107 protein-coding genes, 8 tRNA genes, 3 pseudogenes and 1 riboswitch (2 of these 119 only partly in view) are annotated in these 111,881 nt (G+C 59.3%); of the genes and pseudogenes, 78 read left to right on the top strand and 40 right to left on the bottom strand.

Going from position 1 to position 111,881, the window contains the following annotated elements:
* The 4 genes and pseudogenes from RHM69_RS10945 to RHM69_RS10930 all read left to right on the top strand — a co-directional run.
* Window positions 1-443, top strand: the 3' portion of a protein-coding gene (locus RHM69_RS10945; RefSeq protein WP_102666918.1) for an MBL fold metallo-hydrolase. The gene continues 439 nt to the left of window position 1, outside the view; the window shows 443 of its 882 coding nt (coding positions 440-882); its start codon lies off the left edge, out of view; its stop codon occupies window positions 441-443.
* Window positions 444-768: 325 nt separating this feature from the next.
* Window positions 769-1,143 carry an addiction module antidote protein gene (locus tag RHM69_RS10940; RefSeq protein WP_200601054.1) on the top strand — a complete coding sequence of 125 codons (375 nt, stop codon included), beginning with the start codon at window positions 769-771 and terminating at the stop codon, window positions 1,141-1,143.
* 306 nt (window positions 1,144-1,449) lie between these two features.
* On the top strand, window positions 1,450-2,085 hold the full coding sequence (locus RHM69_RS10935) for a lytic polysaccharide monooxygenase auxiliary activity family 9 protein (protein WP_038450945.1): 636 nt from the start codon (window positions 1,450-1,452) through the stop codon (window positions 2,083-2,085).
* 40 nt (window positions 2,086-2,125) lie between these two features.
* Window positions 2,126-3,127: pseudogene (locus RHM69_RS10930) on the top strand (chitinase); the annotation flags it as partial.
* Window positions 3,128-3,323: 196 nt separating this feature from the next.
* Here the strand turns inward: RHM69_RS10930 and gudD are convergent.
* Together gudD and RHM69_RS10920 are read right to left on the bottom strand one after the other, a co-directional pair.
* Complete coding sequence (gene gudD, locus RHM69_RS10925) at window positions 3,324-4,649, bottom strand: glucarate dehydratase (protein WP_014719206.1); 1,326 nt, start codon at window positions 4,647-4,649, stop codon at window positions 3,324-3,326.
* 19 nt (window positions 4,650-4,668) lie between these two features.
* Complete coding sequence (locus RHM69_RS10920; protein ID WP_054921658.1) at window positions 4,669-6,018, bottom strand: MFS transporter; 1,350 nt, start codon at window positions 6,016-6,018, stop codon at window positions 4,669-4,671.
* A 336-nt stretch (window positions 6,019-6,354) separates the two neighbouring features.
* On the opposite strand from RHM69_RS10920, the gene RHM69_RS10915 reads away from it, so the two are divergent.
* From RHM69_RS10915 to RHM69_RS10885, 7 genes are all read left to right on the top strand, one after another.
* Entirely contained in the window at window positions 6,355-7,068 is a 714-nt protein-coding gene (locus RHM69_RS10915) for a FadR/GntR family transcriptional regulator (protein ID WP_014719204.1), read from the top strand.
* A 10-nt stretch (window positions 7,069-7,078) separates the two neighbouring features.
* Window positions 7,079-7,774, top strand: a complete 696-nt coding sequence (locus RHM69_RS10910) for a tRNA (adenine(22)-N(1))-methyltransferase (protein WP_200601056.1) — start codon at window positions 7,079-7,081, stop codon at window positions 7,772-7,774.
* Between the two features lie 218 nt (window positions 7,775-7,992).
* Window positions 7,993-8,619, top strand: coding sequence for a glutathione S-transferase family protein (locus RHM69_RS10905; protein WP_200601058.1), 627 nt, complete (start codon window positions 7,993-7,995; stop codon window positions 8,617-8,619).
* A gap of 311 nt (window positions 8,620-8,930) precedes the next feature.
* Window positions 8,931-10,661, top strand: coding sequence for an OPT family oligopeptide transporter (locus RHM69_RS10900; RefSeq protein ID WP_200601060.1), 1,731 nt, complete (start codon window positions 8,931-8,933; stop codon window positions 10,659-10,661).
* A 110-nt stretch (window positions 10,662-10,771) separates the two neighbouring features.
* The gene (locus tag RHM69_RS10895; RefSeq protein WP_137270638.1) at window positions 10,772-11,512 is read left to right on the top strand and encodes a BPL-N domain-containing protein; all 741 of its coding nucleotides are present in this window, start codon (window positions 10,772-10,774) and stop codon (window positions 11,510-11,512) included.
* A 138-nt stretch (window positions 11,513-11,650) separates the two neighbouring features.
* Window positions 11,651-13,057 (top strand): amino acid permease, encoded by a 1,407-nt coding sequence (locus RHM69_RS10890; protein WP_060767267.1) that lies wholly within the window; start codon window positions 11,651-11,653, stop codon window positions 13,055-13,057.
* Between the two features lie 22 nt (window positions 13,058-13,079).
* Window positions 13,080-14,165 (top strand): GlxA family transcriptional regulator, encoded by a 1,086-nt coding sequence (locus RHM69_RS10885; RefSeq protein WP_200601062.1) that lies wholly within the window; start codon window positions 13,080-13,082, stop codon window positions 14,163-14,165.
* Window positions 14,166-14,237: 72 nt separating this feature from the next.
* Here the strand turns inward: RHM69_RS10885 and RHM69_RS10880 are convergent, their stop codons facing one another.
* Window positions 14,238-14,606: a cupin domain-containing protein gene (locus RHM69_RS10880; RefSeq protein ID WP_032872736.1), complete on the bottom strand. Its 369-nt coding sequence runs from the start codon at window positions 14,604-14,606 to the stop codon at window positions 14,238-14,240.
* 185 nt (window positions 14,607-14,791) lie between these two features.
* Here RHM69_RS10880 and RHM69_RS10875 point away from each other — a divergent pair, with 185 nt between their 5' ends.
* Entirely contained in the window at window positions 14,792-15,508 is a 717-nt protein-coding gene (locus RHM69_RS10875; RefSeq protein ID WP_200601064.1) for a class I SAM-dependent methyltransferase, read from the top strand.
* Window positions 15,509-15,533: 25 nt separating this feature from the next.
* On the opposite strand, the gene RHM69_RS10870 is transcribed toward RHM69_RS10875, so the two are convergent.
* The 3 genes from RHM69_RS10870 to RHM69_RS10860 all read right to left on the bottom strand — a co-directional run bounded on the left by RHM69_RS10870 (window position 15,534) and on the right by RHM69_RS10860 (window position 17,520).
* Window positions 15,534-15,899, bottom strand: coding sequence for a hypothetical protein (locus tag RHM69_RS10870; RefSeq protein ID WP_168224164.1), 366 nt, complete (start codon window positions 15,897-15,899; stop codon window positions 15,534-15,536).
* An 810-nt stretch (window positions 15,900-16,709) separates the two neighbouring features.
* Window positions 16,710-16,952, bottom strand: coding sequence for a hypothetical protein (locus tag RHM69_RS10865; RefSeq protein WP_014719193.1), 243 nt, complete (start codon window positions 16,950-16,952; stop codon window positions 16,710-16,712).
* Between the two features lie 28 nt (window positions 16,953-16,980).
* Window positions 16,981-17,520, bottom strand: coding sequence for a GNAT family N-acetyltransferase (locus RHM69_RS10860; protein WP_200601067.1), 540 nt, complete (start codon window positions 17,518-17,520; stop codon window positions 16,981-16,983).
* Between the two features lie 159 nt (window positions 17,521-17,679).
* Between RHM69_RS10860 and RHM69_RS10855 the strand changes: the two genes are divergently transcribed.
* Complete coding sequence (locus RHM69_RS10855) at window positions 17,680-17,913, top strand: hypothetical protein (RefSeq protein WP_003192651.1); 234 nt, start codon at window positions 17,680-17,682, stop codon at window positions 17,911-17,913.
* A 6-nt stretch (window positions 17,914-17,919) separates the two neighbouring features.
* Here the strand turns inward: RHM69_RS10855 and RHM69_RS10850 are convergent, their stop codons facing one another.
* Complete coding sequence (locus RHM69_RS10850) at window positions 17,920-18,414, bottom strand: GNAT family N-acetyltransferase (RefSeq protein WP_200601069.1); 495 nt, start codon at window positions 18,412-18,414, stop codon at window positions 17,920-17,922.
* A 119-nt stretch (window positions 18,415-18,533) separates the two neighbouring features.
* Here RHM69_RS10850 and RHM69_RS10845 point away from each other — a divergent pair, with 119 nt between their 5' ends.
* Entirely contained in the window at window positions 18,534-19,049 is a 516-nt protein-coding gene (locus RHM69_RS10845; RefSeq protein ID WP_200601071.1) for a GNAT family N-acetyltransferase, read from the top strand.
* Between the two features lie 155 nt (window positions 19,050-19,204).
* A complete protein-coding gene (locus RHM69_RS10840; RefSeq protein WP_200601072.1) occupies window positions 19,205-19,879 on the top strand; it encodes a hypothetical protein in 675 nt (224 codons plus the stop codon).
* Window positions 19,880-20,044: 165 nt separating this feature from the next.
* Here the strand turns inward: RHM69_RS10840 and RHM69_RS10835 are convergent, their stop codons facing one another.
* From RHM69_RS10835 to RHM69_RS10820, 4 genes are all read right to left on the bottom strand, one after another.
* Complete coding sequence (locus RHM69_RS10835) at window positions 20,045-20,674, bottom strand: hypothetical protein (RefSeq protein WP_200645800.1); 630 nt, start codon at window positions 20,672-20,674, stop codon at window positions 20,045-20,047.
* A 783-nt stretch (window positions 20,675-21,457) separates the two neighbouring features.
* Window positions 21,458-22,387, bottom strand: a complete 930-nt coding sequence (locus tag RHM69_RS10830) for a hypothetical protein (protein ID WP_200601333.1) — start codon at window positions 22,385-22,387, stop codon at window positions 21,458-21,460.
* A complete protein-coding gene (locus RHM69_RS10825; protein WP_234451948.1) occupies window positions 22,387-23,361 on the bottom strand; it encodes a DGQHR domain-containing protein in 975 nt (324 codons plus the stop codon). Before RHM69_RS10825 ends, RHM69_RS10830 begins: the two co-directional genes overlap by 1 nt.
* Window positions 23,362-24,166: 805 nt before the next feature.
* On the bottom strand, window positions 24,167-24,397 hold the full coding sequence (locus RHM69_RS10820) for a DUF6124 family protein (protein WP_200601334.1): 231 nt from the start codon (window positions 24,395-24,397) through the stop codon (window positions 24,167-24,169).
* 453 nt (window positions 24,398-24,850) lie between these two features.
* Here RHM69_RS10820 and RHM69_RS10815 point away from each other — a divergent pair, with 453 nt between their 5' ends.
* Window positions 24,851-25,297 (top strand): GNAT family N-acetyltransferase, encoded by a 447-nt coding sequence (locus tag RHM69_RS10815; protein ID WP_200601337.1) that lies wholly within the window; start codon window positions 24,851-24,853, stop codon window positions 25,295-25,297.
* Here RHM69_RS10815 and RHM69_RS10810 read toward each other — a convergent pair.
* The 5 genes from RHM69_RS10810 to RHM69_RS10790 all read right to left on the bottom strand — a co-directional run bounded on the left by RHM69_RS10810 (window position 25,270) and on the right by RHM69_RS10790 (window position 27,989).
* The gene (locus RHM69_RS10810) at window positions 25,270-25,677 is read right to left on the bottom strand and encodes a GFA family protein (protein ID WP_200601335.1); all 408 of its coding nucleotides are present in this window, start codon (window positions 25,675-25,677) and stop codon (window positions 25,270-25,272) included. The genes RHM69_RS10815 and RHM69_RS10810 overlap by 28 nt on opposite strands.
* A gap of 145 nt (window positions 25,678-25,822) precedes the next feature.
* On the bottom strand, window positions 25,823-26,053 hold the full coding sequence (locus RHM69_RS10805; RefSeq protein ID WP_106111508.1) for a DUF6124 family protein: 231 nt from the start codon (window positions 26,051-26,053) through the stop codon (window positions 25,823-25,825).
* A gap of 401 nt (window positions 26,054-26,454) precedes the next feature.
* A complete protein-coding gene (locus tag RHM69_RS10800) occupies window positions 26,455-26,832 on the bottom strand; it encodes a GFA family protein (RefSeq protein ID WP_395605300.1) in 378 nt (125 codons plus the stop codon).
* Window positions 26,833-26,983: 151 nt separating this feature from the next.
* Window positions 26,984-27,454, bottom strand: coding sequence for a hypothetical protein (locus tag RHM69_RS10795; protein ID WP_032874212.1), 471 nt, complete (start codon window positions 27,452-27,454; stop codon window positions 26,984-26,986).
* A gap of 301 nt (window positions 27,455-27,755) precedes the next feature.
* A complete protein-coding gene (locus tag RHM69_RS10790; RefSeq protein ID WP_072433770.1) occupies window positions 27,756-27,989 on the bottom strand; it encodes a DUF6124 family protein in 234 nt (77 codons plus the stop codon).
* 513 nt (window positions 27,990-28,502) lie between these two features.
* Between RHM69_RS10790 and RHM69_RS10785 the strand changes: the two genes are divergently transcribed.
* Window positions 28,503-29,105 (top strand): hypothetical protein, encoded by a 603-nt coding sequence (locus RHM69_RS10785; RefSeq protein ID WP_137270625.1) that lies wholly within the window; start codon window positions 28,503-28,505, stop codon window positions 29,103-29,105.
* 63 nt (window positions 29,106-29,168) lie between these two features.
* A complete protein-coding gene (locus tag RHM69_RS10780; RefSeq protein WP_200600279.1) occupies window positions 29,169-29,690 on the top strand; it encodes a DUF2846 domain-containing protein in 522 nt (173 codons plus the stop codon).
* A gap of 87 nt (window positions 29,691-29,777) precedes the next feature.
* Here the strand turns inward: RHM69_RS10780 and RHM69_RS10775 are convergent, their stop codons facing one another.
* Genes RHM69_RS10775 through RHM69_RS10765 form a run of 3 tightly spaced genes read right to left on the bottom strand, consistent with a single transcriptional unit; the run spans window position 29,778 to window position 33,833 of the window.
* Window positions 29,778-32,000, bottom strand: coding sequence for a GMC oxidoreductase (locus RHM69_RS10775; RefSeq protein ID WP_200600277.1), 2,223 nt, complete (start codon window positions 31,998-32,000; stop codon window positions 29,778-29,780).
* Window positions 31,997-32,488 carry a sorbitol dehydrogenase gene (locus RHM69_RS10770; RefSeq protein WP_058410028.1) on the bottom strand — a complete coding sequence of 164 codons (492 nt, stop codon included), beginning with the start codon at window positions 32,486-32,488 and terminating at the stop codon, window positions 31,997-31,999. The genes RHM69_RS10775 and RHM69_RS10770 overlap by 4 nt, the downstream gene beginning before the upstream one ends.
* Window positions 32,489-32,492: 4 nt before the next feature.
* Window positions 32,493-33,833: a hypothetical protein gene (locus tag RHM69_RS10765; RefSeq protein WP_058410029.1), complete on the bottom strand. Its 1,341-nt coding sequence runs from the start codon at window positions 33,831-33,833 to the stop codon at window positions 32,493-32,495.
* Between the two features lie 325 nt (window positions 33,834-34,158).
* Between RHM69_RS10765 and RHM69_RS10760 the strand changes: the two genes are divergently transcribed.
* A complete protein-coding gene (locus RHM69_RS10760; RefSeq protein WP_133632987.1) occupies window positions 34,159-34,722 on the top strand; it encodes a nucleotidyltransferase family protein in 564 nt (187 codons plus the stop codon).
* A gap of 105 nt (window positions 34,723-34,827) precedes the next feature.
* On the opposite strand, the gene chrA is transcribed toward RHM69_RS10760, so the two are convergent.
* Window positions 34,828-36,024: a chromate efflux transporter gene (gene chrA / locus RHM69_RS10755; RefSeq protein ID WP_200600276.1), complete on the bottom strand. Its 1,197-nt coding sequence runs from the start codon at window positions 36,022-36,024 to the stop codon at window positions 34,828-34,830.
* A 164-nt stretch (window positions 36,025-36,188) separates the two neighbouring features.
* Here chrA and tspO point away from each other — a divergent pair, with 164 nt between their 5' ends.
* The 3 genes from tspO to RHM69_RS10740 are packed head-to-tail and all read left to right on the top strand — an operon-like array spanning window position 36,189 to window position 38,039.
* Window positions 36,189-36,629 (top strand): tryptophan-rich sensory protein TspO, encoded by a 441-nt coding sequence (gene tspO / locus RHM69_RS10750; RefSeq protein ID WP_014719179.1) that lies wholly within the window; start codon window positions 36,189-36,191, stop codon window positions 36,627-36,629.
* On the top strand, window positions 36,629-37,558 hold the full coding sequence (locus tag RHM69_RS10745) for an alpha/beta hydrolase (RefSeq protein WP_058410032.1): 930 nt from the start codon (window positions 36,629-36,631) through the stop codon (window positions 37,556-37,558). The genes tspO and RHM69_RS10745 overlap by 1 nt, the downstream gene beginning before the upstream one ends.
* Window positions 37,548-38,039 (top strand): GNAT family N-acetyltransferase, encoded by a 492-nt coding sequence (locus RHM69_RS10740; protein ID WP_020302467.1) that lies wholly within the window; start codon window positions 37,548-37,550, stop codon window positions 38,037-38,039. Before RHM69_RS10745 ends, RHM69_RS10740 begins: the two co-directional genes overlap by 11 nt.
* A 116-nt stretch (window positions 38,040-38,155) precedes the next feature.
* Here RHM69_RS10740 and RHM69_RS10735 read toward each other — a convergent pair whose 3' ends face one another.
* From RHM69_RS10735 to RHM69_RS10725, 3 genes are read right to left on the bottom strand one after another with little or no spacing between them, the layout of a single operon-like run.
* Window positions 38,156-38,920 (bottom strand): ABC transporter ATP-binding protein, encoded by a 765-nt coding sequence (locus RHM69_RS10735; protein ID WP_038450899.1) that lies wholly within the window; start codon window positions 38,918-38,920, stop codon window positions 38,156-38,158.
* Window positions 38,917-39,921 (bottom strand): FecCD family ABC transporter permease, encoded by a 1,005-nt coding sequence (locus tag RHM69_RS10730; protein ID WP_197865071.1) that lies wholly within the window; start codon window positions 39,919-39,921, stop codon window positions 38,917-38,919. The genes RHM69_RS10735 and RHM69_RS10730 overlap by 4 nt, the downstream gene beginning before the upstream one ends.
* A complete protein-coding gene (locus RHM69_RS10725) occupies window positions 39,918-40,928 on the bottom strand; it encodes an ABC transporter substrate-binding protein (protein ID WP_200600274.1) in 1,011 nt (336 codons plus the stop codon). The genes RHM69_RS10730 and RHM69_RS10725 overlap by 4 nt, the downstream gene beginning before the upstream one ends.
* A gap of 114 nt (window positions 40,929-41,042) precedes the next feature.
* Window positions 41,043-41,236: riboswitch (cobalamin riboswitch) on the bottom strand.
* 1 nt (window position 41,237) lies between these two features.
* On the opposite strand from RHM69_RS10725, the pseudogene RHM69_RS10720 reads away from it, so the two are divergent.
* Window positions 41,238-41,345 (top strand): annotated as a pseudogene (locus RHM69_RS10720) (outer membrane lipoprotein carrier protein LolA); the annotation flags it as partial.
* Window positions 41,346-41,354: 9 nt separating this feature from the next.
* Here RHM69_RS10720 and RHM69_RS10715 read toward each other — a convergent pair.
* The gene (locus RHM69_RS10715) at window positions 41,355-42,284 is read right to left on the bottom strand and encodes a DNA/RNA non-specific endonuclease (RefSeq protein ID WP_019820839.1); all 930 of its coding nucleotides are present in this window, start codon (window positions 42,282-42,284) and stop codon (window positions 41,355-41,357) included.
* Window positions 42,285-42,420: 136 nt separating this feature from the next.
* Between RHM69_RS10715 and RHM69_RS10710 the strand changes: the two genes are divergently transcribed.
* Complete coding sequence (locus tag RHM69_RS10710) at window positions 42,421-43,482, top strand: M4 family metallopeptidase (RefSeq protein ID WP_014719172.1); 1,062 nt, start codon at window positions 42,421-42,423, stop codon at window positions 43,480-43,482.
* A gap of 29 nt (window positions 43,483-43,511) precedes the next feature.
* Entirely contained in the window at window positions 43,512-43,817 is a 306-nt protein-coding gene (locus RHM69_RS10705) for a protealysin inhibitor emfourin (RefSeq protein ID WP_003192587.1), read from the top strand.
* A gap of 14 nt (window positions 43,818-43,831) precedes the next feature.
* Here the strand turns inward: RHM69_RS10705 and RHM69_RS10700 are convergent, their stop codons facing one another.
* Window positions 43,832-44,953 carry an NADH:flavin oxidoreductase gene (locus RHM69_RS10700; RefSeq protein ID WP_130175225.1) on the bottom strand — a complete coding sequence of 374 codons (1,122 nt, stop codon included), beginning with the start codon at window positions 44,951-44,953 and terminating at the stop codon, window positions 43,832-43,834.
* 99 nt (window positions 44,954-45,052) lie between these two features.
* On the opposite strand from RHM69_RS10700, the gene RHM69_RS10695 reads away from it, so the two are divergent.
* Entirely contained in the window at window positions 45,053-45,454 is a 402-nt protein-coding gene (locus tag RHM69_RS10695; protein WP_003192584.1) for a winged helix-turn-helix transcriptional regulator, read from the top strand.
* Between the two features lie 11 nt (window positions 45,455-45,465).
* Here the strand turns inward: RHM69_RS10695 and RHM69_RS10690 are convergent, their stop codons facing one another.
* Window positions 45,466-46,860, bottom strand: coding sequence for an aldehyde dehydrogenase family protein (locus tag RHM69_RS10690; protein WP_200600272.1), 1,395 nt, complete (start codon window positions 46,858-46,860; stop codon window positions 45,466-45,468).
* Window positions 46,861-47,116: 256 nt separating this feature from the next.
* Here RHM69_RS10690 and ptrR point away from each other — a divergent pair, with 256 nt between their 5' ends.
* Entirely contained in the window at window positions 47,117-47,989 is an 873-nt protein-coding gene (ptrR, locus tag RHM69_RS10685) for a putrescine utilization regulator PtrR (protein WP_019820847.1), read from the top strand.
* A 106-nt stretch (window positions 47,990-48,095) separates the two neighbouring features.
* On the opposite strand, the gene RHM69_RS10680 is transcribed toward ptrR, so the two are convergent.
* Together RHM69_RS10680 and RHM69_RS10675 are read right to left on the bottom strand one after the other, a co-directional pair.
* On the bottom strand, window positions 48,096-48,305 hold the full coding sequence (locus tag RHM69_RS10680; protein WP_005789784.1) for a hypothetical protein: 210 nt from the start codon (window positions 48,303-48,305) through the stop codon (window positions 48,096-48,098).
* Between the two features lie 106 nt (window positions 48,306-48,411).
* Complete coding sequence (locus RHM69_RS10675) at window positions 48,412-49,608, bottom strand: amino acid aminotransferase (RefSeq protein WP_200600270.1); 1,197 nt, start codon at window positions 49,606-49,608, stop codon at window positions 48,412-48,414.
* A gap of 343 nt (window positions 49,609-49,951) precedes the next feature.
* On the opposite strand from RHM69_RS10675, the gene uvrB reads away from it, so the two are divergent.
* The 10 genes from uvrB to RHM69_RS10625 all read left to right on the top strand — a co-directional run bounded on the left by uvrB (window position 49,952) and on the right by RHM69_RS10625 (window position 57,356).
* Window positions 49,952-51,967: an excinuclease ABC subunit UvrB gene (gene uvrB, locus RHM69_RS10670; RefSeq protein ID WP_003192575.1), complete on the top strand. Its 2,016-nt coding sequence runs from the start codon at window positions 49,952-49,954 to the stop codon at window positions 51,965-51,967.
* 184 nt (window positions 51,968-52,151) lie between these two features.
* A complete protein-coding gene (gene gltX, locus RHM69_RS10665) occupies window positions 52,152-53,633 on the top strand; it encodes a glutamate--tRNA ligase (protein WP_038450886.1) in 1,482 nt (493 codons plus the stop codon).
* A 147-nt stretch (window positions 53,634-53,780) separates the two neighbouring features.
* Window positions 53,781-53,856, top strand: a tRNA-Ala gene (locus RHM69_RS10660).
* Window positions 53,857-53,935: 79 nt separating this feature from the next.
* Window positions 53,936-54,011 (top strand) — tRNA-Glu (locus RHM69_RS10655).
* 50 nt (window positions 54,012-54,061) lie between these two features.
* Window positions 54,062-54,137: transfer RNA gene (locus tag RHM69_RS10650), tRNA-Ala, on the top strand.
* 81 nt (window positions 54,138-54,218) lie between these two features.
* Window positions 54,219-54,294: transfer RNA gene (locus tag RHM69_RS10645), tRNA-Glu, on the top strand.
* Window positions 54,295-54,479: 185 nt separating this feature from the next.
* Window positions 54,480-55,019 (top strand): TetR/AcrR family transcriptional regulator, encoded by a 540-nt coding sequence (locus RHM69_RS10640; RefSeq protein WP_014719166.1) that lies wholly within the window; start codon window positions 54,480-54,482, stop codon window positions 55,017-55,019.
* A 15-nt stretch (window positions 55,020-55,034) separates the two neighbouring features.
* On the top strand, window positions 55,035-55,868 hold the full coding sequence (locus tag RHM69_RS10635) for an alpha/beta hydrolase (RefSeq protein WP_019820855.1): 834 nt from the start codon (window positions 55,035-55,037) through the stop codon (window positions 55,866-55,868).
* Window positions 55,869-55,906: 38 nt separating this feature from the next.
* Window positions 55,907-56,341: an acyl-CoA thioesterase gene (locus RHM69_RS10630; RefSeq protein ID WP_020300953.1), complete on the top strand. Its 435-nt coding sequence runs from the start codon at window positions 55,907-55,909 to the stop codon at window positions 56,339-56,341.
* Window positions 56,342-56,396: 55 nt separating this feature from the next.
* A complete protein-coding gene (locus RHM69_RS10625; protein WP_057711844.1) occupies window positions 56,397-57,356 on the top strand; it encodes a tRNA dihydrouridine synthase in 960 nt (319 codons plus the stop codon).
* Here RHM69_RS10625 and RHM69_RS10620 read toward each other — a convergent pair.
* On the bottom strand, window positions 57,316-60,615 hold the full coding sequence (locus RHM69_RS10620) for an EAL domain-containing protein (protein ID WP_200600268.1): 3,300 nt from the start codon (window positions 60,613-60,615) through the stop codon (window positions 57,316-57,318). The two genes, RHM69_RS10625 and RHM69_RS10620, sit on opposite strands and share 41 nt — an antisense overlap.
* Before the next feature lie 66 nt (window positions 60,616-60,681).
* Window positions 60,682-61,572, bottom strand: a complete 891-nt coding sequence (locus RHM69_RS10615) for a LysR family transcriptional regulator (RefSeq protein ID WP_014719162.1) — start codon at window positions 61,570-61,572, stop codon at window positions 60,682-60,684.
* A gap of 140 nt (window positions 61,573-61,712) precedes the next feature.
* On the opposite strand from RHM69_RS10615, the gene leuC reads away from it, so the two are divergent.
* From leuC to RHM69_RS10500, 23 genes are all read left to right on the top strand, one after another.
* Entirely contained in the window at window positions 61,713-63,131 is a 1,419-nt protein-coding gene (gene leuC, locus RHM69_RS10610; RefSeq protein WP_020300951.1) for a 3-isopropylmalate dehydratase large subunit, read from the top strand.
* Window positions 63,132-63,141: 10 nt separating this feature from the next.
* Window positions 63,142-63,786: a 3-isopropylmalate dehydratase small subunit gene (gene leuD, locus RHM69_RS10605; protein ID WP_014719160.1), complete on the top strand. Its 645-nt coding sequence runs from the start codon at window positions 63,142-63,144 to the stop codon at window positions 63,784-63,786.
* A gap of 129 nt (window positions 63,787-63,915) precedes the next feature.
* Window positions 63,916-64,680: a class I SAM-dependent methyltransferase gene (locus tag RHM69_RS10600; RefSeq protein WP_020300950.1), complete on the top strand. Its 765-nt coding sequence runs from the start codon at window positions 63,916-63,918 to the stop codon at window positions 64,678-64,680.
* Window positions 64,681-64,733: 53 nt separating this feature from the next.
* A complete protein-coding gene (leuB, locus tag RHM69_RS10595; RefSeq protein WP_003192555.1) occupies window positions 64,734-65,816 on the top strand; it encodes a 3-isopropylmalate dehydrogenase in 1,083 nt (360 codons plus the stop codon).
* 64 nt (window positions 65,817-65,880) lie between these two features.
* Complete coding sequence (gene asd, locus RHM69_RS10590) at window positions 65,881-66,993, top strand: aspartate-semialdehyde dehydrogenase (RefSeq protein WP_003192554.1); 1,113 nt, start codon at window positions 65,881-65,883, stop codon at window positions 66,991-66,993.
* A gap of 249 nt (window positions 66,994-67,242) precedes the next feature.
* Window positions 67,243-68,253: an aspartate-semialdehyde dehydrogenase gene (locus RHM69_RS10585; RefSeq protein ID WP_019820864.1), complete on the top strand. Its 1,011-nt coding sequence runs from the start codon at window positions 67,243-67,245 to the stop codon at window positions 68,251-68,253.
* Window positions 68,254-68,414: 161 nt separating this feature from the next.
* Window positions 68,415-70,940, top strand: coding sequence for a FimV family protein (locus RHM69_RS10580; RefSeq protein WP_200600266.1), 2,526 nt, complete (start codon window positions 68,415-68,417; stop codon window positions 70,938-70,940).
* Window positions 70,941-71,147: 207 nt separating this feature from the next.
* On the top strand, window positions 71,148-71,972 hold the full coding sequence (gene truA, locus RHM69_RS10575; RefSeq protein WP_032896145.1) for a tRNA pseudouridine(38-40) synthase TruA: 825 nt from the start codon (window positions 71,148-71,150) through the stop codon (window positions 71,970-71,972).
* A gap of 63 nt (window positions 71,973-72,035) precedes the next feature.
* The gene (locus tag RHM69_RS10570; RefSeq protein WP_014719155.1) at window positions 72,036-72,668 is read left to right on the top strand and encodes a phosphoribosylanthranilate isomerase; all 633 of its coding nucleotides are present in this window, start codon (window positions 72,036-72,038) and stop codon (window positions 72,666-72,668) included.
* A gap of 245 nt (window positions 72,669-72,913) precedes the next feature.
* Window positions 72,914-73,834, top strand: a complete 921-nt coding sequence (accD, locus tag RHM69_RS10565) for an acetyl-CoA carboxylase, carboxyltransferase subunit beta (protein WP_014719154.1) — start codon at window positions 72,914-72,916, stop codon at window positions 73,832-73,834.
* Window positions 73,831-75,138: a bifunctional tetrahydrofolate synthase/dihydrofolate synthase gene (folC, locus tag RHM69_RS10560; protein WP_019820868.1), complete on the top strand. Its 1,308-nt coding sequence runs from the start codon at window positions 73,831-73,833 to the stop codon at window positions 75,136-75,138. Before accD ends, folC begins: the two co-directional genes overlap by 4 nt.
* Complete coding sequence (locus RHM69_RS10555) at window positions 75,122-75,790, top strand: SPOR domain-containing protein (RefSeq protein WP_014719152.1); 669 nt, start codon at window positions 75,122-75,124, stop codon at window positions 75,788-75,790. Before folC ends, RHM69_RS10555 begins: the two co-directional genes overlap by 17 nt.
* Window positions 75,791-76,032: 242 nt before the next feature.
* Window positions 76,033-76,590, top strand: coding sequence for a CvpA family protein (locus RHM69_RS10550; protein WP_014719151.1), 558 nt, complete (start codon window positions 76,033-76,035; stop codon window positions 76,588-76,590).
* 41 nt (window positions 76,591-76,631) lie between these two features.
* The gene (gene purF / locus RHM69_RS10545; RefSeq protein WP_003192537.1) at window positions 76,632-78,137 is read left to right on the top strand and encodes an amidophosphoribosyltransferase; all 1,506 of its coding nucleotides are present in this window, start codon (window positions 76,632-76,634) and stop codon (window positions 78,135-78,137) included.
* Window positions 78,138-78,202: 65 nt separating this feature from the next.
* The gene (locus RHM69_RS10540; RefSeq protein WP_014719150.1) at window positions 78,203-79,414 is read left to right on the top strand and encodes an O-succinylhomoserine sulfhydrylase; all 1,212 of its coding nucleotides are present in this window, start codon (window positions 78,203-78,205) and stop codon (window positions 79,412-79,414) included.
* Between the two features lie 11 nt (window positions 79,415-79,425).
* Entirely contained in the window at window positions 79,426-80,190 is a 765-nt protein-coding gene (locus RHM69_RS10535) for an SDR family oxidoreductase (protein ID WP_014719149.1), read from the top strand.
* A 107-nt stretch (window positions 80,191-80,297) separates the two neighbouring features.
* Window positions 80,298-80,373 (top strand) — tRNA-Val (locus RHM69_RS10530).
* Window positions 80,374-80,429: 56 nt separating this feature from the next.
* Window positions 80,430-80,506, top strand: a tRNA-Asp gene (locus RHM69_RS10525).
* A 105-nt stretch (window positions 80,507-80,611) separates the two neighbouring features.
* Window positions 80,612-80,688 (top strand) — tRNA-Asp (locus RHM69_RS10520).
* A gap of 387 nt (window positions 80,689-81,075) precedes the next feature.
* Window positions 81,076-83,907 (top strand): xanthine dehydrogenase family protein molybdopterin-binding subunit, encoded by a 2,832-nt coding sequence (locus RHM69_RS10515; protein ID WP_014719148.1) that lies wholly within the window; start codon window positions 81,076-81,078, stop codon window positions 83,905-83,907.
* Window positions 83,900-84,439, top strand: coding sequence for a (2Fe-2S)-binding protein (locus RHM69_RS10510; protein WP_058410045.1), 540 nt, complete (start codon window positions 83,900-83,902; stop codon window positions 84,437-84,439). The genes RHM69_RS10515 and RHM69_RS10510 overlap by 8 nt, the downstream gene beginning before the upstream one ends.
* 2 nt (window positions 84,440-84,441) lie before the next feature.
* On the top strand, window positions 84,442-85,677 hold the full coding sequence (locus tag RHM69_RS10505) for a c-type cytochrome (protein WP_020300944.1): 1,236 nt from the start codon (window positions 84,442-84,444) through the stop codon (window positions 85,675-85,677).
* Between the two features lies 1 nt (window position 85,678).
* Complete coding sequence (locus RHM69_RS10500) at window positions 85,679-86,650, top strand: XdhC family protein (protein ID WP_014719145.1); 972 nt, start codon at window positions 85,679-85,681, stop codon at window positions 86,648-86,650.
* A 42-nt stretch (window positions 86,651-86,692) separates the two neighbouring features.
* Here the strand turns inward: RHM69_RS10500 and RHM69_RS10495 are convergent, their stop codons facing one another.
* Window positions 86,693-87,976, bottom strand: a complete 1,284-nt coding sequence (locus RHM69_RS10495) for an NAD(P)/FAD-dependent oxidoreductase (RefSeq protein WP_073452814.1) — start codon at window positions 87,974-87,976, stop codon at window positions 86,693-86,695.
* 184 nt (window positions 87,977-88,160) lie between these two features.
* On the opposite strand from RHM69_RS10495, the gene RHM69_RS10490 reads away from it, so the two are divergent.
* The 11 genes and pseudogenes from RHM69_RS10490 to RHM69_RS10440 all read left to right on the top strand — a co-directional run bounded on the left by RHM69_RS10490 (window position 88,161) and on the right by RHM69_RS10440 (window position 98,964).
* A tRNA-Val gene (locus RHM69_RS10490) sits at window positions 88,161-88,237 on the top strand.
* A 490-nt stretch (window positions 88,238-88,727) separates the two neighbouring features.
* A complete protein-coding gene (gene ltrA, locus RHM69_RS10485; protein WP_011805433.1) occupies window positions 88,728-90,149 on the top strand; it encodes a group II intron reverse transcriptase/maturase in 1,422 nt (473 codons plus the stop codon).
* 677 nt (window positions 90,150-90,826) lie between these two features.
* The gene (locus RHM69_RS10480; protein WP_186551952.1) at window positions 90,827-91,651 is read left to right on the top strand and encodes a hypothetical protein; all 825 of its coding nucleotides are present in this window, start codon (window positions 90,827-90,829) and stop codon (window positions 91,649-91,651) included.
* A gap of 37 nt (window positions 91,652-91,688) precedes the next feature.
* Window positions 91,689-92,330 (top strand): hypothetical protein, encoded by a 642-nt coding sequence (locus RHM69_RS10475; RefSeq protein WP_322255496.1) that lies wholly within the window; start codon window positions 91,689-91,691, stop codon window positions 92,328-92,330.
* A 78-nt stretch (window positions 92,331-92,408) separates the two neighbouring features.
* Window positions 92,409-93,371, top strand: a complete 963-nt coding sequence (locus tag RHM69_RS10470; RefSeq protein WP_004577240.1) for an IS30-like element ISPpu17 family transposase — start codon at window positions 92,409-92,411, stop codon at window positions 93,369-93,371.
* A gap of 183 nt (window positions 93,372-93,554) precedes the next feature.
* Window positions 93,555-94,760: a hypothetical protein gene (locus tag RHM69_RS10465; RefSeq protein WP_200600641.1), complete on the top strand. Its 1,206-nt coding sequence runs from the start codon at window positions 93,555-93,557 to the stop codon at window positions 94,758-94,760.
* 118 nt (window positions 94,761-94,878) lie between these two features.
* Window positions 94,879-95,545, top strand: a pseudogene (locus RHM69_RS10460) (IS3 family transposase); the annotation flags it as partial.
* Between the two features lie 562 nt (window positions 95,546-96,107).
* Window positions 96,108-96,824, top strand: coding sequence for a DUF969 domain-containing protein (locus RHM69_RS10455; protein ID WP_014719143.1), 717 nt, complete (start codon window positions 96,108-96,110; stop codon window positions 96,822-96,824).
* Window positions 96,821-97,771 (top strand): DUF979 domain-containing protein, encoded by a 951-nt coding sequence (locus tag RHM69_RS10450; RefSeq protein WP_056785791.1) that lies wholly within the window; start codon window positions 96,821-96,823, stop codon window positions 97,769-97,771. Before RHM69_RS10455 ends, RHM69_RS10450 begins: the two co-directional genes overlap by 4 nt.
* A gap of 7 nt (window positions 97,772-97,778) precedes the next feature.
* Window positions 97,779-98,408, top strand: a complete 630-nt coding sequence (gene pcp, locus RHM69_RS10445) for a pyroglutamyl-peptidase I (RefSeq protein WP_032903936.1) — start codon at window positions 97,779-97,781, stop codon at window positions 98,406-98,408.
* 64 nt (window positions 98,409-98,472) lie between these two features.
* Complete coding sequence (locus RHM69_RS10440; RefSeq protein ID WP_014719140.1) at window positions 98,473-98,964, top strand: anti-virulence regulator CigR family protein; 492 nt, start codon at window positions 98,473-98,475, stop codon at window positions 98,962-98,964.
* 12 nt (window positions 98,965-98,976) lie between these two features.
* Here RHM69_RS10440 and RHM69_RS10435 read toward each other — a convergent pair whose 3' ends face one another.
* Genes RHM69_RS10435 through RHM69_RS10425 form a run of 3 tightly spaced genes read right to left on the bottom strand, consistent with a single transcriptional unit; the run spans window position 98,977 to window position 101,348 of the window.
* Complete coding sequence (locus RHM69_RS10435) at window positions 98,977-100,377, bottom strand: heavy metal sensor histidine kinase (RefSeq protein WP_200600643.1); 1,401 nt, start codon at window positions 100,375-100,377, stop codon at window positions 98,977-98,979.
* A complete protein-coding gene (locus RHM69_RS10430; protein ID WP_003192516.1) occupies window positions 100,374-101,045 on the bottom strand; it encodes a heavy metal response regulator transcription factor in 672 nt (223 codons plus the stop codon). Before RHM69_RS10430 ends, RHM69_RS10435 begins: the two co-directional genes overlap by 4 nt.
* 42 nt (window positions 101,046-101,087) lie before the next feature.
* Complete coding sequence (locus tag RHM69_RS10425; protein ID WP_014719138.1) at window positions 101,088-101,348, bottom strand: DUF2790 domain-containing protein; 261 nt, start codon at window positions 101,346-101,348, stop codon at window positions 101,088-101,090.
* Window positions 101,349-101,532: 184 nt separating this feature from the next.
* Between RHM69_RS10425 and RHM69_RS10420 the strand changes: the two genes are divergently transcribed.
* Window positions 101,533-102,237, top strand: coding sequence for an HAD family hydrolase (locus tag RHM69_RS10420; protein ID WP_200600645.1), 705 nt, complete (start codon window positions 101,533-101,535; stop codon window positions 102,235-102,237).
* Here RHM69_RS10420 and RHM69_RS10415 read toward each other — a convergent pair.
* From RHM69_RS10415 to csrA, 3 genes are all read right to left on the bottom strand, one after another.
* Window positions 102,199-102,495: a hypothetical protein gene (locus RHM69_RS10415; RefSeq protein ID WP_014719136.1), complete on the bottom strand. Its 297-nt coding sequence runs from the start codon at window positions 102,493-102,495 to the stop codon at window positions 102,199-102,201. The genes RHM69_RS10420 and RHM69_RS10415 overlap by 39 nt on opposite strands.
* Window positions 102,496-102,593: 98 nt before the next feature.
* Entirely contained in the window at window positions 102,594-102,854 is a 261-nt protein-coding gene (locus RHM69_RS10410; protein ID WP_014719135.1) for a hypothetical protein, read from the bottom strand.
* 210 nt (window positions 102,855-103,064) lie between these two features.
* The gene (gene csrA / locus RHM69_RS10405; RefSeq protein ID WP_003192511.1) at window positions 103,065-103,259 is read right to left on the bottom strand and encodes a carbon storage regulator CsrA; all 195 of its coding nucleotides are present in this window, start codon (window positions 103,257-103,259) and stop codon (window positions 103,065-103,067) included.
* 264 nt (window positions 103,260-103,523) lie between these two features.
* On the opposite strand from csrA, the gene RHM69_RS10400 reads away from it, so the two are divergent.
* Entirely contained in the window at window positions 103,524-103,889 is a 366-nt protein-coding gene (locus RHM69_RS10400) for an SPOR domain-containing protein (protein WP_019820896.1), read from the top strand.
* Between the two features lie 35 nt (window positions 103,890-103,924).
* Here RHM69_RS10400 and RHM69_RS10395 read toward each other — a convergent pair whose 3' ends face one another.
* The 3 genes from RHM69_RS10395 to RHM69_RS10385 all read right to left on the bottom strand — a co-directional run bounded on the left by RHM69_RS10395 (window position 103,925) and on the right by RHM69_RS10385 (window position 106,150).
* Window positions 103,925-104,614, bottom strand: coding sequence for an endonuclease (locus tag RHM69_RS10395; protein ID WP_014719133.1), 690 nt, complete (start codon window positions 104,612-104,614; stop codon window positions 103,925-103,927).
* A gap of 4 nt (window positions 104,615-104,618) precedes the next feature.
* The gene (locus tag RHM69_RS10390; RefSeq protein ID WP_014719132.1) at window positions 104,619-104,870 is read right to left on the bottom strand and encodes a DUF1654 domain-containing protein; all 252 of its coding nucleotides are present in this window, start codon (window positions 104,868-104,870) and stop codon (window positions 104,619-104,621) included.
* A gap of 191 nt (window positions 104,871-105,061) precedes the next feature.
* A complete protein-coding gene (locus RHM69_RS10385) occupies window positions 105,062-106,150 on the bottom strand; it encodes an asparaginase (protein ID WP_019820900.1) in 1,089 nt (362 codons plus the stop codon).
* A gap of 565 nt (window positions 106,151-106,715) precedes the next feature.
* On the opposite strand from RHM69_RS10385, the gene RHM69_RS10380 reads away from it, so the two are divergent.
* The 5 genes in view from RHM69_RS10380 to rbsK are tightly spaced (at most 57 nt apart) and all read left to right on the top strand, a layout consistent with a single transcriptional unit that may run on beyond the window.
* Window positions 106,716-107,675: a sugar ABC transporter substrate-binding protein gene (locus tag RHM69_RS10380; protein WP_014719130.1), complete on the top strand. Its 960-nt coding sequence runs from the start codon at window positions 106,716-106,718 to the stop codon at window positions 107,673-107,675.
* 57 nt (window positions 107,676-107,732) lie between these two features.
* A complete protein-coding gene (locus tag RHM69_RS10375) occupies window positions 107,733-109,286 on the top strand; it encodes a sugar ABC transporter ATP-binding protein (protein WP_019820902.1) in 1,554 nt (517 codons plus the stop codon).
* Window positions 109,283-110,260, top strand: a complete 978-nt coding sequence (locus tag RHM69_RS10370; RefSeq protein ID WP_003192502.1) for an ABC transporter permease — start codon at window positions 109,283-109,285, stop codon at window positions 110,258-110,260. The genes RHM69_RS10375 and RHM69_RS10370 overlap by 4 nt, the downstream gene beginning before the upstream one ends.
* Before the next feature lie 3 nt (window positions 110,261-110,263).
* Complete coding sequence (locus RHM69_RS10365; RefSeq protein ID WP_200600647.1) at window positions 110,264-111,286, top strand: LacI family DNA-binding transcriptional regulator; 1,023 nt, start codon at window positions 110,264-110,266, stop codon at window positions 111,284-111,286.
* Between the two features lie 23 nt (window positions 111,287-111,309).
* On the top strand, window positions 111,310-111,881 hold the 5' portion of the coding sequence (gene rbsK / locus RHM69_RS10360; RefSeq protein ID WP_019820904.1) for a ribokinase. Its footprint extends 346 nt past the window's final position; the window shows 572 of its 918 coding nt (coding positions 1-572); the start codon lies at window positions 111,310-111,312; its stop codon lies off the right edge, out of view.

Below are 111,881 nucleotides of genomic sequence, written 5' to 3'. Positions count from 1 at the left end.
CGGAATTTGGCGGCGTCAAAATCACCAAGACCGGCGGCCAGCATGGCACCGATGAGATGTATGCCGTGCCGGCGCTGGCAAAGCCGTTAGGCGAAGCCATGGGCGTGGTTTTTCAAGCACCCGGCTACAAGACACTGTACCTGGCGGGTGACACGGTATGGCGTAAAGAGGTCGACCAAGCCATCGAGAAATTCAACCCCGAGGTGATCGTGCTCAATGCCGGGAAGGCCATGATGGCGGGGTATGAGGGCTCGATCATCATGGGCGAGGAAGACGTGCTGCGCGCTGCACAGGTGGCGAAAAACGCGAAAATCGTGGCCGTCCATATGGACGCCATTAATCACATGTCCCTGACCCGCGAGGCGTTGCGCAGCTACGTCAAGCAGCACGGTATCGAGGGGCGTGTGGATATTCCTGAGGATGGCACTTCATTGGCTTTCTGACGCCAGGCGCAGGTCAAAATGTGGGAGGGGGCTTGCTCCCACATTGGTATGTTGATCGGCCTCCCGTTTCGGCTGACGCTGCCGCAAGGCGACTTGATGTCCGATCAGGGGCTAAGGGACACAAGCGCTAATAGTTTCGCTCGGCTGCCTGCACGGCGGCTGGACTAGGATTTTTTCTGGCGGTGCACACCAACATTAAAATTCACTGGCATCTACAAGGAGTAGCCAGTAGGCTACATTTGAATCTGTGACCAATACGATCAGCAGGACGCCCGAGGAATTAAGCGGGCAAAAGAGATTCTCGATGCCCTGAGAGGTCAATGACATGAGTCAGTCAACATTCAAACCAGAGGACATGCCGATCCTCGAGCTGGATACATCCGGCACCAGCGCCTATGAGGCTTCACGTTTCCTTGATAGCCCGCAAACTATCAGTGCCTATCTTGCGCAAAGCATGGCGTGCCATGACCCGCAAGTCCTTATGAAGGCGCTGGCCGAGGTTGCCAAGGCCCTCGGTGTAAACAAGGTTGCCGAAGCGGCGGGGGTGAATCGGGAGAGTCTGTATAAAACCCTGAAAGGCGGCTCAAAGACGCGATATGAGACGGTCCAGAAGCTGATGTTGGCATTAGGGGTGGAACTGACGGTGCAACCGATTGCCGCGACCGCAATTAATAAAACGGTCGTCATTGGCAAAACGTGATGAACCAAAAACAGGACGGTTTATTTGCTTGAAAATAGATACGTCCCTTTTTGTCGACAGAGCGCCCATTCGCCATTTACGCGAGAAGGCGTGTTGATGTGCGCCTGGTCTTGTAGGAAATCGACCTCTGGCAGCGTAGGGTTTCCTCCATGATACTGGTTATATATCCAGTATTTGCAGGTCGGCGCGCTCCTGAAACGAAAATGAGTGAAAAATGGGCCTGTAGCAAAAAAAAGCAACTCCGTTAGGTTGAGGTCCTCTCCTTCAAGAAAGGAGAGTTCTTAATCAAATCAATGGAGTCACAACATGAACAAACCACAAACCCAGACACCTCTTCGCCATGGTCGTGTCACATCCCCTTCCAGCCGTGGCGCAGTCGCCGTGGATCTTGGCCTGCTGGAAACCTGGCAGGTCAATGAAATGGAAGGCGGCAAGAACTTCCCGGCACTGACGGCCGGTCCGTTTCCGGCGCCTTATCAAACCGACAGTGACAGCGTCACTCCACCCGCCGACGGCGTCATCCTCAGCGGTGGCAAGACCGATGCCCGTGACTGCGTCAACTTCACCCACGAGGAAATGGCCAAGAAACTCGGCCGCGCCTTCACCTGGCCGTTGCTCAATGTCGAGCCGGGTCAGACCTTCAAGGTCACCTGGGCATACACCGCGCCGCACACCACCCGTGGCTATCGCTGGCTGATCACCAAGGATGGCTGGGATCCGAAACAGCGCATCACCCGCGCGCAACTGGAAACCCAGCCGTTCGCTGAAGACTTCTATGCCCAGGTGCCGTACTACAGCCATGCAGGCGAACTGAAGGCCAAGGTCAATCATGAAGTGAAACTGCCGACCCACAAAAAGGGCCAGCATGTGATTGTGTTGATGTGGATCGTCGCCAACACCGGCAACGCCTTCTATCAAGCCTTCGATGTGGACTTCAAATAAGCCCCCACCGTTAAACCCACACGTTCTGAAGGATTAGAACATGTCAAAGATTGACTTTACCTCACTGCAATCGCCGCTCAACGATGCCGCTTCGCTGATGCCGAGCATTGCCGGCAAAAAGATCCTCATGGGCTTCTGGCACAACTGGCCTGCCGGCCCGAGCGATGGCTACCAGCGTGGCCAGTTCGCCAATATCAGCCTGGCGGATGTCCCAAAGGATTACAACGTGGTGGCCGTGGCCTTCATGAAGGGCAACGGTATCCCAACCTTCAAACCGTACAACCTGTCCGATGCCGAGTTTCGTCGCCAGGTGGGCGTGCTGAACAGCCAGGGCAGGGCGGTGCTGATTTCCCTTGGCGGCGCCGATGCACACATCGAACTGCATAAAGGCAATGAACAGCCACTGGCCAGCGAAATTATCCGCCTGGTGGAAACCTATGGCTTTGATGGCCTGGATATCGATCTTGAACAGAGCGCGATTGATTTCGCCGACAACAAGACTGTCCTGCCCGCCGCCTTGAAACTGGTCAAGGACCACTACGCGGCTCAAGGCAAACACTTCATCATCAGCATGGCGCCGGAGTTTCCGTACCTCACCACCGCCGGCAAATACGTCGGTTACATCCAGGCGCTGGAAGGCTATTACGACTTCATCGCCCCGCAGTATTACAACCAGGGTGGCGACGGCATCTGGGTGCAGGAGGTCAACAGCGGCAACGGCGCCTGGATTGCCCAGAACAACGACGCGCTGAAGGAGGACTTCCTGTTTTACCTCACCGAAAGTCTGGTGAGCGGAACGCGCGGGTTTACCAAGATCCCGGCAGACAAGTTCGTCATTGGCCTGCCTGCGAACGTCGATGCGGCTGCCACCGGTTATGTGATCAACCCAACAGCCGTGACCAATACATTCAAGCGTTTGCACGACAAAGGATTGTCGATCAAGGGCCTGATGACCTGGTCGGTGAATTGGGACAACGGGATCAGCAAAGACCATGTGCCCTACAACTGGGAATTCAGCCGCCGTTATGGGCCGATGATCAATGGCACTGCTCTCTCTGGCCTGGAGCAGGATGAGGCGGATCTGGAGGTCGCCGATCGGCAGTAGCGCAAAGGGGCCTCTGGCAGACGTGCCAGAGGTCAAACCGCTAAGCTTCTGATCTGACTAAAATCCGATGCCTGTTTGGGCATCGGATTTTTTGCGTCACGCTCACATTGCGCTGAGCGTTCCTCAAACCGAGTTACCGCACCAAACAAGGCCGCTTGTTATCAAAGCCCCAACCCGGGATCAGAAACTGCATCGCCACACTGTCATCCCGGGCTCCAAGGCCCATGCCTTTGTACAGCTCATGGGCCTGGGCTACGGCGTCCATATCAATATCCACACCCAGGCCAGGCTTGGCCGGCACCTTCACATAGCCCCCTTCAATCTTCAACGGCTCCCGCGTCAGGCGCTGGCCGTCCTGCCAGATCCAGTGGGTATCGATGGCGGTGATCTCGCCGGGGGCGGCGGCCGCCACCTGGGTAAACATCGCCAGGGAAATATCGAAGTGGTTATTGGAGTGCGAGCCCCAGGTCAGGCCCCACTCGTTGCACATCTGCGCGACGCGCACCGAGCCCTGCATAGTCCAGAAGTGCGGGTCGGCGAGGGGGATGTCCACTGATTGCAACTGGATGGCATGGCCCATTTCACGCCAGTCGGTGGCGATCATGTTGGTGGCGGTTTTCAGGCCCGTGGCGCGGCGGAATTCGGCCATGACTTCGCGGCCCGAGTAGCCGTTTTCTGCGCCGCAGGGGTCTTCGGCGTAGGCCAGCACATGATGCTGGTCGCGGCACAGGCGGATGGCTTCTTTTAAGGACCATGCGCCGTTGGGATCAAGGGTGATGCGCGCATCGGGAAAACGCTCGGCCAGCGCAGTGACGGCTTCGATTTCCGCGTCGCCACTCAATACGCCGCCCTTGAGCTTGAAATCGTTGAAACCGTATTTGGCCTTGGCCGCTTCGGCCAGGCGCACTACCGCGTCGGCGGTCAGGGCTGTTTCATGGCGCAGGCGGAACCAGTCGTCATCGGCGTCGGCCTCGTTGCGGTAGGCCAGGTCGGTGGCGTTGCGATCCCCCACATAGAACAGGTAGCCGAGCATCTTCACTGCGTCGCGTTGCTGGCCTTCGCCTAGCAAGGCGGCCACCGGCACTTCGAGGAACTGGCCCAGCAGGTCAAGCAGTGCGGCCTCCATGGCGGTGACGGCGTGGATGGTGATGCGCAGGTCGAAGGTTTGCAGGCCGCGGCCCGCGCTGTCTCGAGACGCAAAGGTACTGCGCATCTGGTTGAGAACGCGCTGGTACTGGCCAATCGGCTGGCCGACCACCAGGCTGCGGGCGTCTTCCAGGGTTTGGCGAATGCGCTCGCCGCCGGGCACTTCGCCCACGCCAGTGTTGCCACTGCTGTCCTTGAGGATGACAATATTGCGCGTGAAGTAGGGGCCGTGGGCGCCGCTGAGGTTCAGCAACATGCTGTCGTGGCCGGCGACGGGGATGACTTGGAAATGAGTAACGACAGGGGTATTCATGGCGCGTTCCTGGCTGAGTTCAAAGAGGTTTGCTGATGGCGGCGCCGCTGGGCACGGCCGGTACGGCAGAGGGTGAGGTCTTGGCAAAGAACACCAGGATGGCCGCGAGCACCGAGGTGCAGGCCAGGCCATACAGCCCGCCCTGTATCGAGCCGGTGGTTTGTTCGAGAAAGCCGAAGGTAGTCGGCGCCACAAAACCGCCCAGGTTGCCGATGGAGTTGATCAGCGCGATTACGGCGGCGGCGATGCGCACATCCAGGTAGCCCTGAGGGATCGGCCAGAACAGCGAAGACGCAGATTTAAAGCCGATGGCCGCAAAGCAGATCGCAACGAAAGCGAAAATCGGCCCGCCGGTGGTGGACATGAACATGCCGGCCGCCGCGATCAGCAGGGCCGCCGCGACCCAGGCTTGCTGGAACTTGAACTTGCCCGACAGCGACGCGAAGGCGTACATGGCAATGATCGAGATCAGCCAGGGGATCGAGTTGAAGAAACCCACCTGCACATCACTTAGGTCGCCCATTTTCTTGATGATGCTGGGCAGCCAGAAGGTGGCGGCGTAGATCGTCAATTGAATGCAGAAGTACAGAGCGCAGAACAGCAGGATCTGGCGGTCTTTGAGCAGCTTGCCGAGGGTGGGTTTCACCGTGGTCAGGGCTTCGCGATCACGTTGCTCCTGATCGATGGCGCCCACCAGCGCATCCTGCTCTTCGCGGCTCAACCACTTGGCGTCGTGGGGTTTGGAGTCGAGCCAGAACCACACGAAGAAGCCCAGCGCCACCGAGGCCAGGCCCTCGATGCCGAACATCCATTGCCAGCCATGCAAACCAAAGCCTTCGATCTGCAACAACGCGCCCGACAACGGCCCGGAGATCAACGACGCCACCGCCGAGCCACTGAGGAAGATCGCGATGGCCTTGCCACGCTCCACGCCGGGCAACCAGCGCGTGAAGTAATAGATCACGCCCGGGAAGAATCCTGCTTCCGCCACACCCAGCAGGAAACGCAGGATGTAGAAGTGGGTTTCGTTCTGGATAAACGCCATCAGCGTGGCGACGATGCCCCAGGTGAACATGATGCGGGTCAGCCAGATACGCGCGCCGACTTTTTGCAGCAGCATGTTGGACGGCACTTCGAACAGCGCATAGCCAATGAAGAACAGCCCGGCGCCGAAGCCGTAGGCCGCTGCGCCGATCCCCAGGTCATGCTCCATGTGCGTGCGCACGAAGCCGATATTGACCCGGTCGATGTAGTTGAGGATGAACATGACCACGAACAGTGGGAGCACATGACCCTTCACTTTGCTCACGGCGCGGGCGAGCGCTGAATCACTTTCGGGTACGGCAGATGCTGGGCTTGAATGCTTCACGAATGAAAACTCCCCCTGATTATTTTTATGCGGGTTTGGTGTTTTGTTGACAGACATCATACAAGTTGTTTTTTGAAGGCCGCAATCCTGTGAGGGCTGTTTTTGTTCTTATAAGCCGGTATTGAGATTGGCTAGTTTGGTTATTTGCCAGATTTTATTGGGTTTTGCCCCGCTGGTGACGGCTCGGGGTGTGCGCTTCTCTCAAAGCGAAGACAGGGTCGGGTGAGGTGGGATGAGTGTGTTGTCATACAAGTTGGGTGTTTTTCGCCACCACCCATCGCCCCGTGCGCTCAGGGTGATAAGCTCCCCCCAGCCCAACCCCGTGGACCCGTCTCGATGCCGATTAAAAGCACGCCGCCTGTGCGTAAACGTTCCGCCAACCTGGCCCAGGGCGTGGTCGAGGCACTGACCCAGCGCATCCAGTTGGGACAACTCAAGCCGGGTGAAAAACTGCCGTCCGAATCCACCATCGTGCTTGAGCATGGGGTGAGCCGTACCGTGGTGCGTGAGGCCTTGTCCAAGCTGCAGGCGTCGGGGCTGGTGGAGACGCGTCACGGCATCGGCACCTTTGTGCTGGAGCAGCACACGCAGCCGGGCCTGCGCTTGCATGTGGACACGGTCGCCAGCGTGCGCAACATGCTCGAATTGCGCCTGGGTCTGGAAGTGCAAGCGGTGGCGTTGGCCGCGCTGCGCAGGAGCGAGGCACAACTGGCCCACATGCGCCAGGCACTGGACGACTACCAAGCCTCCCTGGCCAACAACGACAGCTGTGTGGAGGAGGACAAGCGCTTTCACCAACTGATCGCCGAAGCCACCGGCAATACGTTTTTCACCGACATCATGCAGCACCTGGGCACGGCGATGATTCCGCGCACCCAGGTGAATGCCGTCGAGCGCGGCGGCGCGGACTTTGCCCAACTGGGGCAGTTGGCGAGCCTGGAACACGAGGCCATCTACAACGCTATCAAGCGCCAGGACCCGGACGCCGCACGGGCGGCCATGGTGCTGCACTTGACCAACAGCCGGGATCGATTTTCCGGGCACTCTTAAGGAATCACCGTTGAACGAACACACCTTGTCCCAGCGCCTGGAGCGCGTTGCCGCGCACATACCGACGGGTGCCCGCCTGGCCGATATCGGCTCGGACCACGCCTACCTGCCGGTGGCCCTGATACACCGCGGCGCTATTGCGGCGGCCGTGGCGGGGGAAGTGGCCGCGACACCGTTTCAGGCGGCCAGCCGTACCGTGGCCGACAACGGCCTGAGGCAGCACATCACCGTGCGCCTGGCCGATGGTTTGGCGGCGATTCAAGCCGGCGATGACATTACCGCCATCAGCCTGTGCGGCATGGGCGGCGAGACGATCCGCGACATTCTCGAAAGCGGCAAGGCGCACCTCAATGGCCGGGAACGCCTGATCCTGCAGCCCAACGGCGGCGAGCAGCCCCTGCGCCAATGGTTGATGGACAACGGCTACCGGATCCTGCACGAGGAGCTGCTGCTGGAAAACCGCTTCTACTACGAAATCATCGTTGCCGAACGCGCCGAGGCGGTCACCTATACCGCCGAGCAACTGTACTTCGGCCCGCTGCAAATGCAGACCCGCAGCCCGGTGTTTGTGGCGAAATGGCAACGGATGTTGCGCCAGAAGCGCAAGACATTGGCCAGCCTCGAACAGGCGCGGCAGGCGGTGCCCGAGCAGAAAGTGCAGGAGATCGTGCAGCAGGTGAAGTGGATCGATCAGTTGCTCGCCTGACCGCCACCGGTCCAGTGTGGGAGATGTGGAGCTTTAGTGAGGCTTCGAGCGGTGTATCAGGCAACATCCATGTCGTGAATGCCGCAGCCTTCGAAGCCTCGCTAAAGCTCGACATCTCCCACATTCGATCGTGCAGGCCGGTGCTGCCTGGCGACATTCGCGGCACTTCACCGCTACGCTGTAGTCTTCTCTTAAATCCCCCCCAAGGTGTTGCCTCGATGATCACTGTTCACCACCTCAACAATTCCCGCTCACAACGTATCCTGTGGGCGCTTGAAGAATTGGGCCTGCCCTACGACATCAAATGCTACCAGCGCGACGCCAAGACCAACCTGGCGCCGCCTGAACTCAAGGCCATTCACCCCCTGGGCAAATCCCCGGTGATCGAAGACGGCTCGCGTGTGCTGATCGAGTCCGCCGCGATCATCGACTACCTCATCCGCCGCCACGGCAACGGCCAACTGCAACCCGACCCGGCCACCGATGCCTACGACAGCTATGTGCAATGGCTGCATTTTGCCGAAGGCTCGGCCATGCTGCCGCTGATGCTCAACCTCTACGTCGGACGCCTGGGTGAAGCGGGTGCGCCGCTGCATCCGCGGATTGAATCGGAGCTGGCCAACTACCTGGGCTACCTGAATGACGTGCTGGGCCACACGCCGTACCTGGTGGGCGACGCACTCAGCGGCGCGGATATCCAGATGAGCTTTATCGGCGAAGTCGCCCAGGCCCAGGGCAAATTGCAGGCCTACCCGAACCTCGTGGCGTGGCTGCAAAAGCTCCAGGCGCGGCCGGCTTATCGCAAGGCGGTGGAGCGGGGTGGGGAATACGCGTTCGCCAAATAGCCAGAAGCCATGTTGGAGGAGGCTTGCCCTAATGCCAGTCAGTTAAGCGCAGATCTCCTGTGGGAGCGGGCTTGCTCGCGAAAGTGGTGGGTCAGTCAGCCTCGATGTTTGCTGGGCCGACGCCTTCGTGAGCAAGCCCGCTCCCACATTTGACCTTCGCTACTTTGAACACTTCGTTCGCTTAACTGACTGGCATTAAGGCTTGCCCCCTCCCACATTTACAGCCTTAGACCCAGGTTCGTCAGGTGAACCTTCGAGTCTCCCAGCGCTCACTTAAAAGGTGGCACTGGCTTTTCTCGAAAGGAATCTGCATGCACTCCACCTCGTCAATCGCGCCCGTAGAGCGCGAACTGAGCCTGCGGGCAGTCATCACCGGGATCGTGCTGGGTATCCTGCTGACCCCTTCCAATGTGTACGCAGGCTTGAAGATCGGCTGGTCGTTCAATATGTCGATCATCGCCCTGTTGATCGGCTACGGAATCTGGCAAGGCCTGGCCAAGCGTTCCGGCGAGCACCTGCCGTGGACCCTGCACGAAAGCAATATCAACCAGACCGTGGCCTCGGCTGCGGCATCGATCATCTCCGGTGGGCTGGTGGCGCCCATCCCGGCCCATACCTTGCTCACAGGCAACCAACTGGCCGCGCTGCCGATGATCGCCTGGGTGTTTTCGGTGAGCTTCCTGGGGATCTGGATCGCGTGGTACCTGCGGCCTTCATTGCTCAATGACAAGGCGCTGAAGTTTCCCGAAGGCATGGCCACCCTGGAAACCCTGCTGCACATCTACAACCATGGCCGCGAAGCTGCCACGCGCTTGAAAGTGCTGCTCGGCGCGGCGCTGTTGTCGGGGCTGGTCAAGTGGGTGGATACCTTTATATGGGCCTTCCCGCGCTGGTCGCCGAACGCCCAGTTGGAGCGCCTGACCTTCACCGCCGACCCCTCTCTGCTGTTGCTGGGGTTCGGCGGCATCATCGGCATTCGCGTAGGCCTGACCCTGTTGCTCGGCGCCTTGCTGGCATGGGGCGGGCTGGGGCCGTGGCTGTTGGCCGATGGCTTGGTGAGCCTGCCCGCCGACAGCAGCGGCCCGCAATTTGCCGCGCTGGTGGAATGGCTGCTGTGGCCCGGCGTGAGCCTGATGGTGTGTTCCACCCTGGCGTCCCTGGCGATTCGCCTGTGGGCGTTGCATCGCTCAACCCGAGCGGCTGGCGGCACGCCCTGGGCGGTTCCCAAGCCTGGGCCTGCCGTGGGGTTTGCCTTGGCGATTGCGTTGGTGGTGAGCCTGCAAGCGCTGTTGTTCGGTATCAACCTTGGGATGGCGCTGCTGACCATTCCCCTGGCAATCTGCCTGGCCGCCGTCGCGGCGCGGGTGGTGGGGGCTACCGGTATTCCGCCGATTGGCGCCATCGGGCAACTGTCCCAGCTGAGCTTTGGTATCGCTGCGCCCGGCCAGGTACCGATCAACCTGATGAGCGCCAACACCGCTGGCGGTTCGGCGGGGCAGTGCACGGACCTGATGAATGACTTCAAGGTGGGCAAGGCGATTGGCGCGACGCCGCACAAACAGGTTATCGCCCAGATTCTTGGGATTTTTGTCGGCAGCATCGTCGGCGTATTCGCGTACCTGGCGTTGATCCCCGACCCGCAAACCATGCTGCTCACCGAACAATGGCCAGCCCCGGCCGTCGCCACCTGGAAAGCCGTGGCCCAAACCCTGACCCACGGTTTGGATTCACTGTCCCCCAGCATCCGCTGGGCCATCGGCATTGCAAGCTTGTTCGGCGTGCTGCTGGGCATACTCGACAGCACATTACCCACCCATCGCGCCCGCTACCTGCCGAGTGCGGCAGCCTTGGGACTGGCGTTTGTCTTGCCTGCGTCGGTGTCGCTGATGATGGCCCTTGGCGCGATCATGACCTGGGCCGTGAGCTGTCGCTGGCCAAGTGTGACGCAGCGCTTTGCGATCACGGCAGCGGCGGGGCTGATCGCCGGCGAGAGCATTACCGGCGTAGGCGCGTCGTTATGGCAGATGCTGGGAAGTGGATGAGTGGCCCCCGTGGATTTACAACTCTTCACGAATTCAAAAGGCTCATCGTTATAGGCTTGGCGCTGCGACCACTGGATCAAACCCATTCAACTGACCGTTGAGCCTATCCCATGAAACTGCCTGCCCTCGCTGCCACGTTTCTCGCCGTTGCGACGCTGCACCCTTTACCCGTACACGGCGCAGGCCCCATTACCCATGTCGCTATCTACCGAGGCCCGGCAGGCTGCCCGGACTGCTCGGAAAACGTGAAAACCGCCTTGCAGCGTCTCAACCCGAATTACCAGATCGACTTCGTGGGTGCCGACGAACCCATCGACATCACCCCACACACCCTGGCCCGCTACGACCTTTATGTACAACCCGGCGGCGGCCAGGACATCCCCGGCGCCCTCTACAGTCTCGGTGATGAGCGTGCCGAGGCTATCCGCGACTATGTTGCCAAGGGTGGCCGTTACCTGGGCCTGTGCATGGGCGCCTACCTGGCGGACGACAACAATCTCGGGCTGATCCCCCAGGCGCTGGACACCGAAGCCGGCCGCCCCGGTTTTGAAGTGACCGGTATCGACGACGCTGCTGTGCGGGTGACGTGGGACGGCCAGGCTGATCATGTGTTCTATCAGGACGGCCCGTACTTTCCCAAGGCCAGTGCCGCCGCGCCCTACAGGACCCTCGCCACTTACCGCAATGGCGATGTGGCAGCGGCGCGCTATGCCTACCAGAAAGGCGTTGTGGTGCTGAGCGGGCCGCATCCGGAAGCCGGCCAGGAGTGGTTCGAGAATGCCGGTATCCCACTGGACAAGATGCCGCGTGGGGAGCTGTTTGGCTCGCTTATACGCAGCGTTCAAGAGTAAGGCGTGACGCTCGGTAAACCCGTGCACCGCCATGACCAATGTCGATATCAGACTCGATGATGGCGTAACCAGGCTACTTGTACCGGGCCCCGCGCACTTAAGGTGAGGGTCATTGGCCGCCTGAGCACAACAAAAACAATGATTAGCCTGACTCCCAACGATTCTAACGGTCAGCTGGCGCAAGGCTTCAAGCCCCGCCACGTGACTATGTTGTCCATCGCCGGCATCATCGGCGCGGGGCTGTTTGTCGGCTCCGGACATGCCATCGCCGCAGCGGGGCCAGCGGTGTTGCTGGCTTACCTGTTTTCCGGCCTGCTGGTGGTGCTGGTCATGCGCATGCTGGGGGAAATGGCGGTGGCACGCCCGGACACCGGCTCGTTTTCCACCTACGCCGACCAGGCCATCGGCCCTTGGGCGGGGTTCACCATCGGCTGGTTGTATTGGTGGTTCTGGGTGCTGGTCATTCCCATCGAAGCCTTGGCCGCCGGGCACGTGCTCAACCAGTGGTTCCCTCAGGTTGATGCGTGGCTGTTTGCGTTGATCTCAATCGTGTTGCTGGTGATCACCAATCTGTTCAGCGTGGCCAAATACGGCGAATTCGAATTCTGGTTCGCCATGGCCAAGGTGATCGCCATCGTCGGCTTTATCGGCCTGGGCTTCAGCGTCCTCATGGGCTGGATCCCGGATCGCGAAGCCAGCGGCTTGAGCCGCTTGATGGAAGAACACGGCGGTTTCGCCCCCAACGGCCTGTCGGCGGTGGTAGGCGCGTTCATTACCATCATGTTCAGCTTCATCGGCACTGAGGCGGTGACCATCGCCGCAGCGGAATCGAGCAACCCGGCGCAGAACATCGCCAAGGCTACCCGCTCGGTGATCTGGCGCATTGGCGTGTTCTACCTGTTGTCGATCTCCGTCGTGATTTCCGTGGTGCCCTGGAACGATCCGCTGCTGGCCTCCGTGGGTTCCTATCAGCGCGCACTGGAGCTGATGAATATCCCCAACGCCAAGTTCATGGTCGATGTGGTGGTACTTATCGCGGTAGCCAGTTGCATGAACTCCTCGATCTACATTTCCTCGCGCATGTTGTTTTCCCTGGGCAAACGCGGCGATGCGCCACCGGCACTTAAAATCACCTCAAAGGCGGGCGTGCCCAGGGCTGCGGTGATCGCCAGCACCATCATCGGTGCGGGCATTACGTTGCTGAGCTACTTCATGCCGGCCGGTCTGTTCCAGTTCCTGCTCGCCAGCTCCGGCGCCATCGCGTTGTTGGTGTACCTGGTGATCGCTATCTCGCAACTGCGTATGCGTCGCTTGCTGCTTCGGCAAAATGTCGAGCTGACCTTTCGCATGTGGCTGTTTCCCTGGCTGACTTACCTGGTGATCGTGTTCATCTGCCTGGCCCTGGGGGTGATGATGGTGACGCCGGAACACCGCACCGAAGTGTCCTCGACCATTGGCCTGGCGTTGGTGATTTCCTTTATCGGCCTGGTCACGTCGCGCCAGCACAACCGGGCACCCAAGCCGGTGGCGCTGGAACAGTCCTGATCACGCCCGTGGGGTAGCGGTGATGGAAACCGAGGCACCTGTTTGCCAGACCATCGGCTTTTTGCTGCTGGACCAATTCACGCTGATATCGCTGTCGTGTGCGGTCGAGCCGCTGCGCATGGCCAACCAATTGGCGGGCGAAGAGCTCTACCGTTGGCAAACCCTGAGCCTGGACGGCCAGCCGGTGTGGGCCAGCGATGGCGTGTCGGTGACCCCGGATGCGTGCGCGCAGGACCAGCGCGGTTTTGATGCGGTGATCGTGTGCGGCGGCGTCGGCATTCAACAGGCTATCAGCCCTGCGCTCATCGCTTGGTTGCGCAGCCAGGCGCGCCTGTACTGCAAACGTCTCGGCGCGGTATGCACCGGCAGTTGGGCGCTGGCCCAGGCGGGGTTGCTTGATGGCTTCCAGTGCAGCGTGCATTGGGAGCTGATGGCGTCGATGCAGGAGGCGTTTACCCGCGTCAAGGTCAGCTCCAGCGTGTTCACCCTCGACGGCAACCGCTTTACCAGCTCTGGCGGCACTGCGCCGCTGGACATGATGCTGCACCTGATCGGCCGCGATCACGGGCACACGCTGTCGGCGGCGATTTCCCAGATGTTCGTGTACGAGCGCATTCGCAACGAGCGCGACCACCAACGCGTGCCGCTCAAGCACCTGCTCGGCACGCAACAGCCCAAGCTGCAAGAAGTGGTCGCCCTGATGGAAGCCAACCTGGAAGAACCCATCGACCTCGACGAACTGGCCGCCTACGTGCACGTGTCCCGCCGCCAGTTGGAGCGTATGTTCCAGAAGCACTTGTACTGCACGCCATCGCGCTATTACCTCAAACTGCGCCTGACCCGTGCCCGCCAGTTGCTGATGCAGACGCCCATTTCGATTGTCGAACTGGCGGTGATTTGCGGCTTTGTCTCCACGCCGCATTTTTCCAAGTGCTACCGGGATTTCTTCGGCGTGGCGCCCAGCGATGAGCGCTCGGACATGCGCCTGCATCCGCCGCCTGCGTTACGGCCAGAGGGGCAATCCCGGGCCCCGCAACAGCCCAGAAATACACTGGAGCAGGCGCGCGACGAGCCGACGTTTGCTACGGTGCAGATTCAAAGGCGATAGGGCTTGGGGCTTGCCCGAATGCCAGTAGGAGCGAGCAAGCCCGCTCCTACAAAAGGCAATAAGCCTCAGCGCTCAAATCCACTGGTCATTCAACGCGGTACGCTCACCGCCTTCATGCCCGGTATTCAAAATGCCCCTTGGCTCGATCATCATCAGCTTGGCTTCTCCCTCGGCCGCCGTCCTGTGCTCAATGCCACGCGGCACCACATACAACTCACCCGGCTTCACATACACCGGGCCATCCGGCAGGTCGATACGCAACGTGCCTTCAAGCACCAGGAACGCTTCATCGGTTTCGGGGTGCGAATGCCAAATGAATTCACCCTCGATACGCACGACCTTGAACTGGTAGTCGTTCATTTCGGCGACCACTCTTGGGCTCCATTGCTGGTCGATGAGCGAGGCTTTTTGAGCAAGGTTTACAGGCTGTGCTTGAGTCATGCGGGATCTTCCTGTCGATGAGAAGGCCAGACTATCCAAGCAAGCGGTCAGCAGGCTTGTACGATCCTGCAACCTCTCCACTCGTACGCTCCCGCATTCCCTACGGGAATGCAGCACATAAAATTAATGCATTTTTCTTACTGCCACGGTTAACGTAATTTGCGTCAAGGCCACGGAGAACCGCCTTGAACTCATCCTCATCCAATCCTGCTGACAAATTCGATACCTCAAGAGCCAACGAGTACGCACGACAAAGCCGTATCGCGTTGGCGGGCTATGACGCGTGCCAGGATCTGGCAGCCTGCATGCTCGCGGCAAGCCTTGGTGATGCCCCTTCGGCCAAGGTACTTGTGGTCGGCGCCGGCGGTACGGCGCAGGAGATCATCGCCATGGCCAGCCTTGAACCGGAATGGCGCTTCATGGCGGTTGATCCCTCCCAGCCGATGCTCGACGCGGCAAGGCAGCAGTTGGAAGCCAACCACTTGCTTGATAGAACCACCCTGCATCTCGGGACGCTTGAAGACCTGGCAGCAGACGCGTCATACGACGCCGCCACCTTGATCGGTGTGCTCCACCATCTGGAGGGTGATGACGCCAAGGCCCGAATGCTGCGATCGATTCGGGCGCACCTGAAACCGGGGGCACCGCTGATCGTCGCGGGCAATCACTACGCGTATGCCAGCCAGCCGTTGCTGCTGGCGGCATGGGGCCAACGCTGGCGTCAGCATGGCGCCACCCCGGACGAAGTGAAGGCCAAGCTCGGCAAAATCCTTCAAGGCGCCGACCCGCCACATTCCGAGGCCGCTGTTCAGAAGCTGTTGCACGACGCTGGCTTCGGCGACGCGACCCGTTTCTTCAGCAGCCTGTTCTGGGGGGCTTGGCTGACGTGTAGGGTGCAATAGCGAAGTCAGCAACCCGTGGCACGATTCAGATCGCCCGGAGAGTAGCCAGCCGCCGACGCCAATCGCCGCCATGCCGAAGGTGGCATTCCTCTTCGGAGTCGAAACTGACGCAGCGGGCGCTGTTCGGGACGTGCACGTCAGCGTCATCCAGCGCGGCGGTAGTCAGCTCGCGCATACGGGCGTCCGCGCCGGTCGCGAGGGCGTGAGCCTTGCTCGCGACGCTGTCGAACACCCAGATCACCCGCAGGCTTTGGGGGAAGGCGCGGTAGTCGACGGTGTGGGTCAACCAGTCGAAGCCCGGGATTTCGGCCTTTGCGATCTCGCAGGCGTCGGTCAGGGCTGCGATGAGGCGGCGTTCGATACGGGCGTGGTCGCGTGAGGCCGGGGGCATAAAGGAAGTCCGTGAATCCTGGGAGTGGGTTGGGGCGCTGATCAGAGCATAGCTATCTACACAACTTCGGCACGACGCTAAATCTGTGGCAAGGCAGCTTGCTCCCGTGACGGCCTGACAGCCGGCGCATATCCATCTGACGCTCCGAAATCCAAATGTGGGAGCTGGCTTGTCGGGTCGCCGCATCGCTGCGAAGACGGCCTGCCAGCCGACGCCAATCTACCTGACCCCCCACGATCCAACTGTGGGAGCTGGCTTGCCTGCGATGACGGCCTGCCAGCCCACGCCAATCTACCTGACACTCAGCGATCCAACTGTGGGAGCTGGCTTGCCTGCGATGGCGGCCTGCCAGCCGACGCCAATCTACCTGACACCCCGCAATCAAACTGTGGGAGCGGGCTTGCTCGCGAAGGCGGCCTTATAGGCGACACAGCTGTACCGAGTACATATCCATTCCTGCGGTAACGGCCACTTAGGGTTCCGCCCTGACGGCGGCTCACTTTCGAAAAGCGCGAAAGTAAGCAAAGCGCTCTTGCCCCACCACTCGGCACCTCGCCTAGGCTCGGTGTGCCCGAACACAGTCTTGAATCCGTGGGCCGCCGCCACGCGCCATCCATGGCGCGGGGCGGCTAACCCGGCGTCCTGCCGGGTTACCCACGAATTCAAGCCTGCGTTCGGCCAGCGTGGTTTAACGGGGCGCCTGAGATCAAAAGCAGATCAAGATCAAGATCAACAGCGGCTCGCTTCGCATCGTGGTTACCGTTGAGCGCTACAGAGTTGTGTAGATACCTATGCTGATCAGAGCGGGCGCTATTGAAGCGAAGGACGCAACCGTTGCCACTCATTCCAGCAATCCTCGGCAACGATATCCGGGTAACCCCGTTCTTGTTCCATCGCCAACGCGGTGGAGAAGGTTACCGCAATGCAAGTGGCCTGGTCGCGGATATTGCACACTTCGACTTCGCTGAGAGGGGTGCCTTTTTTCGATTCGGCGGCGGTCAGCAAGGCGGCCAGGGCGGGCACGAAAACCAGGCAGAGGGGCTCGGTAGACATCAGCTTTTTCCTGAGTGGGGTGGGGCGCTTATTGTTCAGGGTTGATCAACGATCTCAACGTATGGTCCTCCCAAACGCCAGCGATTTTTAGATAGGCTCGCGCATGTCCCTCCTTCTCAAACCCCAGCGACTCCAGAAGGCGTTCACTCCGCACATTGCGGGGCAAATGATTGGCCATGATCCGGTGAAGACCCAACTGCTCAAAACAGTGTCGGTTAGTGACCTGAAGCGTTTTATTCATCAAGCCGCGACCTTGGGCAGATTCCGCCAACGAAAAGCCGAGATGACAGGCCTGAAAAACGCCCCTCACAATGTTCGTGTAGTTACACCGCGCTAGAACCTCTCCGCTTTCGGCAAGCAAGAGGAAACACAGAGCGTTGTCAGCCTGCATATTGTTGACCTGCTGCTCGACCCTGGCCTTGGCGTTGCCCGTGGTGAAGTATTCCTCGTCCCTGAGCGGCTCCCAGGGTTGCAGATGCTTGCGATTGACGCGTTCGTAACGGCTGACCCTCTCGAAATCGTCACATGCCAATGGCCGAAGGCAGTAGCCCTCAACGCAATACTCCATAAGCCCCTCCAGATTTACCAATGGCCCCACTCACTGCGTAGCCGCAAAGAATAGCGCCGCTGCGCGTAAAGCGACCCCTTTCATGGCAAACAGGTCTACCATGCCAGCCCCGGCAGTGGTTCCACTCGCTCCCGAACTCCATTTTTCAAGGTAGCGATAATGTCCATCGACCAGATCTCCCTCCCCAAAGGCGTCGGCCCCCACGCCGCCAAGCTGCTTGACGCTATTACTGGCGCCTCCACCCATGAAGAACTCAACCGAGCCGGCGGTAAAGCCGAGGGTTTTGTGTTGGGTTTGGAGGCCACCAAGGCGATCAAAAGCCAAATCGCAGAGTCGTTGTATGTGGCGTATGACGACGCGGCGAGCAATCGGGCTGGTGAACTGAAGGGCTAGTACCAGTCAGCCCATGGTTCCGGAATGAGCGCCAATCACTGGAATAGGCTGACGAACATAATAATTGTCGAATTCACTGCTTTCGATGAACTGGAAGCCATGGCGTGTATAAAAGCGATTTGAAGCGCTTTCTTTGAGAGCCCCTACTTTGATAGGCAGCGCAGCCGCATCCGCCTCTTTGAAAATCTGAGAGAGAACAGCAGACCCTACCCCTGACCCTTGCGCGCTCGGCCTGACATACAAGTGGTCGAGCAAGAGTTCATGGTGGTGACGTTTCACCACTACGAAACCCACCCTCTCTCCAGACGCCTCGATATAGCGTGTGTCGCGAGCTTCAAAGCCGCCAAGAAACCGCTCCCGCGCACGGGCTGGATCAAATCGCCCAACACGCTCCAGGCTTTCGCGCATGGCCTCGATTCGAATGGCTACCAGGTTATCCAAGTCGCTTTGTTGAACTGGGGCCAAAGTGATGGGGGAATTTTGATTGGGTGCGACGGGCATATTGGGTGCTCCAACTTCCATCCTGGGGGCTCAGTATAGAGAGCCTGATACTGATGAAGCGACTCGCATGGTATGTTCACGGCGTACATGGAGTAACGGACCCCAGGAAGGAAATGGCCATGCCAGTGGACACCCACGCAATCCGCATTCTCTCGCAACGCCTGAGCATCGAGCCCTTCTGCGAGCAGGACGCTGTTGAGTCTTTCTCTTGTATCTCACTGTCTCTGACTCGCTACATGTCCTGGGAACCGCCTGCCTCACTGGAAGAGTACGCGCAAGTCTGGGGGCAGTGGCTGCCTGCGATAGCGGATGGCAGCGACATCGTGTTCACGGTCAGGGAGCGGGTAGGTGCTCGTTTTGCCGGCTTGGTTGGGTTGCACCATACCGGCAGTGAAACACCGGAGTTGGGTATCTGGATCCGTGAAGATAAACATGGGGTGGGGTTTGGTGGTGAAGCGGTGCGGGCGGTTGTTCAGTGGGCTAGCCAGTGGGTGGCGGCAAAGCACTTCATCTATCCTGTTGCGACGCAGAATCGTGCGAGTCGACGTATTGCCGAAGCTTTGGGGGGAGTGGTCATCGAGAGGCGGATGGCGGAGAAATATGATTCGGTTGTGTACCGGATACCGGTGGTTTAACTCTGGGTATCAGGTTGGCCGATTGCTGTCCTTCACGAACGGCAGAAATTGGCCAGAAGAGGCCTCTTGCAATCTAAAAAATCGCAACAATTCAATAAGCAGTAGTTGTAGGTTAATCTTCAGACATTAAATTAGCTGCGTTTAAGGTGATCTGTATGGTCTCTATCGAAAAATATCACGGAATGAGATGGGTCTCATCCTCTTCGGAAACTATAGAGTTTGATGGGGTAATTTCTCCTGAACGATATTTATATTTTGCCAAGCGTGATCTCAGCGAGATGGATGGTTTACGCAGCTTAGCAAATGCTATTTCAAATGCTAAACGATCTTTGCATTTACAGTCCGAACTACTGTCTGACGCCCTCGGTATTAAGTCAATAATAACAAAAGGTCAGATCTCATTCCCTAAAAGAATTGCTTTTCTTAGGGAGTGCGGAGTTGTAGGTGGGATGATATTAAATAAGCTTAATAGTATTAGGAATGCGGTGGAGCATGATTACGTAGTTCCTGATGCGACTGTGGTGCAAGACTTTATTGATGTGGTCGACTTGTTTTATTCTGCATCGGATAGGCTAATAAGAAGCTTTCCATCCATGGCGGATATTACATATGAGTATTGTTCAGATAACGCACCGAATGTGGATGTCCTACTATTCCCTCCAGGTGAAGGACAAATATATCTGTACTCTCATCAAACTGACAAAACGATAAGGGAGGAGCTTCGAGAAATGGATGTTGATGAGTGGCAAAAAAAATACTCGATCAAATTTACGCCGCAGCATCAAGAGTATTATGGCTGGGTTAGATGGCTAATTAAATCGCACGTTTGATTAAGCCTCGCTTGTTCGTCTTTTTTTGTTGCGGGTCAACGAGTAATTCTGGCTGCCTGTTGCAAAGAGCAGAGGGCGACCAAAAGCACTCGTCGGAAAGGAGTATTTAACCTGGCACTCAGCCTCAACCAACCTCGATCAATTTATCAATAGGCTAATTAATTATCAGCTATTGTTGATGGTTTGAGAGGCGTCCAGATCTGGCTGAGCAGCCAAATCATCCAACGGTTTTTTAAGTTGCTTATCAATGGATTTTAAGGTTGCATTTAAAAACTTTAGTTCTTTTACGAGATTCGGTCCATAGCCGTGCTCAGTCGACTCAGAAGTTTCGAACATCCTTATATCAAGAGTTGAGCTTGATTGAAGCCTCTTTGAAAACAGTCCGCTAGAACGGGCTCTGTAGCAAAAAGTATCAATGCGAATTGGTTCATCACCTAAATATTTATATAGTCCGCCATACTGCCCCCATGAAATTGAAAGCCGCTGACCAGGTGCTAAAAAGGGTATTCCGTTAGCGATTGGTCCGGATTGCATTTGGTCGGGCATTTTTTCTGGTACAGGGATGGAAAAAGCATTTTGTGGTAAGGGCCGGCTGGGTGTAAAAAATACGCCGTGGGCTGCACCTCTGCCGATGTTTTCAACAATAAGGTTCACTAGAGATTGCCTTTGAAGATCCGGCTGCGCATAGACAATCACCGTCGGATCTGTTGCGGAGCGAAAAACAGCGTAAGTGACAATCGCAGTAGCCACAGCAATCACAGCCATAAATATTGAGATCCAGCTAGCAAGATCCATCAGCCTTCTCCTTCACCCTTGATGCCCTATCACGGGACGTGACCGTGATTCCATTTTCACTATGATCATACGTGCAAATGGCTTTCGCTTGATATTTATTTACGGTTTTTGACCCGAGTTGCCTCGACATTTCAAGACATATCTGAACGACCGCAATTGGCCGATTTTAAAGGTCGGATTCGAATTCCAAAGCAGAAAAGTACGCACCTGAGATTGAAATCTGAATTTTGGGCAGATGGATCAGGACTTAGATTTCACGTAGCAGCGTGCAATAGAGGTGTTTTCATCCATCTATATTTGAGTGTTTTAGGAAAGCCTACCTTTTCAACGGAATCGACCATAAGCAGACTTTGAAAGATTGCGTTCCAGGTGAGCGTTGGTACTGCTTAGGGGGCAATTAGGACAGATCTGAGACCGCCCTAGACCGTTAAGCACCAAAGGACTGAGTGGTTAAGCTGATAATAAATGGCCTGAAACGGTCTATAGTGAAGGCGGATGGTTTCCGAATACCCATCCTTTGCATTTTCTGTAAGGCTTACGCTTGCCATTGCGCTCACATGGGAGGAACCTCACCACAGCCATTTCGTAGTCACCGTATCGGCTGCATTGTGATGGTCATTATTCAACGGAGACCGAAAAGACCTTCATAAGTTTAGGGAAAAGGGGACGGATTTATTTCTAAGAAATGTCCCCTTCTGTGGGGATATGGCGACTTCCAGAAAATACGAAAAAATTCATAATGCGATCTCAAAATACTGGGAGCCGAAATCAACCTTTTCCGCATCAAACTAGATAATCTGCATATTGGTTTGCCAGAGAATGAGCAATCCCGCGTGGATAGTTCTTCGATGAGTGAATAAATACCAGCTTTGCAAACTCAATAATGAAGTTGTTGTGAGAAACCAATCCTTCTGGGGTTGCGGTATTGGTTGGTGCAGAAATCTGCATGCTTGATATTGCGCGCTGCAATCTCCCTACTACATTTTTTGCATTATTCTCGAACTTCCAAGACCCACCTTTGAACTGATAATTTATGTCCCCCCTTATGTCGGGAGGGTTGTATTTGGCTGTCGATTTCACGAGAAAGCTTTTGTGTGCCGCAAGCGCAACCGACACACCCGTATACTCAACAGGATCTTGGTTAGTACCAAAATCTAACTTTTCCACTAGCCTTTCCCACAAGCTCCAAAGCTGCTGATGCGATCCTCCCCCCGCTTTTTTTAGTTCTTTTTTTAATGTTAGTATCTTTGAGCTTTTATCATAGTTCATCAAATAAAGCCCCGATGATACCGTGTTTGGTGCGAGGGCGCCTAAACTACTGGACTCGATGATTCTTGCGCCGCTGTCATCCAGGTTGGTCACGCTTACACCAGTAACCCGCAATAAATAATGCACTGCATAATAAGCGGCGTAATAGTGCTCAACAGCTTGCCAAGAAGCATTTTCTATTTGATCTTGTGCAGAACGGTTATATGTCAACCTTGAGGCCAGAAGAAACTTGTTTGCCTCGCCCGCAAGCAATCTATATAGAAGTGCATCATCTAAAATTTGCAGCTCTATGATTAATGTTTTTTCGGTTTTTGTTAGACTTTTTACCACAAATTCTAGATCATTCAATTTTTCGACAAGGCGCTCGTGCGAATTGCGCTTGACGGCCCATACTCCCTCTACGGCCAAGGGAGTAAATAAGCGTATTAGTTTATTGATTTCCATCAGATAGTAATATTGCGACGTAGAAGCTTCCTATCTAGGACTTCAACAGACTTCAGATAAGTCTTTGAATCGGAAATTTCTTGAAATGAGCCCGGCAAAGATCTTCTGAGATATTTTTTGTGTTCGCTGATCTTATCTATGTCTTCTGGGTTATTATCCGAGATCATTGTTATCACAGCTCGTGAATGAGCAACCAAAATTTTAAACAATGTAGCCTTTGTAATAACCTCGGCAAGATTAAATTGATCGGCCTCGGCTACGTCATTAGCTGCAATAAAAAATGAATTTATGATCTTGTACAGTCGATCAGTATTTGAAATATTAAATTCTTTAAGTAATGGCTTCATCGAGTCGTAAAATGTGACTTTTGATAGCTTTCCTTTTTTCTTGTCAATGCGACTCAGCTTGTTGAACAAATAGCTGTCTGACTCAACCTCAAAGTTAGTGAAAAGCTCATCAAGCATACGCTCGTCAGTGGACTCACGCTGAGCCAAACGCTTAATATCCAAAAGAAGCTCTTTAGGTACTGGTCGCTGGAGCGTATTTATATCAATAAATATTCTAGCCTCTTGTGTGGGGCTGAGATCATTATAAATAATTACTGGAACACGGTATTTGACGCCCTCATTCATTAATTTTCTGAACCCGTAGACTCGATGCTGTCCGTCCAGTATCAAAAAGGAACCATGGGTGTCATTGAAAGAAATGGTTTTATTTTTGGAGTTATAAGTTAAGCCGGAATCAGGTTGTGCTGACAGAATTATGCTTGATGGTATTGTTCCGCCAACTTTAATGTATTCGGCAATTGATAAAGCTCGTTTTTCGTCAAGAGTTCTTTGGAAACCTTTTTGCGGATCATCTTCACGAGGATTGGTCGAGCAAGTAGCGGCGATTATATCAATCTCCATGGTGCCCGAATAAAATTTATGTTCCCCTTGGGTGATCAAAGTCACAGATATATTTTGAGTGGTCAATTGAAGTCTGCCTTTTTTGCGATTAAATATTTTGCGTTATTCAGAGTGTGTTTTTCAGTTATTGCGAAGCAAGCATAAGTCCCCATAATCATAGTTACGCATACTCTCTCAAGTACGCTTGAGAGGAAAGTGGTGGAGTTAAGCGAAAGTCTTGAGATTGCTTCGGGGAGTGAGAGGGCTCCTAGCAAACCTAAAGGATTGAGCGCGGATGAATGAGATCCGCTTGCTAGCGCCTGTTGCAGGACACTCAAAATTGGGTCAGCCATGACTTAAATCATTCCATGTCGAATCAAGGTGTCAGCAAGCATAATCGAGATAACAAAGAAAAACATCGTTACGTCCCGGTCTCTGAGGCTTAATACAGTTTTGGGGGCCGATCGATGCTGTGGCTGGGCCGATCCTAATCTCCCTACGACCGAAGGCTATACGCCCCTTCACTACACTTTTTCTATGGATTGCTGACTATTGTTGTTCACTAGGATCTGCTTTCGGCTGATGATTGATCTGTGCTGAGCGGCCGCTTCAGGCTGAAAGCGGTCATCGCTATCGTCTTGAGGTCCACCCATCTTCGTCACAATGCACTGTAATGCCCGTTGGCCGCTCTACCGAAGAAGCGCTCACACAGCCAATCTTATCGAGACCAATCCGGCGATTCTTTCCACGAAGAACCCTACCGCGTCGGGGACAACGCAGGCAAAGCAGGGGGGGGCCGAGGCTGCAGTCCATAAAGCCCCAATTCGCCGAGTCCTTGTATGTGGCTTACGACAACGCGGCGAGTCATCAGCCTAAGTTGACGAACTGATCATCACCCAGGGCAGGGCGCTTCGCGGTCGAGGAGTCTGGCGGTGAGGAGTACGCCCAGTTCGCTCAGTTGGTGTATGGCGAGGGCGATGTCGCGGTGTTTACCGTTGAGGTCTTCGGACAGGTCGAGCAGCAGCGTGCTGACGCTGGTGAAGGTTTCGTAGCTGTTGGTGATGAGGGTTTCGTTGCTGGCGTTGGGAGCTACGGTATAGAGCGTGCTTGAATCGTTAACCATGGTTAAGTTCCTTGCTTGGGCCACTTCCCATCGCTACTAAACAATAGGGCGGTAGCTGTACGCAGGTTAGTAGACCGGTGGAACCTAACAAAACCGGCGCGTCCGAGGACGCCCTGCGCACAGCCACCATCAAGCACAGACGGGAACGTCTGATGAAGGAAGCTTGTGCACTTGTTAGGTCTAAAGGTGGGCTACTAAACCCGATCACTGAACAATTCAGCGACCGAGCCACCTTAGAGACGGCCACTCCAGCGCACAAGCCGGCGGATTCTGACGCAGGCGTAGGCAATGGAGCAAGGTGCGGCAGGGGAATCGGATTTTGCCTTCAGGCGCTGCGTGATCGTTTGGGGTTTTCGCGAGCAAGCTCGCTCCTACAGGAGTCACCTTGCAGTGTTCATCACCTCAAACGAAATTGTTAGCATTGTACGAGTTTCATATTGGAGGCTGGGATGGATGAAACGATATGAGGTTCAACGGATCACCCACCTTCCGCGCCAGATACAAGTGCTTGAAAAGGAAGCCGTTGGCGAGGGTTTCAGGTTTCTCACTCGTCTGATTAACGAGTGGCACTCTGGAGCAAACCGCTTTGATGCACCCGGCGAGTGTCTGATGGCGGCCTATTTGAATCGGCAACTGATAGGCATCGGAGGTGTTTCAGTTGATCCCTATGCTGACAATAATGTGGCCAGACTGCGGCGGGTGTACGTCGCAGCGTCGGCAAGGGGGCAACATGTCGGGCAGGCGCTGGTAAAGGCGCTTGTTGAACGTGCCGCTTTCAGGTTTCAGGTCGTGCGTCTTTTCACGGATACGGCTGAAGGAAGCGCCTTTTATGAGCGCTGTGGCTTCAAGCGAACAGATGATGCCCAGGCGACTCATATCATGCAGCTTGGCGGTTTCTGAGGCGGGTAGCTGCACCAGTGGACTGCGGAGTCGAGATGAACGTGTTTTTGCTTTTCAGCTATGAAGGGCGTATCGAGCGTGCCCAGCGCTATCGACACCCAGTCGGCGAATTCCCCTTGAGACCGCGACCAGAACAATGCCGAGCTGCAGTGCGTGCAAAATTCGCGCAACACTGCCTCTGAGGATGCATAGGTTTTGATGCTGTTGGCGCCGGAAAGTAGGCGTAGTGCGTTACGGGGAACACTGCCGTAAGAAGCGAATGCGGCCCCGTGACTTTTGCGGCACTGGCGGCAATGGCAGTGGCTCACTGATTTGGGCGTGGCGGATAGCTCGTAAGTGACGGCTGCGCATAAGCAGCTTCCCTGATACACCGTTGTCATTCGCTTTTCCCGTCATGCGAAAACGTCAGCGTAACCGTCCCGCTCTAGTCAGTCGACCTACCCATCAAACCCAACCGCCGAGTCGCTGTAGGTGGCTCACGACGACGCGGCGGTTTATCGGGCTAGCAAGTTGAAGGGCTAATCATCAGCCAGGGCAGGGCGCTTCGCGGTCCAGGAGTCTGGCGGTGAGGAGTACGCCCAGTTCGCTCAGTTGGTGTATGGCGAGGGCGATGTCGCGGTGTTTGCCGTTGAGGTCTTCGGACAGGTCGAGCAGCAGGGTGCTGACGCTGGTGAAGGTTTCGTAGGTGTTGGTGATGAGGGTTTCGTTGCTGGCGTTGGGGGCGACGGTGAAGAGGGTGGTTGAATCGTTAACCATGGTTAAGTTCCTTGCTTGGGCCACTTCCCCATCGCTACTAAACAATAAGGGCGGTAGCTGTACGCAGGTTAGTAGACCGGTGGAACCTAACAAAAACCGGCGCGTCCGAGGACGCCCTACGCACAGCCACCATCAAGCACAGACGCGAACGTCTGATGGATGAAGCGTGTGCACTTGTTAGGTCTAAGGTGGGCTACTAAACCCGATCACTGAACAATTCAGCGACCGAGCCACCTTAGAGACGGCCACCTCAGCGCACAAGCCGGCGGATTCTGACGCAGGCGTAGGCAATGGAGCAAGGTGCGGCAGGGGAATCGGATTTTGCCTTCAGTCGCTGCGTGATCGTTTGGGGTTTTCGCGAGTTCAAGTTCGCTCCTACAGGAGTGACAGCCACCCTGGCTCTATATTTCGGATGGCGTGTACCAGTGCACTGCGGAGTCGACATGAACGTGTTTTTGCTTTTCAGGTATGAAGGATGTGTCGAGCGTGCCCAAGGCTATCGAAACCCAGTCGGCAAAGTCGCCTTGAGTCCGTGACCAGAACAATGTCGAGCCACAATGCGAGCAAAATTCGCGTAACACGTTTTCTGAGGATGCATAGGTTCTGATGCTGGTGGTGCCGGAAAGTACCCGTAGTGCGTCACGAGGAACACTGCCGTAAGAAGCGAATGCGGCCCCGTGACCTTTGCGGCACTGGCTGCAATGGCAATGGCTCACTGCTTTCGGCGTTGCGGATAGCTCGTAAGTGACGGCTGTGCATAAGCAGCTTCCTTGGTACATGCGCTTTCCAGTCATGCAGAAAACGTCAGCGTAACTGCCCCACTCTAGTCAGTCGACCGATTGGGGAAAGGCGAGGGGGTTATTTTTAGACAAAAAAATAAATCTTTGCCCTTTTCACTCCAAAGCGGTCATCCGCTCGTGGCTAGTGAGATCATGCGCCCACGTCATTTATCAGTTCCCGCCAGACTTCCCTTGCCTTCTGCTCCGACGCAAAGACTTGTACTTTCGGATGCCAGAATTGCCCCTCAATTACGATGCATTCCAGAGTAGAGTCCTGAAATGTAAAGACATAATGGATGGCATCTTTTAGAAATCGCTGTTTATCATGTCGCGGATGAATGGCGTTTCTCTGCTCAAGCTCTGCTAGCCAAGGGGAATTATCTATTCGATGAATTTGGTAGTGCTTTAGACCAAGTCCAATAAGCGGGTGGCCGCCCAAAGCCTCGTCGTTTGGTGACCCGAACTGAATTTTTTTAACTAGCGGAAAATGGATTACAGCTATTTCTTCCCCAGCGGTGCAATACCGTAAACATAGCTGAGTGTCCGTGACAAACACGACGGGTTCGGGCGACGTACTTGGCTGTGGCCAGGAGTCGAGCAGCACTACAGTTGCGAATGACATAAGTTAGCCTAGCGAAGAAATAGGTGGCAAAACAGGGTGGGAGAGCGACGCGCTGTCGTCAAACCTTTCTGATCGCGATGAATTGCTCGTGGCCGAAAGCGGTCACCGCTCTTGTTGTCAGGTCCACCCGTCTTCGTTTCATGAATGACTCAACCGCGTCGGCGGCAAGGCACTCAAAGCAGAGGATTTTGTAACGAGGCTGGAATCCCCCAATGCCATCAAGCGCCAACTCGCCGAGTCGTTGTATGTGGCCTACAACGACGCGGCGAGTCATCGGTTTAATGAGTCGAAGAGCTAATCATCAGCCAGGGCAAGGCGCTTCACGGTCGAGGAGTCTGGCGGTGAGGAGTACGCCCAGTTCGCTCAGTTGGTGTATGGCGAGGGCGATGTCGCGGTGTTTGCCGTTGAGGTCTTCGGACAGGTCGAGCAGCAGGGTGCTGACGCTGGTGAAGGTTTCGTAGCTGTTGGTGATGAGGGTTTCGTTGCTGGTGTTGGGGGCGACGGTGAAGAGCGTTGTTGAATCTGCTTTTGGCATGAGTAGACATCCTGAGTGATGCCACCACCTTTCCGCTACTAAACAGTGGGTGGCAGCTGTACGCAGGTTAGTAGACCGGTGGATATCTAAAGCCGGCGCGCCCGAAGACGCCCTACGCACAGCCACCATCAAGCACAGACGCACTGTCTGATTGATGAAACTCATGCACTAATAGATACCCAAGCTCAGGCTACTAAACCCGAATCACTGAACAATTCAGCGACCGAGCCACCTTAGAGACGGCCACCTCAGCGCACAAGCCGGCGGATTCTGACGCAGGCGTAGGCAATGGAGCAAGGTGCGGCAGGGGAATCGGATTTTGCCTTCAGGCGCTGCGTGATCGTTTGGGTTTTTCGCGAGCAAGCTCGCTCCTACAGGAGTGGGTTGTTATCAAGGTGCGGGTAGCTGGACAATAGAGGCCGACGAGCCAGCAACGAAGCACCAGATGTGCGAACGTTTGGTTCGTTCGGGTGGGCTCTACGAACTGCAAGATTACTGATCGGAAAAAAACCAATGCTAGGGAAAGTCAGCAGTAAATATCTCGTCTGGGGCGCGGTCGCGCTCTGCGTGTCTCTTCTGTCCGGGTGCGCTACGTCACGCTACGACGGCAAGCACGCTCCGGACCCAAGTAAGGCGATCATCGTGGGTTCGGTTGGTGAGAGCTTTCCGATGATGCAGCCCCATGGGCTGGTGGTTGAGATCAAGCAACAGGGAGCCCCCGGCACCGTATTACGGCTGACGACGCTGGGCAATGAAGATGATCAGCCATCACCCTCTGTGCTGGGCCATTACTTCATGTATGAAGTGCCACCCGGTGAGTATGAGTACACGCAGTGGCATTACGTGTATTACGCGGGTAAGTCGATGCCGCGCCCGGTGCCTGCGGTTTTCTCGGTGAAGGCCGGGGAAACTCTCTATATCGGTGATCTGCGCGTCGATGCCCTGCGCTTTTGCCTGTCAAACGTGAACAATGCCGAGGACACGGTGCAGGCGCTCAAGCGCAAGTACCCGATGCTCAAGGACCGGAACATCGTGAATCTGACGCCGAAGAGTGGTTTTGCGCCTTGGCCGAGTTCTGATGCCACTGACTTCGGTAAAGGGCTGTGCACGATTTGAAGCCGGTACCGGTGACAGTCATCGACCCCAACGCCCGTTGATCCCCGTTCAAGGAATTCATGCATGAAGCGCTCTACGCTACTTTGGGCCAGCCTGTTCGCAGCCCTGGCCTCACTGACCGGCTGCATCAGCGGTCCGGACCTCAAAGGCCAACCGTTCTTCACGTCACCGGCTGAACCTCGTGCGGATGAGGCCACGGTTTACTTTTATCGCACGGCGGCGAGCATCGGTGGCGGGGTCGCCCCGACTATTCAGGTCGATGGCCGCACCGTCGGCAGTTTGCCTTCCGGTAGTTTTTTCAAGGCTGGCGTTCCCGCCGGTAAGCACAGCGTCGCCTCCACTTCGCCACCGATCATCAGCGGTATGGTTAACCAGCGTTTCGATATCACTGTCGAGAATGGCAAGGTGTATTACATCGCCGATCAACTCAGTACCTCTGCCTACAAGGATGGGCAGACCTTGGGTGAAGTCGACGGCCGTCGTTTCAGCGGGACAATGTTTTACTCGCGCTACGCGCTTGTGCCTGCCGAGGAAGCGCTGCGTTCTATCAAGTGGTGCCAGGAGCTGCCGGCAACCGCACGGTAACCACGCGTCCAACTTGATCAAAAGCCAACTTGCCGGCAGAGAACAACCCCACAATACCGCGGCATTGTGGGGTTGCTATGACAACGCCTACACCGCCCCGAAACGCACCTCCACCGACAGGCTGCCCTGGTTATCGCTCAGGCCAGCCCCGTAACGCCCGGCCAGGTCGTCATTGATGCACAATTGCAACTCCCCCTGCTGGCCACGCGGCAATTGCGCCTGGTTGCCGACCAGGAACGGCGCGCCGCTGGTGCCGATACGCCCGATCAACGCGCCTTCTGCTTGACCGGGCAAGGTATAGCCGGGTTTGGCGGTCAAGCCTGGGTTGCCCGCCGCGCCGACCATGCCGGTGCCTGGGTTGGCCGTCCACTGCCCACCGGTGCACACCGCCAGTTGCCAGCTATGCCCGTTGACCTGCACGCCGGTGCCTTGCCAGGCCTGGTTGGCCTGCACCTGCACGGTACGCTTGAGCAGGTCGCTGGCGACCACGTCGGCGGCCTGGAAGGTCAGCGCAGTGATGGTCAAGGTCGGGTTGGCGGTGCCGGTGGCGGGGAACACGCCGTCGCCGACCAGGAACAGGTTGGGGTGGTCCCAGCTGCGCTGGTCTTTGTCCACCACCGACTTGGTGCGGTCCGAGCCCATGCGGTAGGTGCCCATCAGGTGGCCAGCGCCAAAGAACGCGTAGTTCTGGCCGTCGTACTCGAACACCGTTTGCGAGCCGGGCTCGAGCTTGGGCTTCAGGTCGGTCAGCTCGGTGGCGCCCATCAGCTTGGTGATGATATGCGTGGCGGCCAGGCGCGCTTGCTTGAAGCCCTCCTTGGTGTAGTCAGACAGTTCGTAGGTGATCTGTGGCCTGGTCAGGTCCAACCCGTCGGTGAACCCCTCGGCCCTCTCTACCCGGCACAGCGCTTTGTCGGGGTCTTTCTCCACCTGCTCGATCAAGAAGCCCAGACGGAACTGGCGGGTCAGCACGCTGTTGAGCTGCTGCACCAGCGCCACGCCGGACAACGCCTTATTATGGGGGTTGGCGCCGCCATGGTTGGTGCCGTCGATGAAATCGCAGACCGAGGTGTAGGGGTCGTTCACCGACCAGTTCCAACCCTCGTTGCCGATCTCGATACGCCACGCGGCACGCTCGCTGCGGAACGGGCCATCGCGCATGTCTTCGATCCCCGAGGTGGACAACGGCCCACGGAACGGGAACAACGGCTTGCCTTCGGGCATCAGGCCCCAGGCCAGGTACACCGGGTGGTCGGCCAATGCCTGGCCGACCTGGCCGCTGCTGTTGGCGACCCCTTTTGGGCTGTGCGGGCCGATGGAGTTGAGCAGCAGCTTGGGCGTTTCAATCGCGTGGGCGGCGATCACGTAGCGCTTGCCCTGGGCCGTGCCGTTCTGGCGTGTGCCGTTGTTCTGGTACTGGATGAAATCGATCCCCGTGACCCCGTTGGCATCGACCTGCACCTGGCTCGCCACGCACTGGTAGAGGATCCGCACGTTGCCGGTATCCAGCGCCTTTGCCATGGTCACAGTGGCGTCGTACTTGGCTTGGATCGGGCAGATCGGCGTGCAGCTGGTGTTGCCGGCGCATACCCGGCGGCCGTTGTCGTTCTGCGAGTTACGCCCGGCTGGCGTTTGCCGCACGTTGAGGGTGATGCCCTGGTACCGGGTGCCATTGACGGCCTTGCCCACGCCCTGGTCGACCAACGACGGCGGGATGCCGTGCATGCTGTATTGATAGCCCTGCGGGAAGGTCACGCCCAGGTAGGTCTGCGACGCCACGTCGGCGGACACGCCCATCTCTTCCTCGGCGCGGCAGTAGGCAGTCTGCAGGTCGTCGTAGCTGATCGGCCAGTCGACCCCGACCTTGTACTTGCTTTGCATTCGAAAGTCGTTGGGCAACAGGCGCAGGGCCGTGCCCATCCAGTGCCACATGGTACCGCCGCCCACCCGCTCGTAGGTGCTGGCGAACAGTTGCGGTCCCTTCTGTACCAGGTAGCTCTTCTGGACCTTGTTCGGGTCGGTGCTGCCGGCGGTGATCAGGTCTTGGATAGTCGCGCGCGGGGCGAACTGCTTGGCTGGGGTCTGCTCGGTCTGCTCCGGAGGGTAGGGCGATTCGGGCGCCTTGAGCACGGCCGTGTAGAAACGCTCCAGGTACTCGCTGCGGTTAGGTGGAATCGCCGGGCCCGATTCGAGCACCAGCACTTTCAAGCCGGCCAGGCCCAACTGATAGGCCATGACGCTGCCGGCCATACCGGCGCCCACGACGATCACGTCGGCTGTTTCAATGTTCTGGGTGTGTAGAGTGCTCATGGCTGCTGCCCTTCCTTGGCGTCGACACCAGTGAATTGCTTGAGGGTCGGTGGCTGCTCGGTCCAGTAGCCGAAGTGGTACTGGCTGTAGCCCATGGGGTGGGATTGGGCGATCTTCCACGCCCAGCTTTCCTTGTAGGCCTGGTCGGAAACCACGTGGGTGTCACCCGTGTGGGCGGCGCCTTGGTCATAAGGCTGGTACCAGCTGCCAAGCAGCCACAGCTTCATGATCGAGCGGGCCCCCTGGGCGATCTGCGGGTCTGGGTTGCCGAGCACGGCGCTGGCGATTTGCTCAGGCGGTTGGTTCTTGATGCTGGCGTACAGCGTCAGCAGGTTGCTGAACGCCGCAATGCCCATGCCTTGCTGGGCCGTGGCGAAGAACAGCGGCGGCAGGTTGATCGGGTCCACCGAAGGCGCCAGCAGTTTGGCTGACAGGCCAGTGAGCACAGCGGACAGGTCGATGAAGTTTTGCAGGTTCGGGTCGCTCATGGCATCACTCCTTGGCACCGGTGGATTGGGCACGTTCAAGCAGGAAGGTGAAATCGGCGAAACTGGTGCGCGGGGACTCGGTCACCCGGGTGGTCGCGTTGTTGTGGCACTCCAGGCAGCTGGACGAGGCCTGTGGCGTGGTGCCCTGGTTGTAGCTTTCCAGGGTGGCGTTGGCCAGGAAGGTCGGGGCAGGCGTGCCCAGCGGGTTGGTCGGTGACGGTACTTGGCAGTCATCGGCGGGGACGGTTGGCCACTGGGTGCTGATCAGTTGGTAGTTGGCCCAGACCGTGCCCTTGAGTGCGCCTTGCCACTGCGCGTTGAGCTGGTGGGTCGCGGCGGTGAGCGGTATTTCCCGCACGATCTGCGAAGGCGTGGCGTACTTCGACGGGTCCCACGGCCGCGCTGGCGGCTCATTCACCGGGCGGTTGCTGGCCTGGGCGTCGTAGAACAGGTAGGGGCCCTTGCGCTCGTTTATCGGCGTGGTCTCTTCCGGCACGTTGCGCACGTGCTCGAAGGTCGACCATACCCACTGCGGCGCCTCTTTGGTCTTGTGCACGATGTGCAGGCCGACCAGCCCGACCTTCTGCGCGCTGCATGACTCGGGGATCACCGCGCCCGTGTTCGGGTCGGTGTTGCCGCGGGTGTAGACCAAGGCGTCGACGGCGTGGAAGTCCTGCGGGTTGTCGTTGCGGCCGAGTACCTTCCAGGCCGATTTAACCATGATCGCGCCGACCTGCTGGGCCGTATGCGAGCCGCAGGAGAAGGCGATGCGGTTGTCGGCCTTGCTCAGGAACGCTTGCTGGCCTTCCTTGCTGTAGAGGCCATTGTTGACGATGTCGTCGAACATCGGCTGGTTGACCATAATCGCGTTGCGCGTGTAGGTGCCCTCCTGGTCTACCAGTGGGCCGGTCTTGAACGGCTGGATGAACTCGTCGAGCACACCGGCGACCTTACCCATCTGTTGCAGTACGGGCAGATCACCCTTGCCTTGGCAGGCGGCGGGTGGCGGCGTGTGCTGGTCCCAGGCGAGCGGCTTCTGGCCTTGGGGCAGGAAAATCGCGTAGCTCTCCTTCCACGACTCCCAAACTCTCTGCCCCGGCGCGCCGATCTGCGCCGAGGTGTTGGCGCTGCCGTCGGCGTTGGCGGGCCAGTTCAGAGCGACGAAGGTCTGCCACGACAGCACGTCGAAAGCGCGTTGCAGGCTGTCCAGGGTGATGGGAGGGTTGGCGGTGACGTCGAAGGGAATCGTAGGTGACAGTACCGGCGGGGTGGCCGTATCGGCCATGGCGAGCGCGCTGGTGAAGCTTGCACCCAGGCACGCCAACTGTTTCAGGGTTATTTTCATTATCGTCTCCTCAGCAGATAACGCGTCGGGACGATGAGGCGGACTGGCCCTTCATGGACCGAATGTTCAGCGTAATCCCTGACGCTAAGCTGAAGGCTAGCCGTTGCGTTAGAACCCTCAGAGATATCCGACTAAAGGTAGGGATAAGCAGGATTGGCGCACGGCGGCAGATGCCGGCGTAGGCAATGGAGCAAGGTGTGGCGGGGGGGATTGGGTTTTGCCTTCAGGCGTTGCGTGATCGTTTAGGATTTTCGCGAGCAAGCTTGCTCCTACAGGAGTGCCATATTCAGGTGTTATGGTTGGCGCTGACGATGGAGGACTGAACATGACATTGACGGTCGACACCTTGCTCGAATTGGCCATGACCAACCCTATCAATGCGCAGATTACGGCGCGCTTGCCGGATCTTGGTGTGCAGCAGTGCATGCTTACGGCGGGCTGTTTGTTCCAGGCGGTGTGGAATCATCAGGCGAATCTGCCGGCCGATCAGGGCGTGAAGGACTATGACGTTTTTTACTTTGACGAGGACCTGTCCTACGAGGCGGAAGACGCGGTAATTCGTGCGGCGCAGGTGCTATTTAAAGACTTGGGGGTGAATGTGGAGGTCAGGAATCAGGCGCGGGTGCACCTTTGGTATGGGCAGCGGTTTGGCCGGCCCTACCCGCAGTTGCACTCGGCCCGGCAAGGGGTTGACCGTTACCTGGTGGCGGGTACGTGCATTGCGCTGGATATTGCCTCGGGCGAGGTGTATGCGCCTTATGGCTTGGAGGATGTGGAGCAGGGTGTCTTGCGCATCAACCCTTTGCATCCGGAGCCGGCGCTGTTTTTGCACAAGGCCAGGAGTTATCAGGCGCGTTGGCCGTGGCTCAAGATAGTCGAGCCGGGCTGAGCCCCAATGCTGTAGGAGCGAGCTTGCTCGCGAAAATCGTTAACGATAACGCGTGCCTTCAGATTAAACGCGGCGCCCGTGAGTTTTTCGCGAGCAAGCTCGCTCCTACAAAAGTGCTGTGCCGAGTACGCCGCAGCCTATCACCACCAACCATGGCGGCAGCTTCCACACCATCAGCGCGATCAGTGCGAGCAACGCCAGTGCGGCGTCATACCCATTGAAAATCGCACTGGTCCACACCGGCTGGTACAGCGCCGCCAACAACAGGCCAACCACCGCCGCGTTCACCCCGGCGAGCGCCGCCTGGGTACGCGGGCTTTTGCGCAGATTGGCCCAGAAGGGCAAGGCGCCGAAGATCAGCAGGAACGACGGGGCGAAGATCGCCAGCAGCGCGATCACCCCGCCAAGCCAACCGCTCGGCGCGTGGGTCATGGAGGCACCGAGGAAGGCGGCGAAGGTGAACAGCGGGCCGGGCACGGCCTGGGTGGCGCCGTAGCCGGCGAGGAAAACATCGTTGCTGACCCATTGGCTGGGCACCACTTCGGCTTGCAGTAGCGGCAATACCACGTGGCCGCCGCCGAATACCAGCGCGCCGGTGCGGTAGAAGGCGTCCACCAGCGCCAGCGTGGGGTTGAGCGCCCATACGGCGAGGAGTGGCAAGGCCACCAGCAACAGCAAAAACAGCATCAACCACAAGGCTCCGGTGCGGCGGCTGATGGCGATGGGCAGGGCGTCGGGCTCGTTGCTGTTCTCGGGCTTGAGCAGCAACAGGCCGGCCACGCCTGCGACCACCATGACCCCGACTTGAGCCCAGGCGGAGGGTTGCAGCAGCACCACGCCCGCGGCGATCAACATCAACGCCACCCGTAAAACGCCTTGGCACAGAGTGCGTGCCATGCCCCACACGGCCTGGGCAACCACGGCTACGGCGACGACCTTGAGGCCGTGCAGCGCGCCATGGGGGAGGGCGCCGCCGTAGTGGGCCAGCCCCAGGGCAAACAGAATCAGGGCGATGGCCGACGGCAAGGTGAACCCGGCCCAGGCTGCCGCCGCGCCCCGGTAACCTGCTTGGGACAGGCCCAACGCGATACCGACCTGGCTGCTGGCCGGGCCTGGGAGGAACTGGCACAGGGCGACCAGTTCGGCATAGCTGCGCTCGCTGAGCCAGCGGCGGCGGGTGACGAACTCTTGGCGAAAATAGCCCAGGTGCGCAATCGGCCCGCCGAAAGAGGTGAGGCCCAGGCGCAGGAAGATCAGGAACACTGACCAGGGGCGGCTGCGGTGATCGGCAAGCTGGGGCAAGGGGATGTCTCGGGCAACGGTGCTGGATGTTGCCGACCATAACCAATTTTCATGACGCGTAGAAGCGCGGGTATTTTGCCGCCCCCATTGAATTTATCCGCGGTTGCTTGAGTCACTTAAAAGCAGTGTACTGTTTTCCATCCACTGGACCTCAAGGACCGATCATGACCTTTTTCATCTTCCTGCTTGCCTGCGCCGCCGCCGCCAGCACTGGCGTGATCTTCAAACCGGGCGCCTGGTACGAATCCCTGGTCAAGCCCAGTTTCACCCCACCCAATTGGCTGTTCCCGGTGGCATGGACGATCATCTACCTGCTGCTGGCCTGGGCCGGTTACCGCTTGACGCTGATCCCCGGCAGCGAAATGGTGTTGGCCTTGTGGGCGGCGCAGATTGCGTTGAACACCCTGTGGACGCCGGTGTTCTTCGGTGCCCATCGGTTGTTCGCCGGGATGGTGATTATCGTGCTCTTGTGGCTCACCGTGGCAGCGATGGTGCTGCTGGCCGTGCGCCTGGATTTGATTACCGGCCTGATCCTGTTTCCGTACCTGGTGTGGCTGTGCGTGGCCGCGGCGTTGAACTTCTCGATCCTGCGTAATAACCGCTGATGGCCTACCAGCATTGGCCTGCCAGCGAGCCCGAACTGGCCCAGATGCGGCGCTTCAATCGCACACTGGCGTGGATGCCGCGCTTCAAGGTCCGCAACCGCGTGATGCCGCGTCTGATCCAGGCGCTGTTGCGTGCCAGCCAGACCTTCAAGAAGGCGCCCCTGGCGGAACGCAAAATGCTCGGGGCGATCCCCTTGCGCATCCTGCGGCCCGCTGGCCCGCCCAAAGGCGTGGTGCTGGATATCCACGGCGGTGGCTGGGTGATCGGCAATGCGCAAATGGATGACGACCTTAACCTCGGCATGGTGAATGCGTGCGACGTGGCGGTAGTGTCGGTGGATTACCGACTGGCGGTGGATACGCCAATTGAAGGGCTGTTGGATGACTGCCTGACGGCTGCGCGCTGGCTTTTGGCGGACTGCCCGGAGTTTGCCGGCCTGCCGGTGTTTTTTGTCGGTGAATCGGCCGGCGGGCACTTGGCGGCGGCCACTTTGTTGGCGCTCAAGCAATGGCCCGAGTTGCTCCAGCGGGTAAGCGGCGCGGTGTTGTATTACGGCGTCTACGATTTGACCGGCACGCCCAGTGTGCGCACGGCCGGGCCGGACACCTTGTTGCTGGACGGGCCGGGCATGGTCCAGGCGCTGCGCCTGCTGACGCCGGGGATCAGCGACGAGACGCGCCGTCAGCCACCGTTGTCGCCCTTGTATGGGGACTTTGAAGGGCTGCCGCCCGCGTTGATGTTTGTGGGTGAACTGGACCCGCTCAAGGATGACACTCTGCTGATTGCCGAGCGATGGCCAACGGTGGAGGCTCATTTGCTGCCAGAAGCGGCCCACGGGTTTATTCACTTTCCGGTGGCGATGGCCGATCGCGTGTTGGCTTACGCTCGCCAGTGGATAACGAGCCGCATCCTTGGCGATGAGCGTTAGTATCGAGGCGGTGCAGGCCGCTGACATTCCCCAGGTGCTGAGCTTCGCTTTGCTGGCGCGGGATGAACTGTTTCCCACGCTCAGTGCCACCGGCGTCCCCCACGATCTGGCGCAGTTTGAAGCGATCTACCTTGAGGGGGGCGGGCGGTTTTTGATTGCTCGTGCCGAAGGCCGGATCGTTGCCGCGGTGGCTTATCGGCCCTACGACGGCCGCTTCCCGCAGTTGAACTACCAGGGGCGCAAGACGGTGGAAGTCGTGCGCCTGTATGTGCTCCCGGCAGCGCGACGCTTGGGCCTGGCGGGCCGGTTATACCGCTCGCTGGAGGCGCTGGCGCGGGCCGATGGCGTAGAGATGATGTACTTGCATACCCATCCGTTTCTGCCCGGTGCGATTGATTTCTGGCGCAGGCAGGGGTTTGAGGTGGTGGATGTCGAGGCCGACCCGATCTGGCAAACCACCCACATGCATCGGCCTCTGTAGAACCAATGTGGGAGGGGGCTTGCCGACACTCCCTCATCGGGGGCAAGCCCCTCCCACATTTGGACCACAGTTGGCCGTCAGACCGTCACCAGAGCAAGCTGCCCCAACGTACGGATTCAGTTGGAGCGCAGGCGCAGGATTTGCGCGCCGTCGAACGGGTCCGTCAGGTAATGCCCCTGCACTCCGAATGTCTCCTGCAAACGCTGCGGCGTCAGCACCTCAAGCGGCGTACCCAGCGCCACCAGCCGCCCGCGATCCAGCACGGCCAGGCGATCACAGGTCAATGCCTGATTCAGATCATGCAGCGCAATCAAGGTGGTCACCGGCAAGCCTTGCACACCTTTGAGGATCGCCAGTTGATGCTGGATATCCAGGTGATTGGTCGGCTCATCCAGCAATAAAATCTGCGGCCGTTGCGCCAGGGCGCGGGCGATGTGCACGCGTTGGCGTTCGCCGCCAGAGAGGCTGCGCCAGGCGCGTTGGCTCAGGTGGGTGGCGTCTACGTCGTGCAGCGCCTGGTGCACGATGGCGTCGTCTTCACGCGACCACGGGCTCAGCGCCGACAGCCAGGGCGTGCGGCCTAGCGCCACGGCGTCGAACACGCGGATGGCGTCGTCGGTGTCGGCCTGTTGCTCCACCACCGCCAGCTGTTGCGCGATGGTGCGGCGTGACAACTCACCGACCCGCTTGCCGCCCAGGCGCACTTCACCGCTGGCCGGCGGGCGCAAACCGGCGAGTAATTTGAGCAGGGTGGACTTGCCCGAACCGTTCGGCCCGACGATGCCCAGGGTTTCGCCCGCCTGCACGTCCAGGTCGATACCGTCCAGTAACTGGGCCTCACGCACCTTGAAACCCAGGCCGCTGCAACTGAGCACGCTCATCGGGCGTTCCTCCGGCCAATCAAAATCAACGCAAACACCGGCGCGCCCACCAGTGCCGTGACCACCCCAACGGGAATCACTTGGCCCTTGATCAGGGTGCGTGACAGCACGTCTGCAGCGATCAGAAACAGCGCGCCCCCCAAGGCGCTGGCCGGTAGCAAGCGCGAATGCCCGGTGCCAAGCAACAGGCGCACCGCATGGGGAATTACCAAGCCGACAAACCCGATGGAGCCGACGATGGACACCATCACCGCCGTCACCAGCGCGGCGCAGGCCACCAGCACAAATTGCACGCGGCGCACCGGGATGCCGAGGGAGGCCGCCGAGTCGCTGCCGAAGGTGAACGCATCCAGTGCACGCCGGTGCCACAGGCACACTGCGAGCCCCACGACCGCCACCGGCACCGCCAACCACACCGACGGCCAGCGCACGCCGCTGAGGTTGCCCAGCAGCCAGAACATAATGCCGCGGGCTTGTTCGGAGCTGGCCGACTTGGTGATCAGGAACGCGGTCAGGGCATTAAACAACTGCGAGCCGGCGATGCCCGCGAGGATGATCTGCCCGGTACCGCTGGACGATCCGCTGGCCCGCGCCAGCAGCGTCACCAGCGCAAATGCCGCCACCGCCCCCACAAACGCGCCCGCCGACAACGACACCAGGCCACCGCCCACGCCGATCAAGGCGACGAGCACTGCGCCGGTTGACGCGCCGGCGCTGATGCCCAGCAGGTACGGGTCGGCCAGCGGGTTACGCAGCAGTGATTGCAGGATCACGCCGCACGTTGCCAACCCTGCGCCGCAGGCTGCGGCCACCAGGGCGCGGGTGAGGCGGTAGTTCCACACCACGCCTTCGTCGATGGGGTCCAGTACGTAGCCGGCGGCCCAGAGTTTATTGGCGAGCACCTGCAGCACCACCTGCGGTTCGATGGCGGTTTCACCGATGGCGACGCCAGCGAGCAGGGCGAGCAACAGCAGCGCCAGGGCGAGTAGGGTGCGCATCATTTGCCCAGGTGGTAGCCGTCGATGGCGGCGGACAATTGTTCAAGGCCCTCGAAGGTGCGCAGGCTCGCCTGCAAGGCCAGAGCGTCGAGGATGATGATGCGGTTGTTCTTCACCGCGTCCATGTTGCGGGTCACGGGGTCGCTGCGCAGGAAGGCGAGTTTCTTTTCATGGTCGTCGGCCGGGTAGCGACGGCGATCCATGCGTGCGATCACCAGGAAGGTGGGATTGGCCTTGGCGATGGTTTCCCAGCCGACGGCGGGCCACTCCTCATCGGACTGCACCACGTTACGCAGGCCAAGGGCTTGCAGCATGAATTGCGGCACGCCTTTGTGGCCGGCTACGTAAGGGTCGCTGGCCATTTCGGCGCTGGAGAACCACACCAGTGCACTGGCTTGCTGCAAGCCCTTGCCTTGGGCCGTGGCGACGGATTTGGCCAGGCGCGCCTTGAGTTCGTCGGTTAGTTGTTGGCCGCGATCCTGCACGTCGAAAATCTGCGCCAGTTGCTGGAGGCTCTGGTAGATCGTCTCGATGCGAAAGGGCTCCAATCGCGTGCCGTCGGCACCCACCAGGTTGTCCTTGCCTTCGCAGTCGGACGGCAACAGGTAGGTGGGGATCTTCAGTTCATGAAACTGCTCACGGGTGCCGACCACGCCTTGGGGGCCCACCACCCATTCCAGCTCGGCGGCCACCAGTTGCGGGCGCTTGGCGAGTACGGCTTCGAAGCTGGGCTCGTTGTTGGCCAGGCGCTCGATGCGATCGTCCTGGGCCTTGTACTGCGCCGCCACGTTGTTGAACCACAGCGAAGTGCCGACCACCTTGTCGCCCACGCCCAGGGCGTAGAGCATCTCGGTGGCGGCCTGGCCGATGGTGACGCTGCGGGCGGGGGCGTGCTGGAAGGTCAGGGGGCTGCCGCAGTTTTGCAGGGTCAGCGGGTACTGAGTGGGCGCGGCTTGCGCCAGGGCACACACACTCAAACCTGCGATCAGGGCGGTAACGCGTGGCAGCATGAGGCGATCTCCTTGTGAACCGTAGGTGCAGCAGGGGAGGTACGGCTCGGAAATACGCCCATGGGCGCTGCTGATGCGCAGGGCCAGGATGTCCTTCCCGGACACCCCGCCGGTTAGTGAATTAGCTGGGCCGGCAGGTCTCCTGACTGATGCGTCGTCGCCATGCCCCGCCTTCCCGGACGTGGTCCAGTGGCATTCAAGGGCAGGCTCGGCATCTACAGTTGCGGGGGCAGTTTCGGTTCACGCCGCGTGCGGCGTTTCGAATTCCCTGTTAGTCCCATACGGGAACCGGCGGCCGTATGGTAAGCGATCATCCCTGTAGGAGCGAGCTTGCTCGCGAAGGTCGTCAACGATAACGCTGGGCACCTGATGCCCCGCGGCGCTTTCCTGTTGTTCGCGAGCAAGCTCGCTGCTACAAAAGAAGCGTCAGAGCCGAATATCCTGGGGGCCGCGGATCAGCGCTTCGATCCGGGTGCCTGTGGCGCGCTCTTCGTTGCTGAAGCCGTCGTAGTCGGCCAGGTTGGCGAAGCGGATGCCGGTCAATTGTTCGATCGCAATCACACTGCGCTGGTAGGTTCGCAGCGGGCCGAATACCAGGTCGAGTTGGCCCAGCTCGCGGCTTTGGTCGATCATGTAGGCGCTGGCGGACGGCTTGCCCTCGTCGCTGAGGTAGGCCACCACTTTCCAGAACGCCTTGGGGATTTTCACGCCACGGTAAAGTCGGTCGTCATCGGCGAACACTGGTCCGGTAAATACCGTGGCCCGGGCTTTCCAGCGCTGGGTGTTGTCGAGGATGTAGTCTTCGAGTTCCAGCCACGTCTTCTGGTTGAAGCCGCTCATCTGTGGCGAGCAGTTGGTGAAGTGAAAGGTGTCGAAGTTGGCGGTGGTCGCCTCGTCGCCCCAATTGGGATCCTGGCGCCGTACCAGGTGGCCGCGGTCCAGGCCATTGCCGGCATAGAGCTCTTCACCTACCTGCGCCTCCAGGGGTAGGCGACCATCGTAGGCCCAGGTGTCGTTGCTGCGGGTGATGTCTACATGCTTGGCGCCGTCGATATTCACCCCCACGTACAGCGCCAGTCGTCGAGAGCGCGACAGGGTGATGGAGAAATGCGTGTAGTCCAGACGCTTGGGTTGCACGTCGCCTGCCAGTGGCTGGTCAACCGTGGGCCATGGCACCACGAAGTCGCTGAGGAAGTCGTCGGCATAGCCCGCGCGGTTTTTGAGGTCCTTGGCTGCTGTGACACGCGGCGTCGCGGCTCTGGCTTCCAGCAGGCTGGGGCTGGCTGCGATCAATGGGCGCAGGTCGGCGAGCCTTGGGCGATGGGAAAGGTCAATGTTAGCTGTGCGGGCAGGCATGGGCATGTTCCTTATGGGCCTCGGATAAACACCACTGAAACACAAACTCATGACAATTTGGCCCAGGTGGCGAACTCAGGACTATCCTGAAAACCGTTACCCGGACGTTCATCACACGCCAAAAAGGAGCCAGCTCATGTGTGTTCGCCAACTGCGCAACCCGATTTTTTGCCTGATCCCGCCGTACATGCTCGACCAGATCGCCCGCCACGGCGACAAAGCCCAACGGGAGGTCGCATTACGCACGCGCGCCAAAGACAGCACGTTCCGCTCGTTGCGTATGGTCGCGGTACCCGCCAAGGGCCCGGCCCGCATGGCACTGGCCGTGGGCGCCGAGAAGCAACGCTCGATCTACAGCGCCGAAAACACCGACAGCCTGCCCGGCAAGCTGATTCGCGGCGAAGGGCAGCCCGCCAGTGGCGATGCCGCGGTGGACGAAGCCTATGACGGCCTGGGCGCAACCTTCGACTTTTTCGACCAGGTCTTCGACCGCAACTCCATCGACGATGCGGGCATGGCGCTGGACGCCACGGTGCACTTCGGCCAGGACTATAACAATGCGTTCTGGAATTCGACCCAGATGGTGTTCGGCGATGGCGACCAGCAGCTGTTCAACCGCTTCACCGTGGCACTCGACGTCATTGGCCATGAGTTGGCCCATGGCGTGACCGAGGATGAAGCCAAGCTGATGTATTTTAATCAATCCGGTGCGCTGAACGAGTCGCTGTCGGATGTGTTTGGTTCGCTGATCAAGCAGTACGCGCTGAAGCAAAAGGCCGAGGACGCCGACTGGTTGATCGGCAAGGGGCTGTTTACCAAAAAGATCAAGGGCACGGCGCTGCGCTCGATGAAGGCGCCAGGCACTGCGTTTGATGACAAGCTGCTGGGCAAAGACCCGCAGCCTGGGCACATGGATGATTTTGTGCACACTTACGAGGACAATGGTGGCGTGCATATCAATTCTGGCATTCCCAACCACGCGTTCTATCAGGTGGCCACCCGGATTGGCGGGTTCGCCTGGGAGCGTGCCGGGCGTATCTGGTATGACGCACTGCGCGATTCGCGGTTGCGGCCCAATTCCGGGTTTTTGCGTTTTGCACGTATCACGCACGATATTGCCGGCCAGCTTTATGGTGTGAACAAAGCTGAGCAAAAGGCAGTCAAGGAAGGCTGGAAAGCGGTGGGCATAAACGTTTGACGAAGCCGCCTGTGCGGCGAGGAACAGCCATGCGAATTTCGATCAAGGAAAGCGGCGGACCGGCGTTTTTTCCGGGGTTGGCCAAGCCGCGCACGGTGGAGTTGGACGCGCTGCCCGAGCCTGATCAGCAGGAGTTGCGGCAACTGATTGAAGCGTCGGGTTTTTTCCAGTTGCCGCAAAGCACCGATCCCGAGCCTGGCAACCCAGGCCGGGTGCATTACACCCTGACAGTTGCGGAAGGCAAGCGCGAGCACACGGTCTGTGTGCTCGCGCCGGTGAATCCCCCGGCACTGGACGGGTTGGTGCAGTGCGTGCGACGGCATAGTCGGGGCTGACTTGGGCCTATTGGCTAGATGAGCTCAGCAAGATCCGATGGGCTGAAGGCTTTCAGGCTGGAGGTCTCTCCCGTGCGAATTTTGCTGGCCCACTGTGGGTCGCTCAGTAATGCGCGGCCAACGGCGATGAGGTCAAATTCTTCGCGTTCAAGCCTGTGCACTAGATTATCCAGGCTGGCGGGTTGAGAGCTTTCGCCTCCGAAGGCGGCAAGAAAGTCCCCGGACAGGCCGACCGAGCCCACGCTGATGGTCGCCGCGCCGGTGAGTTTCTTGGCCCAGCCGGCGAAGTTCAGCCCCTGCTCGCCATCCAGTTCGGGAAATTCGGCTTCCCAGAAACGCCGTTGTGAGCAATGCAGGATATCGACACCCGCTTCCACCAGCGGCACCAGCCAGTCCGACATGGCGTTCGGCGTGGTCACCAGGCGCGCGCTGTAATCCTGCTGCTTCCACTGGCTCACCCGCAATATCACGGGGAACGCCGGGCCTACTGCTGCACGTATCGCCTTGACCACCTCTGCCGCGAAACGCGAGCGTTCCTTGATCGATGCACCATTGAACTGGTCGGGACGCTGATTGGTGCCTTCCCAGAAGAACTGATCGAGTAAGTAACCGTGTGCACCGTGTATTTCAACGGTATCAAACCCTAACCGTTTGGAGTCGGCAGCCGCCTTGGCGTAAGCCGCAATCGTGTCGGCGATGGCTTCATCACTCATCGCGTCACCGCGTGGCGTACTGGGTGCGGCGAGGCCGGAAGGACCTTCGATACCTGTCTCGGGCGCCCAATCGTTGAAGGGATTGCCCACTGATCCGACATGCCAGATTTGCGGCCCCATTTTGCCGCCTGCCGCATGCACGCCGTCGATGACCTGTTGCCAGCCCGCCAATGCCTGGTCGCCATGGAACAGCGGGACGCCGGGGTCGTTACGTGCGCCGGGGCGATCAATAGCGGTGCCTTCTGAGAGAATCAGCCCGACGTCGTGTTCGGCACGTCGGCGATAATAGGCGGCGACGTTTTCTTCTGGTACACCGGTGGGGGAAAACGAACGGGTCATGGGTGCCATGACGATGCGATTTTTCAGGGCCAGGGATTTCAGCGCAAATGGCTGAAACAAAGCATCCAGATTCGTAACACTCATTGCCAGAGACTCCATTTGAAATGAGTCTTGATAGTATATTGTGTATACCTAATATCAATTAGGCACTTTAAAGCTATCAGGTATCCCAGAGGAAACCACATGCTCGATCATGACCCGGCGCTGACTCAAGACGGTACGGTGCCCAAGGTATTCAAAGCCGATTGCTCCAGCCGATTATTGCTTGATCAGATCACCGACAAGTGGTCGGTGCTGATACTGGGCTCTTTGTGCGAAAAACCGCTGCGTTTCAATGAAATCAGGCGTCGCCTGGACGGCATCACGCAAAAAGCCCTGACCCAGAGCCTGCGCCGTCTTGAACGCAGTGGCATCCTGGCGCGCCGGGTCATCCCGTCTTCACAGGTGGCGGTGGAGTACAGCATTACGCCGCTGGGGGGGACGCTGGAAGAGCCGTTCAAGGCGCTTTACGCCTGGACGCTCAGCCATTCGGAAGCGGTGCTGCAGGCGCAGGCGGCGTTCGATGCGCGCACCGACGACGCCTAGCCGTTGCAGCTTTACTTGCGGTCCAGCCACACCGTTTGTGCGTTGCAGAACTCGCGTACACCGAAGTGAGACAGCTCGCGGCCGAACCCGCTCTTCTTCACGCCGCCAAACGCCACCCGCGGGTCTGAGACGCTGAACGCGTTGACGAATATCCCGCCGGTTTCCAACTGGTCGGCAATCGCCCGCGCCTTTGCGGAATCGGCTGTGAAGATACTCGCGGTCAGGCCAAACTCGCTGTCATTGGCCAGCGCTACGGCGTGCTCGGCGTCGCGGGCGGTGATGATCGAGGCCACGGGGCCGAACAGTTCCTGTTTGAACGACGTCATTTGGTCGGTAACGTCGGCCAGTACGGTCGGTTCGTAGTAATTGCCCGCGCCCGCGACTTTATGGCCACCCAACAGCAGCGTGGCGCCTTCTTCCAGGGTCGCCTGGACCTGGCCGTGCAGTTCGTCACGCAGATCAAAACGCGCCATGGGGCCGATATAGGCGGCGGTCGAGGTGGGTTCCCCCATTACCAGGGCGCGGCTGGCTTCGAGGAATTTGGCGGTGAAGGCTTCAACCACGCCCGCTTCGATGATCAAGCGCTTGGCGGCGGCGCAGACTTGGCCGCTGTTCTGGAAGCGGCCGATGACGGCGGCTTGTACGGCGGCGTCGAGGTCAGCGTCGTTGAGCACGATAAAGGGGTCGGAGCCGCCTAGTTCCAGCACGCATTTCTTCAACGCGGCCCCGGCCTGTGAGCCGATGGCGATGCCGGCGCGCACGCTGCCGGTGAGCGTCACGGCGGCGATGCGTGGGTCGGCGATGGCGGTGGACACGCCGTCCTGGGTTACGTTGATGACTTCAAACACGCCTTCGGCAAAACCGGCTTTGCGCAACGCTTGCTGGATCAGGTAGGCGCTGCCCATTACGTTGGGCGCATGTTTGAGCACGTAGGTGTTGCCGGCAAGCAGGGTCGGCACCGCGCCGCGCAGTACTTGCCATACCGGGAAATTCCACGGCATTACCGCGAGGATCGGGCCCAGTGGGCGGTATTCGATCCGGGCGCTGCCGTTTTCCACCAGGGTGGGCTCCGGGGCGAGCATGGCCGGGCCGTGGGCGGCATACCATTCGCTCAGTTGCGCGCACTTTTCGATTTCGGCACGGGCCTGGGCGATGGGTTTGCCCATTTCCAGGGTGATCATTTGCGCCATGTCTTCAGCCTGTTCACGCAGGGCAGCGGCCAGGGCCAGCAGATATTCGGCTCGCTGGCTTACCGGCGTGCGACGCCAGGTGCGGAAGGCATCGGTCGAGCGGGAGAGGGCGGCGTTCAGCTGTTCTGCGCTTTCATAGGGGTAGCTGCGGACTGTTTCGCCGTTGGCGGGGTTGATCGACAGGGCGTGGGTCTGGTGGGAGATAGCATTGTTCATGGCACCGTCCGGCTGAATGAGTGGAATGGGGCCAGCGTACGGGGCTGTATGTTTTCTGGAAACTGAATAATATTAAGCAATACGTTCATGAATGGAGAATGATTTGGATATTAGATCGTTCCCACGCTCTGCGTGGGAATGCATCCCATGACGCTCCGCGTCAAAGACCTATGCGCCAACGATCGGACGCGGAGCGTCCGAGGCAGCGTTCCCACGCAGAGCGTGGGAACGATCATGTACATGATTGGAGAATGATTTGGATCTTGTGCAACTGGAAATCTTCAAGGCCGTTGCCGAGCAAGGCAGCATCAGCGCCGCCGCGCAGTTGATTCATCGCGTGCCATCGAACCTCACCACGCGCATCAAACAACTGGAGCAGGACCTGGGCGTGGAGTTGTTTATCCGCGAGAAAAGCCGCTTGCGCCTGTCGCCGGCCGGGTGGAATTTCCTTGGCTATACGCGGCGCATTCTCGACCTTGTGCAAGAAGCCCGTGCGACGGTGGCGGGGGAGGAGCCCCAAGGCGCCTTTGCCCTGGGCTCGCTGGAGAGCACGGCGGCCGTGCGTATACCTGCGTTACTGGCGGCGTATAACCAGCAATACACCAAGGTCGAGCTAGACCTGAGCACGGGTCCCTCGGGCACCATGATCGAAGGTGTGCTGTCGGGCCGGCTGACGGCGGCCTTTGTCGATGGGCCGGTGCTGCATTCCACGCTAGAGGGTGTGGCGGTGTTCGAGGAAGAGATGGTGGTGATTGCGCCACTGCATCACGCGCCGATCACCCGCGGCCAGGATGTGAATGGCGAGAACATCTATACGTTTCGCTCCAACTGCTCTTACCGGCATCACTTCGAACGCTGGTTCTCACAGGATGGCGCGGTGCCGGGCAGGATCTTCGAGATCGAGTCGTACCACGGCATGTTGGCCTGTGTCAGCGCCGGGGCCGGGCTGGCGCTGATGCCACGCAGCATGCTGGAGAGTATGCCGGGGTGTGCGGCGGTGAGTGTGTGGCCGCTGCCCGACACATTCCGTATCTTGAATACCTGGCTGATCTGGCGGCGGGGCACGGTGTCACAAAGCTTGAACAGCTTCGTAAAACTGCTGGAAGAACGCAATCTGCCAGCATCCTAGATCAAATGTGGGAACTGGCTTGCCTGCGATAGCGGTGTGTCAGTTAATGAATCTTTAACTGAACCGCCTCTATCGCAGGCAAGCCAGCTCCCACAGGTGTCGTACATCAGCCGCCGAACTGCAGGGTGCCCATGGCCAGTTTGGCCATGATTGCCGTCGCGCCCAGTTGTACCAGCCATAACGCCAACCCACCGAGGAATACTCCCAGCGCAACCTGCAACACCAGGCTCTTCTGGCGCTTGGCTTGCGGTGCGCGTGGGGCGTAGTCGTGCAGTTCGTCGCGGTCGGCGCGCAGGTCCAGGTCATCGTTTCTCATTGGGGTTCTCGCAGCAAAGAGGCAGTCGGCGTTCAGTCTAGTGTGTTCACCAATAAAAAGGGGGAAGCCAGTGGCTTCCCCCTTCGTCTTACGTTTGCCGGCTTGCTTACAGCACCTCGACAATCGCCTTGGTCACGGCACCAATGTTCGATTGGTTCAGCGCCGCTACGCAGATACGGCCGGTATCCAGTGCGTAGATACCAAACTCGCTGCGCAGACGGGTGACTTGCTCAACGCTCAAACCGGAGTAGGAGAACATCCCGCGCTGGCGGCCAACGAAGCTGAAGTCGTGACCTGGCGCGGCCTTGGCCAGTTCGGCGACCATCTGCTCGCGCATACCGCGGATGCGCAGGCGCATCTCGGCCAGTTCGGCTTCCCACTGGGCACGCAGTTCCGGATTGTTGAGTACCGCGGCGACGATGGCTGCGCCGTGGGTCGGCGGGTTGGAGTAGTTGGTGCGAATCACACGCTTGACCTGGGACAGGATGCGCGCGCTTTCTTCTTTGGAGTCGCTGACGATCGACAGCGCGCCTACGCGTTCGCCATACAGCGAGAACGATTTGGAGAACGAGCTGGACACAAAGAAGGTCAAGCCTGATTCCGCGAACAAGCGCACCGCGGCGGCGTCTTCGTGGATGCCGTCGCCGAAGCCCTGGTAGGCCATGTCGAGGAACGGCACCAGGTTTTTCGCCTTGACCACGTCCAGCACGTTTTGCCAGTCGGCCGGGCTGAGGTCGACGCCGGTCGGGTTATGGCAGCAGGCGTGCAGCACCACGATGGACTGTGGCGGCAGGGCGTTGAGGTCTTCGAGCAGGCCGGCACGGTTCACGTCGTGGGTGGCGGCGTCGTAGTAGCGGTAGGCCTGCACCGGGAAACCGGCTTTTTCAAACAGCGCCTGGTGGTTTTCCCAACTTGGGTCGCTGATGGCGACGACGGCGTTGGGCAGCAGTTGCTTGAGGAAGTCGGCGCCGATTTTCAGCGCGCCTGTGCCGCCCACGGCCTGGGCGGTAATCACACGGCCGGCGCTCAACAGCGGCGACTCAGCGCCAAACAGCAGCTTTTGCACGGCCTGGTCGTACGCCACGATGCCGTCGATTGGCAAGTAGCCACGGGCGGCATGTTGCGCCACACGAATGGCTTCCGCTTCGGCAACGGCACGCAAGAGTGGAATCTTCCCCTCCTCGTTGCAGTAAACGCCCACGCCAAGGTTCACCTTGGTGGTTCGTGTGTCGGCGTTGAATGCTTCGTTGAGGCCCAGGATTGGATCGCGTGGTGCCATTTCGACAGCGGAGAACAGGCTCATTTTTGCGGCAGCTCTATGGGGGGTAGGAGGGACGTGTCGCGCTCCAGCCGAATGCACTAGAGCGGTGCACAAACGGGGAGCTAGTATAGAGGCCATCACGGCTGAGAGCGACAACGGAAACGGCTTTTCGGCCATGTTTTTCGGTTTATTTGCTGACCGTTAGTCTTATTGCAACATTGGCGAGCAAGGTCGTGTAGGACGACGGCCTTGAAACCCGTCACATTTGACACCACTTCTACAGCTATCATGGTTTTTTCCTGCAACCTGCGATGATTATTCGCGGGTTGCTGAGCTATTTCGTCCCTGGCGGTGTCGAGTCTGGGGTGACTTCACGAGGTACGTTATGTCGGATTTCCAGCTCGTTACCCGTTTTGAACCCGCCGGCGATCAACCGGAAGCCATTCGTCAGATGGTCGAAGGCATTGAAGCCGGCCTGGCGCACCAGACGCTGCTTGGGGTGACCGGGTCCGGCAAGACCTTCAGCATCGCCAACGTGATCGCCCAGACCAACCGCCCGACCCTGGTGCTGGCGCCGAACAAAACCCTGGCGGCGCAGCTCTATGGCGAGTTCAAGGCGTTCTTCCCGAACAACGCGGTGGAGTATTTCGTTTCCTACTACGACTACTACCAGCCCGAAGCCTATGTGCCGTCGTCCGATACCTTTATCGAGAAGGATGCGTCGATCAACGACCACATCGAGCAGATGCGCCTGTCGGCCACCAAGGCACTGCTGGAGCGCAAAGACGCGATCATCGTCACCACGGTGTCGTGCATCTACGGCTTGGGCAGCCCGGAAACCTATCTGAAGATGGTGCTGCACGTCGACCGTGGTGACAAACTCGACCAGCGCGAATTGCTGCGGCGCCTGGCGAGCCTGCAGTACACCCGTAACGACATGGATTTTGCCCGCGCCACCTTCCGGGTGCGCGGCGATGTGATCGACATCTACCCGGCGGAATCCGACCTGGAAGCGATTCGCATCGAGCTGTTCGATGATGAGGTCGAAAGCCTGTCAGCCTTCGACCCGTTGACCGGTGAAGTGATCCGCAAGCTGCCACGCTTCACCTTCTACCCCAAAAGCCATTACGTGACCCCACGCGAAACCTTGATGGGCGCCATCGAGGGCATCAAGGTCGAGCTGGCCGAGCGCCTGGAATACTTGCGCTCCAACAATAAGCTGGTGGAAGCCCAGCGCCTGGAGCAGCGCACTCGCTTCGACCTGGAGATGATCCTGGAACTGGGTTACTGCAACGGCATCGAAAACTACTCGCGTTACCTGTCGGGCCGTGACTCCGGGGCGCCGCCACCGACGCTCTATGACTACCTGCCGCCGGACGCCTTGCTGGTGATCGACGAATCCCACGTCAGCGTGCCGCAGGTGGGCGCCATGTATAAGGGCGACCGTTCGCGCAAGGAAACCCTGGTGGAATACGGTTTCCGCCTGCCGTCGGCGCTGGACAACCGGCCGATGCGCTTTGACGAGTGGGAAGCCATCAGCCCGCAGACCATCTTCGTCTCCGCTACGCCCGGCAACTATGAAGCCGAGCACGCGGGCCGCGTCATCGAGCAACTGGTACGTCCCACTGGCCTGGTGGACCCGGAAATCGAAATCCGCCCCGCGCTGACCCAGGTCGACGACTTGCTCTCGGAAATCAACAAGCGCGTGGCCCTGGAAGAGCGGGTGCTGGTCACCACTCTGACCAAGCGCATGTCCGAAGACTTGACTGATTACCTGGCCGACCACGGCGTGCGCGTGCGTTACCTGCACTCGGACATCGACACCGTGGAACGCGTGGAAATCATCCGCGACCTGCGCCTGGGCACCTTTGATGTGCTGGTGGGGATCAACCTGCTGCGCGAAGGCCTGGACATGCCGGAAGTGTCGCTGGTGGCGATCCTGGATGCGGACAAGGAGGGCTTCCTGCGCTCCGAACGCTCGCTGATCCAGACCATCGGCCGAGCGGCGCGTAACCTCAATGGGCGGGCGATCCTGTATGCGGACCGCATCACCGGTTCCATGGAGCGTGCGATTGGCGAGACCCAGCGTCGTCGCGACAAGCAGATCGCGTTCAACCTGGAACACGGCATCACCCCCAAGGGCGTGTTCAAGGACGTTGCCGACATCATGGAAGGCGCCACCGTGCCAGGCTCGCGCAGCAAGAAGCGCAAGGGCATGGCCAAGGCTGCCGAGGAAAGTGCCAAGTACGAGAACGAACTGCGCTCGCCGAGTGAGATCACCAAGCGGATTCGGCAGTTGGAAGAAAAAATGTACCAGCTGGCGCGGGATCTGGAGTTTGAAGCGGCGGCGCAGACGCGTGATGAGATTGGCAAGTTGCGTGAGCGTCTGTTGGCTGTTTGATTTGCGTAGATTGGGCTGGCTTCATCGCGGCCAAGCCCGGCTCCCACATTGATCTGTGAACACGGTCAATGTGGGAGCTGGCTTGCCTGCGATGGCCGCGCCTCGGTTTTCCAGAAATCACCCAGGCTGTTACCATTCGCCCCTTGTTTCAATTTTCAGTTATATCGCCCATTCGAGACCTGCCATGACCACCGTCCGCACGCGCATTGCGCCATCGCCTACTGGGGATCCCCACGTCGGTACTGCTTACATCGCCCTGTTCAACTACTGCTTTGCCAAGCAGCATGGCGGTGAGTTCATCCTGCGGATCGAAGACACCGATCAACTGCGCTCCACCCGTGAGTCCGAACAGCAGATTTTCGATGCCCTGCGCTGGTTGGGCATTACCTGGGCTGAAGGTCCGGATGTCGGCGGCCCGCATGGCCCGTATCGCCAGAGCGAGCGCAGCGACATCTACAAGCAGTACACCCAGCAACTGGTCGACATGGGCCATGCCTTCCCGTGCTTCTGCACCGCCGAAGAACTGGACCAGATGCGCGCCGAGCAACAGGCCCGTGGCGAAACTCCGCGCTACGATGGCCGTGCGCTGCTGTTGTCCAAGGAAGAAGTGGCTGCGCGCCTGGCCGCCGGTGAGCCTCACGTCATTCGTATGAAAGTGCCAAGCGAAGGCGTATGCGTGGTGCCGGACATGCTGCGCGGTGACGTCGAAATCCCGTGGGACCGCATGGACATGCAGGTGCTGATGAAGACCGACGGCTTGCCGACGTACTTCCTGGCCAACGTGGTCGATGACCATCTGATGGGCATCACCCATGTGCTGCGCGGCGAAGAGTGGCTGCCATCGGCGCCGAAACTGATCCTGCTGTACGAATACTTCGGCTGGGAGCAACCGCAGCTGTGCTACATGCCGCTGCTGCGTAACCCGGACAAGAGCAAGCTGTCCAAACGTAAGAACCCGACGTCGGTGACGTTCTACGAGCGCATGGGCTTTATGCCTGAGGCGATGCTCAACTACCTGGGTCGCATGGGCTGGTCTATGCCGGACGAGCGCGAGAAGTTCTCGCTGCAGGAAATGGTCGACAACTTCGACCTGTCCCGCGTCTCCCTCGGTGGGCCGATCTTCGATATCGAGAAGCTGTCGTGGCTCAATGGTCAGTGGCTGCGTGACTTGCCCGTGGAGGAGTTTGCCTCCCGTGTGCAGCAGTGGGCATTGAACCCCGAGTACATGATGAAAATTGCGCCGTTGGTGCAGGGCAGGGTAGAGACGTTCAGCCAGGTCGCACCCTTGGCCAGTTTCTTCTTTGCCGGTGGCGTGAATCCCGATCCCAAGCTGTTCGAGTCCAAGAAGCTTTCCGGTGACCAAATTCGCCAGCTGATGCAGTTGATCCTGTGGAAGCTTGAAAGCCTGCGTCAGTGGGAGAAGGATGCGATCACCGCGACCATCCAGGCGGTGGTGGAATCCCTGGAGCTGAAACTGCGCGATGCCATGCCGCTGATGTTTGCCGCAATCACCGGGCAGGCCAGTTCGGTGTCGGTGCTTGATGCGATGGAAATTCTCGGCCCGGACTTGACTCGTTTCCGTCTACGCCAAGCCCTTGATTTGCTTGGGGGTGTATCGAAGAAAGAAAACAAGGAATGGGAAAAGCTGCTGGGCGCTATCGTTTAAGCAGGCCGCTTAGGGCACGAAACCCCGGTTTTTCGGGGTTTCGTCGGTAAGTGATTGTTATCCCGGCAAAAAATTTTGGAAATTGTTGAAAATAAATTTGACACGTTTCCAAACCGCCATTAAGATTCGCCCCGTCCTCACCGATGAGGGGCTATAGCTCAGCTGGGAGAGCGCTTGCATGGCATGCAAGAGGTCAACGGTTCGATCCCGTTTAGCTCCACCAATTTACAGGTTCAAGGTTCCGGCCACACCGTCCTTGAATTGATCAGGTCTCAGCTCTGATCAGATGTACAGAAGGTTTTGTCCCCTTCGTCTAGTGGCCTAGGACACCGCCCTTTCACGGCGGTAACAGGGGTTCGAGTCCCCTAGGGGACGCCAGTTTCAACAAGCAGCTCGAAAGGTCTGCTGCGTCGCGAGACGAAAAATCCGGGGCTATAGCTCAGCTGGGAGAGCGCTTGCATGGCATGCAAGAGGTCAACGGTTCGATCCCGTTTAGCTCCACCAATTTTACAGGTTCAAGGTTCCGGCCACACCGTCCTTGAATCGATCAGTTCTCAGCGCTGATCAGTTGTATAGAAGGTTTGTGTCCCCTTCGTCTAGTGGCCTAGGACACCGCCCTTTCACGGCGGTAACAGGGGTTCGAGTCCCCTAGGGGACGCCACGATTACCCGCTCTGCGGGATTTTTAAGGGTCATTCAATTATTGAATGGCCCTTTTGTTTGTCTGGCGTTTGGCCAATTCCCTCCTTTATTACCCATTTTTCTGTTCTGACCGGCGGTCGTGCTTGTCGCTTGCCAAATATTATTATGGTAATAATATTAAACCCCATGAGAGACGGAGGCTTCGATGAGCGATAAAAAAGCGCAAACCCGCGAACGTATTTTGCAGGCTGCCAGCGCGGCGTTGATCCAGCGTGGCCCGGCTGAGCCCAGTGTGGGCGAAGTGATGGGGGCGGCTGGGCTGACGGTAGGAGGCTTCTACGCGCATTTTGAAAGCAAAGACGCACTGATGCTGGAAGCGTTCAACCAGTTGTTGGCGCAGCGCCGCGCCTCCATCGATGACTTGGATGACCAGCTGACCGGCGAAGAGCGTCGCACGTTGGTCGCCGCGTTTTATCTGTCACGCAAGCACCGCGACTCCACGACCCAGGCCTGCCCGTTGCCCGCGACGGTGGGGGAGATGGGGCGCTTGCCGGATGCTTTTCGCGAGGTCTTGAACGAGCACGTCGAGTTGATGGCTGCGCAACTGGCCGGCAGCCCTGAAGAGATCGACAAAGCCCTGGCGGACATGGCCTTGATGGTCGGGGGGCTGACCCTGGCGCGGGCGCTGGGGCCGGGCGAGTTATCGGATCGGGTGATACGTGCGGCCAAGTCGGCGGTACGCTGAAAAAGGGGGCGCGAGATGGGCGCATTGACCTGGGTTCGTGGTTTCAATGGCACGGTGGGGCGCCTTGCGCCGCATGCGGTCGCCAGCAAGATGCGTCGCACCTTCATGACCCCGCGCGATCTTCCGCCGCGTGACTGGGAGTTGCCGCTGTTGGCCCAGTCGGAGCGCATCACCCTGCGTTTCGGCCTGTCGGCGTTGCGATGGGGGCATGGCCCGGCGGTGCTGCTGATGCATGGCTGGGAAGGCCGGCCCACCCAGTTCGCTAGCTTGATCACGGCGTTGGTCGACAACGGCTATTCGGTAATTGCCCTGGACGGTCCCGCTCACGGCCGGTCGCCAGGGCGTGAAGCCCATGTACTGCTGTTTGCCCGCGCCATGCTTGAGGCGGCGGCCGAGCTGCCGCCGCTGTATGCGGTGGTCGGCCATTCCATGGGCGGCGCCAGTGCGATGTTGGCGGTGCAGTTGGGGTTGCGTACGCAGGCATTGGTCAGCATTGCCGCACCGTCGCGCTTTCTGGATGTGCTACGCGGGTTCACCCGCATGGTCGGCTTGCCGCCACGGGCGCGCTCAGCCTTTATCCAAGAGGTGGAGTTGAGCATGGGCATGGCGCTCAAGCATTTGGACGTGGCCCACTACCAACTGAACATTCCCGGCCTGATCGTCCACGCCGAAGACGACACCTTTGTTCCGGTCAGGGCGGCTCAAGCCATTCACGAAGCCTGGTTCGACAGCCGCCTGCTGCGCTTGGAGCAGGGCGGCCACCAGAAAGTGCTCGCCGACCCGCAGGTCATCGATGCTGTGCTCGCCCTATTGGCCGGCTGCCGTCTACAGGAGCGCCAGATCGCCTGATACACTGCCCCGCCGACATCAATCGACTGGAGCAAGGCATGGGCTGGGATTTGGCAACGCCGTTCATCATCGATCTGCAGGTTGCGGCTGAGGACATCGACGGCCTGGGGCACGCCAATAATGCGGTGTACGTCTCATGGCTGGAGCGTTGTGCCTGGCGCCATTCCCAGCGCCTGGGGCTGGACCTCACCGAATACCGCCGCCTCGACCGCGCCATGGCCGTGGTACGCCATGAGATCGACTACCTGGCGGCAGGCTATGAGGGCGATGAGTTACAACTGGCCACCTGGATCGTCGACTGGGACCAGCGCCTGAAGATGACCCGCCGTTTCCAACTGGTACGCCCCCGTGACGGCGCGACCCTGCTGCGCGCGCAAACAACCTTCGTATGTATTGAGTTGTCCAGCGGCAAGCCCAAGCGCATGCCCGCCGAGTTTATTGAAGGTTACGGCCCCGCCCTGACAGGGGGTTAACGGTTGCCGCGGGAAACCCAGTAAACTGCGCCACGATTTTTGTTGAGTGTTTTCCATGCAAATTGCTTTGGCGCCCATGGAGGGGTTGGTCGACAACATCCTGCGGGACGTGTTGACCCACGTGGGCGGTATCGACTGGTGCGTGACCGAGTTCATCCGGGTCAACGACCGCCTGCTCACGCCTGCCTATTTCCACAAGCTCGCGCCTGAACTGCTGCACGGTGCCCACACGGCGGCGGGTGTGCCGTTGCGGGTGCAGTTGCTCGGTTCCGACCCAGTGTGCCTGGCGGAAAATGCCGCCCTGGCCTGTGAATTGGGCTCTGAAGTGATCGACCTGAACTTCGGGTGTCCGGCCAAGACCGTGAATAAATCCCGAGGTGGCGCGGTGCTGCTCAAGGAGCCGGAGCTGCTCAACCAGATCGTCGAGCACGTGCGCCGCGCCGTACCCGCCCATATTCCCGTGACCGCCAAGATGCGCCTGGGCTTCGACAGCCCGGATGGCGCGCTGGTGTGCGCCACGGCCCTGGCCGAGGGCGGCGCTGCGCATATCGTGGTGCATGCACGCACCAAGGCCGATGGCTACAAGCCGCCGGCTCATTGGGAGTGGATCCCGCGGGTGCAGGACGTGGTCAAGGTGCCGGTGTTTGCCAATGGCGATATCTGGAGCGTCGAAGACTGGAAACGCTGCCGCGAAATCAGCGGCGCCGAAGACATCATGCTGGGCCGTGGCCTGGTGGCGCGGCCCGATCTGGCGCGGCAGATTGTGGCGGCCAAGGCCGGCGAAGACGTGGTCGAGATGACCTGGGCGCAGATGCAGCCGATGCTTCAGGAGTTCTGGCGCCAGTCGGTGGCGCAACTGACGGAAAAGCAGGCGCCCGGCCGCTTGAAGCAGTGGCTGGCGATGCTCACGCGCAACTACCCGGAGGCAGTGGAGTTGTTCACGGCCCTGCGCCGCGAGACGGACTTGGGCCAAGTCAGCCGCCTGCTGGGCATGCCTCATCCAGCAGCCGCCTGAACCCCTCGATCGGCAACGGTCGGCTGTGCAAATACCCCTGGAATAAATGGCAGCCCAGCTTTTGCAGGAACGCCAACTGCTCCAGGGTTTCCACCCCCTCGGCGATGACTTCCAGGTTCAGGCTGCGGGCCATGGCCACAATGGCGCGGATGATTTCCGCATCATTGGGGTCGTGGGTCGCATCGCGCACGAACGACTGATCAATCTTCAGCGCGTCCACCGGCAGACGCTTGAGGTAGGTCAGGGATGAATAGCCGGTACCGAAATCATCCATCGCAAAGCTCACGCCGAGTTTTTTCAGGCGGCGCATCTTCACCACCGTGTCGTCCAGGTTCTGGATCACGATGCCTTCGGTAATTTCCAGTTTCAGCAGGCTGAACGGCAAACCGTGTTGCTTGAGGCTGTGCTCCACCCGTTCCACAAAGTCGTTCTGGCGAAACTGCCGGGGACTGATGTTCACGCACAGGCTGAAATTGAGCGGGTCCACCAAGCCGTCGGCAATCAACTGGGCAAAGGCGCCGCAGGCTTCATCGAGAATCCAGGTGCCGACCTCCAGGATCAGGCCGCTGTCTTCCAATACCTTGATAAATTCCGCCGGTGACTGCGCGCCCAATTGTGGGTGCTGCCAGCGCACCAGGGCCTCGGCGCCGACTATCCGGTTGCCGCGCGCATCCACCTGGGGCTGGTAATGCACGCTGAATTCGCCGCGTGACAAGGCCAGGCGCAAGTCAGTCTCCATGCGCAGGCGTTCGCTAGCGGTTCTTTGCATGCTGTTGTGGAACATCTGCGTGGTGTTGCGCCCGGAGTCCTTGGCGCGGTACAGGGCGATGTCGGCGCGCTTGAGCAAATCGGCGGGTGTGGTGCCGTGGTCGGGGATCAGTGCCACGCCGATGCTGGGTGTGACCTGCAGCCGATGACCGTCGAGAAACATCGGCTCCGAGAGCAATTCGCGCAGGGTATCGGCCAGCGCTTGCACTTGGCTGCTGACCGTCTGGCGGGTGCCCTCCAGGCCGCTGAGCAATACCACAAACTCATCGCCGCCCAAGCGCGCCACGGTGTCCTCCATGCGCACGCTGGCTTCCAGGCGCGCGGTGACGATTTTCAACACGGTATCGCCAACGGGGTGGCCGAGGGAGTCGTTGATGTGCTTGAAGTGGTCCAAGTCCAGAAACAGCAGGGCGCCGCGCAGGTTGTGGCGCTTGAGCAGGGCGATCTGCTGGCTCAGGCGGTCCATCAGCAGTGCGCGGTTCGGCAGGTTGGTCAGCGGGTCGTGATAGGCCAGGTGCCGGATTTGTGCCTGGGCGTTCTTCAATAGGCTCACATCCCGTGCGGTCAGCAGCAGGCAGGGGGTTTCATTCAAGGTGATCGGCTCCACCGAGACCTCCACCGCCAGTACCTCGCCACGCTTGTTGCGCCAGAGCATTTCCAGGTGGTGAATGCGCCCCTTGATCTGCAACTCGGCCAACAGTGCGGCGCGTTGGTTTTCGTCGGCCCAGATGCCGATCTGGTACAGGGTCAGGCCGATGGCCTCTTCGGTGCGGTAACCGGTCAGGCGGCAAAAGCCATCGTTGACCTCCACATAGCGGCCGGTGTCGCGCTCGGTGATGGAAATCGCATCGGGGCTGGAGTGGAACGCCTTGGCGAACTTCTCTTCGCTGGCCTTGAGTGCGGCTTCCGAGCGTTGCTGTTGGGTAATATCGCGCAGCGTGGTGACGATGCACGGCTGGTCGCTGACCTTGATTAAACGGCTGGAAATCATGCAAGTCAGGCTTTGGCCGTCCTTGTGATGCACCACGATGGCCACATTGCTCAGGGCCTGCTCGCGAATCACCTGCTCGATGCGTTGCAGGCGCTTGCTGGAGTCGTCCCACAGGCCGATTTGTTCGGCGCTTTTGTCGAGTACTTCGGCGGCTGTAAAGCCAAACGTCTGGGTAAACGCCGGGTTGATCTCGATGAACGCGCCGCTGTCCAGGCAGGTGACGCAGATCGGGTCGGGGCTGGCCTGGAACAGGCTGGCGAACTTTTCCTCCGAGGCGGTCAGCCGTTGCTCGCGCTCGACCTGGTCGGTGATATCCAGCAAGGTGCCGGCCATGCGCAGGGGCTTGCCTGACTCATCGCGATACAGGCGTGCGCGGCTCTCCAGGTAACGCGGGCTGCCGTCTTCCATTTGCACGCGGTAGGTCAACTGATAGTTGCCGTCCGGGCCTTCGCGCAAACTGCGGTACGCATGGCGCATACCCTCGCGGTCTTCATCGGACATGCCCTCAAAAAACGCATCGAAGGATTCATGGAACGGCGCGGGTTCCAGTCCGTGCAACTGGGCGGCACGCGCCGAGCCGTAGAGCATGCCGCTGGGGATGTGCCAATCCCAGGTGCCCAGTTGCGCGGAATCCAGAGCCAGGTCCAGGCGCTCCTGGCTGTCCTTGAGTGCTTGCTCGGCGTTTTTACGTTCGGTGGTGTCCAGGAACGTGCTGATCAGGTACGCCTCGCCGTCCAGTTCGACCTTTTGTGCGCTGAGGGTGCCGTCATGGATCTGGCCGTTGCTGGCGCAGAACTGCACTTCCATGGTGATGGGTTCGCCTTTGCGCTGGGTGGCCTTGACCAGCAGCGCCCGCTGTTCCGGATGGCGCCACAGGCCCAGTTCCAGGGTGGTGCGGCCGATGGCATCGGCCACTGGCCAGCCGAACAGCATCTCGAAATACTGGTTGGCTTCGCTGATCAAGCCGTCGGCCTGGCGCGTCAGCAGCACCATGTTCGGGCACAGGTGGAAGAGTGTGGCGAAGCGCTTTTCAGAATGGCTGAGGGCATGTTCACGGTCGCGTTGGTGGGTGATCTCGCGGATCACCCCGATCATGCGTCGCCGTCCGGCTTTGTCGGGGGCCAGGTTGCCGCTGATTTCCAGCCAGTGCAGGCTGCCATCGGGCCATTGGATGCGGTGGTGCATGGCGCGGTCGAAGGGCTCTCCGGCGAGCACCGCATGAAAGCCGCGCACCACCCGCGCGCTGTCTTGCGGGGCCAGCAGGTCGAGGTAGTCCAGGTCCTTGGGCAGAGGCTGGCGCGGGTCAAAGCCGAATAGCGCCTGGGTGCCCCGTGACCAACTGATTCTTCCTGTGTCGATTTCCCAGCACCAGGCACCCAGCCGCGCGGCATTGAGGGCCGCCAGCAGCTGCGGGGCACTGTCCCAGCTTTGTTCCGCCGCTTGAGGGTCCAGGGCGTAGATGCGGGGCAGGGGTGGAATCGGGTCAAGGGGGTTGCGCATTATCAAAGGGCCTTGGCTCATTGAGAAAACCGCGCGGTTTGACCCAAACCCTTGGCCCGCACGGTGTCATGCCGATAACCCTGGCAGATCGACCTGTGCATCCAACAGGCTCATGAAAGCCCGCGCAGCGTTCGACAGCGTCCTTTCGGTGTGCACGATATAGCCTAGCTGGCGACTGAGCTGTATGCCCGGCAAAGCGATACTTGCCACCTGATCGTCGAGCATGGTGCGTGGTAACACACTCCAGGCCAGACCGATGGAGACCATCATCTTGATGGTTTCCAGGTAGTTAGTACTCATCGCGATATTGGGCATCAGGCCCTGCGCCTCGAACAGGCGGCTGACAATATGGTGGGTAAAGGTATTGCCTCCGGGAAACACCGCCGGATGCCCGGCTATATCCGCCAGGCTGACGGAACCGTTGCTGATCAGGCTGTGTTCCGGCGCCACCACAAAATCCAGCGGGTCGTCCCACACCCGGGTGGCGCGTACCAGGTTGTGGGGCTCTGGCGCCAGGGTGATCACTGCGACTTCCGCACGGCCGTGGAGGATTTCTTCGTAGGCCACTTCTGAATCCAGAAACTGAATATCCAGCGCCACATTCGGGTATTGCCGGGTGAAGGTGCGCAGAATCGGTGGCAGGCGGTGCAGGCCGATATGGTGGCTGGTGGCCAGGGTGAGGCGGCCGCTGACTTCGCCGGTGAGGTTGGTCAGGGCCCGGCGGGTGTCGTCCAGCACGTTGAGGATTTGATAGGCGCGGGGCAATAAGGCCCGCCCGGCCTCGGTCAGGCCGACTTCGCGGCCCAGGCGGTCGAACAGTCGTACCTTCAATTGTTGTTCCAGACCGGCGATGCGCTTGCTGATGGCCGGCTGGGTCAGGTGCAGGCGTTCGCCGGCGCCGGAGAAGCTGCCGGTCTCGGCGATGGCGATAAAGGCGTTGAGGTTGGCCAGGTCCATGGTGCTATTCCAGTTGGTAATCCAAAGCATAAAAAATATGAATTTGAGTTATTTAATGTAGCGCCATACCATCAGCCTCACAAGCCAAAGGGTTATTGAAAAGCCCGGCGTATAGAAGCACCGCTGATGAGGACCGACTGATGGCCGGCAAAACGCTTTACGACAAGCTTTGGGATTCCCATGAAGTGAAACGTCGCGATGATGGATCGTCGCTGATCTACATCGACCGTCACATCATCCATGAAGTGACCTCGCCCCAAGCGTTCGAAGGCCTGCGACTGGCCGGGCGCAAGCCTTGGCGCGTCGACTCCATCATCGCCACGCCGGACCACAACGTGCCGACCACTCCTGAGCGCAAAGGCGGCATCGACGCCATTGCCGACCAGGTCTCGCGGTTGCAGGTGCAGACCCTTGACGACTATTGCGACGAATACGGCATCACCGAATTCAAGATGAACGACGTGCGCCAAGGCATCGTCCACGTCATCGGCCCGGAGCAGGGCGCAACCTTGCCGGGCATGACCGTGGTCTGCGGTGACTCCCATACCTCCACCCATGGTGCGTTCGGCGCCCTGGCCCACGGCATCGGTACTTCCGAGGTGGAGCACGTGTTTGCCACCCAGTGCCTGGTGGCCAAGAAAATGAAAAACATGCTGGTACGCGTCGAAGGCCAATTGCCGTTTGGCGTGACCGCCAAGGACATCGTACTGGCTGTGATCGGCAAGATCGGCACCGCGGGCGGTAACGGCCATGCCATCGAGTTCGCCGGCAGTGCTATCCGCGAGCTGTCCATTGAAGGCCGCATGACCATCTGCAACATGTCCATCGAAGCCGGTGCCCGCGTGGGTATGGTGGCGGCGGACGAAAAAACCGTCGAATACGTCAAAGGTCGCCCCTTCGCGCCGCAAGGCGCCGATTGGGACGCCGCCGTCGAAGCCTGGAAAGACCTGGTCTCCGACGCCGATGCGGTGTTCGACACCGTGGTCGAACTCGACGCTGCGCAGATCAAGCCGCAAGTCAGCTGGGGCACTTCGCCGGAAATGGTCTTGGCCGTTGACCAGAACGTGCCGGACCCGGCCAAAGAGGCCGACCTGGTCAAGCGCGGCTCCATCGAGCGCGCCTTGAAATACATGGGGTTGACCGCCAATCAGGCGATCACTGATATCCAGTTGGACCGTGTATTTATCGGCTCCTGCACCAACTCGCGGATCGAAGACCTGCGCGCCGCGGCGGTGATCGCCAAGGGCCGCAAGGTGGCCTCGACTATCAAGCAAGCCATTGTGGTGCCAGGTTCCGGGCTGGTTAAAGCCCAGGCGGAAGCCGAAGGGCTGGACAAGATCTTCCTCGAAGCCGGTTTTGAATGGCGGGAGCCGGGCTGCTCGATGTGCCTGGCGATGAACCCGGACCGCCTGGAGTCGGGCGAGCATTGCGCATCGACCTCCAACCGTAACTTCGAAGGGCGTCAGGGCGCGGGTGGGCGTACCCACCTGGTGAGCCCGGCCATGGCCGCCGCTGCTGCCGTCAACGGTCGTTTCATCGACGTTCGCGAATTGATCTGAGGAAAACCCGATGAGAGCTTTTACCCAACACACAGGCCTTGTAGCGCCGTTGGACCGTGCCAATGTGGACACCGACCAGATCATCCCAAAGCAATTTTTGAAGTCGATCAAGCGCACCGGTTTCGGCCCCAACTTGTTCGATGAGTGGCGCTACCTGGACGTGGGCTACGCCTACCAGGACAACTCCAAGCGCCCCCTGAACAAGGACTTTGTGCTCAACGCCGAGCGTTACCAAGGTGCCAGCGTGTTGCTGGCCCGGGAAAACTTCGGTTGCGGCTCCAGCCGTGAACACGCGCCGTGGGCCCTGGAAGAGTACGGCTTTCGCAGCATCATCGCGCCGAGCTACGCCGATATCTTCTTCAACAACAGCTTCAAGAACGGCCTGTTGCCGATCATCTTGAGCGACGCAGAAGTGGACGAGTTGTTCCAGCAAGTGGAGGCCAATGTCGGCTACCAATTGACGGTGGACCTGGCCGCGCAAACCGTGACCCGCCCGGACGGCAAGGTGTACCACTTTGAAGTGGATGCCTTCCGTAAGCACTGCCTGATCAACGGCCTGGACGACATCGGCCTGACCTTGCAGGACGGCGATGCGATTGCTGCGTTTGAAACCCGGCACCGGGCGAGCCAGCCCTGGTTGTTTCGCGATGCCTGATTTGCGGTAACCGTGCGGGCCCCATCGCGGGCAAGCCCGACTCCCACATTGGAGTGCATTCCAACGGTGGGAGCTGGCTTGCCTGCGATAGCGCCAGTGCAACCACCACAAACCCCAAGGAAAGCCACCATGACCACCCCCGCCCACACCCAAGTCGTGCAAAAACAATTCGGCGAGCAAGCCTCGGCCTACCTGAGCAGCGCCGTGCACGCCCAGGGCACCGAATTCGCTGTGCTACAGGCCGAGCTGGCCGGGCAGGGCGCTGCACGCTTGCTGGACCTGGGCTGCGGTGCCGGTCATGTCAGCTTCCATGTGGCGCCTCTGGTCAAAGAAGTGGTGGCCTACGACTTGTCCCAGCCCATGCTCGACGTGGTGGCCGCCGCCGCCAAAGACCGCAACCTGGACAACATCCGCACCGTGCACGGCGCCGCTGAGCGCTTGCCCTTTGCCGAGGGTGAGTTCGACTTCGTATTCAGTCGTTATTCGGCCCATCACTGGAGCGACCTCGGCCTGGCCCTGCGTGAAGTGCGCCGGGTGCTCAAGCCGGGCGGCGTGGCGGCATTTGTGGATGTCTTGTCACCGGGCAGCCCCCTGTTGGACACTTACCTGCAAACCGTCGAAGTGCTGCGCGACACTAGCCACGTGCGTGATTACTCCGGCGCCGAGTGGATGCGCCAGTTGAGTGAGGCTGGCCTGCACGTGCGCAACAGCAGTCGCCAGCGCTTGCGCCTGGAATACACCTCGTGGGTCGAGCGCATGCGCACGCCAGAGGTATTGCGTGCGGCAATCCTTAAGCTGCAACAGGCGATGGGCCAGGAAGTGCGCGATTATTACGACATTCAAGCCGACGGCACCTTCAGCACCGATGTGCTGGTGGTCTTCGCCGAACGCTGATTGATTTTTCCCGACCTGCCCACGGGCGGGTCGCTTGATGAAATGAGGAACGCATGAGCAAGCAGATTCTGATTCTCCCTGGCGACGGTATTGGTCCGGAAATCATGGCCGAAGCGGTCAAGGTCCTTGAGCTTGCCAACAGCAAGTACAGCCTGGGCTTCGAGCTGAGCCACGATGTGATCGGCGGCGCCGCCATCGACAAGCACGGCGTGCCGCTGGCCGACGAGACCCTCGACCGCGCCCGGGCTGCCGATGCCGTGCTGCTCGGCGCCGTGGGTGGGCCGAAATGGGACAAGATCGAGCGTGACATCCGCCCTGAGCGCGGCCTGCTGAAAATCCGTGCGCAACTGGGCCTGTTCGGCAACCTGCGCCCGGCCATCCTCTACCCCCAACTGGCCGACGCGTCGAGCCTCAAGCCGGAAGTGGTGGCGGGCCTGGATATCCTCATCGTGCGCGAGCTGACCGGCGGTATCTACTTCGGCTCGCCACGGGGCGTGCGCGAGTTGGAAAATGGCGAACGCCAGGCCTACGACACGCTGCCGTACAGCGAGAGCGAAATCCGCCGTATCGCCCGTGTCGGTTTCGACATGGCGCGGGTGCGCGGTAAAAAGGTCTGCTCGGTGGATAAAGCCAACGTGTTGGCTTCCAGCCAGCTGTGGCGTGAAATCGTCGAAGAAGTCGCCAAGGATTACCCGGACGTCGAACTGAGCCACATGTACGTCGACAACGCCGCCATGCAGTTGGTGCGCGCACCCAAGCAGTTCGACGTGATCGTCACCGACAACCTGTTCGGCGACATCCTGTCCGACCAGGCGTCGATGCTCACCGGTTCCATCGGCATGCTGCCGTCGGCGTCCCTGGACACCAACAATAAAGGTATGTACGAGCCGTGCCACGGTTCGGCGCCAGACATCGCGGGGCAGGGCATTGCCAACCCGCTGGCGACGATTTTGTCAGTGTCGATGATGCTGCGCTACAGCTTCAACCTGGGCGATGCGGCGGACGCCATCGAGAAGGCTGTCAGCCTGGTGCTGGATCAGGGCTTGCGCACGGGCGATATCTGGTCCCAGGGTTGCACCAAGGTCGGGACGCAAGAAATGGGCGACGCAGTAGTCGCCGCGCTGCGGAATCTGTAATCTCTCGGGCCCGCTTGCAGTTGTTGCTGCAAGGCGGCCCACTTTTTAACAAGGTGTAGTTGCGATGAAACGTGTAGGTCTGATCGGTTGGCGCGGTATGGTCGGTTCCGTGCTCATGCAGCGGATGCTGGAAGAGCAGGATTTCGATCTTATTGAGCCGGTGTTTTTCACCACTTCGAACGTAGGTGGCCAAGGGCCGTCCGTGGGCAAGGATATTGCCCCGCTCAAGGATGCCTACAGCATTGAAGAGTTGAAGAGCCTCGACGTGATCCTGACCTGCCAGGGTGGCGACTACACCAGCGAAGTCTTCCCCAAGCTGCGCGAAGCCGGCTGGCAGGGTTACTGGATCGACGCCGCTTCGAGCCTGCGCATGCAGGATGACGCGGTGATCATCCTCGATCCGGTCAACCGCAAGGTCATCGATCAGCAACTGGACGCCGGCACCAAGAACTACGTGGGCGGCAACTGCACCGTGAGCTTGATGCTGATGGGCCTGGGTGGCCTGTTCGAAGCGGGCCTGGTGGAGTGGATGAGCGCCATGACCTATCAGGCGGCCTCCGGCGCCGGCGCGCAGAACATGCGCGAACTGATCAAGCAGATGGGCGCGACCCACGCCGCTGTCGCCGATCAACTGGCTGACCCGGCGAGTGCGATTCTCGATATCGACCGCCGTGTGGCCGAGGCCATGCGCAGCGACGCTTACCCGACCGAGAACTTTGGCGTGCCATTGGCCGGTAGCTTGATCCCGTGGATCGACAAGGAACTGCCTAACGGCCAGAGCCGTGAAGAGTGGAAGGCCCAGGCCGAAACCAACAAGATCCTGGGTCGCTTCAAGAACCCGATCCCGGTGGATGGCATCTGCGTGCGCATTGGCGCCATGCGTTGCCACAGCCAGGCGCTGACCATCAAGCTGAACAAAGACGTGCCGATCGCCGATATCGAAGGCCTGATCAGCCAGCACAACCCCTGGGTCAAGCTGGTGCCGAACAACCGCGATATCAGCATGCAGGAGCTGAGCCCGACCAAGGTCACCGGCACCCTGAATGTACCGGTGGGCCGTCTGCGCAAGCTGAACATGGGCAGCCAGTTCCTCGGCGCGTTCACCGTCGGCGACCAACTGCTGTGGGGCGCGGCTGAGCCGTTGCGTCGCATGTTGCGGATTTTGCTGGAGCGTTGATCGCTTGAAGCAATAACAGAAACCCGCGTTCTGGTGACAGGCGCGGGTTTTTTGTTGCCTTTGTGATCATTCCCACGCTCTGCGTGGGAATGCAGCTCTGGACGCTCTGCGTCTGCTTTAGAGGCGTGACGCGGAGCGTCACAGGAGGCATTCCCACGCAGAGCGTGGGAACGATCAGGGGGGCTGTAATTGCCTCACCCTCTACCACCCGGTAAAGTGCCGCTCCCCCGTAATGCCCGAGGCAACCCCATGACCCAGACCTTTGAAATCGCCGTGATCGGCGCCACCGGTACCGTGGGTGAAACCCTGGTGCAGATTCTCGAAGAACTGGAGTTCCCGGTGGGCACCTTGTACCTGCTGGCGGGCAGCAACTCGGCGGGGGCTTCGGTGCCGTTTCGGGGCAAGAACGTGCGGGTCAAAGAAGTCGACACGTTTGACTTCAGCAAGGTGCAGTTGGCGTTCTTCGCTGCAGGCCCGGCGGTGACCTTGAGCTTCGCCCCGCGTGCCACCGCCGCTGGTTGCGCGGTGATTGACTTGTCCGGCGCATTGCCCGCCGAGCAGGCGCCGCAAGTGGTACCGCAGGCCAACGCCCATGTGCTGAACGCGTTGAAAAAGCCTTTTCAACTCGGCAGCCCGAGCCCCTGTGCCACGTACCTCGCGGTGGTGCTGGCGCCCTTGCGCGGTGTGGTGGACATCCAGCGCGTGAGCGTCACCGCTAACCTGGCCATCTCTGCCCAGGGCCGCGAGGCCGTCAGCGAGTTGGCGCGCCAGACCGCTGAACTGTTGAACGTGCGTCCCTTGGAACCGGCGTTCTTTGATCGGCAAGTGGCGTTCAACCTGCTGGCGCAAGTCGGCACGCCGGATGCCCAAGGTCATACCGCCCTAGAGAAACGTCTCGTACACGAACTGCGTGCGGTGCTGGAAACACCTTTACTAAAGATTTCCGCCACCTGCGTTCAAGCCCCGGTGTTTTTCGGCGATAGCCTGGCTGTGTCGCTGCAACTGGCCGCGCCGGTCGACCTGGCCGCGGTGAACCGCGCCCTCGACGCTGCACCGGGAATCGAGCGGGTCGAGGAGGGCGATTACCCCACGGCCGTAGGCGACGCCGTCGGCCAGGACGTGGTGTATGTAGGGCGAGTTCGCGCCGGTATCGACGACCCGGCGGAACTAAATCTTTGGCTGACGTCAGATAACGTACGCAAAGGCTCGGCCCTGAACGCCGTGGAGCTGGCGCAGTTGTTGATAAAAGGCCTTGTGTAAAAGATACTTGGCGGCAATTTGTAGATTGATTCTAACCAGGCGCTATGCTTGGTCCCAAGTGAAACACAAGCGCGTCGGTGACCTATCGGCTCGCCATGCCTAATGGCAGCGGTTACCAACCTTCTCGCAGGGCGGGAAGCGTTCAAACAAAGGATGAGGCTATGGTTCAAGTTCGCAAACTGGTGTTAGCAATAGCGGCCGCCTTGGCCCTGTCCTCCGGTATGGCGCAGGCGCTGCAACTTGGGGAGATGACCCTCAAGTCGAAGTTGAACCAGCCGCTGTCGGTGGAAATCGAATTGCGCGATGTGGGCGGCCTTACGGCGGCCGAGATCACCCCTAGCCTGGCGTCGGCCCAGGCCTTCGTGGATGCGGGTGTCGACCGCCAGGCGTTTCTCGATGACCTGACGTTCACGCCGGTGATCAACCCCGAAGGTCGCAGCGTGGTGCGCGTGACCTCCAGCAAGCCGCTGCCCGATTCCTATGTGCGCTTCCTCATGCAGGTGCAATGGCCCAATGGCCGTTTGATGCGTGACTACAGCGTACTGCTCGACCCGGCCAAGTTCGATCAGCCAGCGCCGACGGCGAGCGCGCCGGCCAGTACCGCGCCAGCCGCCAGCGCGCCTGCCCAGCACACCACCACGTCCCGCGACACCTTGTGGGAAATTGCCGCAAAGAACCGCAATGGCGCCTCGGTCCAGCAAACGATGCTGGCCATCCAGGCGCTTAACCCGGATGCCTTTGTCGACGGCAATATCAACCGCCTGAAAACCGGCCAGGTCCTGCGCCTGCCAGATACCACGCAAAGTACAGCGCTGGCGCAGCCGCAAGCGATTGCCGAAGTGAGCGCGCAGAACGCCGCCTGGCGCCAGGGCCGCCGTGGCCCTCAGAGCCAAGTGGCCGGCAAGCCGCAGTTGGACGCGACCAAACGCACCCAGGCCGGCAATGCGCCGTCGAGTACCCAGGCCAAGGATAACCTGAGCCTGGTGTCGGCCGAAGCTGCCAAGAAAGGCGCGAAGGGCACCGTCGGTGACAGCCGCGCCCTGAGCGACAAGCTGGCAATGACCCAGGAAGAGCTCGACACCACGCGGCGCGACAACGAAGAACTGAAAAGCCGTGCCGCCGACTTGCAAAGCCAGTTGGACAAGCTGCAGAAGCTGATCCAACTGAAGAATGACCAATTGGCTCGTTTGCAAGCGCAAACGGGCGAGCCACAGACAGCCGCGATGCCCGCGCAGTTGCCGGGTGAACCTGCAGCTGAGCCGGCGGCCCCCGTTGCAACACCAGTGCCAGTGCCTGAACCGGCCAAGCCGGCTGCTGCGCCGGCCAGCACCGAAGGCAAGTTCAACGACCTGCTGACCAACCCGATTGTGCTCGGCATCCTTGGCGGTGCGGCCCTGCTGGTGGTGTTGCTGCTTCTGCTGCTGTGGGCACGCCATCGCAATGCTCGCCGCGAAGAAGAGAAACATCTGCGTATGGCACGGGCGTTGGCCGAAGAGCCTGAGTTCGTTTCCAATATCGATCAAGACCTGCCGCCTGACAGCTTCGAGGGCCTTGAAGTGCCGCCGCCGAGCGTCAAGCTCGCCACCGCAACGGCGCCAGCATCTGCGCCCGCGCCGGCGCCGGTGGTTGAGACGGTAGTGGCACCGACGGTCGCCTCCGTGCTGGCGCCGTTGGCGGTTGCCGTGGCTCAGGAAAACGCCAGTGACGCCCTGGCCCAGGCCCAATCCCATATCGACCGTGGCCATCTGAACCAGGCGGCGGATGTGCTTGAACAAGCCATCAAGCGCGAGCCCAAGCGCAGCGACCTGCGTTTGAAGCTGATGGAAGTCTATGGGCTGCAGAACAACAAGGACGGGTTCGTCACCCAGGAGCGCCAGTTGGTGGCCAACGGTGAGAACCATGCCCAGGTCGAGCAGCTCAAGGCGCGTTTCCCGGCCATGGCCGTGTTGGCGGCGGGTGTCAGTGCCGCAGTGGCTGCCGCGGCCCTGGATGCGCAGTACGTCAAGGACCTGCTCGATGACAAGCCGACCCCGGCCCCGCAGGCAGACACCTTCGACACCGATTTCGACCTGAGTCTGGATGACCTGGAAGCCGCCTCGCCGGCCGAGATCGCGCAAGACCAGCAAACCTTTGAATCGCTGCTCAAACAACAGACTGAGCCCAAGGCCGATGCGCCGGACCTGTCGGACTTCGATCTGGACCTGCAACTGGACCCGCCGACGTCGCAATCCGATGACGACTTCCTGTCGGGCCTTGAAGGGCAGATCAAGGATGTCCCGCCGGTTGAGCCGCCGACCCTGACGCCGGCCGCGCTGGACGAATTCGACCTGCCAGAAGACTTTGACCTCTCGCTGGCGGACGAGCCGAGCGCCCCGGCAGCCAAGCCCGATGCTTTTGCTTCGGAGCTGGACGACGTCAACGCTGAACTGGATCGTTTGTCACAGAGTCTGGAGCATCCGCCGATCGAGCCTTCCTTCACGGCTGAAGATGCCGCGCTGGGTGCTGAGGATGAGCCAGAGTTCGATTTCCTCTCTGGCACTGATGAAGTGGCCACCAAGCTCGACTTGGCCCAGGCCTACATCGACATGGGCGATGCGGACGGCGCGCGAGACATCCTGTCCGAAGTGTTGACCGAAGGCGACGAGGGTCAGCGTAGCGAAGCCAAGGAAATGCTCGGCAGAATCTAACGGCCGACGCAGAAAAATGTGGGAGCGGGCTTGCTCGCGAATGCGGTGGTGCAGTTGCTGATGTGCTGGATGACACGGCGCATTTGCGAGCAAGCCCGCTCCCATATTTAAAGTCCACTCATGCACCCTGACGCCCTATAATGCCCGCCTTTGCGCAACTCATCAGGCTCTCAGTTCTTGGCAAATATAGATAACGCGGCTGCCGAAATGGCGGCCGCAGGCTTTTACCGCATCGCCCTGGGCGTGGAATACAAAGGCTCGCGCTATCGCGGCTGGCAGCGTCAGGCCTCCGGGGTGCTGACGGTGCAGGAAACCCTGGAAAACGCCCTGTCCAAAGTCGCCAACTCGCCGGTGTCGCTGATGTGTGCCGGGCGCACCGATGCCGGCGTGCACGCGTGTGGCCAAGTGGTGCACTTCGACACCCAGGCCGAGCGGTCGATGAAGGCGTGGGTGATGGGGGCCAATATCAATTTGCCCCATGATGTCAGTGTCAGCTGGGCCAAGGTCATGCCGGCGCATTTTCACGCCCGTTTCAAGGCCATCGCCCGGCGTTACCGCTACGTGATCTACAACGATCAGATCCGCCCGGCGCACCTCAATGAAGAAATCACCTGGAACCACCGCCCGCTGGATGCCGAGCGTATGGCCGAAGCGGCGCAGCATCTGGTGGGGGTGCATGACTTCAGCGCCTTCCGTGCCGGGCAGTGCCAGGCCAAGTCGCCGATCAAGGAAGTCCACCACCTGCGGGTGACGCGCCACGGCAAGATGATCGTGCTGGATATCCGTGCCGGGGCCTTTCTGCATCATATGGTGCGCAATATCGCTGGGGTGCTGATGACCATCGGCACCGGTGAACGCCCGGTGGAGTGGGCCAAGGAAGTGCTGGAAAGCCGCATCCGCCGCACGGGCGGGGTCACGGCGCATCCGTTCGGCCTGTATCTGGTGGATGTGGAGTACCGCGACGAGTTCCAACTGCCGGAACGCTTTATCGGGCCGCACTTCCTCACCGGTTTCAGCGAACTTGGCGGCTGACGCCCGGAAAAGCTTTTGTTACCATCCGGGACTTTCTCGGACCAACCCTGAGGTTCCTACGACATGTCAGCCGTTCGCAGCAAGATTTGCGGGATTACCCGCATAGAAGACGCGCTGGCGGCAGTCGAAGCGGGGGCGGATGCCATTGGCCTGGTGTTTTATGCCAAGAGCCCACGGGCGGTAAATGTGCTGCAGGCGCGGGCGATTATCGCTGCGTTGCCGCCCTTCGTGACCACCGTGGGGTTGTTTGTCAACGCCAGCCGCTGCGAGCTCAACGAGACCCTGGATGCGGTGGCGCTGGATATGTTGCAGTTCCACGGCGACGAATCGCCAGAGGAATGCGAAAGCTATCAGCGCCCGTACATCAAGGCGTTGCGGGTCAAGGCCGGGGACGATATTGCCGCAGCCTGCGCCGCGTATGCCGGCGCTCGCGGGATTCTGCTGGACACCTACGTCGAAGGCGTACCCGGTGGTACGGGCGAGGCGTTCGACTGGTCGCTGATTCCCGAGGGGTTGAGCAAGCCGGTTATTCTCGCGGGTGGGCTCACCTCAGAGAACGTCCAGGCGGCCATCGAACAGGTTCGGCCGTATGCCGTCGACGTCAGCGGTGGGGTGGAGCAGGGCAAGGGGATCAAGGACCCGAGCAAGATTCGCGCGTTCATGCAGGCCGTGCGCAACAGCAGGGGTGGGATGTGACGGCTGGCAGTCTGCCGCCGTCCATAACTACCACTGTGTAAAACAGCCCGGCGCCGCCTGTGGGTGGCCCGGAAACGAAGTGGCAACCCTGCGCTGGCAGGTTGTCTGGAAGGCTGAGGATACGGGCGGGAAATGGCAGGTCCAACGTCTGACCCCGTCCCGCCTGTGTCATCGCCACATATGAATTTAGCTCAAGGGCATACGCGGGGCTGTGTTCAAGCCACCGGTACTGGAGAAAAGAAAGCATGAGCAACTGGTTAGTAGACAAACTGATCCCTTCGATCATGCGTTCCGAGGTGAAGAAAAGCTCGGTTCCTGAAGGTCTGTGGCACAAATGCCCATCCTGCGACGCGGTACTGTATCGCCCAGAGCTGGAAAAGACCCTGGACGTTTGCCCCAAGTGCAACCACCACATGCGTATTGGCGCCCGCGCCCGTATCGACATCTTCCTGGATGCCGACGGCCGTAATGAGCTAGGTGCCGACCTGGAGCCGGTTGACCGTCTCAAGTTCCGCGACAGCAAGAAGTACAAGGACCGTCTGGTCGGCGCGCAGAAGCAGACCGGCGAGAAAGACGCGCTGATTTCGGTCAGCGGCAAGCTGCTGGGCATGCCGGTGGTGGTTTCGGCCTTCGAATTCTCCTTCATGGGCGGTTCCATGGGTGCCATCGTCGGTGAGCGCTTTGTTCGCGCTGCCAACTATGCCCTGGAAAACCGTTGCCCGATGATCTGCTTCGCCGCCTCCGGTGGTGCGCGTATGCAGGAAGCCCTGATTTCCCTGATGCAAATGGCCAAGACCTCGGCGGTTCTGGCGCGTCTGCGTGAAGAAGGCATTCCGTTCATCTCCGTATTGACCGACCCGGTCTACGGCGGCGTGTCCGCCAGCCTGGCGATGTTGGGCGATGTGATCGTTGGCGAGCCTAAAGCCCTGATCGGTTTTGCCGGCCCACGCGTGATCGAGCAGACCGTGCGGGAAAAACTGCCGGAAGGCTTCCAGCGCAGCGAGTTCCTGTTGGAGCACGGTGCGATCGACCTGATCATTCCGCGTGGCGAACTGCGCCCGCGCCTGGGCAGTCTGCTCGCGCAAATGATGGGCTTGCCGACGCCTGTGTACGTCGCACCTAAAGTCGAGCCGATCGTTGTGCCGCCGGTGCCAGCAAACCTATGACCCAACGTACCCTGGGCGAATGGCTCGCCTACCTTGAGCAGTTGCATCCGTCCGCCATCGACATGGGCCTGGAGCGCTCGCAACAGGTAGCGGCCCGCCTCGGGTTGGGTCAGCCGGCACCGCGTGTGATCACGGTGACCGGCACCAACGGCAAGGGCTCTACCTGTGCCTTTGTCGCCGCGCTGTTGCAGGCCCAGGGCCTCAAAGTCGGCGTGTACAGCTCGCCGCACCTGCTGCGCTACAACGAGCGGGTGCAGCTCAATGGCGTAGAAGCCACTGATGCCCAACTGTGCGAAGCCTTCGCGGCCCTGGAGGCCGGGCGTGGCGAGACTTCCCTGACCTATTTCGAAATGGGCACCCTGGCGGCGTTCTGGCTGTTCGAGCGTGCGCAGCTGGATGTGGTCGTGCTGGAAGTCGGCCTCGGCGGGCGCCTGGATACGGTCAACGTGGTGGATGCCGACCTGGCGCTGGTCACCAGCATCGGTGTTGATCACGCCGACTATCTAGGCAATACCCGCGAGTCTGTGGCCTATGAAAAGGCCGGGATCTTCCGCCAGAGCAGGCCCGCGCTCTGTGGCGACCTGGATCCGCCGCAACCTTTGCTGGACAAGGTGCGCGAGCTGGATTGCCCGTTCTACCTGCGCGGTCGTGAATTCAATCTCGACATCGGTGCGACCCACTGGCAATGGCGTGGGCGTGATGCCCGTGGCAAGGTGGTAGAGCTGCTCGATTTGCCGTTGCTGAACCTGCCGATGGAAAACGCCGCACTCGCGCTGCAAGCCTATTTGCTGCTGGATCTGCCGTGGGACGCCAAGCAGATCGGCGCAACCCTGCGAGCGACGAAGGTGGTGGGGCGCCTGGATCGCCGGGTGCTGGACTGGCAAGGCAAGCGCCTGAACCTGTTGCTGGATGTCGGGCATAACCCCCATGCGGCTCACTATCTGGCTCAGCGCCTGGCGCGCACACCACCGGCCGGCCGCCGCCTGGCGGTGTTCGGGTTGCTGGCCGACAAGGATCTTGATGGCGTAATAGCGCCGTTGTTTGGCAGCGTACAGTCTTGGGCCGTTGCGCCGCTGGATACGCCGCGCAGCCGTCCTGCGGTTGAGCTGGAAACTGCCTTGCAGAACCTTGGCGCGCCCGTGACGTCGTATGCAAGCATCACTGCCGCCCTTGAGGCGCAGTGTGCGCTGGCTGCGGCCGAAGACGAAATCCTGTTGTTCGGATCATTTTATTGTGTTGCCGAGGCGCTCGAATGGCTGGCCCGGCGCTCCACGGAGGAAGCTGCACATGGCATTACTGGATAGCGCATACAAGCAGCGAATGGTCGGGGCCCTGGTGCTGGTGGCGTTGGCGGTGATCTTCCTGCCGATGCTGTTTTCCCGTCAGGACGAACAGCGCCAGGTGGTGGTTGAAGCTCCCGCTGCGCCCCAGGCGCCGGTGGTGCCTCAGGTTCAAGTCGAACCGGTAGTTGTGCCTGAGCCTCAGGTGTTGCCGGAAGAACCTGTGCCCGTCGAGGAGGAGGTCGTCACCCAGCAGGCACCTTCGCAGGCCCCTTCGATGCCGGTGCAGCCAAGTGTGCCGGTGGTCAAGCCAACGCCAGCCCCGGCTGTCGCCGCCAAACCGGCTGCACCGGCGCCAGCGCCCAAGCCTGTGGCGCCGCAGCCTGCTGCACCGGGTAAGCCGGATGTGGGTCAGAGCCGCATCGACCCCAATGGTCTGCCGATCAGTTGGTCGATCCAGCTCGCCAGCCTGGCCAATCGCGAAAGCGCCGATGCCTTGCAGAAAAAGCTGCGTGCCCAGGGGTATAACGCCTATATCCGCAGTGCCGATGGCAAGAACCGTGTGTTCGTGGGGCCGCTGATCGAGCGTGCCGAGGCAGATCGCCTGCGCGATTTGCTGGGTCGTCAGCAGAACCTCAACGGGTTTGTGGTGCGTTTCCAGCCCGAGCGCGGCTGAACGGACAATATGCACTAAATGTGGGAGCTGGCTTGCCTGCGATGGCGGTGGTTCAATCGACAACGATGTCGAATGTGCCGCCCTCATCGCAGGCAAGCCAGCTCCCACATTGGTTTATGGTGGGCTTGAAATGGCGTTCACACCGCCCAATCTATTGATTTGCAAAGCAGCCGCAATCACCGCTTACCGATAGCCCGGCGCTCTGCTAAAATGCGCCGCCTTATCCGTACGTAGGCTGCACTGTGCCATTTACCTGGGTTGATTGGGCGATCGTTGCAATCGTCGCCATCTCCGCTTTGATCAGTCTGAGCCGCGGCTTCGTAAAAGAAGCACTGTCGTTGCTGACCTGGATCATTGCAGGAGTCGTAGCCTGGATGTTCGGTGGTTCACTGTCGGTCTACCTGGCCGGGTACATAGAGACACCTTCGGCTCGCGTCATCGCGGGCTGCGCCATCATGTTCATCGCCACGCTGTTGGTGGGGGCAATGGTCAATTATCTTATTGGCGAGTTGATACGTGTCACCGGCATCGAAGGGACCGATCGATTTCTCGGCATGGCCTTCGGGGCTGCGCGTGGCGCGCTGCTGGTGGTCGTGGCGGTCGGGCTGTTGAGCCTGGGGCCGGTACAGCAGGATTCGTGGTGGCAGGAGTCGGTACTCGTGCCAAAATTTCTATTGGTTGCAGACTGGTCCAAGAACCTCATATTGGGGTGGAGCAGTCAGTGGCTGGCCAGCGGAATCAGCGTACCCGCTGATCTTCCGTTCAAGGAACACCTCTTACCGGCCAAAACGCCTCAGTAAGTTGTGTTCAGTCAAGATTCATTAAGTAGGGGTTGCGTCGCATGTGTGGCATCGTCGGTATCGTCGGTAAGTCGAACGTCAATCAGGCGCTGTATGACGCGCTAACCGTCCTCCAGCACCGCGGCCAGGACGCTGCCGGTATTGTGACCAGCCACGACGGCCGGTTATTCCTGCGCAAGGACAATGGCTTGGTGCGTGACGTGTTCCATCAGCGTCACATGCAGCGCCTCGTCGGGCACATGGGCATTGGCCATGTGCGATACCCGACTGCCGGTAGCTCGACCTCGGCCGAAGCTCAACCGTTCTACGTCAACTCGCCTTACGGCATCACCTTGGCGCACAACGGTAACCTGACCAACGTTGAACAACTGGCCAAGGAGATCTACGAATCTGACCTGCGCCACGTCAACACCAGCTCCGATTCGGAAGTGTTGCTCAACGTGTTCGCCCACGAGCTGGCCCAGCGCGGCAAGCTGCAGCCGACCGAAGAAGACGTGTTCGCCGCCGTGATCGACGTGCACAACCGTTGCGTCGGTGGTTATGCCGTGGTGGCGATGATCACCGGTTACGGCATCGTCGGTTTCCGCGACCCCCACGGCATTCGCCCGATCGTATTCGGCCAGCGTCACACCGACGAAGGCGTCGAGTACATGATCGCTTCCGAAAGCGTGTCCCTGGACGTGCTGGGCTTCACCCTGATCCGCGACCTGGCGCCGGGCGAGGCTGTCTACATCACCGAAGACGGCAAGCTGCACACCCGCCAGTGCGCCGTAGCGCCGAAACTCACCCCGTGCATCTTCGAACACGTCTACCTGGCGCGTCCGGACTCGATCATCGACGGTGTCTCGGTCTACAAGGCGCGCCTGCGCATGGGCGAGAAGCTGGCCGAGAAGATCCTGCGCGAGCGTCCCGAGCACGATATCGATGTGGTCATCCCGATTCCGGACACCAGCCGCACCGCCGCGCTGGAGCTGGCCAACCATCTGGGCGTCAAATTCCGCGAAGGCTTCGTGAAGAACCGCTACATCGGTCGTACGTTCATCATGCCCGGCCAGGCTGCGCGCAAGAAGTCGGTTCGTCAGAAGCTCAACGCCATTGAACTTGAGTTCCGCGGCAAGAACGTGATGCTGGTGGATGACTCCATCGTGCGCGGCACCACTTGCAAGCAGATTATCCAGATGGCCCGCGAAGCCGGGGCGAAGAACGTGTACTTCTGTTCCGCTGCGCCTGCGGTGCGTTACCCGAACGTGTACGGTATCGACATGCCGAGCGCCCATGAGCTGATCGCGCATAACCGTTCGACCCAGGACGTGGCCGACCTGATCGGCGCCGACTGGCTGATCTACCAGGACCTGCCGGACCTGATCGAAGCGGTTGGCGGTGGTAAGATCAAGATCGAGCAGTTCGACTGCGCCGTGTTCGACGGCAAGTACGTCACCGGCGATGTCGACGAGGCCTACCTGAACAAGATCGAGCAAGCGCGCAACGACTCGTCGAAGATCAAGACCCAGGCGGTCAGCGCGATCATCGACCTGTATAACAACTGAGTAAACACCGGCCCTGAGGGGCCGGTTTTGTATCTTAAACAAAGAATTGAATAAGGAGTCGCAGCATGAGTCAGGAATGGGATGCCGGTCGGTTGGACAGCGACCTCGATGGCGTAGCTTTCGATACCCTGGCTGTGCGCGCCGGCCAGCACCGTACCCCGGAAGGTGAGCACGGCGACCCGATGTTCTTCACCTCCAGCTACGTGTTCCGTACTGCCGCCGACGCCGCTGCGCGGTTTGCTGGCGAAGTGCCGGGCAACGTGTATTCGCGCTACACCAACCCGACCGTGCGTGCGTTTGAAGAGCGCATCGCGGCCCTGGAAGGTGCCGAGCAGGCCGTGGCGACTGCCACCGGCATGGCGGCCATCCTGGCGGTGGTGATGAGCCTGTGCAGCGCCGGCGACCATGTGCTGGTATCGCGCAGCGTGTTCGGCTCGACCATCAGCCTGTTCGAGAAGTACTTCAAGCGTTTCGGTATTGAAGTCGATTACGTGCCCCTGGCGGACCTGTCCGGCTGGGAAGCGGCCATCAAGGCCAATACCAAGCTGTTGTTCGTCGAATCGCCGTCCAACCCGCTCGCTGAGCTGGTGGACATCGCCGCGCTGTCCGAAGTCGCCCATGCCAAGGGCGCGATGCTGGTGGTGGACAACTGCTTCTGCACCCCGGCCTTGCAGCAACCGCTGAAGCTGGGTGCGGACATCGTGGTGCACTCGGCAACCAAGTTTATCGACGGCCAGGGCCGTTGCATGGGCGGCGTGGTGGCCGGTCGCAGCGAGCAGATGAAGGAAGTGGTGGGCTTCCTGCGCACCGCCGGCCCGACCCTCAGCCCGTTCAACGCCTGGATCTTCCTCAAAGGTCTGGAAACCCTCAGCCTGCGCATGAAAGCCCATTGCGCCAACGCCCAGGCCCTGGCCGAGTGGCTGGAGCAGCAGGACGGTATCGAGAAAGTGCATTACGCCGGCCTCAAGAGCCACCCGCAACACGCCTTGGCCCAGCGCCAGCAGCGTGGTTTCGGGGCGGTGGTGAGTTTTGAAGTGAAGGGCGGCAAAGACGGCGCCTGGCGCTTCATCGACGCGACACGCTTGATCTCCATTACCGCCAACCTGGGTGACAGCAAGACCACCATCACCCACCCGAGCACCACCTCCCACGGGCGCCTGGCGCCGCAGGAGCGTGAAGCGGCCGGCATTCGTGACAGCCTGATCCGCATCGCGGTGGGCCTGGAAGATGTTGCTGACTTGCAGGCAGACCTGGCCCGCGGGCTGGCGGCCTTGTGATCGAGTGGTCCATGGAGGCTGCGGCGGCCAGTAACGGGCGCGTGGCGCTGGTGACGGGCGCGGCGCGGGGCATTGGCCTCGGGATTGCCGCGTGGCTGATCAGTGAAGGTTGGCAGGTGGTACTGACCGACCTGGACCGCGAGCGCGGTGCCAAGGTGTCCAAGGTGCTGGGCGACAATGCCTGGTTTATCACCATGGACGTGGCCGACGAGAAGCAAGTGGCCCAGGGTGTCGCCGAGGTGCTGGGGCAGTTCGGGCGCCTGGATGCGTTGGTGTGCAATGCGGCGGTGGCCGACCCGCGCAATATCACCCTGGAAAGCCTCGATCTGACGTATTGGAATCGGGTGCTGGCGGTCAACCTCAGCGGGCCGATGCTGTTGGCCAAGCACTGCGCGCCTTACCTGCGTGCCCACGGCGGCGCTATCGTCAACCTGGCCTCGACCCGGGCGCGTCAATCCGAGCCGGACACCGAAGCCTATGCGGCCAGCAAAGGTGGGCTGTTGGCCCTGACCCACGCGTTGGCCATGAGCCTGGGTCCCGAAGTGCGGGTCAATGCGGTCAGCCCTGGCTGGATCGACGCACGTGACCCGGCTGCGCGGCGTGCAGAGCCGCTCACCGACGCCGATCATGCCCAGCATCCGGCGGGCAGGGTGGGGACGGTGGAGGACGTGGCGGCGATGGTGGCCTGGTTGTTGTCACGCCAGGCCGGGTTCGTCACCGGGCAAGAGTTCGTGGTGGACGGCGGCATGAGCAAGAAGATGATTTACAGCGAGTAGGGCGGGTAGCCGCCTTGAAGTTATTTTGTCTTTTTCAGAAAAACTTCAAGCAGGCTATTGACTTAGGTCCGCTACCTGCGTAAATTTCGCGGCCTCAACGAAGCAAAGGGTGATTAGCTCAGCTGGGAGAGCATCTGCCTTACAAGCAGAGGGTCGGCGGTTCGATCCCGTCATCACCCACCACTTCTTGAGAGTTTTGCCCCTAGGGCAAGACGCAACGTTAAAGGTTGCACCGACGCGCAGCGGTAGTTCAGTCGGTTAGAATACCGGCCTGTCACGCCGGGGGTCGCGGGTTCGAGTCCCGTCCGCTGCGCCATATTTTCCAGGTTCGATCTGTCGGGCTTGAGATTGAACAGCCAAGGCTGATCGATCAGATGTTTAAAGGTGGTTGAGGGTTCATGCTCAATCAGCCAAGCGATACGCAGCGGTAGTTCAGTCGGTTAGAATACCGGCCTGTCACGCCGGGGGTCGCGGGTTCGAGTCCCGTCCGCTGCGCCATATCTGCCTCAAGGCCCACTGAACGCCTTGAAGCACAAGGAAAGCCACTGGCTCACCTTGATCCGATAGCAAAGACCCTGGTCGAAAGGCCGGGGTTTTTTGTGTCTGGGGTTTGAAAAAACCTCATCTTCTTCGCTGCCAACAGCGCTCATTATCGGCAAACGGCCGACAGATCATTTCGATTCTGTCGGCCGTTTTTGCGTTCTTGTGTCAAAAAATTTCAATGTGGTTATTTGCCGCAGGCGCAGAAACCTTTAAAGTTAACCCTTCGGTCAACTTTGCACTGTCATCATGGCCTTTTGATTCGTCGAGAAAGGCTTCTGCAAGTCTCCAGATTCGGTGTACTTAACCATAAGGGCGGATTTATAACCGCTCAGAGGATGATCCATGTCCAACCGTGAAATAACCCGGCGCTCGTTCCTTCAGGGCGGGCTGGTGGCGGGTGTGAGTGTCACGCTCACGCCGCTCAGCACCCAGACGCTGGCTGCCTTGATGGAAAACAGCGTGACCGTGCCGTCTGAAAAGTGGCTCGGCCATAACGGCAAGGCGCGCCAGCGTAACGATGCCTTGTCGAAAGTCTGCGGCAGCAAGGTGTTTGCCCGCGACATCCGTTCCAAGGACATGCCTGGCTGGCCCCAGCAGCAAGGTCACGCCATGTTGCTTAAAACCATCAAGGCCGACCACATCTACGCGGGCTACGACCTGTCGTGGCTTGGCGCCGAGTTGCAGCCGGACCGCATTGTCACCGCTGCCGACCTGGACAAAGACGGTATCGTCTTCCCGGAAGAACATGCGCCGGACCCGTTGTTGCCCGAGGGCAAAGTGCCGATGTTCATCGGTCACCCGGTGGCGATCCTGATCTGGAACGACTTCGAGCGTTTCCGTCAGGCCAAGAACAAGCTCAAGTTCAATGACAAGGCGATTCGTTACGGTGCCAAAGTGCCGTATTACGAAGGTGACCCCTACGGTAGCTTCCGCTACGTGCGCGTGGGTGGCCCGACCTCGGCCGACGAAGACGAATTCGCCAGCCTCAAGGATTCGATCCTGTTCCCGATGCTGAAAAACCGTCGCCCGGTGTGGAATTCCCAGCCAAACCTGCACGGCAACCTGACCGAGCGCGGGCTGTTCTACGCCGAGCGCATGAAAAGCCAGATCAACACGCCACCGGACAACTGGCTGGTGTTTGACGAGCGCTACAAAACCCCATCGATCGAACCGGCCGCCATGGAGCCGGACAACGGCAACGGTTGGTACGATCCGGCGACCAAGACCCTACACTTTGTGGTGGCCACCCAGTGCCCATTGGAAGTGGCGACCGAGACCGCCAAGATGATCTCGCCGTCGCGCTTCGGCCTGGCCCGCCTGAACATGCATCCGGGTTATACCGTGGGTTACGGTTCCAAAGACCACAACATTTTCGTCTACTACGCCGCCCTCGCTGCGTTGTATGGCGCCGGTGTACCGGTGCGTCTGGCCAATGATCGTTACGAGCAATTCCAGAGCGGCATCAAGCGTCACTCGTTCGATATGCGCTATCAGTTGGCGGTCGACAAGAACGACCACAGCTTCAAAATCTTCCTCGCCGACATGAGCGTCGACGGCGGTGGCCGGATCAACTACAGCCCGTCGGTGGCTGCGGTCGGCGCCACGGCGGCGCAGTCGATCTACTACATGCCGCAGAACGACCTGCAAGTCACCGCGTACCATTCCCGTGGCGTTGAAGCCGGTTCGATGCGGGGCTACGGCACCCTGCAAAGCATGGCGGCGACCGAAATGATGGTCGACGAAATCGCCGGTCGCCTGGGTGTGGATGCCATTGAATTGCGGCGCAAGAACGCACTGCGTTCGGGCATGAAGAACACCCAGGGAGCGATCCCTGCCGGTGCGTTGCGGCTGCACGAAATTCTCGACAAGGCCGCTGCGCACGACGTATGGAAAAACCGCGACGCGATCAAGCAACAGCGCGAAGCCGCAGACCCGGATAACTGGTATGGCGTCGGTTTTGCCATCTGCCAGAAAGACTTCGGCACCGGTTCCGAAGCGCCGATGGCCAGTGTTGAATTCAGCGCTGACGGCCGCATCAGCCTGCGCCACATCGGCATCGAAATCGGCACCGGCATGTCCACTTCGCAATCGCTGGTGGTCGCCGACTTCCTTGGCAGCCCGGCCCACGAAGTGAAGACCGGCGAAACACAATGGCAGGAAATGCAACTGGTCACCGGCGGCAACCCCTACACCATGAGCCAGGCCGAGCAGGACAACCTGCTGCGCAACCCGCGTTGGGTGGGCAAGCTCGCGTCGGCGTCGTCCGCGACCAACTCGGCGTACTACTTCAGCCACGCCACCCGTGAAGCGGCGCGTGTGCTGTTCAACCACGGCTTGTGGCCGGCAGCGCTGGAGATCTGGCGCCAGGGCCCGTTCGGCGGCCAGGCCAACCCCTATGTGGTGCGCCGCGAAGACGCACATTGGGTGGACGGCAAGCTCACTGCCAACGGCATGCAGCCATTGAGCTTTGAAGAACTGGCCAAGCGCGCTCATGAGCGCGGCCTGGTCACCGCTGCCACGGTCCACGGGTTCAACCGCTGGAGCTGGGCCGAGGCTGAGTACAGCATCGACGGTGTGCGCGAGCGCCTGCCGCTCGACGGTCTGGCGGTGAAATACGGCGATGGCGCACCGAAAGCCAAGCAGGCGCTGATGAGCACTGCCGGTTTCCACCTGCTCGATCGCCAGAACGTCAGCTATCCCGCCACCCAGTTGAATAACGCTGCGGTGACGTACTACAGCCCCGTCGCCACGTTGGTCGAGTTGAAGGTCAACAAGGGTTCGGCGCAGGTCGAAGTGCTCAATCACCATTCATGGGTCGAGTGCGGGCGTGTGCTGGTTGAAGAGTTGGTCAAAGGCCAGCTCGAAGGTGGAGTGGCCATGGGTATCGGTCACGCGTTGATGGAGGAAATGCCGTTGTACGAAGGCGGGCCGGGGGAGGGCGACTGGAACTTCAACCGCTACCGTCTGCCGATGGCGCGTCACGTTGCCGTATGGAAACAGACCTCGGAGATTCTGCCGGCGCTGTCGCCAAGCGACCCGTCCAAAGGTATCGCTGAAGTGGTGATGATCCCGATTGTCGGGGCCATTGGTAATGCGGTGGCACACGCCATCGGTAAACGTGTTCGCGACCTGCCAATCACGGCTGCCCGCATTAAGGAGGCCCTCAATGGCTAACCGTCCGCTTCAACTGACCCTCAATGGTCAATCCGTCGGCCCGGTGGACATCCCTGATGACCTGCCGATGATTGACTACCTGCACGAGTACAAGAACCTCACCGGCTCGCGACTGGGCTGCGGCCAGGGCATTTGCCACGCCTGCGTGGTGATCGTCGACAACCCGGATGGCACCAGCGAAGAAGTGCGCACCTGCATCACCGGCGCGCATTACTTCGAAGGCAAGCAAGTGCGCACTATCGAAGGCCACGCCAAGCGCGATGAGTCGGGCCAGGTCACTGAGCTCAACCCGATCCAGCAGCGCTTCGTGGATGAGTTCGCCTTTCAGTGCAGCTATTGCGCGCCGGGCTTCGTCAATGCGGCGACCGTGTTAGTGGAGAAACTGCAACGCCAGCCGACCGTGTACAGCAAGCTGGAACAAATCATCGAGGACAGCCTCGGTCATCACGTCTGCCGTTGTACCGGGTACGTGCGTTATTACAACGCCACCCGCAACGTGCTGACCGATCTCGGCCTGGTCAAGGAGGGTTAAGCATGAAGCTTTTTCTGACCCGCCTGGCCTTGGCGGTCGGCCTGGCCGCGCCGGTATTGTTTGCCCACGCTGATGATCAAGCCAAGCGCGGCGAATACCTCGCCCGCGCCGCTGACTGCATGGCCTGCCACACTGCACCGGGCGGTGCGCCGTTTGCCGGCGGCCTGCCGATTGTCTCGCCGTTTGGCACCATCTATGGCACCAATATCACGCCAAGCAAAGAACACGGCATCGGCTTGTACAGCGATGACGAGTTCTTCGCTGCGTTGACCGAAGGCAAGCGTCGCGACGGTGCGTACTTGTATCCGGCGATGCCCTACACCTCGTACCACCTGATGCCGCGTGAAGACTCGGACGCCATTCATGCGTACCTCAAAACCATCGAGCCGATCAAGCGCGCAGCGCCGGTCACGAGCCTGAGCTTTCCCTTCAACGTGCGCCTGGGCTTGATGGGCTGGAACGTGTTGTACGGCAAAGCGCTGAAACTGGAACCGGCCGAAGGCAAGAGCGAAGCCTGGAAGCGCGGCCAGTACATGGTCGAAGTGCTCGGCCACTGCGGCGAATGCCACACGCCACGTGGCCTGCCCGGTGCGATGGAGCTGGACAAACGCCTGACCGGCGGCATCCTCAATGGCTATCTGGCGCCCAGCCTGCTCGCCACGGACCTGGCCGCACGCGGCTGGAATGAGCAGGACCTGGCCACGTTCCTCAAGCACGGCATGAGCGCACAAGGGACGATGTTCAACGAGATGTTCCCGGTGTTCCACAACAGCACCCAGGGCCTGAGCGATGCGGACCTGGCCGCGATGGCGACCTTCCTGCTCGGCGATAAACCGCCGGCAGCCAAGGCGTTGGTCGAAGTGCCGGTGGACAAGCTCGGCCCGAGCGCTCAGCGCGGCCGCCAGGAATACCTGAACGTCTGTGCCGGTTGCCATGCCGCGGGGGGTGAAGGCAAGCCGCACATCGCGGTGGCGATGCGCGGCAACACCACGCTGCGTCTGGAAGACCCGCGCAACCTGGTGCGGGTGATCGAGGACGGGATCGGTGAGCAGAAGTTCTCCGGGTTCGAGCACATGCAACCGATGCCGGGCTTCGCTGGAAAACTCAGCCCGGCGCAACTCACCGATCTGATCAATTACCTGCGCCAAGGCTGGGGCGGGCAATCGGCGGAGCTGGCGGTGAGCGATGTGCAGAAGTTGCAGGCTGAGGCGCCGTCCATCGAGCACAAGGCGCACTGACATGCAGCATCTGGACCTGCAGGTGATACGACGGGCGCTGGAGTGGTCGGTGGCCGGGCAACGCATCTGGCTCTGTACGGTACTGGCCACCTACGGCTCGGCGCCGCGTGCGCCGGGTTCGTTGCTGGCAGTGAACGCCGCAGGGCAGTGGATTGGGTCGTTGTCGGGTGGTTGCGTCGAGGAAGACTTTCTCGAACGCGTCGCTGACGGTGCGTTTCTCGATGCGGTCAACGTGGTGCGCTACGGCGCAGGGGACGATCCGCGCTCGCGGGTCAGCCTGCCCTGCGGCGGCATTCTCGAAGTATTGGTTGAGAAGTTCGAGCCTGACTGCGAGGTGCAGGCGCACCTGCGTGAAGTGGAGTCGGCGCTGCTCGGGCAGCGGCGCTTGATTCGCCAGGTCGACCTGGCCAGCGGGGCGCGCCGCCTGGTCGCTGATTGTGAGCAGGGCGCGCGCATCGAGCGTGACAGTGAGCGGGTGCGCCTCCGCGTCGGTGCGGCTCAGCGTCTATTGCTGGCCGGGTACTCCAGCGTGGCGCAGGCGTGTGCCGAGTTTGCAGTCGGCCTCGGGTTCGAAGTGATTCTCTGCGACCCACGCGATGAAGTGCTCGAAGGCGTGGTGCTCAATGGCGTGGAGATTCGTCGCCAGTTGCCGTCGGTGTTTATTGCCGATGGCGGCTGTCACCGTGATACGGCGGTGGTTGCGCTGACGCATGACCCGCGTATCGACGATCTGGCGATGATGGAAGCGGTGCGTACCGACGCGTTCTACATTGGCGTGATGGGGTCGTTGCAGACCTCGCAGAAGCGCTTTGAGCGACTGCGCCGCATCGGTGGGTTGGGGGAGCCTGAACTGGCGCGGATACACGCGCCCATCGGGCTTAACCTGGGGAGCAGGACGCCGTCGGAAATTGCGTTGGCGGTATTGGCGGATATCGTGCGGATTCGCAGCGGGATTGCTCGCGACCGGCTCTGAAGCGCAGCCCTGTAGGAGCGAGCAAGCTCGCTCCTACAGTGTTTACATCCCGAATTTATCTCGCAACCCGTAGTACCAAGCCCCCAGCGCCGCAAACGGCGTGCGCAACATTTGCCCACCCGGGAACGGGTAATGCGGCAAACCCGCAAACGCATCAAAACGCTCTGCCTGACCCCGCAAGGCCTCTGCCAGTACTTTGCCTGCCAGGTGCGTGTACGTCACGCCATGGCCGCTACAGCCCTGGGAGTAATAGATGTTGTCACCCAGGCGACCGACCTGCGGCAAACGCGACAGGGTCAGCAGGAAATTGCCAGTCCAGGCGTAGTCGATCTTCACGTTCTTCAGTTGCGGAAATGCCTTGAGCATTTTCGGCCGGATGATCGCTTCGATATTCGCCGGGTCTCGTGCGCCATACACCACGCCGCCGCCGAAGATCAGGCGCTTGTCGCTGGTGAGGCGGTAGTAGTCGAGCAGGTAGTTGCAGTCCTCGACACAGTAATCTTGTGGCAATAAAGTCTTGGCTACTTCATCGCCCAGTGGCGCCGTGGTGATCACTTGGGTGCCACACGGCATCGACTTGGCCGCCAGCTCCGGCACCAGATTGCCCAGGTAAGCGTTCCCCGCGACGATAATGAATTTGGCCCTGACCTTGCCTTCGGCGGTATGCACCACCGGATTAGCGCCGCGCTCGATGCGCACCGCTGCCGATTGCTCATAGATCGTGCCGCCCAGAGATTCCACAGCCGCGGCTTCACCGAGCGCCAGGTTGAGCGGGTGGATATGGCCGCCGCTCATGTCCAGCAAGCCGCCCATATAGTTGTCACAGGCCACCACTTCGCGGATGCGTCGCTCGTCCAGCAACTCCAGTTGCGTATGGCCGTAGCGCTCCCACAGACGCTTCTGCGACTCCAAGTGGCCCATGTGCTTGCTGTTGAGGGCGGCGAACACGCCACCGTCCTTCAAGTCGCACTGGATCTGGTACTTGGCCACGCGCTCACGGATGATCCTGCCGCCTTCAAACGCCATCTGCCCCAACAACTGCGCCTGCTGAGGCCCGACGCTGCGCTCGATCACGTCGATATCGCGGCTGTAACTATTGACGATCTGCCCACCGTTGCGACCCGAGGCACCAAAACCGACCTTGGCGGCTTCCAGCACCGTAACGCGAAAGCCGTTCTCCAGCAGAAACAGCGCACTGGAAAGCCCGGTATAGCCGGCCCCGATCACGCACACATCGGTCTCGACCTCACCTTGCAACACAGGACGGGGCGGAACTGCATTCGCAGAAGCGGCGTAATACGACTGGGGGTAGGGGGTGTTCGCCATCCTGGAACCTCTGTTTTATATTTTTTACGAGTGCGCCGATCCTACCTGAGTTGAAAATTGCCTGCCAGCCACCCGAAAATCACGGGTGTACCCGGCGCAAATAAAAAATTCGCATATTCATAGGGTTAGCTGCAAAAAAGATGTTGACACCCCTCCGGAATTCCGTAGAATGCCGCCTCACAGCAGGCACGTAGCTCAGTTGGTTAGAGCACCACCTTGACATGGTGGGGGTCGTTGGTTCGAGTCCAATCGCGCCTACCAAACAAAATCCGCTCTGCTGGGCGGTCTGGAAGGGCTCACCGAAAGGTGGGCCCTTTTTTGTTGGTGCGCCAGGCATGGCGCGTTGCGCGCAAGCGCAACCAGCTTGGCTGTGGTGGCCACGCTGGTGACTGGGAGGTGAAAGTCCTCTACACACCCGGCAAGGGGAAGTGTTAGCCAGAGGCAAGGGTGTCGCGGGTGACTGCGAATCTGAAGGAAGCCCGAGGCAAAATGCTGGCCTGACGAACAGGAAGCGGATAGAGGCGGCGCAGCGGGGTAAGAAGGCCAAAATCTTCAAAGCCCAATACTTGCACGGAACGCTGTGACGTAGATCCGACAGGCATAAGCAGGAAGGTCGCGCGAATTACCCTGGGAGATCTGCACGTTTGCCAGTGTGCTACCGAGCGTCGAGAGGCGATGGGATGAGCGTGCAGAAGTCAGCCGAAGCCGTAGTAAGTGGCGAATAACCGCGCCACCAAGGGCCGAACAGGTTATGCCGCCAGTAGGCGTCAGAGTCTCGTTGAATACCGAAATGCAGAAATTTCTCCAAGAGAAGACTGTGACTCCGAGTCCCGGACAGAATCCGAGGATGACGGCTGACAGCGCAAAGGTATCGACGGCATCTGTGACGTGGACGAACGCGGAGCCGGACACGCTGATGGCGCGGGTGCTTGCACCGGCCAACCTCAGACGTGCGTATCAGCGCGTGGTCAGCAACAAGGGCGCGCCGGGTGCCGATGGCATGACGGTCGACGACTTGGCGGACTACGTGAATCAGTATTGGCCGATCCTCCAGAGGAGGTTGCTGGCCGGCGAATACCACCCGCAAGGTGTACGCGCCGTCGACATCCCCAAACCCAAAGGCGGCACCCGACAACTGGGCATTCCCTGCGTCGTGGATCGCCTGATCCAACAGGCACTGCTGCAACAGCTCACGCCGATCTTCGACCCGCTGTTTTCGGATTACAGCTACGGCTTCCGTCCGGGCAGAAGCGCCCACCAAGCCATCGAGACAGCCCGCGCCCATGTGGCGGCAGGGCATCGCTGGTGCGTGGAACTCGATCTTGAGAAATTCTTTGACCGGGTCAACCACGATCTCCTGATGGCGTACGTGGCGCGCCAAATCGTAGATAAACGCGTGCTCAGACTGATCCGGCGGTACCTCCAAGCCGGTGAGATGTCGGGTGGGATCGCCAGCCGACGGCAGGAAGGGACGCCGCAAGGCGGCCCGCTCTCGCCGTTGCTGTCGAACATCCTGCTCAACGAACTCGACCGCGAGCTGGAACGGCGGGGTCATCGCTTCGTGCGTTATGCCGACGATGCGAACATCTATGTGCGCAGCCCTCGTGCTGGCGAACGAGTGATGGCCAGTGTTGAGCGCTTCCTGAATCAGCGCCTGAAACTAACGCTGAATCGGGATAAGAGCCGAGTAGCCGGGTCTTGGATGTGTGATTACTTGGGTTACGGGATGAGCTGGCATCAGCAACCGAGACTGAGAGTGGCGACGATGAGCCTGGGTCGCTTGCGCGACCGGCTCAGAGAGCTGCTACGTAAAGCGCGGGGCCACAAGGTGGCGACTGTCATCGAGCGGATAAACCCCGTGCTGCGCGGATGGGCGGGCTACTTCAAGCTGAGCCAGAGCAGACGGCCACTTGAGGAATTGGACGGCTGGGTGCGTCACAAGCTTCGCTGTATCGTCTGGCGTCAATGGAAGCGGCCCTCTACGAGGGCGCGCAACTTGATACGCTTGGGACTTAATGCGGCGCGGGCGTGGAAATCGGCAGTCAATGGCCGAGGCCCATGGTGGAACTCGGGAGCGCCCCATATGAATCAGGCGTTGCCGAAGAAGCTGTGGGACCGCCTCGGGCTGGTCTCGATACTGGATACGATAAACCGACTTAACCGTATAACCTGAACCGCCGTATACGGAACCGTACGTACGGTGGTGTGAGAGGACGGCGGATGTGAATCCGCCTCCTACTCGATCTTGGATTTCATGCAGAACGTTCACAAAATATAGGGTTCGTTCACACTGGGCAATGTGAATGCCTACAAGGTCTGTCCTTAGCTGTGATTCTTCTGCATGTCGCAGGAGGGGAGTGGGGCGTTGTGCTGTGAAGGGGCTTAGTGAGCGTGTGGCGTGAAGGCTGCTAGCCGCGACGGTGAAATTGTGTGTCGGGGTGTGGCTAGCGAAGTTGTCATCCATACCATCCAACTTCTTGAATTCTAAAGGATTTATTTTTCGAAACTCTCGAAGTGTGACAGCGTTTAGGTACACCTAAGTGGTGCACTTGCGTGTCAATAATGCCTTTCTTATTTCTCATCGCCAACAGACTCGGATGATGCACACTCCACGTCTTTTCCGAACCGTTCACGGCCGTTCCAGTCTGCCTGTGATTGGAGGGGGCTTGTCTTCAGATATGTCCGCCTTGCGACGAGCCTGAAACGTAGTGCAAAGTGCCGAAGCGTGAGGTATAAAGCGATTGATGGCTAACAGCCATATCAGCCCGGTTGGCGGCATCTAATGAAGATGGAAGCTCTAGGGATTGAGGACTAAAATTTGGGGATACCATTTCCCCGTCAAGGAGCATTATGCCAGTCAATCTGGACATCGTTATCGATACCGCAGAATATGAAGTTGATATGAAATCCGGGTTAGATACGATGCAGGGAATATCTGACGCCACACGAATGATTGGTGAGACACTATTACTCGGGAAGGTTCCTGAAAGAATCACAGCTAAGAGTAGTATACGAACTACACTAAAGAAGACATTCAAAGGTTCGTATGGCCTTTCTTTTAGGTTGGATGTGCTGGATGAAGAGCCTCGGAAAGAGTTGCGGAGAATAGGTAACTCCGTATTCACGGAGCTCATGGGGTACTTCATGAAGGAGGCGCTATACATCGAAACGCATGATCCCTCTGATAAGGCTCAGAAAGTATTAGATAAGCTCGGTGATAATGCTGAAGATTTAATCAAACAGCTTCGGCTTTCTGTAATGAAGAACGTTCATGAGGTTGCTATCAAGTTTGATTATGATGTGTCAGTTAAGTACCGAAAGAGTTTCGAGGAGAGAATTCCACTAGCGAGGTTTACCAAAGACACAGTTCACGCTGTTCAAGCTACAAAAACCGACGAAAGGCTTAATCTGATGGCTAGTATTAGGCGCTTCAACACGAATACAGGTAACGGAAGGCTTCAGCTAGAAGGGGAGGAGGAAACTGTAGCGTTCGGATTTCGGGTAAACTACAGGGACGTTGACTTCGCCATGAAAAAGAAATTCTCTGAAAACCTTGATAAAAATAACGGTATTGAAGTCGAGAGATGGGATTATCTTGAACTAGTTGCAAATCCTATACGCCTTTTGGATGGGCGTGTGGTTAAGTATCTAGTAGTTGGCTTCATCGATGCTTAATAAGTACGTGGTCATATCTGCAGTCCTAGCGTTCCTAGTGCTGTTTTCCTATTTTGCACAATTCTACCTAAATCTTCATTATCCTGTTTCTGACGATCCCGAGCAGTGGGGGCAGCTTGGAGATTATATTGGTGGTGTTCTAAACCCTTTGCTAAGTTTTGTTTCTATAGTTTTGCTTATTCGATCTTTGTCTATACAGGTGGAAGCTAATAAGGAGTTGAGAGCAGAGGTGGAGGCCTCAAGGAAAACAGAAAGGCTCCGCTCATTCGAGATGCAGCTTTTTAATATGCTTGACTCGCAAAAAAGTTACTTTGATTCTTTTCGGTTAAGCATTGATGTAGATGGCACCTTAGCAAGGTTTTCGGGTGGCGAGGCCGTTATAAAGATTGAGGATGACGTTGAGCAGCTTCGGCGGTCAGGGGCCGACGTTGGGTTTGTGGTTGAGTATTTGGAACGCGCTGACTCGACAGATCAGATATATGGGCTCACAAGAACTTTCTACAACATGGTCAGGATTGTTGATGAAAAGTTGAGCGATTCCAATGGTTTTTGTGAAGAGGATAGAAGGTCCCACTACTTAACAATAATAAACTTCACTGATTTTTCGTTGTTGCGTTTGATTATGATGAGTGCTCAGTTTTTGGATTTTGCGTCAACCAGTCCTGAATTCATAGAATAAGCGCAACGCTTGAAACGAGAGGCAGAGAGCCAGCCACCGGTAGAATCCAGGCTCTCACACCGAAGGATTCAAGCGCAGATGACTACGCATTACCGGCAGCTGACTCAGGGACAACGTTACCAGATTGAGGCTGGCTTGAGCGCCGCAGAGAGCCAGGCGAGCATTGCAAAGCGGGTCGGCGTGCATCCCTCGACGATCAGTCGCGAGGTTCGCCGCAACAGCACCCAGAATATCTACAAGGCTGTTTCTGCGGCCCATGAAAGTGATGCTCGTCGAGCGGGTGCGCGCAAGTTTTGCAAGCCGGCGACATGGCTCAGCCATCATCTCCCGGTGTGGCTCAAGCATGGCATGAGTCCGGAGCAGATCGCCCAGCGGTTGAAGCAGGAGCAGCCAAGCCGGGCGGTCAGCCATGAGTGGATTTATCGGTTCATTGCCGCCGAACAGCGCGCCGGTGGTGAGCTTTATACCTATCTGCGACATCGCCGAAAGCGCTACCGGAAACGCTATGGAAGCCACGATCGGCGCGGGCAGCTGCGTAATCGCGTGTCAATCAGTGAACGCCCAGCCGAGGTCGAAAGCCGCGAGCGCCTGGGGGACTGGGAGGGCGATACGGTACATGGACTGGGCGGTAACCTGGTGACCCTGGTTGATCGCAAAAGCGGCTATCTGAGCGCCTATCCGGTCAAGCGCAGAACGCGCCGGCAGGTAACGCGGGCGATCAATCTGATGCTTCAGGGCCATGCCGCTCACACGCTGACGCTGGATAACGGAAGGGAGTTTGCCGGGCATGAACGCATCGCGCTACGGAGCCAGTGCCAGGTCTTTTTTGCAGACCCCTATTCATCCTGGCAACGTGGCACCAATGAAAACACCAACGGTCTGCTCCGCCAGTATTTCCCCAAGGGCAGCGACTTCAGCAAGCTGACCGTCGAAGCCGTCAATCGGACAGTAGCGAGGATCAATCTACGCCCGCGCAAGCGCTTGGGCTGGAAGACGCCGTACGAAGTGCATACAGGGGTGAGCGTTGCACTTATGTGTTGAATTCAGGAGTTATTTGCGGTCTAATTCGGCGTTTAATTCCGTGCTTGGTAGTGTTGAGCTGAGCTACGATTTGTATTGAGGTCTTGAATCGCTTGGCGGAGCTTGGCCGAGATATCCGTAATGTCGACGGGAGTACGAAGAGCCAAGGCGACCTAACGCCTTTTCTTAAATAAGGAGCGAACCTTGGACAAAGATCGCCAGGACTACTTTCTAAAACTGGAAGTGATCCCGCCTAAGTTACTGGCCAAGATTCTAATAGAAAAGCGTCAGCCAAAAGGCTTTTCGGGTTGGATTCTAAAAAACGAAATCAGACCAATAAGCATCTACTGTTACCTCTACGCCAAGTATGGCCCACCTAATGGTTTCATGAATTTTCTGAGGAATGATTCTTCCGATAACTTAATACATTGGGAATGGACCCTAATGAATGATGACGGCATGGTCATGTTTCAAGGTCATAACTACCGTACCGAAGTTCAGTTTTTAGGAAGTTTTAACCGGCCAGAGATTACCAAAGCTAATCTTGTATCGCAAATCAGGGCAGACCTTGGTGCTTATGGCAAGCAGATGACGGCCATTCGTATGCAGCTTGAAAAGTGGACTGAGTTTGTGAATCCTTACTACAGCATAGAATCAACGATTGAGACTCAGCTCAACAAGCTGAGAGAGCTTAACTTGTCACCAGCAGTAGACAGAGTGCATACCCCCACCTCCGCAGAGGAAATGCAAACCTATCAAGAAAGATTTTCGGAGATGGCTGAAAGATACACCTTCGGCACCGGACTCGCATTCGGCTTGAGGTGCATGCTTCCTGTGCTGGCAGAAACCTTCATCAATCTTTTAATCTTCGCACTAGCCAAAAGCGAGATGAGGGAAGACGACCTCAAGTACAGGAACTTTGTTTCAGGCACGATATCAAATAGACTACAACTACTGCATATTAACTGCATGGGATTTGAGCGACCGGTTGATCATTCACACGTCTCTTGTAGAAGCTTCTATCAGCTCATGAATGACAGGAACGATTTGCTGCACGGAAACTTTAACGTCAACAAGCTAAAAATCGGTGAGGTGTACTTTAATGGTAGCGTGCCAGTGAAGTACGAGTATGGTGATCTATGGCAGGACACGCTTGGCGTTAGAATCGAAAGTGTCAAGCTTGAACATATTGAGGCTAACTACTCTGTCGTTCGGGAGTTTATCTCCTATTTGCTGTCACTGCTCTCGGAGAAGGTTAAGTATCAGATTGAACTCATCATGAGCGTTCGTGATCTTGGGTATAGCGAAAAGATGAGTAGAATGGGGGTGCTTTTCTCTTCAAGAGCTGTAGAGGGTTTCATGTTCTTTGAGAGTGAATTCATGACTTCAGAGCCTTCACCAGACGAATGACCTTTTACGGTATAAATCCCCGCCGCCGCCCGGAAAGACTTTGCATTGTTGGAACTGCTTCAAATCTAACTGCCAAAAATAATGAATGGGCTGTGTGGTGTGTTGCCAACCTGAGTTTGAACTGCGAGTGGGTCGAGATCGGCTCTTTTCAATTCTGCGTGAAAGACGTTTATTGGTAGCCCGCAAGAGGGCTTATCACAAGACGACCGACAGCCATCATCGCTTTCGACGCCATCCAAACCTGCTCAAACCAGGACCTGATCAGGTCGTTCCAAATGGCCCGGAACAAGTATGGGTGGCTGATATCATCTACTTGCCAACTCAGGACGGAGTGGCCTACCTAAGCCTTGTGACGGATGTTTTTTCGCGAAAGATCGTGGGGTATCACGTGCATGAAAGCCTGCACACCCAGTCTGTGGCGCATGCGTTGCGCCAGGCAGTAAAACACCGTCGAACGGATCAACCGCTGATCCATCATTAAGACAGAGGCAGCCAGTATTGCTCGGGAATGTACCAGGAACTGCATGCGAAATACGGCATCCGGTGTTCGATGACAGACGGCTATGACTGCTACCAGAACGCGTTGGCAGAGCGCGTCAACGGTATCTTGAAGACAGAGCTTTTGCTCCAGCGACCACAGGACTTAATGCAAGCGAAAAAGATGGTGAGTGAGTCGGTGTCGATCTATAACGGCGAGCGCCCGCACCTGTCGTTGAAATACAAAACGCCCGATGCTGTACATCGGGCGTTGGGGTGAAACAGGTGTAAACCTATTTCAGGACTAGACACTGAAATTTGGGCAAAGGAAAGTCAAGACGCCGGGCGGCGTCCTTTCAGGGCTTGTATGTCCAATCAGGCGAAAAGCGTCGCCACCGCCAGCAGGCAAATTACCTGGGCGAACAGCTGGCAGCGTATTTCGCCAAGCGTGGTCGCCATATTACTCATTTGTCCGGCATACATAGCGGGAACCCTCATTGTCGGCGTGACACCGTGAATGAACTGCAAGTACACACAGCTGCACCGTGGAGTATAGGTGCAGATCAGGAATTTTCCCTGCCGACGCCATAGCGAGTTCATCCTCCCGTCTTTTCCAAAAAAACTGCGCTGAATCTCTCCATGGTGCCGTACCCCCGATGCCATCCCCCCACAAAAATTATTGGTTTGCAGCAACAATTTTTCTTGTTGGACACCCCCGTCCCCAGGCAGCAAAGTTGCCGCCACTGACGCTCGACCTTCCAGGTCAACAATAAAAAACCGAGCCGATTGCACGCCATTTTCATGCTGTGAGCCCTTTGCCCACATCCTGCTGTAATGGCGCCGCAGCGCGCACTAAAGGACCTCTTCGCCATGCAAACTGTTGTGAACTTATGGCCGTTGATCGGCGTACTTGTCATCGTGGTCGGCTTTGTATTGCGCTTCAATCCGCTGTTGGTGGTCACCGCGGCCGCCATCGCCACCGGGCTTGCCGCACAGTTCCCGCTGGAAAAAATTCTCGCCACCATGGGCGATGGCTTCCTTCAGACCCGTGCCTTGCAACTGATTCTGTTATTGCCGCTGGCGGTGATTGGCCTGCTGGAACGCCATGGCCTGCGCCTGCATGCGCAGAACTGGATTGCACGCTTCGAACGCGCCACGGTCGGGCGTTTGTTGATCATCTATCTGTTTGTGCGTGAGTCCACGGCGGCCATGGGGTTGACGAGCCTGGGTGGGCATCCGCAGATGGTGCGGCCGCTGCTGGCGCCGATGGCCGAGGGCGCCGCAGAAAAACGTTATGGCAAGCTGCCTGACAAGCTACGCCACAAGGTACTGGCCATGTGCGCTGCCACCGACAACGTCGGGTTGTTCTTTGGTGAGGACATCTTCGTGGCCTTTGGTGCGATTGCGTTGATGCACACCTTCCTGCTTGGCTCGGGGATTGATGTGGAGCCGCTGCACATTGCGGTGTGGGGCATCCCGACGGCGATCTGCGCCTTCATCATTCACGCTATCCGGTTGCATCGTTTCGACCGGCGCTTGACCCGCGAAATGAGCTCGGCCACCGCTCCAGTGGAGGCTGCTCAATGATTATTTCCATTCAATACCTGTACTGGCTGGCGGGCGTGCTGTTGCTGATCACCGCCGGCATGATCCTGCTCGACCGTTCCCACCCCAAGCGCTGGTCCAGTGCGCTGTTCTGGTTGTTGTTCGCCGTACCGTTCCTTATAGGCGAGCGCTTGCCTTCGGTGGTCATCGGAGTGGGTGTGGTGGTGATGGCATTGATTGCGGGCTTGGGCGGCGTTGGTCGTGGCCAGCATGCCGAATTGCACGACAAGGCGTCCCGCGCCAGTGCCGGGCGCCTGGGCCACAAACTGTTCATCCCGGCGTTGGCGATTCCGCTGACCACGGTGATTGGCTCAGTGTTGCTCAAACACACCGAAATCGGTGGTGTACCGCTGCTGGACCCGAAGAACACCACCTTCGTCTCCCTGGGCATCGGTTGCCTGATCGCCCTTGGCCTGGCCTGCTGGCTGACCCGGGATACGCCGGTACAAGCGTTACGCGAATCCCGTCGCCTGACCGAAGCCCTGGGCTGGGCCATGGTGCTTCCGCAAATGCTGGCGATGCTCGGGCTGTTGTTCAATGAGGCCGGGGTGGGCACGGCGGTCGCTCATGTCACCACCACCTACATCAACCTGGACTACAAGTTGGTGGCGGTGATGGTCTATGTGTTGGGCATGGCCTTGTTTACCGTGATCATGGGCAATGGTTTTGCGGCCTTTCCGGTGATGACCGGTGGCGTCGGTGTGCCGGTGCTGGTGGGGATTTACGGTGGCAACCCTGCGGTGATGGCGGCCATTGGTATGTTCTCGGGCTATTGCGGTACGTTGATGACGCCCATGGCGGCCAACTTCAATATCGTACCGGCGGCGCTACTGGAACTGCCGGACAAAAATGCGGTGATCAAGGCCCAGATACCCACGGCGCTGATGATGCTGGTGGTCAATATCGTGCTGCTTTACCTGTTGATGTGAGGTCATTGTGCAAAACGTATTGCTGACGGGCTTCGAGCCCTTTGATAAGGCGGCGGTAAACCCTTCTTGGGAGGCCGTGCGCCAGTTGGACGGTGTGCCGTTGAGCGAGGGCGTGAAGATAGTTGCGCGTTGCTTGCCCTGCGCATTTGCCACCGCCGCCGAGACCTTGCTGCAGTTGATCAACGAACTGCAGCCGGCAATGGTCATCGCCACGGGCCTGGGGCCTGGGCGCAGTGATATTTCCATCGAGCGCGTTGCGATCAACGTTAACGATGCGCGTATTCCCGACAATCTGGGCGTTCAGCCAATTGATACCTCAGTGGTGGAGGGCGGCCCGGCGGCGTACTTCTCGACGTTGCCGATCAAGGGCATGGTCAAGGCGGTGCGTGAGGCGGGTATTGCGGCCTCGGTATCGCAGACGGCGGGGACGTTTGTGTGCAACCAGGTGTTTTATCGTTTGCAGCACGCCTTGGTGGGGACTGGGGTGCGCAGTGGGTTTATTCACGTTCCCGGCTTGCCCGGATCGAGCGAGCCGTCGATGGTGCTATCGACAACCGTGGAAGGGCTGCGGGTTGCGGCGCTGGCAGCCTGGCAAACCCAGGCGGATGTCGTCCTTGCCGGTGGCCAGATCAGCTGACAGCTGTACGCTGTGTTGCAATTTCAACTACAGTTCCAGCACACCCTTGCCTCGGAAAGTCGCCATGTTAAAGCGTACGAAACTTGTATCGGCTGCGTTGTCGCTTGCACTGTCCGTCACCAGTGGCCTTGCCCTTGCAGATCCAGGTAATGGCAAAGGCCAAGGCAATAACAAGGGTGACGCCTATGGTGGGCAGGACAACGGCAAAGGTCACGGTAATAACAAAGGTAATGCCCAGGGCGGGCCGGGTAAGGCCAAAGACAAGGGCGGCCAATCCAGAAATGACTTCAGCGTTGATCGCGGTCTTGTACTGAACGTGCTGGGCGGTCACCGCGATTATTGGCGCCCAGGGCCAGCCTTGCCGCCTGGCATTCAGAAAAACCTGGCACGCGGCAAGCCACTGCCGCCCGGTATTGCCAAGAAGCTGGACGGCCGCTTGCTGGGGCAGTTGCCTCGTTATGATGGTTACGAATGGCAGCAAGCGGGAACCGACTTGATATTGGTGGCCATTGCGACCGGTATCATCTACGAAGTTCTGAACGGTGCGTTTGATTGAGGTGCCGCGCCCTCAGGCTTCACGGCCGGGGAAAAACAACTCAAAACAGGTCACGCCATCTTCACTGCTTACACGGTACCGCCCGTTATGCAGTTGCATGATGGTCGCCACGATCGAGAGTCCCAGGCCGTTGGACTGGGATGACCGCTCGCGGGATTCATCGACCCGGTAGAACCGTTCGAACAGCCGCGGCAGGTGCTCAGCCGGGATCGTCTGGCCTTGGTTGCTGACTTTCAGGTTGATGCCCGCGCCATCCGGCACTGCCTGGATACTCAGCTCCGAGCCCGGCGCGCCATACTTGATGGCGTTGGCACACAGGTTGGCCAAGGCACGGCGCAGCAGCATCGGTTCAGCCCAGATCACCCCTTCGCCCAAGGCCGTGATGTGCATGTCCACATCACCGGCCAGCCCCTCGAAGTAATCCGCGATGCGTTCCACTTCATCCGCCGCGTCCAGCGCCTGGCGTTGGCGCAGTGCGCTGGCGGGGTCGGTGCGGGCCAGGAACAGCATGTTGTCGAGCATCCGCGCCAGGCGCTCCAGCTCTTCGACATTGGAGGCCAGCAGTTGCTGGTAGCTCTCGATGCTGCGCTGCTGCTGCAGGGCCACCTGGGTTTCGCCGAGCAGGTTGTTGATCGGGGTGCGCAGTTCATGGGCCATATCGGTGGACACTTGGCCCAGTTGTACAAAGCCTTTGGCCAGGCGCTCAAGCATGGTGTTGAACGAGTCGATCATGGGCAGCAATTCTTTCGGCGCGCCGTGGCTGTCGAGGCGTTCGGCCAGGTTGCTGACGCCGATCCTTTGGGCATGCCGGGCCAGGCGGCGCAACGGCAGCAAGCCGCGATGAACCAGCAGGTAACCCACCAGCGCCAGGATGATCGCGGCGATACTCGCCTGGATGTAGACGCTGAGTCGATAACTGGCGAGCACGGCGGTGCGCTCGGTCATCAGGCGGCCGCTGGTGATTTGCAAGCTGCCCAGGTCGCCGGAGTCGATGGCCACGGCCACCAGCGAGAAGGGAATGCCGTTCAGGCCTGGCAAATGTTGCACGTCGCTCAATATGAGCCGGTGATCCTTGGGCAGCGGCTGGATCGACGGCAACTCAATATTTCCCGGGTTTACCAGCAGCAGCGGCTGCTGGCCGGGTGCGGCGATACTCAGCACCGATTCGCGGTTGCCCAACATGTTCTGGAACAGCTCTGGCTTGGTCTTGATCAAGTCCAAGGTATTGCTGTCGTTAAGCAGGTTGCGCAACTGATCCACTCGCGATATCAGCGCGGCGTCATCGCGGCGGATCAGTTCGCGCTCCAGCTCCCGGTACAGCGCCACGCCCAGGGTTGCCAGCAGGGCGAAGGCGAGCAGGGCGAAGATCAATGCCAGGCGCAGGGTCAGGGAGTAAGGGTGCTGGCGGCTCATGGCTGGGTATCGAAGCGGTAGCCAATGCCCCGCACGCTGTGGATCAGCTTGAGCTGGAACGGGTCGTCGATTTTCAGGCGCAGGCGGCGCACGGCGACATCCACCACATTAGTGTCGCTGTCGAAGTTCATGTCCCATACCCGCGAAGCAATCAGCGAGCGGGACAGCACTTGGTCCTGGTGCGTGGCAAACAGGTGCAGAAGGGCGAACTCTTTGTTGGTCAGGGTAATGCGCGTGCCGGCGCGGGTGACCCGACGTTTGAGTACGTCAATGTGCAGGTCGGCGATGTGCAGTTGCTCTTCATCCCGGCTCGGGCCACGACGGTTGAGGGTACGCAGGCGCGCCACCAGTTCGGCGAACGAAAAGGGCTTGATCAGGTAGTCATCGGCACCCAGTTCAAGGCCTTTGATGCGGTCGGCGATATCATCGCGGGCGGTGAGGAACAGCACCGGCGTATCGGCCTCTTTGCGCAGGCGACGCAGCACTTCCCAGCCATCCATTTTCGGCATCATCACGTCGAGTACGATCACGTCGAAGGGCGTTTCAAGGGCCTGGTGCAAACCGTCCACGCCATCGCGGGCCAGGCTCACACAATGCCCCAGCTCCTGCAGGCCATTGAGCAGATAATTGCCGGCCTTGGGTTCGTCTTCGACTACAAGGATGTTCATGGGAAGTGCTCTGCTTCAATAAGTTGCGCCAGTGTAGCCCGATCAATTGTCATTGGCGCAACCGGTGCCCTGGACTTGGTAATCCAGCACATGTTCGCGGTCTTGGTGGTCCAGGTAGCGCAGTTGCGCCGGCACAACCCCGCATTGGCCGTAGGTGTCGGTGCTCGACAGCACCTTGGCGACATCCAGGTGCACGAAGAAGCCGGTTTTGTCATGGATCACGTTGGCGGCGGGGGCGGCGTCGGCAGCGAATACCGAGCCAGTGACGAGCAAAGCGGCGAAGCCCAGGGCAATCAGTTTCATGGTGGTGTCTCACGTTCCGGGTGGGTAGTGAGCTCACGGTAACCAGGCGACCCCAACAGCCAACCAACAGGATCATGACAAGTTCGTCATTTTTGCCTCGGAACTGACGGGCCAGATCTCGGCGTTTACAAGCGTCAAGGTGATCCGTAGATTGCAGGGGCCCAGCCCATGAGGAAGCCGTGCAGTGTCCAGCCCAACTCCAAACGTATTTACCCGGCGTTACCGCGCCTTTCTGTTCGATATGGACGGGACCCTGCTCAACTCCATTGCGGCTGCGGAGCGCGTGTGGGGCATCTGGGCTGCACGGCATGGCTTGGATGTGGAAGCGTTCCTGCACACCATTCATGGTGCCCGCGCGATTGATACGATCACCCGCCAGGCGTTGCCGGGTGTCGATCCACAGGTAGAAGCCCAATGGATCACCGAGGCTGAGCTGGACGATGTCGAAGGCATCGTGGCAGTTCCCGGCGCGGTGGCGTTTTTGGCCAGCCTGCCCGTCGATCAATGGGCGTTGGTCACCTCTGCGCCAAAAGCGTTGGCCGTGCGCCGGCTGCAAGCGGCGGGCATTCCGGTGCCGGCGGTACTGGTGACAGCCGAAGATGTAAAGACGGGCAAGCCCGATCCGGCCTGTTATGTGCTGGGTGCCCAGCGCCTGGGCGTGCCGGTGCAAGACTGCCTGGTGTTCGAGGACGCCACAGTGGGCATTCAGGCTGGGGAAGCGGCGGGGGCGGATATCATGGTGGTGACCTCGACACACATGGCGCCGATGGTGACTGCCTATGCTTGCATCGAGGAATATAGTGCGTTGAAAGCCGAGCGTGGGGCTGATGGCTTGCTGTCCTTAAGTCCGTTACCGGTCTCGGCCTTCCAGGCAGTCGAGGGAGTCTGATAGCGCCTGCAACCGGCTGTTTTTCATGCCTTGGCGCGACATCACCATTTCCCTGAGTATCTCGGTGGCGAGCTGGTTGATGGCCTCTGTACCGTGATAGTGCGCACGCACGATGCCGGTAATCGCGAAGTGATCGGTCTCTGGGCCGCTGAGCACGGCTGACAGGGTGCCGTCGGCATGCAGCGTGCACTCAACCCTGTAGCTCGGCAGGCGTTCTGCCAAGGCTTTTTCGATTTGGGATTTGTTGAGGGTGTCCATCTGCTTTTGCACCTTTGATTAGCTGCGCAACGCAAGCCCAATGATAGGTGGTGGTGCGGCGGTGTAAATACCGGCGATCCGATAACCGCTAAACGCCCTCAGCGTGCGGCTTTTTCATGGGCGCGATGAGCGGCGCGCTGACACAGCTTGCGCAAGATCACCTTCTGGATGGGCTTGAGGCAGAACACAAGCAGGTAGCCACAGAGTAGAAGCGCCAGATCCACCCAGGAATGGGTGTCGGGATCGGCCCCTTCAACTTCCATTCTCAGGCCACACCCGAGTGCCACGAAGGTCAGCCCTATCAACAGGGCAATCATCCAGGATCTGGAAACAAGGGATTGCGACGCGGCTGGCCTCATCGACGTGTTCCTGAAATGCACTCGGATGGCAGGATAAAGTGTCAGAAATTGGGCTGCCAATAGCGCGACAAGTTCCGGATACCCTGACAGTTTCATCTTGCAGCGAAGGGAAAGCTCAAGGCGCGCTGGTCACGCGGGGAAACGCGAGCAGGCCAATTGGGTTTTCGCCAGCCGTTACAGTGAACGAAAAGGCTGGCTACTGGAGGCGTTTCAAGGCGTCTGGTTTTTGTCGGGTGCAGTCAGGCCGGCCTGGATACGCTGGTAAATCTCCTCGCGATGCACGGCAACATCCTTAGGGGCGTTGATGCCGATTCGTACTTGCTGGCCGCTAACGCCCAGGATGGTGATCGTAATGTCATCACCGATGTTTATGCTTTCACCGACTTTGCGGGTGAGTATAAGCATGGACTTCTCCTTGAATTACTTTTAAGGACACATGTTTCAGACAGGGTAGGTGTCGGATGTGTGTAGCTTACTGCGAAGCGCTTCCCTGTGACTGCCTCTTTCTAGGACGCATAGAGGCGACATTAATTCCCATGGCGGTATCATACAGGTCGCGATACATGATTCGCATTGTTTAAGCCAACGTTTATGACGGCCAGAATAGACAGTGAATGGTAAAGTTGCCTCTTTGATCCTCAAAGGAGCAGGGCAGTGCGTAAAGTAGCGATGGCAATTGTGGTGTTGGCGTTGGCCGGATGCGGTGAAGGTAAGTCGGTCGATGCCCCCAAGGCCAAGCCTGCCGTGACCGAAAGCCTGCCGCAAACCGGTGCGATTGCCGCTCAGGAGTGGGATATACGGGTCGGCCCGCCGGACCACAAGCTGCAGGCGATCACCGACCTGACCGCCTGGTTGCTGGAACACGGCTTCAATTTCTATATCGTCAAAGTCGACGGCAAGGATGAGGTGCTATTGGGGCCGTTCGCGACCAAAGCCGAGGCCGAAGCCAAGCAGGCGCTGCTAAACGAAAAAATGGCACGGGCCAAGAAAAACGACACCGTGTCGGAGATCATCGAACACAAGGCTGCGCAGTAGCAGCAGGCCAGGTGGGCGGGCAGCCCCGCCCACGTTCAGCCGCAGGCCTTCAGGTTGACCGGGCCGACGAACTCATTGCCGCGCCCCATCACGCAAGCCACGGTCTGGTTGCGCTGGCGCTCCCAGGTTTGCACCGGATAGGTCTTGTTCCAGGCTTCATACAATTGCCGGTCCTGCTTCGACAGGCGTAGGCCGTATTGCTTGCTCATATAAAAATACGTACGTGCGATCATTCCGCGAATGGACGGGCGCGGCATGACTTTCTTTGCCTTGAAGTCCACCTGGGTCAGGCATGAGCCATACTGCCCGCTTTGCACCGGCAGCCAGCCAAAGCTGAAGTTGTTACGGTCGCCATTCACTTCGCCGATGCTCGGCACCAGATTGTGCAGGTCTGCCTCGGCGCGCTTGAACACCTCATCATGGCGCGTGCAGTTTTTTCGCCCGCCATTTTGCCAGCATTGGCGCAGATGCCCGATTTGCCAGGCCGGTACGATGTGTTCCCACTCAATGCGCGCGGCGCGGTTGGCGTTTTTGCGGGGGATGTAACCGCAGGCTTTCAGGTTGACCCGGTTACCGGTGTATTTGCAGCCGCAATAAAATTCGGTGGATTGCGGCGCGTAGAGCTTCCAGGCGATTTTCTTGGCTTCGCTGAAGGTTCGAGGGGCTTGGGCGTTGGCGGTGACGGTTAAAAACAGACAGCACACAGCAATAAAACGGGCACTCATTGAATCAATCTTCCTTCGGCACAACCCAGAAAATCTGCACGCCACCGTCATCTCGATAGGCGAGGGTGACGTTGTCGTTTTCCGAAATCTCTTCCAGTAAACGTTGCCAATCGGTCTCCGGTTCATCGGGTAAACGGAAGATCAACGCTGCCTTGGCTTTTTGGGCGTTGGTCGAATTGATGATTTTTTGCACGCGGATAGCCAGGCGCTGGTAGGCGTCAGGCGATGCAGGGGCTGCGGAAGAGGGCTTTGCCACAGAACATTCCTTAATTGGCTGTACGCACATACAGTATTTAACTGTAGGCAATTTCGCAACTGCTTAAATTTCAAGAAGTTCGTCTGACAGCGAATCAGGAAGTTTGTTGAGGTGCGGGGGGAGAGGGGTTGAATATGGCGAGGGAGCAAGCTCCCTCGCCACAAAAGCATCTACAGGTGAATCAGCAGGGATCAGTATTCCCAGAAGATCCGTTGCAGTTCCTTGCTGTCCTGGGTCTTGGTCAGTGCGACCATGGCCAGGATGCGGGCTTTCTGCGGGTTCAGGTCAAGGGCGGCGACCCAGTCGTATTTGTCGTCTGGCTGTTCGGCGTTACGCAGAACCATGCCACCGGCGTTGACGTGGGAAGAACGAATGATCTGCACGCCTTGCTTGCGCAATTCCACCAGTGCTGGAACGACCTTGGACGATACCGAGCCATTGCCGGTACCGGCGTGAATGATCGCTTTGGCGCCCGCTTGGGCCAATGCTTTGTAAGCGGTGTCGCTCACGTTGCCGTAGCCGTAGGCAATTTCAACGTCAGGCAGGCTTTTGATGGTCTTGATGTCGAACTCAGAATCCATGGTGTGACGCTTGGCCGGCAGGCGGAACCAGTAGGATTTGCCTTCAACGACCATGCCCATTGGCCCCCATGGGCTCTTGAAGGCTTCGGTTTTGATGTTGATCATCTTGCTGACGTCGCGACCCGATTGGATCTCGTCGTTCATGGTCACCAGCACGCCTTTGCCGCGGGCTTCCTTGCTGCCTGCGACCGCAACGGCGTTGTACAGGTTGAGCATGCCGTCTGCCGACATCGCGGTGCCTGGGCGCATGGAGCCGACGACCACGATAGGCTTGTCGGTTTTTTCCACAAGGTTCAAGAAGTAGGCGGTTTCTTCAAGGGTGTCGGTGCCGTGGGTGATCACGATGCCATCCACGTCCTTGCTGTCGGCCAATTCGGCGACACGGCGACCCAGTTGCAGCAGGTTTTCGTTATTGATGCTTTCCGACGCAATTTGCATTACTTGTTCGCCGCGAACATTGGCGATCTGGCTAAGCTCAGGAACGCCGGCGATCAGTTGTTCGATGCCGACTTTGGCTGCCTGGTAGGTGGCGCTGTTGGCCGCGCTGGCGCCGGCGCCAGCGATGGTGCCGCCGGTGGCGAGGATGACGACGTTGGACAGTTTGGTCTTGCTTTCAACTTCCTTTGCCTGGGCGGCAACGGGGAACAGCAGCAGAAGGGCCAATGCGCCCGGAATAACGTTCTTCAATGCAGATTTCATTATTTTTCTCTCTGGTTTTTGATGAGTGCTGTAGCAGGTTCATCTAGAACACCCGGGCGGTTCTGAACGCCGCGAGGTGCTGAGAAAGAGCAGGATTTGTACCAGGCTGAGTATGTTGGTTTTTTTAAATTAACTTATTGATTTAAAACAACTTAAAGCAAGATTTCGGTTTGGTGGGGGTCGGTGCTGTCCGGCTTTCCGAACGAGAAGGGCTGTGGTGTTCGGTTGTCCGAAAAGCGTTCACGATTTGTCCGGGCACCCTGCATGATCATTCGCCACCCAGGCTGTCGTTTCAGCGAAGGTCAGAGAGGGCGAGCTTGCTTAAACGTATCAGCGGCCGATAGCTGAAGGGAGGGCGTGGAGGGCGTCCGTGAAAGCCTTGCTGCTACCGTTGACAAATCTCGACAAGGTTCTCATAGTTTACTCAACGCAAACGTTTGCGAGATGTTTCACTGCGCCCTTGGCACATCGTGACAGCTCGTATCAGCCGCCCAAGTGGGAGGGCTGCCGAAGGGGTCTTCGGTGCAAGCGTTGCTCACAATAATCATAAGATCGGAGTGAACCCATGAAGCTGCCATTTGCTGGACGTCTTCTTGCTGTTGCTGTGCTTGCTGCCGCATCCGCCGCTTTGCCTCTCTCTTCTGCATTTGCCGATGACGCTGCCAAAACGCCTACCGTGGGTTTGGTGATGAAGTCCCTTGCCAATGAGTTTTTCGTCACCATGACCGACGGTGCGAAGGACTACCAGAAAGCGCACCCAACAGAATTCAAGTTGATCTCCAACGGCATCAAGAACGAAACCGATACCAGCGCGCAGATCGCCATTGTCAACGAAATGATCAACGCCAAGGTCGATGCGCTTGTCATCGCTCCCGCCGACTCCAAGGCACTCGCCAGTGTGCTGAAGAAAGCTTCCGATGCCGGTATCAAAGTCGTCAACATCGACAACCGCCTGGACCCGGAAGTACTCAAAAGCAAAAACCTCAATATCCCGTTCGTAGGCCCGGATAACCGCAAAGGCTCCAAGCTGGTGGGCGACTACCTGGCCAAGCAACTGGCCGCCGGTGACAAGGTCGGCATCATCGAGGGCGTACCCACTACCACTAATGCCCAGCAGCGCACCGCAGGCTTCAAGGATGCGATGGACGCGGCAGGCATGAAGATTGTTTCCACCCAATCCGGTAACTGGGAAATCGACCAAGGCAACAAGATCGCGGCAGCGATGCTGAGCGAAACACCGGATATCAAGGCGCTGTTGGCCGGTAACGACAACATGGCGCTGGGCGCTGTTTCCGCCGTGCGTGCGGCAGGCAAGGCCGGCAAGGTGCTGGTTGTGGGTTATGACAACATTGACGCGATCAAACCAATGCTCAAGGACGGTCGTGTGTTGGCCACCGCTGACCAGGCCGCTGCCCAGCAAGCCGTGTTTGGTATCCAGAACGCGCTGAAGCTGGTCAAGGGTGAGAAAGTCGATGCCAAAGATGGCGTGATCGAAACCCCGGTCGAGCTCGTCATCAAGCAGTAATCCTGGCAGTACCCAACAGCGCCTGCTCGTCCTGAGCGGGCGCCTGGAGATTTTCCTATGTCATCTTCCGCCCCGAACGCTGTCCTCTCGGTCAGCGGTATCGGTAAGACCTATGCCCAACCGGTTCTGTCCGACATCACCCTGACGCTCAATCGCGGGGAAGTGTTGGCGCTGACCGGTGAGAACGGCGCAGGCAAAAGCACCTTGTCGAAGATCATCGGTGGCTTGGTCACGCCCACTACCGGGCACATGCAATTCAATGGTCAGGATTACCGCCCCGCCAGCCGCACCCAAGCCGAAGCCTTGGGCGTGCGCATGGTCATGCAGGAACTCAACCTGCTGCCGACGCTGACCGTGGCTGAGAACCTATTCCTGGATAACCTGCCGAGCCGCTGTGGCTGGATCAGCCGCAAACAACTGCGCAAAGCCGCGATCGAAGCCATGGCCCAAGTCGGCCTGGACGCGATCGACCCGGACACGCTGGTGGGCAGCCTGGGCATCGGTCACCAGCAAATGGTCGAGATCGCCCGTAACCTGATCGGCGACTGCCATGTACTGATCCTCGACGAGCCCACGGCGATGCTTACTGCTCGTGAAGTCGAGATGCTGTTCGAACAAATCACGCGCCTGCAGGCTCGAGGCGTGGCGATCATTTATATTTCTCACCGGCTCGAAGAGTTGGCCCGTGTCGCCCAGCGCATTGCGGTATTGCGCGACGGCAAGCTGGTCTGCGTCGAGCCGATGGCCAATTACAACAGTGAGCAGTTGGTGACCTTGATGGTCGGTCGCGAACTGGGTGAACACATCGATTTGGGCCCGCGCACCATCGGAGGCCCGGCCTTGACGGTGAAGGGCCTGACCCGTTCGGACAAGGTCCGCGATGTGTCCTTTGAAGTGCGCGCCGGTGAAATCTATGGCATTTCCGGCCTGATCGGCGCCGGCCGCACCGAATTGCTGCGCCTGATCTTCGGCGCCGACCCGGCCGACAGCGGCACCGTGGCCTTGGGTTCGCCGGCCAAGGTGGTGAGCATTCGCTCGCCGGTGGACGCGGTCGGTCATGGTATTGCCTTGATCACCGAAGACCGCAAGGGTGAGGGCCTGCTGTTGACCCAATCCATCAGCGCCAACATCGCCCTGGGCAACATGCCGGAAATTTCCGGCGGTGGCGTCGTCAACAGTCGCAACGAAACCGCTCTGGCCAAGCGCCAGATCGACGCCATGCGTATCCGCAGTTCCAGCCCGACGCAACTGGTGTCCGAGCTGTCGGGTGGTAACCAGCAGAAGGTGGTGATTGGCCGCTGGCTGGAGCGCGATTGCGCGGTGATGCTGTTCGATGAGCCCACCCGTGGTATCGACGTCGGTGCCAAGTTCGACATCTACGCTTTGCTCGGTGAGTTGACCCGTCAGGGCAAAGCGCTGGTAGTGGTGTCCAGTGACCTGCGTGAGCTGATGCTGATCTGTGACCGCATCGGTGTGTTGTCCGCCGGGCGGCTGATCGAGACCTTCGAGCGTGACAGCTGGACCCAGGACGAATTGCTCGCCGCCGCCTTTGCCGGCTATCAGAAACGTGATGCGCTGCTCAACGAAGCCGCGCCTAGGAATACCCCATGAAAACAAGCATTTCCCCCGGTAAAACTGGCGGCAACTTCTATGGCCTGGGTACTTACCTGGGGCTGGCAGGTGCCTTGCTGGCGATGATTGCGCTGTTCTCGGTGCTCAGCGATCACTTCCTGTCCTATGACACCTTCAGCACCCTGGCCAACCAGATTCCTGACCTGATGGTGCTCGCGGTGGGCATGACCTTCATCCTGATCATTGGCGGCATCGACCTGTCCGTGGGCTCGGTGTTGGCATTGGCAGCCTCGGCAGTCAGCGTGGCGATCCTGGGCTGGGGCTGGAGCGTGTTGCCCGCCGCCCTGTTGGGCATGGGCTGCGCGGCGTTGGCCGGCACCATCACCGGTTCCATCACGGTGGCCTGGCGCATTCCGTCATTTATCGTATCCCTCGGCGTGCTGGAGATGGCCCGCGGCGTGGCCTACCAGATGACGGGCTCGCGCACCGCTTATATCGGTGACTCATTTGCCTGGCTGTCCAACCCGATTGCTTTTGGTATTTCCCCGTCGTTCATCATTGCGCTGCTGGTGATTATTGCGGCCCAGTTGGTGCTGACCCGTACTGTGTTCGGGCGTTACCTGATCGGCATCGGTACCAACGAAGAAGCGGTGCGCCTGGCGGGTATTAACCCCAAGCCATACAAGATTCTGGTGTTCAGCCTGATGGGCCTGCTGGCCGGTGTGGCGGCGCTGTTCCAGATTTCGCGCCTGGAAGCGGCGGACCCGAATGCCGGTTCGGGCCTGGAGCTGCAAGTGATCGCCGCCGTGGTGATCGGCGGCACCAGCCTGATGGGCGGGCGTGGCTCGGTCATCAGTACGTTCTTCGGGGTGTTGATTATTTCGGTCTTGGCCGCCGGGCTGGCACAGATCGGCGCGACGGAACCGACTAAACGTATCATTACCGGCGCCGTGATCGTGATTGCCGTGGTCCTCGATACTTACCGCAGCCAGCGCGCCAGTCGGCGGGGCTGAACCATGGCAACGATCAAGGATGTGGCAGCGCTTGCAGGTATTTCCTACACCACCGTGTCCCATGTGGTGAACAAGACGCGCCCAGTCAGCGAGCCGGTACGCATCAAGGTCGAGGCGGCGATCAAGCAGTTGGACTACGTGCCCAGTGCCGTCGCACGCTCGCTCAAGGCCAAGACCACGGCCACCATCGGCCTGCTGGTGCCCAATAGCCTCAACCCGTATTTTGCCGAACTGGCTCGGGGTATCGAGGATTGCTGCGAGCGTAATGGCTATTGCGTGATCCTCTGCAACTCGGATGACGACGCAGAGAAACAGCGCAGTTACTTGCGCGTGTTGCTGGAAAAGCGCGTCGATGGCTTGATCGTGACATCCGTGGGCGGCGATGACAGTGGCCTTGCCGCGGGCTTGAGTGCAGTGCGCACGCCCATGGTGATTGTCGACCGGGCGCTGGATGGGATTGATGTGGACCTGGTGCGCATCGATCACGAAGAGGGCGCTTACCTGGCGACCCGGCACTTGCTTGAACTGGGGCACCGGGACATCGCCTGTATCGGCGGCCCTGGGCATACCCGCGTGGCGCAGATGCGCCTGGCGGGTTACCAGCGTGCATTGCGCGAGGCGGGCATCGAGGTGTTGGCCAGTCGTACCCTGGAAAGCGATTTCACCAGCACGGGCGGGTATGCCGCAGCCGTAGAGTTATTATCGCAACACCCGCCCAGCGCGATTTTCGCCAGCAACGATATGATTGGTTTTGGCGTGCTGCGCGCCGCCGCCGAGCGCAATGTGCGGGTGCCGGGCGAGCTGTCGGTCATCGGTTTCGATGACATCCAGATGGGGCGCTACGTCTACCCCGCGCTGACGACGGTCGGCCAGTCGATCCTGCAATTGGGCGAGACTGCGGCCGAATTATTACTGCAACGAATAGCAACACCCCAACTGCCGATCGATCAACGTATCGTGACGCCCAGTATTGTTTTGCGTGAGTCGACTGCGCCATTGGCTGATGTGTTCGCCCAATACCGCTGAACCGAATTGATGAGTACTGATGTATGCCAGCAAAAGTAGTGGTAATAGGCAGCTTGAACATGGACCTGGTCACTCGCGCCAGTCGCTTGCCGCGTGCCGGTGAAACCCTGATCGGCCAGACGTTCTCCACTGTGCCCGGCGGCAAGGGCGCCAACCAGGCCGTCGCCTCGGCACGCCTGGGGGCGAGTGTCGCCATGGTGGGATGCATCGGTACCGACGCCTATGGCAGCCAATTGCGCGATGCGCTGTTGGTGGAAGGGATCGATTGCCAGGCCGTCAGCACGGTGGACGGCTCCAGCGGTGTGGCATTGATCGTGGTCGATGACAGCAGCCAGAACGCCATTGTCATTGTGGCCGGCAGCAACGGTGAGCTGACGCCTGCGTCGCTGCGAACGTGCGACGCTGTGCTGCAGGCGGCAGACGTGATCATCTGCCAGCTTGAGGTGCCGATGGAGACTGTTGGGTATGCGCTCCAGCGGGGGCGCGAACTGGGCAAGACGGTCATTCTCAACCCGGCCCCGGCAAGCGGGCCGTTGCCCGCTGATTGGTATGCCTCGATCGATTATCTGATCCCCAATGAAAGCGAGGCCAGCGC

Origin of the sequence: Pseudomonas sp. CCI1.1, from assembly GCF_034348165.1 — a bacterium.
GTDB lineage: Bacteria > Pseudomonadota > Gammaproteobacteria > Pseudomonadales > Pseudomonadaceae > Aquipseudomonas > Aquipseudomonas paracarnis.
The sequence above is the reverse complement of the archived record's forward strand: the minus strand, read 5'-3'. Positions and strand labels throughout refer to the sequence as shown.

Excerpts from the sequence above, each read along its gene's own strand:
- RHM69_RS10620 (WP_200600268.1), bottom strand. The coding sequence starts at position 60,615 with ATGCGCAACCCCCTTGACCCGATTCCACCCCTGCCCCGCATCTACGCC.
- RHM69_RS10760 (WP_133632987.1), top strand. The coding sequence starts at position 34,159 with ATGACATTGACGGTCGACACCTTGCTCGAATTGGCCATGACCAACCCT.
- RHM69_RS10855 (WP_003192651.1), top strand. The coding sequence starts at position 17,680 with ATGTCCATCGACCAGATCTCCCTCCCCAAAGGCGTCGGCCCCCACGCC.
- RHM69_RS10635 (WP_019820855.1), top strand. The coding sequence starts at position 55,035 with ATGGGCGCATTGACCTGGGTTCGTGGTTTCAATGGCACGGTGGGGCGC.
- RHM69_RS10580 (WP_200600266.1), top strand. The coding sequence starts at position 68,415 with ATGGTTCAAGTTCGCAAACTGGTGTTAGCAATAGCGGCCGCCTTGGCC.
- RHM69_RS10470 (WP_004577240.1), top strand. The coding sequence starts at position 92,409 with ATGACTACGCATTACCGGCAGCTGACTCAGGGACAACGTTACCAGATT.
- RHM69_RS10370 (WP_003192502.1), top strand. The coding sequence starts at position 109,283 with ATGAAAACAAGCATTTCCCCCGGTAAAACTGGCGGCAACTTCTATGGC.
- RHM69_RS10830 (WP_200601333.1), bottom strand. The coding sequence starts at position 22,387 with ATGGAAATCAATAAACTAATACGCTTATTTACTCCCTTGGCCGTAGAG.
- RHM69_RS10395 (WP_014719133.1), bottom strand. The coding sequence starts at position 104,614 with ATGAGTGCCCGTTTTATTGCTGTGTGCTGTCTGTTTTTAACCGTCACC.
- RHM69_RS10535 (WP_014719149.1), top strand. The coding sequence starts at position 79,426 with ATGGAGGCTGCGGCGGCCAGTAACGGGCGCGTGGCGCTGGTGACGGGC.
- RHM69_RS10430 (WP_003192516.1), bottom strand. The coding sequence starts at position 101,045 with ATGAACATCCTTGTAGTCGAAGACGAACCCAAGGCCGGCAATTATCTG.
- RHM69_RS10870 (WP_168224164.1), bottom strand. The coding sequence starts at position 15,899 with ATGCCCCCGGCCTCACGCGACCACGCCCGTATCGAACGCCGCCTCATC.
- RHM69_RS10880 (WP_032872736.1), bottom strand. The coding sequence starts at position 14,606 with ATGACTCAAGCACAGCCTGTAAACCTTGCTCAAAAAGCCTCGCTCATC.
- RHM69_RS10515 (WP_014719148.1), top strand. The coding sequence starts at position 81,076 with ATGTCCAACCGTGAAATAACCCGGCGCTCGTTCCTTCAGGGCGGGCTG.
- RHM69_RS10770 (WP_058410028.1), bottom strand. The coding sequence starts at position 32,488 with ATGAGCGACCCGAACCTGCAAAACTTCATCGACCTGTCCGCTGTGCTC.
- RHM69_RS10845 (WP_200601071.1), top strand. The coding sequence starts at position 18,534 with ATGCCAGTGGACACCCACGCAATCCGCATTCTCTCGCAACGCCTGAGC.
- RHM69_RS10915 (WP_014719204.1), top strand. The coding sequence starts at position 6,355 with ATGCCGATTAAAAGCACGCCGCCTGTGCGTAAACGTTCCGCCAACCTG.
- RHM69_RS10765 (WP_058410029.1), bottom strand. The coding sequence starts at position 33,833 with ATGAAAATAACCCTGAAACAGTTGGCGTGCCTGGGTGCAAGCTTCACC.
- RHM69_RS10375 (WP_019820902.1), top strand. The coding sequence starts at position 107,733 with ATGTCATCTTCCGCCCCGAACGCTGTCCTCTCGGTCAGCGGTATCGGT.
- RHM69_RS10815 (WP_200601337.1), top strand. The coding sequence starts at position 24,851 with ATGAAACGATATGAGGTTCAACGGATCACCCACCTTCCGCGCCAGATA.
- RHM69_RS10935 (WP_038450945.1), top strand. The coding sequence starts at position 1,450 with ATGAACAAACCACAAACCCAGACACCTCTTCGCCATGGTCGTGTCACA.
- RHM69_RS10710 (WP_014719172.1), top strand. The coding sequence starts at position 42,421 with ATGTGTGTTCGCCAACTGCGCAACCCGATTTTTTGCCTGATCCCGCCG.
- RHM69_RS10555 (WP_014719152.1), top strand. The coding sequence starts at position 75,122 with ATGGCATTACTGGATAGCGCATACAAGCAGCGAATGGTCGGGGCCCTG.
- RHM69_RS10510 (WP_058410045.1), top strand. The coding sequence starts at position 83,900 with ATGGCTAACCGTCCGCTTCAACTGACCCTCAATGGTCAATCCGTCGGC.
- RHM69_RS10690 (WP_200600272.1), bottom strand. The coding sequence starts at position 46,860 with ATGAACAATGCTATCTCCCACCAGACCCACGCCCTGTCGATCAACCCC.
- RHM69_RS10625 (WP_057711844.1), top strand. The coding sequence starts at position 56,397 with ATGCAAATTGCTTTGGCGCCCATGGAGGGGTTGGTCGACAACATCCTG.
- RHM69_RS10725 (WP_200600274.1), bottom strand. The coding sequence starts at position 40,928 with ATGCTGCCACGCGTTACCGCCCTGATCGCAGGTTTGAGTGTGTGTGCC.
- RHM69_RS10495 (WP_073452814.1), bottom strand. The coding sequence starts at position 87,976 with ATGGCGAACACCCCCTACCCCCAGTCGTATTACGCCGCTTCTGCGAAT.
- leuB (WP_003192555.1), top strand. The coding sequence starts at position 64,734 with ATGAGCAAGCAGATTCTGATTCTCCCTGGCGACGGTATTGGTCCGGAA.
- folC (WP_019820868.1), top strand. The coding sequence starts at position 73,831 with ATGACCCAACGTACCCTGGGCGAATGGCTCGCCTACCTTGAGCAGTTG.
- RHM69_RS10615 (WP_014719162.1), bottom strand. The coding sequence starts at position 61,572 with ATGGACCTGGCCAACCTCAACGCCTTTATCGCCATCGCCGAGACCGGC.
- RHM69_RS10820 (WP_200601334.1), bottom strand. The coding sequence starts at position 24,397 with ATGGTTAACGATTCAAGCACGCTCTATACCGTAGCTCCCAACGCCAGC.
- RHM69_RS10680 (WP_005789784.1), bottom strand. The coding sequence starts at position 48,305 with ATGAGAAACGATGACCTGGACCTGCGCGCCGACCGCGACGAACTGCAC.
- leuD (WP_014719160.1), top strand. The coding sequence starts at position 63,142 with ATGAGAGCTTTTACCCAACACACAGGCCTTGTAGCGCCGTTGGACCGT.
- RHM69_RS10480 (WP_186551952.1), top strand. The coding sequence starts at position 90,827 with ATGCCAGTCAATCTGGACATCGTTATCGATACCGCAGAATATGAAGTT.
- RHM69_RS10385 (WP_019820900.1), bottom strand. The coding sequence starts at position 106,150 with ATGAAATCTGCATTGAAGAACGTTATTCCGGGCGCATTGGCCCTTCTG.
- RHM69_RS10440 (WP_014719140.1), top strand. The coding sequence starts at position 98,473 with ATGTTAAAGCGTACGAAACTTGTATCGGCTGCGTTGTCGCTTGCACTG.
- RHM69_RS10450 (WP_056785791.1), top strand. The coding sequence starts at position 96,821 with ATGATTATTTCCATTCAATACCTGTACTGGCTGGCGGGCGTGCTGTTG.
- RHM69_RS10570 (WP_014719155.1), top strand. The coding sequence starts at position 72,036 with ATGTCAGCCGTTCGCAGCAAGATTTGCGGGATTACCCGCATAGAAGAC.
- purF (WP_003192537.1), top strand. The coding sequence starts at position 76,632 with ATGTGTGGCATCGTCGGTATCGTCGGTAAGTCGAACGTCAATCAGGCG.
- RHM69_RS10805 (WP_106111508.1), bottom strand. The coding sequence starts at position 26,053 with ATGGTTAACGATTCAACCACCCTCTTCACCGTCGCCCCCAACGCCAGC.
- RHM69_RS10365 (WP_200600647.1), top strand. The coding sequence starts at position 110,264 with ATGGCAACGATCAAGGATGTGGCAGCGCTTGCAGGTATTTCCTACACC.
- RHM69_RS10505 (WP_020300944.1), top strand. The coding sequence starts at position 84,442 with ATGAAGCTTTTTCTGACCCGCCTGGCCTTGGCGGTCGGCCTGGCCGCG.
- RHM69_RS10885 (WP_200601062.1), top strand. The coding sequence starts at position 13,080 with ATGGAAACCGAGGCACCTGTTTGCCAGACCATCGGCTTTTTGCTGCTG.
- RHM69_RS10630 (WP_020300953.1), top strand. The coding sequence starts at position 55,907 with ATGGGCTGGGATTTGGCAACGCCGTTCATCATCGATCTGCAGGTTGCG.
- truA (WP_032896145.1), top strand. The coding sequence starts at position 71,148 with ATGGCGGCCGCAGGCTTTTACCGCATCGCCCTGGGCGTGGAATACAAA.
- RHM69_RS10895 (WP_137270638.1), top strand. The coding sequence starts at position 10,772 with ATGAAACTGCCTGCCCTCGCTGCCACGTTTCTCGCCGTTGCGACGCTG.
- leuC (WP_020300951.1), top strand. The coding sequence starts at position 61,713 with ATGGCCGGCAAAACGCTTTACGACAAGCTTTGGGATTCCCATGAAGTG.
- ltrA (WP_011805433.1), top strand. The coding sequence starts at position 88,728 with ATGCCGCCAGTAGGCGTCAGAGTCTCGTTGAATACCGAAATGCAGAAA.
- RHM69_RS10795 (WP_032874212.1), bottom strand. The coding sequence starts at position 27,454 with ATGTCATTCGCAACTGTAGTGCTGCTCGACTCCTGGCCACAGCCAAGT.
- RHM69_RS10425 (WP_014719138.1), bottom strand. The coding sequence starts at position 101,348 with ATGAAACTGATTGCCCTGGGCTTCGCCGCTTTGCTCGTCACTGGCTCG.
- RHM69_RS10400 (WP_019820896.1), top strand. The coding sequence starts at position 103,524 with ATGGCAATTGTGGTGTTGGCGTTGGCCGGATGCGGTGAAGGTAAGTCG.
- RHM69_RS10785 (WP_137270625.1), top strand. The coding sequence starts at position 28,503 with ATGCTAGGGAAAGTCAGCAGTAAATATCTCGTCTGGGGCGCGGTCGCG.
- RHM69_RS10865 (WP_014719193.1), bottom strand. The coding sequence starts at position 16,952 with ATGTCTACCGAGCCCCTCTGCCTGGTTTTCGTGCCCGCCCTGGCCGCC.
- RHM69_RS10850 (WP_200601069.1), bottom strand. The coding sequence starts at position 18,414 with ATGCCCGTCGCACCCAATCAAAATTCCCCCATCACTTTGGCCCCAGTT.
- RHM69_RS10640 (WP_014719166.1), top strand. The coding sequence starts at position 54,480 with ATGAGCGATAAAAAAGCGCAAACCCGCGAACGTATTTTGCAGGCTGCC.
- csrA (WP_003192511.1), bottom strand. The coding sequence starts at position 103,259 with ATGCTTATACTCACCCGCAAAGTCGGTGAAAGCATAAACATCGGTGAT.
- RHM69_RS10740 (WP_020302467.1), top strand. The coding sequence starts at position 37,548 with ATGAGCGTTAGTATCGAGGCGGTGCAGGCCGCTGACATTCCCCAGGTG.
- RHM69_RS10410 (WP_014719135.1), bottom strand. The coding sequence starts at position 102,854 with ATGAGGCCAGCCGCGTCGCAATCCCTTGTTTCCAGATCCTGGATGATT.
- RHM69_RS10500 (WP_014719145.1), top strand. The coding sequence starts at position 85,679 with ATGCAGCATCTGGACCTGCAGGTGATACGACGGGCGCTGGAGTGGTCG.
- RHM69_RS10940 (WP_200601054.1), top strand. The coding sequence starts at position 769 with ATGAGTCAGTCAACATTCAAACCAGAGGACATGCCGATCCTCGAGCTG.
- RHM69_RS10745 (WP_058410032.1), top strand. The coding sequence starts at position 36,629 with ATGGCCTACCAGCATTGGCCTGCCAGCGAGCCCGAACTGGCCCAGATG.
- RHM69_RS10800 (WP_395605300.1), bottom strand. The coding sequence starts at position 26,832 with ATGTACCAAGGAAGCTGCTTATGCACAGCCGTCACTTACGAGCTATCC.
- RHM69_RS10585 (WP_019820864.1), top strand. The coding sequence starts at position 67,243 with ATGACCCAGACCTTTGAAATCGCCGTGATCGGCGCCACCGGTACCGTG.
- RHM69_RS10600 (WP_020300950.1), top strand. The coding sequence starts at position 63,916 with ATGACCACCCCCGCCCACACCCAAGTCGTGCAAAAACAATTCGGCGAG.
- RHM69_RS10900 (WP_200601060.1), top strand. The coding sequence starts at position 8,931 with ATGCACTCCACCTCGTCAATCGCGCCCGTAGAGCGCGAACTGAGCCTG.
- uvrB (WP_003192575.1), top strand. The coding sequence starts at position 49,952 with ATGTCGGATTTCCAGCTCGTTACCCGTTTTGAACCCGCCGGCGATCAA.
- RHM69_RS10890 (WP_060767267.1), top strand. The coding sequence starts at position 11,651 with ATGATTAGCCTGACTCCCAACGATTCTAACGGTCAGCTGGCGCAAGGC.
- RHM69_RS10810 (WP_200601335.1), bottom strand. The coding sequence starts at position 25,677 with ATGACAACGGTGTATCAGGGAAGCTGCTTATGCGCAGCCGTCACTTAC.
- RHM69_RS10790 (WP_072433770.1), bottom strand. The coding sequence starts at position 27,989 with ATGCCAAAAGCAGATTCAACAACGCTCTTCACCGTCGCCCCCAACACC.
- RHM69_RS10695 (WP_003192584.1), top strand. The coding sequence starts at position 45,053 with ATGCTCGATCATGACCCGGCGCTGACTCAAGACGGTACGGTGCCCAAG.
- asd (WP_003192554.1), top strand. The coding sequence starts at position 65,881 with ATGAAACGTGTAGGTCTGATCGGTTGGCGCGGTATGGTCGGTTCCGTG.
- RHM69_RS10780 (WP_200600279.1), top strand. The coding sequence starts at position 29,169 with ATGAAGCGCTCTACGCTACTTTGGGCCAGCCTGTTCGCAGCCCTGGCC.
- RHM69_RS10540 (WP_014719150.1), top strand. The coding sequence starts at position 78,203 with ATGAGTCAGGAATGGGATGCCGGTCGGTTGGACAGCGACCTCGATGGC.
- tspO (WP_014719179.1), top strand. The coding sequence starts at position 36,189 with ATGACCTTTTTCATCTTCCTGCTTGCCTGCGCCGCCGCCGCCAGCACT.
- RHM69_RS10775 (WP_200600277.1), bottom strand. The coding sequence starts at position 32,000 with ATGAGCACTCTACACACCCAGAACATTGAAACAGCCGACGTGATCGTC.
- RHM69_RS10455 (WP_014719143.1), top strand. The coding sequence starts at position 96,108 with ATGCAAACTGTTGTGAACTTATGGCCGTTGATCGGCGTACTTGTCATC.
- RHM69_RS10435 (WP_200600643.1), bottom strand. The coding sequence starts at position 100,377 with ATGAGCCGCCAGCACCCTTACTCCCTGACCCTGCGCCTGGCATTGATC.
- RHM69_RS10675 (WP_200600270.1), bottom strand. The coding sequence starts at position 49,608 with ATGAGCCTGTTCTCCGCTGTCGAAATGGCACCACGCGATCCAATCCTG.
- gltX (WP_038450886.1), top strand. The coding sequence starts at position 52,152 with ATGACCACCGTCCGCACGCGCATTGCGCCATCGCCTACTGGGGATCCC.
- RHM69_RS10715 (WP_019820839.1), bottom strand. The coding sequence starts at position 42,284 with ATGCCTGCCCGCACAGCTAACATTGACCTTTCCCATCGCCCAAGGCTC.
- RHM69_RS10415 (WP_014719136.1), bottom strand. The coding sequence starts at position 102,495 with ATGGACACCCTCAACAAATCCCAAATCGAAAAAGCCTTGGCAGAACGC.
- gudD (WP_014719206.1), bottom strand. The coding sequence starts at position 4,649 with ATGAATACCCCTGTCGTTACTCATTTCCAAGTCATCCCCGTCGCCGGC.
- RHM69_RS10840 (WP_200601072.1), top strand. The coding sequence starts at position 19,205 with ATGGTCTCTATCGAAAAATATCACGGAATGAGATGGGTCTCATCCTCT.
- RHM69_RS10730 (WP_197865071.1), bottom strand. The coding sequence starts at position 39,921 with ATGATGCGCACCCTACTCGCCCTGGCGCTGCTGTTGCTCGCCCTGCTC.
- RHM69_RS10735 (WP_038450899.1), bottom strand. The coding sequence starts at position 38,920 with ATGAGCGTGCTCAGTTGCAGCGGCCTGGGTTTCAAGGTGCGTGAGGCC.
- RHM69_RS10835 (WP_200645800.1), bottom strand. The coding sequence starts at position 20,674 with ATGGATCTTGCTAGCTGGATCTCAATATTTATGGCTGTGATTGCTGTG.
- RHM69_RS10860 (WP_200601067.1), bottom strand. The coding sequence starts at position 17,520 with ATGGAGTATTGCGTTGAGGGCTACTGCCTTCGGCCATTGGCATGTGAC.
- RHM69_RS10700 (WP_130175225.1), bottom strand. The coding sequence starts at position 44,953 with ATGAGTGTTACGAATCTGGATGCTTTGTTTCAGCCATTTGCGCTGAAA.
- RHM69_RS10905 (WP_200601058.1), top strand. The coding sequence starts at position 7,993 with ATGATCACTGTTCACCACCTCAACAATTCCCGCTCACAACGTATCCTG.
- accD (WP_014719154.1), top strand. The coding sequence starts at position 72,914 with ATGAGCAACTGGTTAGTAGACAAACTGATCCCTTCGATCATGCGTTCC.
- RHM69_RS10705 (WP_003192587.1), top strand. The coding sequence starts at position 43,512 with ATGCGAATTTCGATCAAGGAAAGCGGCGGACCGGCGTTTTTTCCGGGG.
- RHM69_RS10380 (WP_014719130.1), top strand. The coding sequence starts at position 106,716 with ATGAAGCTGCCATTTGCTGGACGTCTTCTTGCTGTTGCTGTGCTTGCT.